Origin of the sequence: Streptomyces antioxidans (genome assembly GCF_000968685.2) — a bacterium.
Taxonomy (GTDB): Bacteria; Actinomycetota; Actinomycetes; order Streptomycetales; family Streptomycetaceae; genus Streptomyces; species Streptomyces antioxidans.
Genome location: NZ_LAKD02000047.1, coordinates 1 through 115,343, shown reverse-complemented (window position 1 = coordinate 115,343; position 115,343 = coordinate 1). Strand labels below are relative to the sequence as shown.

The following is a 115,343-nucleotide window of genomic DNA, read 5'->3' as shown; positions in this document are numbered from 1 at the left end:
AGTTAAGCATCCGTTACCATCTCTGGCGCTTCGCGCAGTTCTTGTGAACTCCCCGAGAACGGCCGTCACTTGGCATTGACACGACAGCGTCTACGCGCGTCATGCTAGGTCTATGACAATCCCCCCACGGATCGCCCGCATCGGTGCCCTCGGCGCCCTCGTCTCGACGCTGCTCATCGGCGGTACGGCCACCGCGGCCACCGCCGTCACCCCGGCGGTAGCGCAGACCGTTGCGTCGTCGCAGGTCATCGCCGCCGTTGGTGATATCTGCTACTCGGATCTGCCCTCCCAGGCCCATGACACCCTGGACCTGATCGAGAAGGGCGGCCCCTTTCCGTTCCCGCAGGACGGCACCGTCTTCCAGAACCGTGAAGGCGTCCTTCCGTCCCAGTCCTCCGGCTACTACCACGAGTACACCGTGATCACCCCGGGCTCCGACGACCGTGGCGCCCGGCGCATCGTCACCGGTCAGGAGACGGACGAGGACTACTACACCGCGGACCACTACGCCTCGTTCGACCTGGTGGACCACGGCTGCTGACGCGGCCCACCGAAGCCCGGTCCCGAAGACCGCCACCCCCCGCAACCGCGGCCGCTGCCCCCACCGGGGCGGCGGCCGTGGTGCTGTGCCCGGACCTCGCCCGCCCCAGTCCCCGCCCCGTTCCCGGCCGCGTCCACGGGAACCCCACGGGGGCCATCCTCGTTGCTTCCGGATACCGTCTCGGTAGCAGCGGACGTGCGGGGAGGCATGGTGACGAAGGGTCCGGAAGTGGTCACATGCGGGGAGGCCATGCTCCTCCTGCTCGCCGAGCCCGGGGTTCCGCTCGACCGGGCCCTGCACTTCCGCAGGTCGGTTGCGGGGGCCGAATCCAATGTGGCCGTGGGCCTCGCCCGGCTCGGGCACGGTGTGCGCTGGCTCGGCCGGGTCGGCGCCGACCCCGCGGGGGAGGCGGTGCTGCGCGAGCTCCGCGCCGACTGCGTGGACGTCGCCCACGCGATCGTGGACGACCACGCCCCCACCGGGCTGCTGATGCGGGACAGCCATGCGTACCGCGCCATCGATGTGCAGTACTACCGCATGGGCTCGGCCGCCTCCCGGCTGACGCCCGAGCAGATACGCCCCGAGGCCCTTGCAGGCACCCAACTGCTGCACCTCTCCGGGATCACCCCCATGCTCTCGCCGACCGCGGCCGCCGCGAGCCGCCGCCTGGTGGAGCTGGCCCGCGAGGCCGGGGCCAAGGTGTCCTTCGACCCGAACGTACGGCACAAGCTCGGCGGCGCGGCGCAGTGGGCCCAGACGGCGGGGCCGTTGCTGCGGGACGCCGACATCGTCCTCGCGGGCGAGGAGGAGTTGGAGCTGCTCACCGCCCAACCCGCCGACGAGGCCGCGCGGGAGCTGCTGCGCGGCGGGGCCGACGAGGTCGTGATCAAGCGCGCCGACCACGCCTCGACCGTCCTCACCGCGGACGGCGGCTGGGACCAGTCGCCCCACGCGGTGCCGGTCGTCGATCCGATCGGCGCCGGTGACGGCTTCGCGGCCGGCTATCTGTCGGCGCGGCTGCGCGGGCTGCGCGTGGACCAGGCGCTCGCCGAGGCGGCGTGCGTGGCCGCCCTGGTCGTCCAGGCCGCCACCGATACGGACGGGCTGCCCACCGCCGCCGCGCGGGACCGGGCGCTCGCGGAGTTCTCCAAGACCGGGGACGGGGCATACCGCTGAACCGACCGCGGCAGCCACGCCCGCCCGAAGAGCGCGGAGGCCGCGCACCCCACAACAGCACAGCGCAGCCAGAGCAGCACCGGTAAGACGGACAGCCCAGATACCGCTACACCAAGCGCAGCACAGCACCGCGTATCGTCCATCGCACACCGAAACCGCCGCATATCCCGGAGGCAATCCGGGGCGGCATCGCCAGCAGCACCTGGGAGAGGAAAGGCGGCGACCGCCGTGTACCGCTGGGAGATCACCCGGGCCGCGCTTGTGCAGCGCGTCCTCGCCATCGTCCGTAGCGACAGCTACGACCACGCCCACGCCACGGCGGACAATTTGCTCTCCGCCGGTATCACCAGCCTGGAGATCTCGCTGACCACGCCCTTCGCCCTGGAGGCGGTCACCACCCTGATCCGGGAGGTCGGCGATGACGCCGTGATCGGCGCGGGTACGGTGCTCGACGGCGCCTCGGCCCGGATGGCGGTGGACGCGGGCGCCCGCTTCCTCGTCTCGCCGAGCCTGGACCCGGAGGTCATCCGCACCGGCCACCGCTACGGCCTGCCGGTCTTCCCCGGCGTGGCCACGCCCACCGAGGCGGTGCACGCGATGGAGCTGGGCGCGGACGCCCTGAAGCTCTTCCCCGCCTCCGCCTACGGGCCCAGATGGGTCAGCGACGTACGGGCCGCGCTGCCCCAGGCCGCCGTGGTCCCGACCGGCGGCGTCACGCTGGCCGAGGCCCCGGAGTGGGTCGCGGCCGGGGCCGTCGCCTGCGGCATGGGCTCGGCACTGTCCGAGGGCGACCGGGACACCGTGGGCAAGCGCGCCGCCGAACTGCTGGCCCGCCTCGCGGATGTGGCGCCCCCGCTGGACCCGCCGCACGAGCCGTACTGACCCCGTCGGTAGGCGCCCCGCGCGGCGCCGGTGCGCGACGGTGCGGGTCGTACGGACCGCGCCCCGCGGTGGCCCCGCTGTGGCGCCGCGTTCGCCCAGCGCCCGTGCCCCCCGTATCCCATCCCGTGGCCGACCGCTTCCCGTGGGCCGGGACTTCTGCCACCCTGAGCGCGCTGTGATCACGCGGCTCGTAGCGGCCGCCCGCCCGCGCCCAGGAGGTGCCGTGAGACGTACCGTCACGCTGTCCGCCCTCGCCGCCGTGCTCGCCGCCACCGCCGCCGGTTCGGCGCTGGCCGTGGGCACGGGCTCGAAATCCACCGCACAGGAGCAGAAACGGGCACCTGCCGAGTCGGCGCGGGCGAACGCCGCCGAGCGCGCCCGGCAGCAGCGCGGCACCCTGCTGGACCGGGTGCCCGAGCGCGGGGTGCTTCGGGTGTGCACCACGGGCGACTACCGGCCCTTCAGCCACCGCGACCCCACGTCCGGCGCCTACACCGGCATCGACATCAAGATGGCCGGGGACCTCGCCAAGAGCCTGGACGCCAAACCGAAGTACGTGCCCACCACCTGGGCCGCCCTGGTGGACGACCTCGCCGCCGGACGCTGCGACGTGGGCATGGGCGGAGTGTCGGTGACCCTCGACCGCGCCCGTAAGGCGTCCTTCAGCGAGCCGTACCTCACCGACGGCAAGACGCCGATCGTGCGCTGCGAGGACAAGGACAAGTACCAGAAGCTGGCGGAGATCGACCGGCCGGGCGTACGCGTCGTGGTCAACCCCGGCGGCACCAATGAGCAGTTCGCCCGGACCCATATCAAACAGGCCACCCTCACCGTCCATCCGGACAACACCACGATCTTCGATGAGATCGTCGCGGGCCGCGCCGATGTGATGATGACGGACGCCAGCGAGACCCGCTACCAGTCCGCGATCCACCCGGAACTGTGCGCGGTGCACCCCGATGAGCCGTTCTCCTTCTCCGAGAAGGCGTACGTACTGCCGCGCGGCGACGCCCAGTTCAAGGAGTACGTCGACCAGTGGGTCCATCTGGCCACCCACGACGGTACGTACAAGAAGTACGAGGATGAGTGGATGAAGCGATGATGCCGCGGTGATGAAGCGATGATGCCGTGGTGACGCGGCGGCGGACGCGGGAGGGACAGAGCGGCTGAAAATCTGGGCATCGCCGTAGGACTCTCGCGTCCGTCGCCCTCAGGCCGGGCCCGGAGCGGGAAGATGGCACCATGAGTCCCGCCCAGCCCGCGCGCCGCCGCTCGGACGCCGTCGCCAACCGCGCCGCCCTCCTCGACGCGGCCGAGCGGGTCCTGTTGCGCGACGGGCCCGCCGTACCGCTGGACGTGGTGGCGCGCGAGGCCGGGGTCGGCATCGCCACGCTCTACCGGAACTTCGCCGACCGCGAGGAGCTGTACGCGGCCGTCGTCCACCGCTCCTACCAACTCGTGGCCGCACTCGCCCAGGAGGCCGAGGCCAGCGCGGCGCCGCCGCTGGACGCGCTGGCGGGATTCCTGCACGGGGTGCTCGCCGAACGGCACCACTTCGCCCTGCCGCTGCTGGGCGGCCCCGGCCCGCTGTCAGCGGACGGGGCCGACCCCCTCGGTGTGCGGATCTGCCGGTCGCTGGCCGCGGTCCTGAAGCGGGGTGTCGGTGACGGCTCGATCCGCCCCGACGCCACCGCCGCCGACCTCGTCGTCACCGGCGCGATGCTCGCCCACGCCCAACTCCCGCCCGACGCCTGGGGACGCGCCGCCCGCCGCATCGCCGCGCTCGTCCTGGACGGACTGCGCGCCCGCCCCGACACCGGCCCGCTGCCCGACGGGCTCACCGGGGCCGAACTGGACCGGGTGATGACCCGCGGCGCGGGGGAAGCGGCGGCCCATTAGCCTGGCCCATCAGCTCGGCCCCAATAGCCGGTCGAGCACAGCGGGATGCGCAATTGCGCGAATCCGGGCGCGGCCCTCGTGCGGGTGCTACACGCTGGCGGATGCCGGTTGTGACGCCCTGGACCGGTGACCGTTTCCTCGCCCCGGAGAGACGACATGAGCAGTCCCCTCAGCCACCCCCTCGTGCGGACCTTCCTGTCCTCGGTCGAGCGGCGGACCGCGGCGCTTCCCGCCGCGTGGCGGGAGGAGCTGCTTGAGGACCTGCGCGAGGAGATCGCGGCGGCGCTCGCGGACGACCTCGCGGAGGCGGATGACCTCGGCGAGGGTGCCGCCGGAGACGGTGATTCCACGATCGGAGATGAGCGGGTGCGGCAGGTGCTCGACTGGATCGGAACCCCTGAGGAGATCGCGGCGGACGCGCTGGCCGAGGAGTCCGGCAGCATCCCGCCCGAGCCGGAGGACCCCGGTGCCACCTGGGTGACGCTCGGCCTCGCCGTGCTGCCCGTACCGCTGTGCCTGGTCCCGGGCGTGGGCATACCCCTCGGGCTGGTCGCCGCCCTCGGCGCGCTCGTCCGGCTGTGGCGGTCCGCGCCATGGGCCCGGCGCGAGAAGCGGCAGGCCACGCTGTTCGTCCTGTCGCCCCTGGTGACGGTGCCGGTGCTGGCGGTGGCGCTCTCCGTGGCGTTCGACGGGATCAGCGCCCCCGCGTTCGTGGCCTCCCTGCTGATGGCGCTCACCCTGCCCGTGGCCGGCGCCATACGGCTGGCCCGGTCCGCGGCCCGGCTGCGTGAGCGGGCGGGCACATGACGGCGACGGGGCGGCCGTGGCGGTGAGCATCAGCGCTATCGGTTCCGACTGATCACCTGTGCGTAGTTTGTCCTGACAACAGAACTTCACGACTTCCCGTCATGTGCTCATCCGGATACCCTCAGCCCGTGGCTATGGAGGATGAAGACGCGTCGGGCGGGGCGGAGACGCTCCAGCTCAGCGTCGACCGCAGCAGTCCGGTCCCGCTGTACTTCCAGCTGTCCCAGCAGCTCGAGGCGGCGATCGAGCAGGGGCGGCTGGCGCCGGGGAGTCTGCTGGGCAATGAGATCGAGCTGGCCGGGCGGCTCGGGCTGTCCCGCCCCACCGTCCGGCAGGCCATCTCGTCGCTGGTCGACAAGGGGCTGCTGGTGCGCCGCCGGGGCGTGGGCACCCAGGTCGTGCACAGCCAGGTCAAGCGCCCGCTGGAGCTCAGCAGCCTCTACGACGACTTGGAGGCGGCCGGTCAGCGCCCCGCCACCCATGTGCTGGTGAACACCACCGAGCCCGCCACCGCCCAGGTCGCCGCCGCCCTCGGCGTCGCCGAGGGCGAAGAGGTGGTGCTGATCGAGCGGCTGCGGCTGGCCCACGGCGAGCCCATGGCCCATCTGCGCAACCACCTCCCGGTGGGCCTGCTCAAACTGGACAGCGCCGAGCTGGAGGACACCGGGCTCTACCGGCTGATGCGCTCGGCCGGGATCACCCTGCACAGCGCCCGCCAGGCGGTCGGCGCCCGCGCGGCCACCGCCGAGGAGGGGGAGCAGCTGGGTGAGCCGGAGGGCGCGCCGCTGCTGACCATGGAGCGCACGACCTTCGACGACACCGGCCGGGCCGTGGAGTTCGGCTCCCACACCTACCGGGCCTCGCGCTACGCCTTCGAGTTCCAGCTGCTCGTACGCCCCTGAGCGCTGCCTCCCGCCTTGCGCTCCCGCCTTGCGCCGCGCTCTTTGCCCTGGGCATGTCCCGCCAGGTGTCCCGCTTGTCCTTGACGTGTCCCGCGTCCCCGGCTACAAGTCCTCAAGCCGCGCGGGCGCCGGGCCTTCGCCCACCCCGGCAGCTCCGGCGATGACCGGTGACGGATACTTGGGCGGCGGCCGGGACCGATCATGCGGTGCCCGGCCGCGAAGGTGACAGCGGGACGAACGGACACTGAGAGGGGCGGGTCTTCGTGGTGACGGTGCGGAGAGGGGCGCGGGCGATGACCGCCGCCGTGCTCGCGGCGGTGCTGGGTACGGCGTTGGCGGGCTGCAGCGATACGGGCGGCAAGCGGGCCGAGGAGCGGGCCGCCCGGGAGGCGGCCGCCGGGGGACGGGCGGCGGTCAACACCCCGAAGTGGACCTTCGCGATGGTCACCCACTCCGGCGATGGCGACACGTTCTGGGACATCGTCCAGAGCGGCGCCAAGCAGGCCGCGGTCAAGGACAACATCAAGTTCCTCTACGCCCACAACGAGGAGGGCAAGGAGCAGGCCCAGCTGGTCCAGTCCTACATCGATCAGAAGGTCGACGGCGTGATCGTCACCCTCGCCAAGCCCGACGCCATGAAGTCCGTGGTGAAGAAGGCCCGCAAGGCCGGGATACCCGTGATCACCGTCAACTCCGGCGCCGAGGTGTCCAAGGCGTTCGGCGCGCTCACCCACATCGGCCAGGACGAGACCATCGCCGGCGAGGCCGTCGGTGACGAGCTCGGCAAGCGGGGCCAGAAGAAGGCGCTGTGCGTGATCCACGAGCAGGGCAACGTCGGCCTCGAGCAGCGCTGCGACGGCGCGGCCAAGACCTTCGACGGCAAGATGGAGAAGATCTACGTCGAGGGCACCAACATGCCCGATGTGCAGTCCTCCATCGAGGCCAAGCTCCAGTCCGACAAGGGCATCGACACCGTGGTCACCCTGGGCGCGCCCTTCGCGGACACCGCCGCCAAGGCCGCCGACCAGGCGGGCAGCAAGGCCGAGATCGACACCTTCGACCTCAACGCCAAGGTGGCCGCCTCGCTCCAGAGCGGCAAGCTGGGCTTCGCCGTGGACCAGCAGCCGTACCTCCAGGGCTATGAGGCCGTGGACCTGCTGTGGCTCAACCGCTACAACGCCGATGTGCTCGGCGGCGGCAAGCCGGTGCTCACCGGTCCGCAGATCATCACCAAGGACGACGCCGCCGAGCTCGCGTCGTACACGAAGCGGGGGACCCGATGAGCGCGGAGGCACCGCCCGCGGAAGAGACGCTGTCGTCCCCGCGGCCGGTGCGCGGCTCGCTGCCGCGCCGGCTGGTGGGCCGTCCGGAGCTGGGCGCGGTCGTCGGCGCCGTGGCCGTCTTCGTCTTCTTCTCGGTCGTCGCCGACGCCTTCCTCCAGTGGTCCAGCTTCAGCACCGTGCTGTACGCCTCCTCGACCATCGGGATCATGGCGGTGCCGGTGGCGCTGCTGATGATCGGCGGGGAGTTCGACCTGTCGACCGGGGTCCTGGTGACCAGCTCGGCGCTGATCTCCTCGATGTTCTCGTACCAGATGACGGCGAACGTATGGGTCGGAGCCGGGGTGTCCCTGCTGGCCACCCTCGCGATCGGGTTCTTCAACGGCTATCTGCTGGTCCGCACCAATCTGCCGAGCTTCATCATCACCCTCGGCACCTTCCTGATCCTCCAGGGCTGCAATCTCGGCTTCACCAAGCTGATCAGCGACACCGTCTCCACCAAGAGCATCTCCGACATGGAGGGCTTTCCCTCCGCCCATAAGGTCTTCGCCTCGCATCTGACCATCGGGGACGTCGAAGTGCAGATCACCGTCCTGTGGTGGTTCGCCCTGATCGCGCTCGCCACCTGGATCCTGCTGCGCACCCGCGCCGGGAACTGGATCTTCGCGGTGGGCGGCGCCAAGGAGGCGGCCCGAGCGGTCGGCGTGCCCGTGGAGCGCACCAAGATCGGCCTCTATCTGGGCGTCGCGCTGGCCGCCTGGATCTCCGGTCAGCATCTGCTGTTCAACTACGACGTGGTCCAGTCCGGCGAGGGCGTGGGCAATGAGCTGCTGTACATCATCGCGGCCGTCATCGGCGGCTGCCTGCTGACCGGCGGCTACGGTTCGGCGGTGGGCGCTGCCGTCGGCGCGTTCATCTTCGGCATGACCAACAAGGGCATCGTCTACGCGCAGTGGGGCGCGGACTGGTTCAAGTTCTTCCTCGGGGCGATGCTGCTGCTCGCCACGCTGCTCAACTGGTGGGTCCGCAAGCGGGCGGAGGAGAGCAAGTGAGCATCTCCAAGGTATCTCAGGCATCCACGGCATCTCCGGCGTCCCGGACGGCCCTGGTCGCGCTGAGCGACATCAGCAAGTACTACGGCAACGTCAAGGCCCTGGACGGCGTCTCCCTCGAGGTGCACGCCGGGGAGATCACCTGCGTCCTCGGGGACAACGGTGCGGGCAAGTCCACCCTCATCAAGATCGTCGCGGGGCTGCACCAGCACGACGGCGGCAGCCTCGCCATCGAGGGGGAGGAGACCCGGCTCGGCTCCCCGCGCGAGGCCCTTGACCGCGGGATCGCCACGGTCTACCAGGACCTCGCCGTGGTCCCGCTGATGCCGGTGTGGCGGAACTTCTTCCTGGGTTCGGAGATCCACAGGGGCCGCGGACCGCTCCGCCGCCTCGACGTGGAGGCGATGCGCACCACGACCCACCGCGAACTGCTGCGCATGGGCATCGATCTGCGCGATGTCGACCAGCCCGTCGGCACCCTCTCCGGCGGCCAGCGCCAGTGCGTGGCCATCGCCCGCGCCGTCCACTTCGGCGCCAAGGTGCTCATCCTGGACGAGCCCACGGCGGCGCTGGGCGTCAAGCAGTCCGGCGTCGTGCTCAAGTACGTCGCGGCCGCCCGGGACGCGGGCCTCGGCGTGGTCCTCATCACCCACAACCCCCACCACGCCTATCTGGTCGGCGACCGCTTCGTGCTGCTCAAGCGCGGCGCCATGGCGGGCAGCCACGCCAAGGACGAGATCGCCCTGGAGGAGCTGACCCGGCAGATGGCGGGCGGCAGCGAGCTGGAGCAGCTCAGCCATGAGCTGGCCCGCACCCCCGCCCCCGATCTGTCGGGAGGGGTCGCCAAGGGCTGAGGGTCGTCACGGGCTGAGGGTCGCCACGGCCGAGGGTCGTCACGGGCCGAGGAGAGGGGTGCCAAGGGCCGAGAGCGTTCGTCACGGCCGCGCGGCCGGGTCGTCGGCCGTGTTCCGGTCTTCCCGGGGGCCGCGCACCGTAGGCTCGCCATGCGCCATGAGGCGCGGGTGAGGCACAATCGCACGGCGGGCCCCACCCGCCACGACCGACGCATCCGAGGCCGCGCGGCCTCCCGAGACCCCCGCAGGGACGACGAACTCTTGCGAGCACGTACCCGCAGCGACCGCACCCCCCACACCGGCGAGGGGGCCGGCCGATGAGCATCTACCGCGAACGAGTGCACCGGGGCTCGGCCCGGGCCACCGTGCTGCGGACCGTCGGCACCCGTGAGCGCCGCTCGCACCTCAGCGCGCCCCGGGTGCCCACGGTCGGCATCGACATCGGCGGCACCAAGGTGATGGCCGGGGTGGTCGACGCCGACGGCAACATCCTCGAGAAGCTGCGCACCGAGACGCCGGACAAGTCCAAGAGCCCCAAGGTCGTCGAGGACACCATCACCGAGCTGGTGCTTGACCTCTCCGACCGGCACGATGTGCACGCCGTGGGCATCGGCGCCGCGGGCTGGGTGGACGCCGACCGCAACCGGGTGCTCTTCGCCCCGCACCTGTCCTGGCGCAATGAGCCGCTGCGCGACCGGCTCGCGGAAAGGCTCGTCGTACCGGTCCTGGTCGACAACGACGCCAACGCCGCCGCCTGGGCGGAGTGGCGGTTCGGCGCCGGGGCCGGCGAGGACCATCTCGTCATGATCACCCTCGGTACCGGGATCGGCGGCGCGATCCTGGAGGACGGCCAGGTCAAGCGCGGCAAGTACGGGGTCGCCGGGGAGTTCGGCCATATGCAGGTCGTCCCGGCCGGCCACCGCTGCCCGTGCGGCAACCGCGGCTGCTGGGAGCAGTACAGCTCGGGCAACGCCCTGGTCCGCGAGGCCCGTGAGCTGGCCGCCGCCGAATCGCCGGTGGCGTACGGGATCACCGACCGGGTCGGCGGCAACATCCAGGAGATCACCGGGCCGCTGATCACCGAGCTGGCCCGCCAGGGCGACGCCATGTGCGTCGAACTGCTCCAGGACATCGGCCAGTGGCTCGGCGTCGGCATCGCCAATCTCGCCGCCGCCCTCGACCCCTCCTGCTTCGTCATCGGCGGCGGCGTCAGCGCCGCCGACGACCTGCTGATCGGCCCCGCCCGGGACGCCTTCCGGCGCACCCTGACCGGCCGCGGCTACCGGCCGGAGGCGCGGATCGTCAAGGCGCAGCTGGGCCCCGAGGCCGGGATGGTCGGCGCCGCCGATCTCGCCCGGCTGGTCGCCCGCCGCTTCCGCCGCGCCAACCGCCGCCGGGTCGAGCGCTACGAGCGCGCCGGGTCCGCCTCCCCGCTGCGGCTGGCGCCGCGCGGCCAGGCAGGCCGCGGATGACCGCCGCCGAGCAGCGGCCCGGCGCCGCGGTGCCCCCGGCCGACGGTGCGCGCCCCGGCGGCCCCGCGTCCGGCGGCCCCACACCGGGCGGCGGCCGTCGGCCCCGACGCTGGGTCAAGGCCCTGGCGATCTTCCTGCTGATCGCGATCCCGGCGGGCTATCTGGTGATCTCCGCCATCCAGAGCCGCAACGGCGGTGAGGACAAGGCGGAGGCGGCGTCGGCCACGGGCCTCAGCGCGGGCTATCCGACCCGGGTGCAGCGGCGCATATACGACGTGCCGGTGCCGCTGTACTCCAAGAAGGTCGCGTTCTACGAGACCAACTCCTGGAAGGTCAGCTCGCTGTACGTGCAGTTCGTCACGTCCCGCCACGGGCTGGACTCCTTCCTGACCAAGCTCGGCACCCGCCGCTCCGCCCTGGACGAGGGCGAGGTGACCATCACCAAGGGACAGGCGAAGAAGGTCGGTTGGCAGGTCGGAGCGCCCGGTCACGACTGGGCCGGGATGATCATCAAACGACAAGATCCGCAACCCAAGCTGAGGATCACGGTCAAGTTCGATAACCCCGTGCACCCGAAGGTTTACGTGGTCTCCACGGTCACGCCGTAAGGCCTTCACGTCCTGGGTGCATCGCGCCCGAAAACCCCGCCACCCGTGTCGGATACCGTTTTCGGGTGAGCGAGACGAAGACACTTCAGTACCGGACCGACGGCCCCGAGGACGGGCCCCTGCTCGTCCTCGGACCGTCGCTGGGCACCACCTGGCACATGTGGGACCGCCAGATACCCGAGCTCTCCCGCCACTGGCGCGTCCTCCGCTTCGACCTCCCCGGCCACGGCGGCGCGCCCGCCCACCCGGCCCCCTCCGTGGCCGAGCTCGCCGACCGGCTGCTGGCCACCCTCGACCAGCTCGGCGTCGAGCGCTTCGGCTACGCGGGCTGCTCGATCGGCGGGGCCATCGGCGCCGAACTCGCGCTGCGACATCCCCAGAGAGTGGGCTCACTCGCCCTCGTCTCCGCCTCCCCGCGCTTCGGCACCGCCGACTCCTTCCGGCAGCGCGGCGTCGTGGTCCGCACCAACGGCCTCGACCCGATCGCCCGCGCCACCCCCGAGCGCTGGTTCACCCCCGGCTTCGCCGCCGCCCAGCCCGCCATCGTCGAGTGGGCCGTCCAGATGGTCCGCACCACCGACCCCGGCTGCTACATCGCCGCCTGCGAGGCACTTGCGGCCTTCGACGTCCGCGCCGAGCTCAGCCGGATCGGCGTCCCCACCCTCGTGGTGGCCGGTGCCGACGACCAGGTCACCCCGGCCGCCGACGCCCGCGTCCTGGTCGCCGGGATCGCCGACGCCCGGCTCGCGCTGGTCCCCGGCGCCTCCCACCTGGCCCCGGTCGAGCAGCCGATGGCCGTCACCGAGCTGCTGGTGCGCCACTTCTCCAGCTCCTGGCAGAGTGCCGATCACCCGACCGGGGTGACCGCGATCCCCGCGCCCCCGCCCAAGCCCGTGCTCTCGCCCGTGCCGCCGCCCGGCGGCGAGGTCGTCGGGCCCGACCACCATGCGCCCGAGCCGCTGCTTGACGCCCGCGCCGACGCGTACGACCAGGGCATCAAGGTGCGCCGCGAGGTGCTGGGCGACGCCCATGTGGACCGGGCGCAGTCCGTGGCCGACGAGTTCACCGGCGACTTCCAGGACTTCATCACCCGCTACGCCTGGGGCGAGGTGTGGACCCGGCCCGGAATCGACCGGCGGATCCGCAGCGTGGTCACCCTCACCGCCCTCGCCGCCCGCGGCCACCTCGACGAACTCGCCTTCCACACCCGGGCCGCGCTGCGCAACGGACTCACCCCCACCGAGATCAAGGAAGTGCTGCTGCACACCGGCGTCTACTGCGGGGTGCCGACGGCGAACTCCGCCTTCGCGGTGGCCCAGCGGATCATCCGCGAGGAGACGAGCCCCGAGGGGTAGTACGGCCATGGGGCCGCGGTAGCACAATGATCTCCATGAAGCTCACCAAGAAGGGCCATTCCTGCGTCCGGATCGAGAAGGACGGGCAGATGCTCGTCATCGACCCCGGAGCCTTCAGCGAAGCGGACGCCGCGGTCGGCGCGGACGCGATCCTGGTCACCCACGAGCACGTCGACCACTTCAACGAGGAGCGGCTGCGCACGGCGCTCGACGCCAGCCCCGCCGCCCAGATCTGGACGCTGCGCAGCGTCGCCCACCAGATCTCCTCGGCGTTCCCCGGGCGGGTGAACACCATCGGCGAGGGCGACTCCTTCACCGCGGCGGGATTCGACATCGAGGTCCACGGCCAGCTGCACGCCGTGATCCACCCCGATATCCCCCGGATCACCAATGTGGGATATCTGCTGGACGGCAAGCTCTTCCACCCCGGTGACGCCCTTACGGTGCCCGCCGGGCACCGGGTGGACACGCTGATGCTGCCGGTGCACGCCCCCTGGAACAAGTTCGCCGAGATCCTCGACTATGTCCGCGCGGTCGGCCCGCGCCGGGCCGTCGACATCCACGACGCCCTGCTGACCGACGTCGCGCACACGGTCTACGGGCGGATGCTCGGCCCCGAGGGCCCCGGCACCGAAGGCGCCGAACACCTGCGGCTGACCCCGGGCGAATCCCTCACCCTCTGAGGGCCGGGCCGGCTGTCAGAGCCGGGATGTAGGTTGTGCCCTATGCGCATCGCGACCTGGAACGTCAATTCGATCACCGCCCGGCTGCCCCGGCTGCTGGCCTGGCTGGAGAGCAGCGGCACGGACGTCCTGTGCGTCCAGGAGACCAAGTGCGCCGAGTCCGCCTTTCCGTACGAGCCGCTGCGCGAGCTCGGCTACGAGGCCGCGGTCAACGCCACCGGCCGGTGGAACGGAGTGGCGCTGCTCTCCAGGGCCGGGCTCGCGGACGTCACCGTGGGCCTGCCCGGCGGCCCGGACTACGACGGCGGCCAGGAGCCGCGGGCGATAGGCGCCACCTGCGGCCCGGTCCGCCTGTGGTCGGTCTATGTGCCCAACGGGCGGGAGATCGGCCACCCCCACTTCGACTACAAGCTGCGCTGGCTGGAGGCGCTGCGCACCGCCCTCGCCGGGGACGCGGCCGGTGAGCGCCCCTTCGCGGTCCTCGGCGACTTCAATGTGGCGCCGACCGACGAGGACGTCTGGGACCGCTCCGCCTTCGACGGGCTGACGCATGTGACGGACCTGGAGCGCGAGGCCCTGGCGGCGCTGCGCGAGTCGGGGCTCTCGGACGTGGTGCCCAGGCCGCTGAAGTACGACCGCCCCTTCACCTACTGGGACTACCGCGAGCTGGGCTTCCCCAAGAACCGCGGCATGCGCATCGACCTGGTCTACGGGAACGAGACGTTCGCCAAGGCGGTCGGCGACGCGTATGTGGACCGCGAGGAGCGCAAGGGCAAGGGCGCCTCCGACCACGCCCCGGTCGTCGTCGACCTGGAGGTGTGACCCCGCGGCGGTACGCCCTGACGAGGAGGGGAGCCCCTGGGGCTCGGGGGCTCCCCTCCTACCCGGCCAGCTTCCGCAGGTCGATCGACTCCGCCATCGCCCGCAACCCCGCGTCGCCCGGGTGCAGATGGTCCCCGCTGTCATAGGCGGGCAGGATCCGCGCCGGGTGCTCGGGGTCCCGCACCACCGCGTCGAAGTCCAGTACGGCGTCGAACGCCCCGCCGCTGTCCCGGATGAAGGCGTTGACGGCCGAGCGCCGCACCTCCGCGTCCGCCGTACACAGCGACTCGCCCTCGCACGGGGCGATGGTGGCTCCGACCACCCGCTGCCCGCGCTCCCGCAGCCGCGCCGCGACCGACCGCAGACCCGCGATCAGCTCCTCGGCCGAGCTGCCCCACCGCAGATCGTTGATGCCCTGGAAGATGACGACCGTACGGGCCCCGGTCTGGGCGAGCACATCCCGCTCCAGCCGGTGCTGGGTGCTGACCCCGCCGGTGTCCGTGGAGACGCCCTCGCCCGGATAGCGGTCGGCCACCACGCGGTTGGCGGAGATGCCCGCGTTGACCACCCCGTACGCCGGGACCTCGGACTGGGCGCGCAGCCGCCGCGCGAGCACATCGGGCCAGCGGCGGTTGGCGTCATCGGTGGACTTGGTGCCGTCGGTGATCGAGTCGCCGAGCGCCACCACCGAACCCGGCCCGCCCCGCACATCGACCCCGGTCAGGAACGGCCAGGTGGTGAGGGTGCCGGTGTACGACGCGCCGCCCGGCTCCGCGGTCCGGTCACCGCTGCCCGCCGCGCTCAGATACGACCGCTGGGTGGCCTGGCTGTGCACCGGCACCGCCGCGACCGTCCCCGGCAGATGGATGCTCACCAGCAGATTGGCGTCCGCCGGGACCGGGAGGTGCACCGGATCGCTGAACACCTGCGCGCCCGCCGGGACCGAGGTCCCCGGCCGCCCGCCGAACGTCAGCGGCACCGGTGACCCCTGCGCCGCCGCGCCGCTCGCCTGCAGCGCGACCGTCGCGTGCCCGATCTCCACCGGGGCCGCGGCGAAGGTGTTCTCCAGCCGGACCCTGGCCCCCGGTCCGCCCGCGCTGGTGTGCACCACCAGCCGCAGCGTCTGATCGCTCCACGGCCCCACCTCGGTGTACCCGGCGGTGTTCGCCGCCCAGCTGCCGGTCCAGCCGTACGCGGGCTGCCGCAGCGACGCGGCGAAGACATGGAGATCGGCCGCCGGGCCCGGGTCCCCCGGCAGGACCACCGACGCGACCTCGTGGCCGCGCTCCAGCGGCACCGTCACCGCGTACAGCCGGGCCGTCTCCTGCCGCTGCCCGGCGGCGGTGTTGAGATGGGGGAGGCCCACGGCCTTGGTGGCGGCGGGGCCCGCCCGCCAGTCCGGCGCGCTCAGCGTGTACGGATGGCTCGACCCGTCGCGGTAGCGGACCGTTCCGACGCCGGTCGTCCCGGCGCCGGGCCCGTTCGGCGAACTGCTCGCCACCAGGAAGGTCAGCGCCTCGCCGCGCCCGCGCAGCCGCACCGTCTGACCGTCGGCGATCACATTGTCCGGGCGTGCCCCCGCGCTCCTCGGCCAGGTCAGCCGCGCCGCGTCCAGGGCGATGGCGCGTCCCGGGGTCCAGCCGGCGGCCAGCAGATCCTGCACGGAGAGCGAGGCCCCCGCGCCGTCGAAGTCGGCGTCACCTGGCCGGGCGTCATCGCTGACCGCCCGGTTGTCGAAAAGCCGCTCCAAAGGGAGCGGCTTGTGGGTCGGCACGTCGGCCGGTGCGGCGGGGGAGGGCGCGATCAGTGCGAGGGTGACACCTCCCGCGACGACCCCGGCGGTTGCCCACGGTCTCCCGACGCGCATACGTGTCCCCTCTCGCAACCGACCAACTAACCGACCAACTAACCGACCGGCCGACCCGACAGGCGATTCGACAGGTGCCCGGAGAACGTATGGAGGCAGGTGGGTGTCGTCAAGACAAGCAGCGGGTCACAGCTCATACCGCGCGCCCTGTGGTGTGCCGGTGGCCTGGATGCCACGCTGAGCGGTATGAACATCTCCTTCTTGGACAACTGGCGCAAGCGGCGCGGTCCCGCCTCGGGCGCGGCCCTGACGGGTGCCCAGGAGGAGGATCCCCAGGGCGTCGCCCAACTGCTCTCCGAATGCGAACTCCTGCGCGCGCGGGCTTCCGACGCGGGCATCGGGCTCGATGACTCCACGGCCTCCCTGGAGGCACTGGACCAGATGGCGCCCCGCTGGCGCGACGACCCGGACGAGCTCCCCTGGCTCGGCAACGACGCCGGTCTGTACCTGGGCACGGTCATCGTCCGCACCGTCCCCGGGGCCGTCTGGCAGGTGTGGCCCAACGGCCGACCCGTCGTCAGGTTGGCCTCCGGCCGGGAGGTTGACGTCGTCGAGGCCGGTCAGCAATGGGCCGCCGATGGCGCGCCCGAACTCTGCCAGCGCTACGCGGAGGTCGCCGAGGCCTAGCCGCGTCCGACGACCCGCGACGCCCGCGGCGGCCTGCCCTCCCCAAAACTGGGTCTCCGCCCCAGCCCTCGCGCCGGGGCTGCGCCCGGACCTCGGACCAGGGTTGTGCCTCGGGCCTGGGACTAGGTCTGCGCCTAAGACCTCGGGCTGTGCCCCGGACTCCGGACTTGGGGCTGTGCCCCAGCCCCCGTGCCGGGGCTGCGCCCGAGACCCCGTCCCGGGGCTGTGCCCCAGAGCCCGGACTTGGGGCTGTGCCCCGGAGCCCCGGACTTGGGGCTGTGCCCCAGAGACGGACCAGAGGCTGTGCCCGGACCTCGGGGCTTCGCCCCAGATCCCGGATCGAGGCTTCGCCCCTGATCTTGTGCGGGGCCCGCCTCAGTCACCGTCCCAGGGCTCCGCCCGGAGCCCGGCACGGGCTTCGTTCCGAACCCCGTGCCGGGGTTCGTCCCAGAGCCTGGCCGGATGGTCCGGAGGTGGGTGGGCGTCCTTCCGCTGGGGCGGGTGTGTCGGTGGCCGAGCGCGATCAGCTCGGTGGTTCCGGGGTCCAGGGGCGGAGCCCCTGGTTTCGGGAAGGGGCGGGGAGGGGGAAGAGCCGCCAGACTCCGTAGGCCCTGTCGGGCGGTATCCGCCTGTGGGTGCGTGTCCGTGCCCAAAGCTCCGCTGTTGTCCGGATAGCTTGCGCTGATCGGGATCGGGACACAGCGGAAGGTGGGTGGGGCCGGGTATGGCCGTCGGTGAGCCGCTGATCGAGCTGCGCGACGTCAACAAGCACTTCGGCGCCCTGCACGTTCTGCGGGACATCGAGCTCACCGTCGGACGCGGTGAAGTGGTCGTGGTCATCGGCCCCTCCGGCGGCGGCAAGTCCACCCTGATCCGGACCATCAACCGGCTGGAGACCGTCCAGTCCGGCTCCATCGTCGTCGACGGCCGTCCGCTGCCCGAGGAGGGCAAGGAGCTGGCGCGGCTGCGGGCCGAGGTCGGCATGGTCTTCCAGTCGTTCAACCTCTTCGCCCACCGCACCGTGCTGGCCAATGTGATGCTCGGTCAGACCAAGGTCCGCCGCCGCGCCAAGCCGGACGCCGAGCGGCGCGCCCGGGAGCTGCTGGGCCGGGTCGGACTCGCCGACCAGGCCGGGAAGTACCCCGGCCAGCTCTCCGGCGGCCAGCAGCAGCGGGTGGCCATCGCCCGGGCGCTGGCGATGGACCCCCAAGTGATGCTCTTCGACGAGCCGACCTCCGCCCTCGACCCCGAGATGATCAACGAGGTGCTGGAGGTGATGCGCCAGCTCGCCCAGGACGGCATGACGATGGTCGTGGTCACCCATGAGATGGGCTTCGCCCGCTCCGCCGCGAACCGGGTGGTCTTCATGGCCGACGGCGCGATCGTCGAGGACCGTACGCCGGAGGAGTTCTTCCGCGCCCCCGAGAGCGAGCGCGCCCGGGACTTCCTGTCCAAGATCCTCAAGCACTGAGCCGGGTGATGACGGACATGAGGCGTCTGCGCCGCGCGACCGCCGCCCTCACCACGGCCCTGGTCCTGTTGCTCGTGCCCGGCTGCGGCAAGGAGGGCAGCCCGCCCGCCAAGGGCCCACGGGCCGGGAAGCTGCCCACCTACAAGGTGGACACCGAGTTCCGGCTGCCCGCCTCGCCCACCTGGCGCCGGGCCGAGCGCCGGGGCCATCTCACCGTCGGGGTCAAGGAGGACCAGCCCTATCTGGGCGAGCGGGACCCGGCCACCGGCCGCTACTCGGGCTTTGACATCGAGATCGCCCGCATGATGTCCGCCTCCCTCGGCTTCCCCCCGAGCACCATCCGCTACCAGACGATCGCCTCCGCCAACCGGGAGACCGCCCTCCAGAGCGGCCAGATCGACTACTACGTCGGCACCTACACCATCAATCCGATGCGCAAACGGCTGGTCGGCTTCGCCGGGCCGTACTTCATGGCCGGACAGTCGCTGCTGGTGCGCACCGACGAGGACGACATCCACGGCCCCGAAGACCTCGCGGGCAGGACCGTCTGCTCGGTGGCGGGCTCCACCCCGTTCCAGCACATCCAGGCCGACTACCCCAAGGCCCACGCGGTCGCGTACGACACCTACTCGGTGTGCGTGGACAACCTGCTCAGCTTCCAGGTGGACGCGGTGACCACCGACAACACCATCCTGCTCGGCTACGCGGCCAAGGCCCCGGACGAGCTGAAGGTGGTGGGCCGGCCCTTCTCCAAGGAGCCGTACGGCATCGGCGTGCCCAAGCGGGACAACGCGCTGCGCTTCGCGCTGGACGACGCGATCCTCTTCCACGAGCGCAACGGCGACTGGAAGAAGGCGTACGACGCGACCCTCGGCCTCTCGGGCGTGCCCGCCCCCAAACCGCCCCCCATCGACCGCTACCGCACCGGCTGAGGGCCACCCCATGGACGTGCTCACCCAGAACTTCTCGCTCTACGGCAAGGGCTTCCTCGGCACCGTGCAGCTGACCGTCTACGCCTCGCTGCTCGCCCTCGCGCTCGGTATCCTCATGGCCGCCTTCCGGGTGGCGCCGGTCGCCTCGCTGCGCGCGTTGGGCACCGGATGGGTGACGGTGCTCCGCAACACCCCGCTGACGCTGCTGTTCTTCGCGGTGATGCTGGGGCTGCCGCGGTTCGGTCTGGTGCTGCCGTTCACCGTCTTCGCGGTGATCGCGCTCGGCTGCTACACCTCGGCCTTCATCTGCGAGGCGGTGCGCTCGGGCATCAACACGGTGCCGGTGGGGCAGGGCGAGGCGGCCCGCAGCCTGGGCATGACGTTCGACCAGACGCTGAGCGCGGTGGTGCTGCCGCAGGCGTTCCGCACGGTCATCCCGCCCATCGGCTCGACCCTGATCGCGCTCGCCAAGAACTCGGCCATCGCCGGGTCGTTCAGCGTCACCGAACTGCTCGGCACCTACAAACCGCTCAATGAGCGGGGCTACAGCATCATCTGGTCATTCGTCTGGATCGCCGTCGGATACCTGGTCATCACCCTCGCCATCAGCGCGCTCTTCTCCCTGCTCGAGCGGCGCTGGGGAGTGCCGCGATGACCGCCCCCCCGACCACCAGCGCCCTCTACGACGTCCCCGGGCCGCACACCCGGCGGCGGCACCGGCTGTACGCGCTGGCCGGGACGGCCGTGCTGCTGATCCTGCTCGGCCTGATCGTCTATCTCCTCATCCACACCGGCCAGTTCGCCTCCCGCAAGTGGATGCCGTTCGAGTACAAGGGCATCCAGGAGCTGCTGCTGAACGGGCTCGCGGGCACCCTCAAGGCGTTCGGCCTGGCCGCGGTCCTCTCGCTCGCCCTCGGCGGGGTGCTCGCCGCCGGGCGGCTCTCCGAGCACCGCCCGCTGCGCTGGCTGGCCACGCTGGCGGTGGAGTTCTTCCGGGCGATGCCCGTACTGGTGATGATCTTCTTCGTCTTTGTGGCGCTGCGGTTCCAGCCGCTGCCCGCGCTGGTGACCGGGCTGACGCTGTACAACGGCTCGGTGCTGGCCGAGGTGTTCCGGGCCGGGGTGAACTCGGTGGACCGCGGCCAGCGCGAGGCGGCGTACTCGCTGGGCCTGCGGAAGACCCAGGTCATGATGTCCGTGCTGGTGCCTCAGGGGGTGCGGGCGATGCTTCCGGCCATCATCAGCCAGCTGGTGGTGGCCCTGAAGGACACCTCGCTCGGGTTTCTGATCACCTATGAGGAGTTCCTGCACGCCGGAAAGCTGATCGCGTCCAATCTCGACTACGACCTGCCGTTCATCCCGGTGGTCATGGTGATCTCACCGATCTACATCGGGATGTGCATGCTGCTGTCGTGGTTCGCCAACTGGGTGGCCAAGCGGGAGCGGCGCAGTGTGAAGACCCGCCAGGTCGAGGTGGCCGCGGCCGAACCGGCGGCCCCGATGCCGGGGGACACCCGCGGCTGAGCCCTGCCGCCCTCAGTCGCGGACCGGGATGGTGAGGTGGGACGGGTCGGCGTCCGGGGACGAGAAGGTGAGATGGGCGCCGCCGGGGTTGTGCTCGATGTAGAGCGGGTCGACGGTGTCCACGACCAGCGCCAGCCGGTGACCGGCCGGGACGTCATACGCGGTGGAGAACAGCTCCAGGTCCATGCCGAAGGGCGTGCCCGGGACGCGGTCGTGGAAGGTGAACGGGGCGTGGGTGATGAGCTTGCCGATGCCCAGCGGGCCCACGTCGTACAGATACGCCACCGCCGTACCGTCGGAGCGGTCGCCGGTCACGGTGGTGTGGAGCTTCACGGTGCCGCGGACGCGCTGCTCGCGCGCGGAGGCCGCGGTCTGCCAGACGGCCGCGTAGGACCGGGGCAGCAGCGGGATCGAGGCGAGCGGCGGGAGCTTCAGGAACTGGTCGAGCCCGCCGCCGAGCAGCACGGTTCCTCCGTTGGCCCCGGAGTCATGGTTGGCGGTGACCTTCTTGGTGGCGGCGAGTGGGACGCGGCGCTGTCCGGAGGGGACGGCCGACCAGCTGGGGTAGCCCTCGTAGCCGTCACCGTCCGCCGCCGTACGGGACGTCAGCTGCACCGGCGCCTGGCGGTCGATGCCGTTGCGCTCGCCCTTGAGATAGCGGTCGAGCCACTGCCGGGCGTGGTTCCAGGTGGTGTTGGGCAGTCCGAGCAGCCCGGTGAGCTCCGCGGTGGCGTGGTCGCCGGGCCGCAGCTCCAGCCGCTTGGGCCCGGTCAGCTTGTCGAAGAAGTCGGCGTAGCTGTTGGGCGGGAAGATCGAGTCGTTCCAGGAGTTGCCCAGCATGATGGCCGCGCCATGGGCGTTGATCCGGTCGAGGTAGGTGGCGGCGGAGCGCTTCTCGCCCCAGGCGATCAGGTCCTTCTCCTTGGCGAGGTCGGAGGAGAAGAAGTCATCGAGGATCCGCCGGAACTCCTCGCTGAGGCGGCCGGTCAGCGCTCCGGCCCCGGCGAGCAGCCCGGCGGCCTGGGAGTGCTGGGTGCGGCCGCTGTAGATCGAGCCGACCAGGTCCGTCCAGCCGCTCATGGCCACCACGGCCTTGATCCGCGGGTCGGCACCGGCCGCGATCAGGCTGATCCCGGCGCCGTAGGAGAGTCCGGCCATGCCGATGTGGTCGGGGTCGGCCGGGGCGTTGGCGAGCGCCCAGTCGATGGCCTTGGACGCGTCGGCGATATCGGGCGGCCCGGCCGTCTCGATCTTCCCGCCGGACTGCCAGAAGCCGCGGGTGTTGTAGGTGAGCACCACATAGCCGGTTTCGGCGAGCTTCTTGGCCTGGGCGAGATATTCGACCTGGGGCAGGGACCAGCTGGTGGGCAGGACGACGAGGGGGAGGCGGTGTGAGGGGGCGGCGTGCGAGGGGGCCACGACATTGGCGGCGAGGTTGACGCCGCCGTCGCCGGGGATGTCGACGAACCGGATGGAGACACCGGAGGGCGTGGCGGTGGAGGCGGTCGTGGCGGTGGCCGTGGCGGCCGGGGCCGGGGCCGCGGCGGCGGTGGAGGGGGCGAGCCCGAAGGCAGCACCGGTCATGACGGTGATGGAGAGGACGACGGCGGTCGTGGGGCGGAGGGCTTTTCGGGCAGGGGTCACGATGGCTCCTGGTGGGGGATGCCGTGGGGGCAGGGGAGCACCGGTGCTGGTGACCTGACGGTAACTCGGGCGTTTACCGGCGGTAATAGCGCGGTAAGTTACGCGTGGGTAACGATAAAGGGTCGAGATCGGCTGCCGGGGCCGGTCCGGCCCGGGGCGCTATCCGGGGGCCGGACCCACCAGGGTCCGGCCCCGCCCCCGCGGAGTCCCACTCGCCTCGCGACCGTTCAGCGTGGTCCGCGCCTGCGGCGGATCTTGATGCTCCGCAGGCCCGTCCCACCGACCCGCAGGCGTCCGCCCGGGACCCTGGAGCCGGGGCTCCGCCCCAGACCCCGGAGCCGGGGCGTCCGCCCGCCCTGAGGCGGGGCTCCGTCCCAGGCCCGGGGAATGGCGTATCCGTCCCGGCTCCCGAACCCGAGGCTCCGTTCCGGGCCCGAACAGGGGCCTCGTCCCAGCCCTTGGAACGGGGCGTCTGCCCCAGACCTCCAACCGGGGGCAGCCGCCGCAGGGCTCGGAGCTGGGCTTCGCCGCGGAGGCCGGGGCGGGGCCCCAGTTGTGGGAAGGGGCGGGGAGGGGGAAGCAACCCGCCGCAGGCCCCCGGATGGCTCGCGGGCCCCGGGGCACTACACCAATGCCACGGTCGCCGTCGGGGCGGCCGTCCCCCTGACCCTGGCGGCGCTGTGCCTGCTGGGCGGGGCGCGGTTCTTCGGCCGGGTCGGCCGCTGATTCGGCTGTCCTCGACCGCCTCAGTCGTCCTTCGCCGCCGTCTTCGCCGTGGCGCGAGGTCCGGCCGAGGCGGTCGCCGGCTTGGTCACATCCGCGACCACCTCGACCAGATCCGGGCCGTACGCCTGCGAGTTGACCACCTTCAGCAGCAGGCAGAAGGAGCCCTGCGCGCCGTACTTCCGGGCCAGCCGGGCGCGGTTGCGGACGAGGTGGCGGACGGCGGCGCGATGGGTGACCGGCCGCTGACCCGCGGCCAGGAAGACCGGGCGGCTGTCGTCGCCCACCGTAAGCCGGGCCAGCAGCACATGCTCGATGGCGCCCGGGTCCGGGCGGTAGTGGGTACCGCCGATGGTGAACATCCCCCGGTCCGTGCCGGAGTCGTCCCCCGGGTGCACGGTGACGCCCGGCAGCAGGTTGGAGATGTGGGCGGCGAGCCTGCGGTGCGCGGTCGGGTCGCCGACGCAGAACTCGGTGCGCGCGCCGAAGCCCTGCAGCCCCGTGTCATGCGGGGCCACTTCGGCGTGCGCCCCGCAGTTCTCCACGACCGACGCCAGCCCCAGCAGCGCCAGCGCGTCATGGCGGGGGATGCTCCAGTGGGCCGAGGTGCTGTCCCGGTGGGTGACCAGCACACACTCCGAACCGTCCGGCAGACCGAAGAAGCGCTGCTCGCGGGTGCGCTTGCGGCGCGCGAACGCGGAGTGCACGGCCCATCCGGCGGCCAGGCCCACGATCAGGGCTGCCGCGGAGGCGATCAGGTCCTGCAGGGTGTCTGTCATGGCCGCGCATCGTAGCCTCCGATCGGGTCAATGTTCGAGCGCCCAGCGGTCGCGAAGGTTGCCATCAGGCATGGGGGTACTCGGTCAGCGCGGGTGCGCCTCGCGGCGGTGGCCGGGGGAGGCCGGAGCGCCCCGGACATGAGTCGAGCCCGGGGAGGGGCCCTGGGCAGGGTCCCTGGAAAGAGCCCTGGAAAGGGGGTCCACCCCTGTTGGGGGCGCGTGGCTCGCGGGTAGGCTCCGGCCCCTGTCGTCTCGCTTGGAGGTCACGGATGGGGCACGCCGCACGACCAGCCGCATCGTCAACCAGATCCACCACCGCAGGACCCGGCGGAGCCGCCGGATCCATCGGGGCGGCCGTCCGGCGCCGGTTGCCCGCGCTCGCTGCCGCGGCCGGAATGGTCGCGGTACTCGGTGTCGTCCCGGCCGGTGCCGCCGGGCACGAGAGTGCCGACAGGGGCGCTCAGGCCGATCCAGCCGCTCAGGCCGATCCAGCCGCTCAGGCCGCTCCGGCCAAGACGCCCGTGGCCGTCGGCTACGGCGGCGCGGTCTCCAGCGTGGACCCCGACGCCTCGGCGGCCGGGATCGACGTCCTGCGGCACGGGGGCAACGCGGTGGACGCGGCGGTCGCGACCGCCGCCGCGCTCGGGGTCACCGAGCCGTACTCGGCGGGTGTCGGCGGCGGCGGATACCTCGTCTACTACGACGCCAAGCGGCACAAGGTCGCCACGCTCGACGGCCGCGAGACCGCGCCCCGCAGCGCGGACCAGAAGCTCTTCCTCGACAAGGACGGCAAGCCGCTGCCGTTCGACGACGCCGTCACCAGCGGGCTGAGCGTCGGCACCCCCGGCACCCCCGCCACCTGGAACGACGCCCTGAGGGACTGGGGCACCCGATCGCTGGGGCAGGTGCTGAGGCCCGCCGAGCGGCTGGCCCGCGACGGGTTCAAGGTCGACTCCACGTTCCGTCAGCAGACCGCCGACAACCAGGCCCGCTTCAAGGATTTCCCGGCCACCGCCAAGCTCTTCCTGCCCGGCGGCCAGCCCCCGGCGGTCGGCTCGACCTTCCGCAACCCCGACCTCGCCCGTACGTACGCGCTGCTGGCCAAGAAGGGCGTCGGCGCCATCTACCGGGGCGAGCTGGGCCGCGACATCGTCGACACCGTGCGCAAGCCGCCCGTAGACCCGAAGGCACAGCGCGTCGTGCGCGCGGGCGATCTGACCGCCGAGGACCTGCGCTCCTACGGAACGAAGCGGCAGGCCCCGACCCGGACCGGCTACCGCGGTCTGGACGTCTACGGCATGGCGCCCTCGTCCTCCGGTGGCACCAGCGTCGCCGAGGCGCTGAACATCCTGGAGAAGACCGACCTATCCAAGCTCAGCGACGTCGACTATCTGCACAGCTATATCGAGGCCAGCCGGATAGCCTTCGCCGACCGGGGCCGCTGGGTCGGTGACCCCGCCGCCGAGGACGTCCCCACCAAGGGGCTCACCTCGCAGCGGTTCGCCGACTCCCGGGCCTGCCTGATCAAGGACGACGCGGTGCTGAAGAGCCCCGTACCGCCCGGTGACCCGAACAACCCGTCCGGGCCGGGCTCCTGCGACACCCGGGGCCGCGCCGCCCCGACCACGTACGAGGGCGAGAACACCACGCATCTCACGGTCGCCGACAAGTGGGGCAACGTCGTGGCCTACACCCTCACCATCGAGCAGACCGGCGGCAGCGGGATCACCGTCCCCGGCCGCGGCTTCCTGCTCAACAACGAGCTGACCGACTTCTCCTTCGCGCCCGCCGACCCGGCCGTCCACGACCCGAACCTGCCGGGCCCGGGGAAGCGGCCGCGCTCGTCCATGTCGCCGACGATCGTGCTGGACGGCCACAAGCCGGTGCTGGCGCTGGGCTCCCCGGGCGGGGCGACCATCATCACCACCGTGCTGCAGACCCTGCTGAACCATCTGGACCGGGGCATGCCGCTGGTCGACGCGATCGCCGCGCCGCGCGCCAGCCAGCGCAACGCCGCCGAGACGGAGCTGGAACCGAAGCTGTGGAACGGTCCGGAGCGCGCCAAGCTCGAGGCGCTCGGCCACTCCTTCAAGCAGAACCCCGAGATCGGGGCGGCCACCGGGGTGCAGCGGCTGTCCGGCGGACGGTGGCTGGCGGCGGCCGAGACGGAGCGGCGGGGCGGCGGCTCGGCGCTGGTGGTGCACCCGAAGCGGTGACCGCTGACCGCTGACCGGTGACCGGCGACCGGCGACTAGGTACGGCGGGCTCCAGTTCCGGAGTCCGCCGTACTCTCCGTTCGCCGTGTGTGAGTCGTCCGTCAGCCGTCCGTCAGCTCAGCAGGCCGATGATCGCGTCCGTGGAGTCCGTCTCCCCGAGCCGGGGGAAGATCCTCTCGACGCTGTTGCGGTGCGCCTCGGCGTCCATGTCGGTCATGGCGTCGGTCGCGAGGGTCACGTGGTACCCGTGCGCGTACGCGCCACGGGCCGTGGACTCCACCCCGATGCTGGTGGCGATGCCACCGAGCACCACCTGGGTCACCCCGCGGCGGCGCAGCTGGAGGTCGAGGTCGGTGCCGTGGAAGGCGCCCCAGGTGTGCTTGGTGACCACGATGTCGCCGTCCTCGTGGCCGAGCTCCGGCGCGAGGTCGGCGAAGTCGGCCGGGAACCGCCCGCCGCCCCCGCCCCGCTGCGCCTCGGTGCGGCCCGGGGCCCCGGCCACCACCCTGACCAGGACGACCGGCAGTCCGCGCTGGCGGAAGGCGGCGGCCAGCCGGGCGCCGCGCTCGATGACCTCGGCGGTGGGGTGGACGGTGGGCAGTCCGGTGATGCCCTTCTGGAGGTCGACGAGGACCAGGGCGGTGTTCGGGTCGAGCGTGGTGGCGGGCACGGTGCCTCCTGGGTGGGTCTGCGGGACGTCCGCAGGACGTATGGGGGAACGGAAGGTGATGCGTCAGGTGGGGGTACGGGTACGGGTGTGGCCGCGGCCGCGCAGGGCCCGGTCGGTGGCGGTCAGCGCCAGCACCGCGAGGCTGAGCGCACCCGCCACCATGGCGATGCCGTGCAGCCCGGCGGCGGTCGCCCGCTGCCCGTAGAAGAGCCCGATCAGCCCGGCGGCGGTGATCGCGCCCAGGTACTGCGAGGTGCGCTGGAGCCCGGCCGCCGCGCCGACGCTGGCCGGCGGGGCCTGGGCGTAGACGGCGGCCTGGTTGCCGGTCGAGGACAGCCCCTGCGGCAACCCGAAGAGGACCGCGGCCAGCAGCAGCGCGACCAGCGGGGTGGACTCGTCGGCGAGCAGCAGCACCCCGCTCCCGGCGGCGAGCAGGACGGCCGCGAGGACGAGCGGTGCGTAGATGCCCTTCGTACGGGCGCCGAGCAGTGAGCACACGGCGGCGGCGCCCGACATGGGCAGCATGATCAGGCCCGCGCGGGAGGCGGAGTAGCCGTGCCCCTCCTCGAGCCACTGTGCGTATCCGTACATGACCATGTAGATGACCAGGTACGCCGTGCCGTGGCGGAGGTAGGTGAGGGCGAGGGAGCGATTGCGGCCGATCATCCGCAGATCGATGAAGGGGCGGGGGCGGCGCAGCTGCCACCAGGTCAGTACGGCGGCGAGCCCCAGGACGGCGGGCAGCAGCGGCCAGTTGGGCCGCGCCAGGTCCATCAGGAAGATCATGAGGGTGGTGAGGGCGGCCGTGAACAGCGCGATCCCGAGCGGATCGAATGCCGCGCCCGCCGTACGGTTCCCGGGGCCCGCCGCGGTGTCCTCCTCGCTCGTCATGCGGGTCCTGGGGAGCCAGAGCAGCGCGAGCGTGATGCCGATCAGGGCCAGCGGCACATTGACCGCGAAGATCGCCCGCCATCCGGCCGTCGCGGTGAGCACCCCGCCCAGCACGGGTCCGACCGCCGCGCTGCCGAGCGCGGCGAGCGAGAGCCTTCCGAGCACGGGACGCGGCGTCTCCCGTCCGACGGCGGAGGACTGGGCGCGCAGCAGCGCCATCGCCGCCGGGTACGCGGCGGACGTACCGACGCCGAGCAGCACCCGCGAGGCGATCAGCCAGCCGAACGCGGGCGCGAGGGCGCCCACCAGCCCCGCGGCGCACACCACGAGCAGCCCGGAGACGAAGACCCGGCGCGGGCCGAGCAGATCCGCGAGCCGTCCCAGCGCGGGCTGTGCCACGGCGCTGGCGAGGTAGAGGGAGGCCACCAGCCAGGCGGTCCGCGCGGCGCCGACCCCGAAGTCATGGCCGATCGCGACCAGGCCGGTGGCGATCATCGTGGAGTTGACGGGGTTGAGGACCGAACCGATGAGCAGCGGGGCCATCAGCCGGGAGCCGAAGGGGTCGGCGGGTGCGTGACTCCCGCCCGCCGTTCCGGCTTCCGCCCCGGCCGCCGATAGGGCGGGCCTTCCCGCCGTGTCGGTCATTCCTGGACCAGTCGCTTGAGGAGTTCGGTGGCCTCGGCGAGGGTGCGGCGCTCATCGGCGTCGAGGCGGGTCTCGATCGCGTCCAGCAGCCAGCTCTGCTTGGCCTGCCGTACGGAGGTGATCGCCTGCCGCCCCCGCTCGGTGCTCGAGAAGACGACCTGCCGTCCGTCGGTGGGGTGCGGGGTCCGCTCCACCAGCTCCTGCTCCTCCAGCGCCGCCAGGATCATGCGCATCGACTGCGGCCGGACCAGCTCGGCACGGGCCAGCGCGGCGGTGGTGGTCGGGCCTTCGTTGGAGAGCCGACTGAGCACGGCGCGCTGGGAGGGGGTGAGCGCCCCCTGCGAGGAGGCCGCCCGCATGCGGCGCATCAGCTGGGTGACGACGGTGGCGAGGTCGACGGCGAGATGCGCCGGATCATGCGGGGCCATGGCTGGAGCATAGGAAATCGACAGTCAAGCTTGCAAGTTTGCCTGTCGTGTGCGGAGCAGGAAAAGCGCCCGTAGCACGGCCGTAACCGGTCCCGTAACACGCAGGGTGTCGAATGCGTGGCCTCGGGGTGTGCATCGTTCATCGTCCGATGGGGGAGGGGTGGCCATGGCGAGCGGGCAACTCCCGGCCGAGGTCGAGGAGTTCGCGACGTATCTGCGGGCGCTGACGAGACGGCTGGACGCCGGGGCGGGCTGGTACGGCGTCTTCGCCCTGCGCGACCCGGACGGGCTGCGGGCCTGTCTCGACGGCCTCGAGGTGCCGCCGTGGGACCTCGTCCAGTCCCTGCTGCAGGACCTCTCCGCCCAGCACGGCCCCGGGGTCGCGCAGGAGGCGGCGTCCCGCGCGGCGACCCTCTACCGCGCCTCGGTCGCGTCCCATGACGCCGGGCCCGGCCGCCGCGAGGCCCTTCAGGACCGCCTGGACGGCATGCTCCGCGAGCGGCACAACGCCGTCCGCCGCGAAGCCGACCTCCAATCGGCCCTGACCACGGCCGAGGACCCGGCCGCCCGGCACCGCCTCGCCACGGAGCTGGCCTGGGCCCAGGACGATTACCAGCGCGCCACCGCCCGCACGGAAGAACTCCACGCCCGCCTAGCGGCGCAGACCGCGCCGCGGGGGCCCCTCGCGGGTGCGCCCGCGCCCACGAGGGAGGGAGGGCGTCCGCAGGGAGCGAGCCTCGCGGTGGCGTACGAAGCGGTGGCGCACGAGGAAGGGGCCGACGCCACCACAGCGATGGCCACCGCACCGGGCGGTGTGCCGCTCGGGCATGTCGTGGGTGATGGGGTGGCGGCAGGGTCTGGTGGTGTGCCGCTTGGGCATGTCGTGGGTGAGGAGGTGGACGCCGGGCCTGGCGGTGTGCCGCTTGGGTACGCCGCGCGTGACATGGCGGCCTCCGGCCACAGTGCCGCGCCGCTCGGGTACTCCGCGCGTGAGGGGGCATCGGCTGGGGCCGCCGCCTCCGCGCCGCTTGGGCATGGTGCGCCCACCGTGCCCGGTGCCGCGCCAGTTGGGCGCGCCGCGCGTGACCCGGCGGCCAGCGGACCCGACAGCGAACCAGTGGCGGCCGGGGGCGACCCGGCGGCCACCGGGCCCGGTGGTGAACCAGCGGTCGCTGGGGGCGACGGGCCCGGCCAGCTCTCGGGGGCGGCCCCCGGGGCCGGTACCGTCCAGCACGCTTCTGGCCGTGCGAGGCCCCGGCCGCGCGGGGCGCGGTTCGCGGGGGTGGACGAGGAGGCGGACGCGGCGCTCGGGGTGTCGAACGTGGAGGTTGCGGCGATGAGCCCGGCGGCGGGGTCCACGTCGCCGGACGCCCCGGCCGGAGACTCGGCGCCCGTTGCGGATGGACCCTTCGACGCCACCGCGCAGGGCTCGGAGCCGACGACGACCGCGCCCCCGGCCGTTCCCGCCCCCGCGAGGTCGCGGCCGCGCGGGGCGCGGTTCGCTGGGGTCGGGGATGACGGCGCCGGGGTGGCGCCGGAGGCGCCCCCGGCCGCGACTCCCTCGGCGGAGGGCGGAGCCGGGGGCCGTGCTACGCCGCGTGGGGCGCGGTTCGCCGGGGCGTATGAGGGCGGGGACGGCGGCAGGCGTCGTAAGCGGGACCGGGCGGTGGACGACGCGCGGCGGCTTGCCCGTGAGGCGGCCGAGCGCGCGGCGGCCCGGCGTGCCGCCCAGGAGGCGGTGGCGCGGCTGGGCGGGCTCCGGGCGGCGGGCCGCTCCGGCGAGGCCCATGTCGTGCTGTACGAGGCCGCCGTCTGGCCCGCCGCGAGGCTGCCGGTGCTCGCGGAGGAACTGGAGCGCGCCGGGCTCGGGCCCGATGTGTCCACGCTGCTGTGGGAGACGGCGTGTCTGCCGCCCGTACAACTCGCCGCCGCCGCCGAGGCGCTGGTCGCGGCGGACCGTGGGGCCGACGGCGAGGGGTTGTTACGGCAGAGCGTCTCGCGCCCCGCCCCCGAGGTGGCCCACATCGCGAAGGCGCTCCTCGACGCGGGTGCCCCGGACAGGGCCGCGTTCCTGCTGGAAGCGCTCGTACGGGCCCGTACGCCGGAGGACGCGGCGCGTGCGGCGGCCGAGGACCCCGCCACGCTGGTGCCCCTGCTGCTTGACGCGGCCGCCGAGGTCTCCTCCAGCGCCCACCACGATCTGGCCCATGCCCTTCGCATGGCGCGGCTGCCGGGCGTTCCCGGTCTCGCCTGACGCGGGGGCGGGGCAGGGGGCTGAGGCGGGGTTCGTGTTGGTCGGCTCGGTTGGGTGCGGGTTTCGTCTCGCGCCTTCGGCGCATGTGAGCAGCGGCGGCGGGGGTGGGGGCGCGGCGCCGCCGCCGGGCGCCGGGCCGGTGGGTGTGGCCGCCGGTGGCGGCTTCCCCGGCCGACGGCTGCGGCCGTGCCGGACAGCGGGCCCGCCGGGTACCCCTCTCGAAATCGCTTGATAAATTAGTTGCTTCAGGTCAAGCGTTTTTTCAAGGGGTACCCGGAGGGCTCGTCAGTCCGGCGTCGGCCTCGGCTCCCAGACGCAGATGCCGCCACGGGCGCTCGCACCCACCGGCCCGGCGCCCGGCGATGCGGCGCCGCGCCCCCACTCCGCTGCCCCGTTGCTCAACCGCGCCGCAGGCGCGAGACGAAACCCGCACCTAGATGAGCCGAGAAGCCGCCGATAAAACACGAAACGTGATCGTCTTCGTTGAGTAACGGCGGCGGTATTGCCAGAGTGGTCAGTGCGCTCTTACGTTCTTCACAGCCCCGATTCTACGTGCGTAGACAACAGGTTGAGGAGCTGATCATGGCCAACCTCGTACGTGCCGCCCTCGTCCAGGCCACCTGGACCGGCGATACCGAATCGATGATCGCGAAGCATGAGGAACACGCCCGGCAGGCGGCCGCTCAGGGCGCCAAGGTGATCGGCTTCCAGGAGGTGTTCAACGCGCCGTACTTCTGCCAGGTGCAGGAGGCGGAACACTACCGGTGGGCGGAGGCGGTGCCGGACGGGCCGACCGTACGGCGGATGCAGGAGCTGGCCCGGGAGACCGGGATGGTGATCGTCGTCCCCGTCTTCGAGCTCGAGCAGTCCGGCTTCTACTACAACACCGCCGCCGTGATCGACGCGGACGGCAGCTACCTCGGCAAGTACCGCAAGCACCACATCCCGCAGGTCAAGGGGTTCTGGGAGAAGTACTACTTCAAGCCGGGAAACCTGGGCTGGCCGGTGTTCGACACCGCCGTGGGCAAGGTCGGGGTGTACATCTGCTACGACCGCCACTTCCCCGAGGGCTGGCGCGAGCTGGGCCTGGCCGGGGCGCAGCTGGTCTACAACCCCTCGGCCACCTCCCGCGGTCTGTCGGCCTACCTCTGGCAGCTGGAGCAGCCCGCCGCGGCCGTCGCCAACGAGTACTTCATCGCCGCGATCAACCGCGTCGGCACCGAGGAGTACGGCGACAACGATTTCTACGGCACCAGCTACTTCGTCGATCCGCGCGGCCAGTTCGTCGGCGACGTGGCCAGTGACAAGAAGGAGGAGCTGATCGTCCGCGACCTCGACTTCGGCCTGATCGACGAGGTGCGCCAGCAGTGGGCGTTCTACCGCGACCGGCGGCCCGACGCCTACGAGGGGCTGGTGCAACCGTGAGCGGCGACCCCAGCGGCGGCCATAGCGGCCCCCAGGGCCAAAGCGGTGACCCCCGCGACGGCGGCCAAAGCGCCACCCCCCACGCCACCCTCCACGCCCGCCACCGGGCCGTACTCCCCGACTGGCTCGCCGTCTACTACCGGCGCCCCATCGAGATCACCCACGGCGAGGGACGCCATGTCTGGGACGCCGAGGGCAACCGCTACCTCGACTTCTTCGGCGGCATCCTCACCACGATGACCGCCCACGCCCTCCCCGAGGTCACCAAGGCGATCAGCGAGCAGGCCGGCCGGATCCTGCACACCTCCACGCTCTACCTCGACCGGCCCATGGTCGAACTGGCCGAGCGGGTCGCCGCGCTGTCCGGCATCCCGGACGCGCGGGTCTTCTTCACCACCTCCGGCACCGAGGCCAATGACACGGCCCTGCTGCTCGCCACCGCGTACCGCCGCTCCAACCAGGTCCTGGCGATGCGCAACAGCTACCACGGCCGCTCCTTCTCGGCCGTCGGCATCACCGGCAACCGCGGCTGGTCGCCCACCAGCATCTCCCCGCTGCAGACGCTGTACGTACACGGCGCGGTGCGCACCCGGGGCCCGTTCGCCGGGCTGTCCGACGGCGAGTTCATCACGGCGTGCGTGGCCGACCTCGAGGACGTACTCGGCCAGGCGCACGGCAATGTCGCGGCGCTGATCGCCGAGCCGATCCAGGGCGTCGGCGGCTTCACCTCCCCGCCCGACGGGCTGTTCGCGGCCTTCCGCGAGGTGCTTGACCGGCACGGCATCCTGTGGATCTCGGATGAGGTGCAGACCGGCTGGGGCCGCACCGGCGACCACTTCTGGGGCTGGCAGGCCCACGACGGCTCCGGGCCGCCCGACATCCTCACCTTCGCCAAGGGCATCGGCAACGGCATGTCGATCGGCGGGGTCGTCGCCTCCGCCCCGGTCATGAACTGTCTGGACGCCAACTCCATCTCCACCTTCGGCGGCAGCCCCGTCACCATGGCCGCCGGTCTGGCCAACCTCAACCACCTGGTCGAACACGATCTCCAGGGCAATGCCCGCCGGGTCGGCGGGCTGCTGATCGAGCGGCTGCGCGCCGCCTGCGCCGGTCTGGACGGGGTGCGCGAGGTCCGCGGCCGGGGGCTGATGATCGGCATCGAGCTGGTGGACCCGGGCACCGATGACCCATGGCACGAGGGCACGTCCGCCGTGCTGGAGGCGGCCCGCGAGGGCGGGCTGCTCATCGGCAAGAGCGGTGCGTACAACAGCAGCGTGCTGCGCATCGCCCCGCCGCTCAGCCTGACCGTCGCCGAGGCTGAGGAGGGCGCGGAAATCCTCGAAGCTGCCCTCAAGACCGCATTGGACACCACCCAGACCACCCGGTCCGGAAGGAGCGCGAGCTGATGTCCCGTACCGTGATCCGCGGCGGGCTGGTCGTCACCGCCGCCGAGGAGACCCCGGCCGATGTGTTGATCGAGGACGGCAAGGTCGCCGCCCTCGCCGCGCCCGGCAGCGAGTGGGCCCAGGGCTGGACCGCCGACCGCACGATCGACGCCACCGGCAAGTACGTCATCCCGGGCGGCGTCGACGGGCACACCCACATGGAGATGCCGTTCGGCGGCACCTTCGCCTCCGACACCTTCGAGACCGGCACCCGGGCGGCGGCCTGGGGCGGCACCACCACCATCGTGGACTTCGCCATCCAGTCGGTGGGCCACGCCCTGCGCGAGGGGCTGGACGCCTGGCACCTCAAGGCGCGCGGCAACTGCGCCATCGACTACGGCTTCCACATGATCCTCTCCGATGTGAACGAGAGCTCGCTCAAGGAGATGGACCTCCTGGTGGGGGAGGGCGTGAGCAGCTTCAAGCTGTTCATGGCCTATCCGGGGGTCTTCTACAGCGACGACGGGAAGATCCTTCGCGCCATGCAGCGCGCCGCCGACAACGGCGGGCTGATCATGATGCACGCCGAGAACGGCATCGCCATCGACGTCCTGGTGGAGCAGGCCCTGGCCGAGGGCAGGACCGACCCCCGCTACCACGGTGAGGTCCGTAAGGCGCTGCTGGAGTCGGAGGCGACCCATCGCGCCATTCAGCTCGCCCGGGTGGCCGGCGCCCCGCTGTATGTGGTCCACGTATCGGCCGAGGAGGCCGTCGGGGAGCTGATCCGCGCCCGTGACCTGGGGCTTCCGGTCTTCGGCGAGACCTGTCCGCAGTATCTGTTCCTGTCCACGGACAACCTCGCCGAACCGGACTTCGGCGGCGCCAAATACGTGTGCTCCACCCCGCTCCGGCCCGTCGAGCACCAGGCCGCGCTGTGGCGGGGGCTGCGGACCAATGACCTCCAGGTGGTCTCCACCGACCACTGCCCGTTCTGCTTCACCGGGCAGAAGGAGCTGGGCCGCGGCGACTTCTCCAAGATCCCCAACGGTATGCCGGGCGTGGAGCACCGGATGGACCTGCTCCACCAGGCCGTGGTGGACGGCCACATCTCCCGCCGCCGCTGGATCGAGATCGCCTGCGCCACCCCGGCCAGGATGTTCGGCCTCTATCCGCGCAAGGGCACCATCGCCCCCGGCGCCGACGCCGACATCGTCGTCTACGATCCGCTGGCCCGGCAGACCCTGTCCGCCGAGACCCACCACATGAACGTCGACTACTCGGCGTACGAGGGCAAGCAGATCACCGGGCAGGTGGAGACCGTGCTCTCGCGCGGTGTCCCCGTCATCAACCGGCGGGAGTACACCGGACGTGCCGGGCACGGCCAGTTCCTCACCCGCGACACCTGTCAGTACCTGAGCTGACCCAGGGAGCGAGCATGGACTTCGGACTCGTGCTGCAGACCGATCCACCCGCCTCGGCCGTCGTCGAGCTGATGCGCCGCGCCGAGCGCAATGGCTTCGGCTACGGCTGGACGTTCGACTCCGCCGTGCTGTGGCAGGAGCCGTTCGTCATCTACAGCCAGATCCTGGCCAGGACCGAGCGGCTGATCGTCGGCCCCATGGTCACCAATCCCGGCACCCGCACCTGGGAGGTGACCGCTTCCACCTTCGCCACCCTCAACGAGATGTACGGCAACCGCACCGTCTGCGGCATCGGCCGCGGCGACTCCGCGCTGCGGGTGGCGGGGCGCAGGCCCAACACCCTCGCCCGCCTCGAGGACGCCATCGGCGCCATCCGCGACCTGGCGGAGGGCCGGGAGGCCGTCGTGGACGGCAGCCCGCTGCGCATCCCCTGGATCGAGGACGGCAGGCTGCCGGTGTGGATGGCGGCGTACGGCCCCAAGGCGCTCGCGCTGGCCGGGCGGAAGGCCGACGGCTTCATCCTCCAGCTCGCCGACCCGTTCCTGACGGAGTGGATGGTCAAGGCGGTGCGCTCGGCCGCGGCCGAGGCGGGGCGCGACCCGGACGCGGTCACCATCTGCGTCGCCGCCCCCGCGTATGTCGGGGACGACCTGGACCACGCCCGTGAGCAGTGCCGCTGGTTCGGCGGCATGGTCGGCAACCACGTGGCCGACCTGGTCTCCCGCTACGGCGAGCACTCCGGCGCGGTGCCCGGGTCGCTGACCGCGTACATCAAGGAGCGGCAGGGATACGACTACGCCCACCACGGCCGGGCCGGGAATCCGGACACGGCCTTCGTGCCCGACGAGATCGTGGACCGGTTCTGTCTGCTCGGCCCGCCCGAGGCGCATATCGAGAAGCTGGAGCGGCTGCGCGAGCTGGGGGTCGATCAGTTCGCGGTCTATGCGATGCATGACGCGAAGGAGCGCACCCTCGACGCGTACGGCGAACACGTCATCCCCGCGCTCACCGACTGACCCGCTTCTCGGGCTGGCCGTCGAGCCACGCTGCCGGTCAGGGAGGGATGCGCGGCAGTCCCTCCCTTCACCTCGATGACACCTTCCCGCGGTCGCCGGGTCACCCGCTGTCGCGGAGACATGATTCGATGAACACATGATCGATGAATTTCTCGCCGGTGATCTCGGCGCGGTGGAGGAGGCGGTACGCGCGGCGGTCGCCGAGCAGGTCATGCCGCGCTTCCGGCAGCTCGCCGCCCATGAGATCGTCGAGAAGCAGGGCCCGCACGACCTGGTCACCACCGCCGACCGGCAGGCCGAGGAGCAGCTGACCGACGCCCTCGGCAAGCTGCTGCCCGGCTCCGTGGTGGTGGGCGAGGAGGCGGTGCACGCCGACCCGGCCGTGCTCACCGCCCTCGGCGGCGACGCGCCCGTCTGGATCGTCGACCCGGTCGACGGCACCCGGCAGTTCGTCCACGGCGACCCCGGCTTCGCCACGCTGGTCACCCTCGCCCACCGAGAAGAGCTCCTCGCGTCCTGGACCTACGCCCCGGTGCTCGGTCTGATGGCCACCGCCCGCCGAGGCGGGGGCGCACTGCTGAACGGCGAGCCGGTCCACAGTGGCTCCCCGGAGCCGGGCACCCCCCTCCACGTCGCCATCTCCCACTACGACTTCACCACCGACGCGGAGAAGCGCACCCTGTCGGGCCTGCGGGCGCCGGGGATCGAGGCGCGCCCCTGCGGCTCGGCCGGTCTGGAGTATCTGAACGTGGCCCGGGGGCAGCTCGACGGCGTCGCCTTCACCTGGGAGAACGCCTGGGACCACGCCGCCGGTCTGCTGCTGGTCGACGAGGCGGGCGGGGCACACAGCACGCTCGACGGCAAGCCGTTCCGCATCACCGGGGGCAACGCCCTTCCTTTCACGGCGGCCAGGGACGAGGCGGCCGTTCGGCATATCCTGGGCCTGCTGGCCGACGCCGGCTGACCGTTCCACCGATACCTCAAGGACGAGGGGGAGCCGACGTGCCGTCCATGCTCGACGCGGTCGTAGTGGGTGCCGGACCGAACGGGCTGACCGCGGCCGTCGAACTCGCCCGCCGCGGCTGCGCGGTGGAGGTCTTCGAGGCCGCGGACACCATCGGCGGGGGCTCACGCACCGAAGAGCTGACCCTCCCCAGCTTCCGGCACGATCCCTGCTCCGCCGTGCACCCCCTCGCCATCGGCTCCCCGGCCTTCGAGCGGATGCCGCTGGCCCGGTACGGCCTGGAATGGCTCCACCCCGAGCTGCCGCTGGCCCACCCCTTCCCGGACGGCACGGCCGCGGTGCTGGCCCGCTCGGTCGGCGAGACCGCCATGTCGCTCGGCCCCCGCGACGCCGGTACCTACCGACGGCTGCTGGCGCCCTACCTGGGCCGCTGGGCCACCCTCGCCCCCGATCTGCTGCGCGCCCACTGGGACGGGCTGCCCCGCGACCCGATCACCTGGGCCCGCTTCGGGCTGCACGCGCTCCAGCCGGTCTCCCTGCTCGCGGGCCCGCTGCGGTTCCGCGACGAGAAGGCGCGCGCCCTGTTCGCCGGGCTGGCCGGGCACGCCATCGCGCCCACCAGCGCACCGGCCACCGGCGGCCCCGCCCTGATGTTCGCCATCGCGGCCCATGAGGTCGGCTGGCCGATCCCGCGCGGCGGCTCCCAGTCGATCGTGGACGCGCTGGGGGCGTACCTGCGCGCACACGGCGGGGCGATCCACGTCTCCACCGAGGTCAAGCGGCTGGACGAGCTGCCGCCCGCCCGCGCCTACATCTTCGACACCTCGCCGCGGGCCCTGGCCCGTATCGCCGGACTCGGCAACGCCTACCGCCGCTACCGCTACGGGGCCAGCGCCTTCAAAATCGACTACGCGCTGTCCGGACCGGTGCCCTGGACCGCGCCCGACGCCCGCCGCGCGGGCACCGTCCACGTCGGCCCCACCTCCGGCGAGATCGGCGCGGCGCTGCGGGCCGCCGTCGACGGCCGCGACCCCTCCGTGCCGTTCCTGATCACCGCCCAGCCCAGCCTCCTCGACCCCTCCCGCGCCCCGGAGGGCAAGCACACCTTCTGGGCCTACGGCCATGTGCCCAGCGGCTGGAAGGGCGACGCCACGGAGGTGATCGAGCGTCAACTCGAGCGCTTCGCCCCGGGTTTCCGCGATCTGGTCCTGGCCCGCACGGTGGCCGGGCCACCCGAACTCGCCGCCCGCAACGCCAACTACATCGACGGCGACATCGCCTGCGGCGCCTTCGAGGGCCTTCAGGCCGTCATACGGCCCAAGCTCGCCCGCGTCCCGTACGCCACCGCCCACCCGGCGGTCTACCTCTGCTCCTCCGCCACCCCGCCGGGCCCCGGCGTCCACGGGATGTCGGGTCACCACGCGGCACGCGCGGTGTGGCGGAGGCTGCGGGCGCGGTAGGCGGGTTATCGCCGCAGCGCGGGCTGCCGCAGCCGCAGCGCAGCATGCCACCGCCCCAGGCGGGACGCCGCCTCAGTGCGGGATGGTGTCGATGACCTCGCGGGCGCCCTGCCGGAGCAGTGCCACCGCGACCGACGTTCCCAGGGTGGCCGGGTCCAGGGGGCCCGCCCACTCATGGGCGTCCAGGACCGTCTTGCCGTCGGGGCTGAAGACCCTGGCGCGCAGCGAGAGGCGGCCGTCACGCTCGGCCCTGGCGTAGCCCGCGATGGGGGAGTTGCAGTGGCCCTGGAGGACATGCAGCAGCATGCGCTCCGCGGTGATTTCCTTCCAGACGGCGGCGTCGCCGAGCCCGGCCACGGCCTCGATCGTCTCGGTGTCGTCCTCCCGGCACTGGAGCCCCAGCACCCCGGCCCCGATCGGCGGGCACATCGTGTCCACCGGCAGGATCTCGCTGATCCGGTCCGTACGGCCGATCCGCTCGAGCCCAGAGACGGCAAGCAGCAGCGCGTCACACTCGCCCGCGTCCAGCTTCTCCAGCCGCCGGTTGGCGTTGCCCCGCATCGGCACGCACTCCAACTGCGGGTGGCTGATGGCCAGTTGGGCCACGCGGCGGACCGAGGAGGTGCCGATCCGGGTCCCCGTGGGCATCTCGTCGAGGGTCAGCCCGCCGGGGTGGATCACGGCGTCGCGGATGTCGTCCCGCTTGAGGTACGCGGCGAAGACCGTGCCCGCGGGCAGCGGACGGTCGGCGGGCACGTCCTTGATGCAGTGCACCGCGAGATCCGCCTCACCCGCCAGCAGCGCGGCGTCCACCTCCTTGGTGAACGCCCCCTTCCCGCCCAGCTTCGACAGCTCGCCCATCCACCGGTCGCCGGAGGTGGTGACCGGCACGACCTCCGTACGGATGCCCGGCCGCAGCGCGGCCAGCTCGGTACGGACCCGCTCGACCTGGGCGAGGGCCATGGGGGAGGAACGGGAGACGATGCGGATCAAATCGGCGGACGACATGGCGTAGAGGATAGGCCCTCGCGGCGGGCGCTATGTCCCGGCCCCCGGGAACCCCTCCGCGACCAGGGCGGCGAGATCGAGGTAGGCGTCGAGGGTCCTGGAAGCGAGCAGCCGGAGGTCGATCTCGCCCCGGTACGCCAGGTGCTCGTCGTACGGCACCACGGCCACGCCGCGGCAGCGGTCCCGGAACCCCGCCGTAAGGCTCTCGTAATGATCGGTCCAGGGCACGTCGTGGGACATGTTGACCACGGTGATGGCGCCTCGCACCAGGTCCGGGTGCCCGTCCTCGGCCAGCCGGTCCAGGGCCTGGTGGGCGCTCCTCATGTGCTCCACCGAGGGAGTGGTGACGACGATCAACTGGTCGGCGAGATCGGGGATCCCCCGCATGGCGCGGTGGAGCCCGCTGGTGTCCGAGTCGCTGAGGACGAGCGGGTAGTGCCGCGCCAGCAGGGCCATCACGCGGCGGTACTCCATGTCGTCGATCGGGGCCGCACGGCCCACGAGACTCCTCGGGGTGGGGTCGCCGAGAAGGACCTCGAGCCCGGAGGGCAGCCACGAGGTGAAGCGCCGGATGGCGTCGGCGTCGTCGCCGGACAGATCGGCGCGGGCCAGGTCGGCGATGGTCCCCCCGGACCAGCCGTCGCCGACTCGGGGGCCGGGGGAGTCGGCGCCGACTCGGCGGGTGAGGGAGTCACCGCCGGGCATCGCGTCCACCGCGATCACCTTGTCCTGGCGCTCGCTCGCGAGGACCGCGCCCAGGGCGAGGGTCGTGGCGGTGCGCCTGGCGTTGTAGGGAAGGCTGATCACCGCGATGCGGTGGCAGGACGGCAGCGGCGTACGGATGAGGTCCAGCTTGCGCCGCCGCTGCTCCGCCCTGGCCGACCGCCCGCCGAGCCCCACGAGCGCGGCCAGGCGCGAGCGGGTGGAGCGCGGGGGCTGCGGCTGCTCGGGGGCGGTCGTGGGGGCGGGCCCGGCGTCCGGTGCCCCGTCCGCCGCTGGGGGCGGGGCCGAGGTCTCGACCTCGTACGGCGTATGGGCCAGGGTCAGCACGGGCGGCAGGCACTGGACGAGGACGTCCGCCACCCGGCCCGCCGACGGCCGTCCCTCCGGCCGCTCGTCCAGACAGGCCGAGATGGTCGAGATCAGCTGGGGATCCCGCCATACGGCGCCCGTCTGGGAGAGCTGAGCGGTCGGCTGTGCGTCGCTCAGGGCGCGGAGGATCTCGCCCAGGGCGTAGACGTTGTCCGCGGCGGTGGGGGTCCCACGGCGGGCGTCGATGCTCGCGTCGGTCCAGCGGATGAGCTTCACCGTACGGCCGACGACGAGCACGGTGTCCGCCGTAAGGGTCCCGAGACCCACGCCCTTGAGCGAGCACATGTTCACCGCCTCGGCGATGCGCAGCCCGATGGTGGCGGCGTGCACGGCGTCCAGCGGGGGTGAGCCGTCGGACCTCCGGCCCAGCAGCGCGGACAGGGGCGGGGCCGGTGAGCCGTCGGGCAGGTGGATGAACTCCTGCGTGATCCACGGGGGGTCGAGGGAGGAGGCGTCCGCGAAGAGCCGTGGCGCGTAGTGCCCGGACATCCGCCGCAGCGCCTCCGCCTCGGTGCGCAGCTCCCGCTTCGCCCCCTCGGCGGTGCGGATCACGACCTGCCCCCTGGGGTCGTGTGTCGCACGGGCCAGATAGACGCCGTACCCACGGCTGCCGCCGAGCCTGCGGTGGGCGCGGTACTGGCCGAACGACGGCAGGTCGCTCGCGGGTTCGGTGCGGGGAGCGCCGGCGGGGTCGGGGGGCGCCGACAGCGGCGGTGCCGTGGTCAGATCCGCACCGCACGCGTCGCAGAAGCGGTCGTGCGGGTCCAGCGGATTGCCGCACAGCGCGCAGGTGGTGGGCCGCTCGGACCGCGGGCGCCGGGGGTGGGCTTCCCGTGCCCCGGCGTCCGGCCGGAAGTCGGTGAGGAATGCGCAGACCTGCGCGGCGGTCGGGCGGCCCTGCCGCTCCAGGCACGCCCGCACCATGTCCCGGACCGGCCGCCACGCGTCACCGCTCCAGCGCGGCATGTCATGGGCGTCCCGGCCGTACGCGTACTGCTGTCCCCCGCCGCCGAGGCACAGCAGGATGACGCCCAGCCCACCCACGTTCTCCTCGGGAGTGGGCGGGCCGCTCCCGAGGGTCGTCGGGGACGGCACACCGTCGATGCGGGCCGAGGACCAGCCGGTCACGAAGACGTCCTCGCCGGCGATGTGCACGGTGTTGACGGTGAGGTCGCCGTGTGCCATCCCCTCGGCCGCGCACACCCGCACCGCGTCCGCGATCCGCCGGGCGATCGCGAGGGCGGTGTGCCCGTCCCACTGATCGGCGCGCTCGAAGAGGACGTCGTGCAGCCGGTGGCCGAGGAACACTTCTTCGGCCACCCAGGGAACGTCCTCGTCCAGCCCCTCGCGCAGCAGCCGGGGCGCATGGCGGCCGTCCATCCGGCGCAGCGCCTCCGCCTGCACCCCGAGCAGGGCCGCGGCCCGCGGCGTGGGAAGCTCGGGGGCGACGGTGACGACGGCCTCCTCGCCGTAGGCGTCCTGGCCCAGATAGGGCACGACGCGCGCGCCCCGCGGCCCGGCCCTCCGCAGCCGGTACGGGCCGAGCACCCGCGGATCGCGGGATGCCAGAGGGCGCCACTGCAACGTCGCCGTCGTCGCTTCCGCTGTCGGAGTTGGCGTCGTTGTTGGCGTTGGCGTTGGCGTTGGCGTCGCGAACGCCGACGGCCGGGGCGGCGCTCCCAGCCGGGCCGCCAGTCGCCGCTCCACCGTGCTGAAGGGCCGGGCGCCGGGCGGGAGCCGGTGGCTGCCGCCCGGGTCGGCCAGCCAGGCCGGGAAGTCGGGGGAGCGGCCCGCCAGTTGCTCGAGCCGACGGCCGATCAGCCGACTGGTCGCGACCAGCTCCGCCAACGGCACCGCGCCCAGCAGCGCCCGCTGGGCCGCGTCGGTGAAGGTGAAGGGGCGGTGTTCGGGCGGCAGCGGGTCAGCACCCGCCGAGGCGGGCGGCTCGACGGGGCGCATCACGCCGCCCAGGAACACCTCGGCCAGCCGTCCGGTGTCGGTCCTGCCGTCCACCGCCTTCTGCACCATCCGCATCACGGGCACCGGCAGCGGGGCCACGGCGGCGAGATGGGCCGCCAGCCGGTACGCCTCCGGGGAGGCCGCGTCCCGGAACCGCTGGACGCGGCCCAGCTCATCCGCTGGGGCGGGGGTGGCCGGGGCGGCGCGGGGGCTGTCGGCTGGGCGGTCATGCTGGCCGTCGCGTGGCGGGACCAGCAGCGGGAGCACCGTCGTACCGCTCGCGGAGGCGATCAGCCGGGCCCAGTCGGCCAGCGGCCCGGCGTCCGGCTCCAGCACCGGAACCGGCACCCCCGCGAAGCGGGCCAGGGCGGCGGGCAGCACCGGATCCGCGACCGTCCAGTCCGCGTTGGCCGAACCCGGTCTGCGGGTCCGCACCTGCCAGCGCCGGGTGCGGATCCCGGAGCCCTCCCACAGCCGGGGCGGCAGCGCGTGCACCACCGCCGTGGGGCCGAGCCCCGCCCAGCGCGCCAGCACCCGGCCCATCCGCCCGTTCCGCCACGCCGTGCCCACCCCGTCGCTCACCACGAGCACCAGCGTGTGTCCGGAGGGGTCCGAGAGCGCCGTCGTGGGCAGCAGGGGCGCCTCCGGGGCGTAGGGGCGGGCGCGCAGCGCGGGGGCGCCACCGCCGCGCGTGTGCAGGCCCAGCACCCGGACGACCCGGAAGGCGCCCGAGCGCTGCAGTACGGTGCGCAGCTCGACGGCGAGCCGCCGCCACAGCAGCATCGACATGCCGTCGTCGATGACGAGCGCGAGATCGAGCCAGCGCTCACGGGCGGGGCGGGTCACCACGTCCGGCAGCCCGGTCTCGGCGAGCGCGGTGGCGGTGGCGGCCTCGTCGAACTCCCGCTTGAGCGGGTTGGGGCGGTGCTGTTTGAGCGGGCGCAGGGCGCGGCCGATGGAGAGCTCTTGGTGCAGCGCCTTGTCCTCGGGCACGCGCAGCGGCAGCGCGCGCCGCGCGTCCGGAGCCGCGCCCTCCGGACGGCCCTCCACAGCGGGCGCCTGGCCGCCGCCGTACAGACCGCGCAGCCGCTGCCCGCCCCCGCGCGGGGTCCGGGCGGGTCCCTGCTCCGGCGGGCCGTCCGGCCGCCGCTCGCCGGGGTCGCCGCCATTGGCCTGCGCGGTGCGGTCGGGTGCGGTCGGCCGGTCGGTCCGCTGGCCGAGCGGGGTCGGCGAGTCCGGGACGGAGTCCGAGTCTGAGGCCGAGGTCACGGGACGGGGCACGGGCCCGGGGCGGGTGGCGGGCAGCGCCGTCCCGCCGCGCATCACCGCCCGGGCCAGGGGCGCCCGCTCCACGCCGTCCTCGGGCAGCCGCCCGGCCAGCCAGAGCGCGTCGAGCAGCTCCTCCTTGGACAGCTCAAGCCCGCTGGACGCGAGAACCCCAACCGCCTCATCAAGCCGCCCCAGCCGCCCGGCGCGCCCTTGCCCGGCGTCGCTACGCTCCGTGTCGCCGGGCCCCGTGTCGCCCCGGTCCATGGGTCACACCGCCCCGCCCAGGCGGTGCAGCACCGCTTCCAGCAGGCCGTCCGCCGTTACGTCCAGGCCGCCCGCCCGTAGGAATACGGCGTTCAGCAACTGGTCGGTCGCCAGTTCGCGGGCCGCCCGGCGGCGGAGGAAGGCGTCCAGCAGCTGGTCGACGTCCTCCAGCGCGTCGTCTCCCAGATGCGCGGTGACGATCGCCCGCAGCCGTGACTCGTCGGGGGTGGGCAGCTCCAGCCGGACACAGCGGCGCAGGAAGGCGGGCGGGAAGTCGCGCTCACCGTTGCTGGTGATCACCACGACCGGGAACTCCTCGCACACCAGCCGGCCCCGCCGCACCGTGGCCCGCTCGCCCGCCCGCTCGGTGAACACCTCCACCACCGGCTGCTCCTCCGGCAGCCTGGCCAGCTCGGGGATCTCGAACTCGCCCTCCTCGAAGACGGTCAGCAGATCGTTCGGCAGGTCGACATCGCCCTTGTCGAGCTCGTCCACGAGCAGCACCCGGGGGCGTGCGCCCGGCACCAGCGCGGTGCCCAGCGGCCCGAGCCGCACGAAGCTGCCGATGTCGGGTTCGGCCTCGCCCCGGTCACGCGTCAGGGCCGTCTCGCGCAGCCGCCCGATCGCGTCGTAGCGGTAGAGCGCGTCCTGCACGGTGGAACGGCTGTTGACCGGCCAGCGCAGCACCTCGCCCAGGTCCATCTCCTGCGCGATCGCCCGCGCGAGCGAGGACTTGCCGGTCCCGGGGCTGCCGGTGACGAGCAGCGGACGCCGCAGATGGAGGGCCGCGTTGACCACGTCCGCGTGTTCGGGCTCGATCAGATACGGCGCCGGGCGCGCCGGACCGGAGGCGGACGGGGCCCCCTCGGGGACCGCCCGTTCCCCGGCGCCGAAGCGGCGCCACGGCGGGGCGGGCGGCATCTCCACGTGCCGGGGCACGCCGTCCCCCCGGAACAGCCGCCAGCCGGGCTCTTCCCGCGGATGCGGATTCATCGGGGAACCTCCCTCTCGGCCCGCCTCAGCGGACATCGCGCGCCTCCTGCCGTCTCGTCACCATGTCTCGGCGCCCCGCCACCGCGGCGCACCGTCACTCCGTGGGGTCCACAAGGTCCAGCCGCGGCAGCGCCCGCCCGGCGTCGGCCCAGGCGAGCACCGGCCGCCCGGGGTAGTCACCGGGCCGCTGCAGGGTCTTCGTGCGGTAGGTCCGTACGGCCTCGGGCAGTTGACGGGTGCCCGCCCCCGCAGCGTGGCGCACCGCCGGGGACCCCTGCTCCCCGCTGCGGTCCCACAGCACCACCGGAACGCCAGCCGCCAGACACATCTGCACCACACCGGTGCGCCGGTGGGCCGCCACATCGACGGTGACCCGCGCGGTGAGCCGTTCCATGAGCAGACCGCACACCGCCTCCGGGTCCGGGGCCGTGGCGTCGTCGATGTGCACGGGCTCCTCGGCCTCCAGCCGGGCCCAGCGCTCCCGCCACTGGTCCAGCATCGTGCCGCCGTTCAGCTCCCGCAGCTCGGGGCAGTTGACGACCAGGGGATACGGGGTGCCGAGCCGGATGGGGAGCACCGCTCCCGGCCCGGCGGCCTTCCAGCGGTCCACGGGCACCTCCAGGGCGTCCCGGTCCACGATCAGTTCGATGACGGGCCGCGGCCCCGAGGGGTCGGGGCGGCGCAGCGCGCCCACGGCGGCGAAGATCTCCTGGGCCACCTCCTGCGCACCGCGCGGCCGTTCACTGTCGTCGGACACCTGGCGCAGCCCGTCCCCGTCGTCGCACCACAGCCGCAGCCGGTAGCGCTCCGGCTCCTCCTCCCGCGCCGCCACCGGTGTGCCGCCCGGTGAGGGTTCGCACCGGTCCAGCCTCGCCACCACGCGGGGCGCGGTGCCCCGTGAGGCGTTACGCGCCCACTGCTCGGCGTCGTGGCGGCGGTCCATCAGGGCGGCGTCATGGACGCCGAGACGGCGGGCGACCGCCGCGTTCCACCGCCGCAGCGCGGCGCGCTGCTCCGTCGGGCAGCAGCCCGCGGCCACGAACTCGACGGCCCGCAGCAGGCCTGGCACGGCGGGAGCGGCCCCGTCGTCGGCGGGCGAGCTGTCCCCGTGCAGCCCTTCCACATGGGCGATCAGCGCCTCGAACCGCCCGCCCCGGCCGTCGCCGCCGACGTCTCGTTCGGGGCTGTGGTGACCGCCACCAGGGCCGTCGTGACCGCCACCAGGGCCGTCGTGACCGTCACCAAGCCCGCCGTGGCCGTCGCCGCCGGTGAGCAGCGCCGCGGGCAGGGCCGCCAGCGGCAGCGCCGCCCGTACGGCCCCGGGGACACCGGCCGCGGCGGCCTCGGGCAGGGCGCGCAGCTGGGCCAGCAGCCGCTCGTGCTCACCCGGCGAGAGCAGCTTGGGCAGCCCGCAGCGGCGGCCGATGGCGAGGAGGTCGTCGGCCACCGGGCCCGCCGTACCGCGCACCGCCTCGACCAGCGCGGGCAGCGCGCGCCCCCGGGTGAGCAGCAGTTGGGCGAACTCCTCCGCTGAGGGCACCCCGTCCGCGCGATGGCCGAGGCCGCACTGCCGGGCGACCGTACGGCAGCAGCGGATCCAGCCCTCGGACAGCGGCAGCGGCCCGTCCAGCAGGGCGACGAGCTCCGCGTACGCGGGGTGGTCGCTCAGGTCCTCCGCGGGCTGCCGGGGCAGCAAGTGGCCCGCCCCGGCGTCGTCCAGCTCCCGCGTCACCCGCTGCCAGGGGATCCCCCAGGCGCGGCGCGGCGTCCCCTGGATGCGGAGCTTCGCCGTCACGAGCCCGACGACGGCGTCCTCGTCGTTGGACCACAACGGGCCGCCGCTGTAGGCGGGTTCGATGTCCAGGGCGCGCTCGGCCCCGTCGAAGTAGCCGAACCGCCCGTCGCACGCGCTCACTTCGGCGTCCGCGAAAACCCCCGGCTCACCGCTGCCGTGCCAGGCCCGTACCAGCTGTCGCTTGGCCATCGGGTGCCAGCTCGGCGGCTCGATCGCGGGCGGCAGGGCGCCGTTCAGCCGCAGGACGGCGAGGTCGCCGTTCCACTCGAAGGCGCCCAGGCCGCCGTCGTCGGTGCGGGGCGGTATCCAGACCGCCAGCTCGGCATGGGCCTCGACGGTGTGCTCCGGTCCGTGGAGCCGTACGGACACGGCGATCGGGCCCGGGTGGTCCGGGGCGAGCATGTCCTTCCCCAGCGCGCTGTTGACCACATGAGCGCATGTCAGCAGATGGCGGCGCGGGAGCAGGACGCCCGCGCCCGCCGGTCTTCCGTCGGCCTTGGCGAGAATGGACACCGCGGGCCGTGACGAGCCCCCGTGGGCGTGGAACCACCCCATGGGCTTCAGGCCGCGGGGCCGGGCCGGGACGGCGGCTCCGCCGATACGGTCGGCTCCGGCCGCGCCGGTACGGGCTGCTCGGGCCGCTCGGACGGCCTCCAGGTGGCCGAAATGGTCAGGTTGGCATTGCCGTTGGCGCCCACGATGCCGAGCTTGAGGTCCTGGCCGACCTGCACCCCGAACTGCACGGTGAACTCCTGCGGCGGATGCGGAGCCGAGCTGACGGCGTCGTGCACATCCTGGAGCACCGGCCCCAGCCCTTGCAGGATGACGCCCAGACCGGCGCTGGCCAGCGTGGCCGCGGCCTGAGCACCGCGGCCCACCGGGGTCACGCCGCCGACGCCGCCGTAGGCGTCATCGGGGGAGGCCTCCCCTACGGGGGCCAGTTCCAGCCGTACGGTCGTGCCGTCCGCCAGGGGTATCTCACGGTGTTCCGTCACATTCCTCATCATGCCGATCATCAGGCGTCCGGTCTGCCCCTTCGCACCAAACGCCGCCGGAACGACGGACGCCGCGCGCAACGACGGGGTGCGTGCCGCCCGTAAGGTCAATGCGCCACCCGTAAGGTCAATGTCGGATTCCCGCGAGCCTGCCCCCGCCCCGCTGGCCGATGCTGGACCCATGCACACCGACACCGACCGGTGCCTCCGCGCCGCACAGGCGAAGGACGCCCGCTTCGACGGGTGGTTCTTCGTCGCCGTCGTGACCACCGGGATCTACTGCAGGCCGAGCTGCCCGGTCGTCGGGCCCAAGCCCGGGAACATGCGGTTCTACCCCAGCGCCGCGGCCGCCCAGCAGGCCGGATTCCGGGCCTGCAAGCGGTGCCGCCCGGACGCCAGCCCCGGCTCGCCGCAGTGGAACGAGCGGGCGGATCTGGTGGCCCGTGCCATGCGGCTGATCGCCGACGGTGTGGTGGACCGGGACGGGGTGCCGGGCCTGGCGGCCCGGCTGGGATACAGCACCCGGCAGATCGAGCGGCAGCTGCTCGCCGAGCTCGGCGCGGGCCCGCTCGCGCTCGCCAGGGCGCAGCGGGCGCAGACCGCGCGGCTGCTGATCGAGACCAGCGCACTGCCGATGGCGGACATCGCCTTCGCGGCCGGGTTCGCCAGCGTCCGCGCGTTCAACGAGACCGTACGGGAGATCTTCGCGCTCTCCCCGACCGAGCTGCGGCAGCGGGCCGGTCGGGGGCCGCTGAGCAGCGTGCCGGGGGTGCTCACGCTACGGCTGCCGTTCCGGGCGCCGCTGTGCCCGGACAACCTCTTCGGGCACCTGGCCGCCACCGCCGTCCCCGGTGTCGAGGAGTGGCGCGACGGCGCGTACCGGCGCACGCTGCGGCTGCCGTACGGGCCCGGGGTGGTCACCCTGGGCCCCAGGCCGGACCACATCGCCTGCCAGCTCTCCCTCGCCGACCTGCGCGACCTGGCCGGGGCGATCAGCCGCTGCAGACGGCTGCTGGACCTCGACGCGGACCCGGCCGCCGTGGACGACCTGCTGCGTACGGACCCTCAGCTGGCCCCGCTGGTCGACAAGGCCCCGGGGCGGCGGGTGCCGCGCGCGGTGGACGCGGATGAGTTCGCGGTGCGCGCGGTGCTCGGGCAGCAGGTGTCCACGGCCGCCGCGCGCACCCACGCCGGGCGCCTGGTGGCGGCCCACGGCGAGCCCGTGGAGGACCCGGCGGGCGGCCTGACCCACCTCTTCCCTTCCGTCCAGGCCCTCGCCGGGCTGGACCCCGAGAAGCTGGCCATGCCCCGCACCCGCCGCGCCACCCTCACCGGGCTGATCGGCGCGCTCGCCGGGGGACGGGTCGCGCTCGGCGTCGGCAGCGACTGGGACGAGGCCCGCGCGAGCCTCGGCGCGCTGCCGGGGCTCGGCCCCTGGACCGTCGAGGTGATCGCGATGCGGGCCCTCGGCGACCCGGACGCCTTCCTCCCGACCGACCTCGGAGTGCGCCGTGCCGCCGCCGAACTGGGCCTGCCCGCGACGCCCGCCGCCCTCACCCGCCACTCAGCCCGCTGGCGCCCCTGGCGCGCGTACGCCACCCAGTACCTCTGGGCCACGGACGCCGCCCACACCATCAACCACCTACCCGCGGCGTCATGACCCCGGCCCGCACCCGGCAACGAAACGGCGCCCCGCACACCGCGAAGCCGCCCAACCCGCACCGCACCACACCGCACGCATCACCCAGGCCCCCACGAGGAACGCCATGAACCGCACCCACACCACCACCGACAGCCCCTACGGCCCCCTCACCCTCGTGGCCACCGGCACCGACCTATCCGGCCTCTACATGGTCCAGCAACGCCACCGCCCACCCGAGGAGACCTTCGGCGGCCCCGGCGACCCGGCCGACGCCCCCTTCGCCGACACCATCCGCCAGCTCACGGCCTACTTCGCGGGCGAGCTGACCGAGTTCGACCTGCCGCTGAGCCTGGACGGCACGCCCTTCCAGCGCCGCGTCTGGGCCGAGCTGCGGGCCATCCCGTACGGCGAGACCTGGTCGTACGGCCAACTGGCCGACCGCATCGGACAGCCGACCGCCTCCCGCGCCGTGGGCCTGGCCAACGGCAAGAACCCGGTCGGCATCATCGTCCCCTGCCACCGCGTCGTCGGCTCGACCGGCAGCCTCACCGGCTACGGCGGCGGCCTGGACCGCAAGCGCCGCCTGCTGGAGTTCGAGGCACGGCAAGGCCAGCAAGACCAGCAAGACCGGCAGCAGGAGCTACCCGGCCTCTTCTGACGCGGGACGGGGGCGATCAGCCCCCGTCACCCACGGCGATGCGGTCCAACAGGACGGGCAGCGCCACACCGATGGGCTCACGCACGACCTCATCCGCAAGCTCGTCGTACGGCGTCGGCTCCGCATTGACGATGACCAGCCGGGCGCCATGCTCAACGGCCAGCCCGGCGAGCGAGGCCGCGGGCTGAACCTGCAGGGTGGTGCCGACCGCGATGAAGATCTCGCACGCCTGCGCCACCGCGACCGCCTCCGTCAGTACCTCCGGATCGAGGCCCTCCCCGAACATCACCGTGGCCGCCTTAAGGATCCCGCCGCACTCCCGGCACGCCGGATCCGCCTCACCCGCCGCGACCCGCTCCAGCGCCTCGTCCATCCCGGACCGCACCTCGCAGTGGGTGCACCGTACGGCCCGCGCGGTGCCGTGCAGCTCCAGCACCTTGCGCCCGGGCATCCCGGCGATCTGGTGCAGCCCGTCCACGTTCTGGGTGATCACCCGCACCGGCACCCCCGAGCGCTCCAGCCGGGCGACGGCCTCGTGCGCCCCGTTGGGCCGGGCGCCCAGCGCCTCGCTGTCGCGCCGCAGCCGCCACGAGCGGCGCCGGATCTCGGGGTCGGTCATGTAGTACTCGTACGTCACAAGCTTCTCGGCCTCGGGATCGCGCCGCCACAGCCCCTGCGGACCGCGGTAGTCGGGGGTCTCCGGAGTCGGTGGAGATGCCCGCCCCGCTGAGGATCGCCACCATCGGCCGGTGCGTCGTCTCGCTGCTCATGCGGTGAGCGTACGCACGCCGCGCGGCCGACGGCGAGCACCGGTGCGGCAGCGGCCACAGCCCGCCGCGGCGGTGGGCGGGCGGGCTCCCAGCTGAGGTGGGTGTACCGGTGCGGCCCCGCCGGATAGGGTCACAGCGGCGCGACCACCTGTGCGAATGCGAGGGGTTACGAAGGTGACGGAGGCTTCGGAGGACTCGAAGACGGAATCCACGGCAGGGACCAGGACCGGGACCGGGAGCGAGACCGTGGCGGGGACCAGGACATGGGCGCAGGGGCAGGCGACACCCCCGAAGCGCGTGCTGATCGCCGCGGACAAGTTCAAGGGCTCGCTCACGGCGGTGGAGGTCGCCGAGCGCGTCACGGCGGGTCTGCGCCGCGGCGCGCCCCGCGGCGGCGAGGGCTTGCGGATCGCCGCGCTGCCCGTGGCCGACGGCGGGGACGGCACGGTGGACGCGGCGGTCGCGGCCGGGTTCGAACGGCGCGGGGCGAGGGTCACCGGGCCGCTGGGCGCGCCGGTGACGGCGTCGTACGCGCTGCGCGGGACCACGGCCGTGGTGGAGATGGCCGAGGCATCCGGGCTGCGCCATCTGCCGGACGGGGTCTTCGCGCCGCTCACCGCGACCACGTACGGCAGCGGGGAGCTGCTGCGCGCGGCGCTGGACGCGGGCGCCCGCACGATCGTGTTCGGCGTGGGCGGCAGCGCCACGACGGACGGGGGTGCGGGGATGCTCAGCGCGCTGGGTGCGCGTTTCCTGCGGGAGGACGGCACCCCTGTCGCACCGGGCGGGGGCCCGCTGTGCGACCTCGCCACGGCCGATCTGTCCGGCCTCGACCCGCGCCTCGCCGACACCGAGACGGTGCTGGCCAGCGATGTCGACAATCCGCTGACCGGGCCGAAGGGCGCGGCGGCGGTCTACGGCCCGCAGAAGGGCGCGGCCGAGGACGATGTGGCGGCCCTGGACGCCGCCCTCGCCCACTACGCGCGCGTCCTGGAACGCGCGGTCGGGGCGACGGCAGCCGAGTGTGCCCTCGCACCCGGCGCGGGCGCGGCGGGCGGCATCGGCTTCGGCGCCCTCGTCGGCCTGGGCGCGACCTTCCGCTCCGGTATCGAGGTGATGCTCGACGTCCTCGGCTTCCCGGCCGCGCTGGAGGGCACGGACCTGGTGATCACGGGGGAGGGCTCGCTGGACGAGCAGACCCTCCACGGCAAGGCCCCGGCAGGCGTCGCGGCGGCGGCCCGCGCCCGGGGCATCGAGGTGGTCGCGGTCTGCGGCCGCCTCGCGCTGGCCCCCGCGGCCCTGGGCAACGCGGGCATCCGCCGTGCCTACGCCCTCACCGACCTGGAACCGGACCCGACCCGCTGCATCGCCGAAGCGGGCCCCCTCCTCGAACGCACCGCCCACCGCCTGGCGGCGGACTTCCTCACCTGACACCGGCCCCACCGGGCGTTTCGTTCCCCATCCCGCCGGGCCACCCGGACACGCCAATGGGGTGGGCCCGAGCGCAACGCTCGGGCCCACCCCATCCGGCAGGTGCGGCTGACGGCCGCTACGGCAGCTGGGCTGCCCTTGCTTCGCGGCGGTTGTCGCGGAACGCGTTCACCCGGCGCGCCGTGGCGAAGAGGGGGATCACCGCGCCCATGACGACCTGGAGGGCGCAGGCCGACTGGAGGAGGAGCTCACCGCCGGGGGCCTCGAAGGCCCAGGCGGCCAGCAGCGCCATGCTGGTGACGATCCAGCCGAGCATGGCCACCGCGAGGCGGCCGCGCGGCTTGGGGTACTCCACCCGGCTCACCATCAGCCACGCGACGCCCACGATCGCCAGCAGGGTCGGCACGAACGGCAGGCCCAGCAGGACCACCGAGACGACCGTAAGGGCGCCGAATGGGCTCGGCATGCCCTGGAACACGCCGTCACGCAGCGTGACACAGGAGAATCGGGCAAGCCGCAGCACCACCGCCAGCAGCACCACGATCGCGCCCACCACCGACACCCGCTGATACGCGTCGTCGGACACCATCCCCCAGACGAGGACGAAGTACGCGGGGGCCAGCCCGAAGCTGATCAGGTCGGAGAGGTTGTCCAGCTCCGCACCCATCGCCGAGCTGCGCAGCTTCCGCGCGACAAGCCCGTCGAAGAGGTCGAAGACGGAGGCGAGCAGCATCAGCATCACCGCGGAGGCGGCGCTGTGCCGGGTCATCCCGCCGTCCTCGCTGCCCGTGAGGTGCGGGATCAGGACGCCGGTGGTGGTGAAGTAGACCGCCAGGAAGCCACATGTGGCGTTGCCCAGGGTCAGCGTGTCGGCTATCGACAGTCGCGTCGACAGCGGCATGTCGTCCGTCTCGTCGACGTCGGCCGCGTCCATCTCGGCCTCGGGGACCCAGGCGGCCTGCGTATCGGGATCAATCACGGTCAAGGCGAGTCACCCCCGCGGTGGTGGCCTGGCCGACCTCGACCGCGACATCGACGCCCTCGGGGAGGTAGACGTCGACGCGCGAGCCGAAGCGGATGAGACCGATCCGCTCACCCTGTTCGACCTTCGTGCCCTGCGGCACATACGGCACGATACGCCGGGCGACGGCACCGGCGATCTGGACCATCTCGATGTCGCCCAGCTCGGTGTCGAAGTGCCAGACGACCCGCTCGTTGTTCTCGCTCTCCTTGTTGAACGCGGGAACGAAGCCACCGGGGATGTGCTCCACGGAGGTCACCGTACCGGCCAGCGGAGCGCGGTTGACGTGGACGTTGAGCGGGCTCATGAAGATGGCGACGCGGGTGCGCCCGTCCTTCCACGGCATGATGCTCTGCACCACACCGTCGGCCGGGGAGATCACACGGCCCTGCGTGATCTCTCTCTCCGGGTCGCGGAAGAACCACAGCATGCCCGCCGCGAGCGCGGTGGCGGGCACGGCTACCGCCGTCCAGCGTCCGGAGCGGCGGGACCGAGCAAGGCTGACCGCCGCGGTGGCGACGGTCGGGAGGAGCCACGGCGACGCTCCGCGCGCGAGGCGTACACCGGCCAGGCTGTCGCGTTGTGCAGAGGATTGGCTGTGGGGCATGAATGACCTTCGTAGCGGAGGGTGCCGCGACGCAAGACTGGGGACGGCGGCTTTACGGGATGGTATCGGTTGCGAGCGGTAACTGGGCAAGCGCCAGGGCCCGTCGGTGGCTTGTCAGTGACCGAAGACCCTCGGTGCGGTGTGACCTTCTTCTCTCGGATACCACCCCAAAAGGGACGTTCAGTCTTGGGTTCGGTATTCCTCCAGAAGCCTCCGTCCAATAATCATCTTCTGAATCTCAGCGGTTCCTTCGCCGATGAGAAGCATCGGCGCCTCTCGGTAGAGCCGCTCGATCTCGTATTCCTTCGAGAAGCCGTACCCGCCGTGGATGCGGAAGGCGTCCTCCACGACCTCTTTGCAGTACTCGGACGCCAGGTACTTCGCCATTCCCGCCTCGAGGTCGTTGCGCGCGCCCGAATCCTTCTTCCGGGCCGCATTGACCATCATCGCATGCGCCGCCTCGACCCTTGTTCCCATTTCGGCCAGTTTGAACTGGATGGCCTGGTGCTGGGCGATCGGTTTGCCGAAGGTGTGCCGCTGCTGTGCGTATGCAACGCCCAGCTCGAAAGCGCGCCGTGCCACACCACAGCCGCGGGCGGCGACATTCACCCGGCCGACCTCGACTCCGTCCATCATTTGGTAAAAACCTCGGTTCGGCGCTCCGCCGAGCACCCGATCGGCCGGAATGCGCAGTCCGTCCATGATGAGCTCGGTGGTGTCGACACCCTTGTAGCCCATCTTCTCGATCTTGCCGGGGATGGTCAGACCGGGCCGGACCTCCCCGAAGCCGGGCTCCTTCTCGACCAGGAAGGTGGTCATCGACTTGTGCGGCGCGACCCCCTCCTGGCCGTCACCGGTCCGGCACAGAACCGCCACCAGGGTGGAGCTGCCGCCATTGGTCAGCCACATCTTCTGCCCGTTCAGGACGTACTCGTCGCCGTCCGGCACCGCCTTGCTGGTGATGGCCGACACATCCGACCCGAGGCCCGGCTCCGACATCGAGAAGGCGCCCCGGATCTCGCCCAGCGCCATCTTGGGGAGGAAATACTCCTTCTGCTCCTCGGTGCCGTGCTGCTTGAGCATGTACGCCACGATGAAGTGGGTGTTGATGATGCCCGAGACGCTCATCCAGCCGCGGGCGATCTCCTCCACGCACAGTGCGTAGGTGAGCAGTGACTCGCCGAGGCCGCCGTATTCCTCCGGGATCATCAGCCCGAAGACGCCGAGTTCCTTCAGCCCCTCGACGATCGCCGTCGGATATTCATCGCGATGTTCCAGTTCGGTCGCGACCGGCAGGATCTCCTTGTCGACAAAATCCCTGACCGTGGAGAGGATCTCCCGCTGGATGTCGGTCAGGCCCTCCGTCTGCGCGAGGCGGCTCATATCACTGCCCTCCCAGCTCCGGGCGGCCCGGCTGCTCGCCGCCCCGCTCCTTGATGTACGTGGCGGTCGGCACCATCACCTTGCGCCGGAAGACACAGACCAGGGTGCCGTCCTGCTTGTAGCCCTTGGTCTCCACGTGCACGATGCCCCGGTCGGTCTTGGACTTCGACGGCGTCTTGTCCAGGACCGTGGTCTCGCCGTAGATGGTGTCGCCGTGGAAGGTGGGCGCCACATGCCGCAGTGACTCGACCTCCAGATTGGCGATGGCCTTTCCGGAGACATCGGGGACGGACATGCCCAGCAGCAGTGAGTAGATGTAGTTACCCACCACCACGTTCTTGCCGAAATCGGTCGTCTTCTCGGCGTAGTTGCTGTCCATGTGCAGCGGGTGGTGGTTCATGGTGAGCAGACAGAAGAGGTGGTCGTCGTACTCGGTGACCGTCTTCCCCGGCCAGTGCCGGTAGACGTCGCCCACCGTGAACTCCTCGTAGGTACGGCCGAACTGCATGGCTCACGCCTCCGGGGGCTGGAAGGTGGACGTACGGCTCATCCCGGCGGCGCGGCCCTTGCCCGCGACGACCAGGGCCATCTTGCGGCTGGCCTCGTCGATCATCTCGTCCCCGAGCATCGCCGAGCCCTTCATGCCGCCCTCCGCCGAGGTGCAGTAGTCATAGGCGTCCAGGATCAGCTCGGCGTGGTCGTAGTCCTCCTGCGACGGCGAGAAGACCTCATTGGCCGCCTCCACCTGGCCGGGGTGGAGCACCCACTTGCCGTCGTAGCCGAGGGCGGCGGCGCGCCCGGCCACCTCGCGGAAGCCGTCCACGTTCCGGATCTGCAGATACGGGCCGTCGATCGCCTGGAGGTCATGCATGCGGGCGGCCATCAGGATCCGCATCAGGATGTAGTGATAGGCGTCCGCCGGATAGCCGGGCGGCTGCTCGCCCACGACCAGCGACTTCATATTGATGGACGCCATGAAGTCGGCCGGGCCGAAGACGATGGTCTCCAGGCGCGGCGAGGCACCGGCGATCCCGTCCACGTTGACCAGGCCCTTGGCGTTCTCGATCTGCGCCTCGATGCCGATCCGCCCGATCTCGAAGCCCATCGTCTTCTCGATCTGGGTGAGCAGCAGGTCCAGCGCGATGACCTGCTGGGCGTCCTGCACCTTGGGCAGCATGATGCAGTCCAGGTTGGGGCCCGCACCCTCGACCACCGTGATGACGTCCCGGTACGTCCAGTGGGTGGTCCAGTCGTTGACCCGCACCACCCGCGTCTTACCGGTCCAGTCGCCCTCGTTCAGCGCCTTGACGATGGTGTGCCGGGCGTCCTCCTTGGCCAGCGGGGCGCAGGCGTCCTCCAGGTCCAGGAAGACCTGGTCGGCCGGGAGCCCCTGGGCCTTCTCCAGGAAGCGCGGATTGGAGCCGGGAACGGCCAGGCACGAGCGGCGCGGACGCAGGCGGCTGGCCGCGTCGGCGAGGTCGGGGGCGGTCATACGAGAACCTCCAGAGGGGGAAGCGTGTTGGCGGCGCGGATCTCATCGACGATACGGCCGATGATCTCCGTGATACCGAAGTCCTTGGGGGTGAAAACGGCGGCGACACCCGCCGCGCGCAGGGCGGCCGCGTCCGCGGCGGGGATGATCCCGCCGACGATGACGGGGATGTCCTGGGCGCCCGCGGTGCGCAGCCGGTCCAGGATGTCCGGCACCAGCTCGGCGTGCGACCCGGACAGGATCGACAGCCCGACGCAGTGCACGTCCTCGGCCACGGCCGCGGAGACGATCTGCTCAGGGGTGAGCCTGATCCCCTGGTAGACCACCTCGAAACCGGCGTCCCTGGCCCGTACCGCGATCTGCTCGGCGCCGTTGCTGTGCCCGTCCAGACCCGGCTTGCCCACCAGCAGCCGCAGCCTGCCGCCGCCGAGCTCGGCCGCCGTCTTCTCGACCCTCTCGCGGACCGAGGCCAGCAGGGGGCCCGCCTCCGTGGCGACGGCCACGGGCGCGCCGCCGACCCCGGTGGGGGCGCGGTACTCGCCGAAGACATCGCGCAGCGCCCAGGCCCACTCCCCGGTGGTCACGCCAGCGCGGGCACAGCGCAGGGTGGCCTCCATCAGGTTGTCGGTCCCCACGGCGGCCTTACGGAGGGCACCGAGGGCGTCCTGGGCGGGTCCCTCGTCGCGCTGCTCGCGCCAGGTGTGCAGGGCCGAGACCACCCGGGCCTCGTTCTCCGGGTCCACCGTCATGATCGCGGTGTCGAGGTCCGCGGTGAGCGGATTGGGTTCGGTGGACTCGTAGCAGTTGACGCCGACGATCTTCTCCTCGCCCGCCTCGATCCGCGCCCGGCGCTCGGAGTGGGACGCCACCAGCCGCGCCTTGAGGTAGCCGGTCTCGACGGCTGCCATCGCCCCGCCCATCTCCTGGATCCGCTCGATCTCGGCCTCGGCCTCCTCCACCAGGGTGGCGACCTTGGACTCGATCACATGGGAGCCCTCGAAGACGTCGTCGTACTCCAGCAGATCGCTCTCATGGGCGAGGACCTGCTGGATGCGCAGCGACCACTGCTGGTCCCAGGGGCGGGGCAGGCCCAGCGCCTCGTTCCAGGCCGGGAGCTGGACGGCGCGGGCTCGGGCGTCCTTGGAGAGGGTGACGGCCAGCATCTCCAGGACGATGCGCTGGACGTTGTTCTCCGGCTGGGCCTCGGTCAGGCCGAGCGAGTTGACCTGGACGCCGTAGCGGAACCGGCGGTGCTTGGGGTTCTCGATGCCGTAGCGCTCCCGGGTGATCCGGTCCCAGATGCGGCCGAAGGCGCGCATCTTGCACATCTCCTCGATGAACCGGACGCCCGCGTTCACGAAGAAGGAGATCCGGGCCACCACGTCGCCCTTACGGTCCTCGGGAATCTGGCCGGAGGCGAACACCGCGTCCAGTACGGCGACCGCCGTGGACATCGCGAAGGCGATCTCCTGCACCGGAGTGGCCCCGGCCTCCTGCAGGTGGTAGCTGCAGATGTTGATCGGGTTCCACTTGGGGATGTGGTTGACCGTGTACGCGATCATGTCGGTGGTCAGCCGCAGGCTCGGGCCCGGCGGGAAGACATGCGTCCCCCGCGACAGGTACTCCTTGACGATGTCGTTCTGCGTCGTCCCCTGGAGTTCCGCGGTATCGGCGCCGTGCTCCTCCGCGACGACCTGGTACAGCGCCAGCAGCCACATCGCGGTCGCGTTGATCGTCATGGAGGTGTTCATCCGCTCCAGGGGGATCTCCTGGAACAGCCGCCGCATGTCGCCCAGGTGCGAGACCGGGACGCCGACCCGGCCCACCTCGCCGCGGGCGAGGATGTGGTCCGGGTCGTAGCCGGTCTGGGTGGGCAGGTCGAAGGCGACCGAGAGCCCGGTCTGGCCCTTGGCGAGGTTGCGCCGGTACAGCTCGTTGGACGCCTCGGCGGTGGAGTGCCCGGCGTAGGTGCGCATCAGCCAGGGGCGGTCCTTGGGGCGGGGTGCGCCACTCATCAGATGTCCCTGCTGTGCTTGTTGGTCCGCTCCGACAAGTCGTCACGGAACAGGTTGATGGCGTCGATGTGCCGCTCGCGCATCGCCTGGTCACGCACGCCCATGCCCTCCTCGGGGGCCAGGCACAGCACGCCGACCTTGCCCTGGTGGAGGTTGTGGTGGACGTCGTACGTGGCCTGGCCGGTCTCCTCCAGCCGGTACGTCTTGGACAGCGTCGGGTGGATCTTGCCCTTGGCGATCAGCCGGTTGGCCTCCCACGCCTCGCGGTAGTTGGCGAAGTGCGAGCCGATGATCCGCTTCAGCGACATCCACAGATAGCGGTTGTCGTACTCGTGGGTGTAGCCGGAGGTCGAGGCGCAGGTGACGATCGTGCCGCCCTTACGGGCCACGTAGACGGACGCGCCGAAGGTCTCCCGGCCGGGGTGCTCGAAGACGATGTCCACGTCCTCGCCGCCGGTCAGCTCGCGGATCTTCTTGCCGAACCGCTTCCACTCGCGCGGATCCTGGGTGCCGTCGTCCTTCCAGAACGCGTAGTCCTCGGCGGTGCGGTCGATGATCGCCTCGGCGCCCATCCGCCGGCAGATCTCGGCCTTGCGCGGCGAGGAGACCACACACACCGGGTTGGCCCCGCCGGCCAGCGCGAACTGGGTGGCGTACGAGCCGAGCCCGCCGCTCGCGCCCCAGATCAGGACGTTGTCGCCCTGCTTCATCCCGGCGCCGTTACGGGAGACCAGCTGCCGGTAGGCGGTGGAGTTGACCAGGCCAGGGGCCGCCGCCTCCTCCCAGCTCAGATGCTGTGGCTTGGGCATCAGCTGGTTGGACTTGACCAGCGCGATCTCGGCGAGCCCGCCGAAGTTGGTCTCGAAGCCCCAGATCCGCTGCTCGGGGTCGAGCATGGTGTCGTTGTGGCCGTCGGCGCTCTCCAGCTCGACCGAGAGGCAGTGCGCGACGACCTCGGCGCCCGGCTTCCAGGAGTTCACACCGGGGCCGGTGCGCAGCACGACGCCCGCGAGGTCGGAGCCGATGATGTGGTACGGCAGGTCGTGCCGCCTGGCCAGGGGGGAGAGCCTGCCGTAACGCTCCAGGAAGCCGAAGGTCGGCAGCGGCTCGAAGATCGAGGTCCACACGGAGTTGTAGTTGACCGAGCTGGCCATCACGGCGACGAGCGCCTCTCCGGGGCCCAGTTCGGGCACCGGCACCTCGTCCACGTGCAATGACTTGCGGGGGTCCTTCTCCCGGGTGGTGAGGCCCGCGAACATCTCGGCCTCGTCCTTGCGCACGGTCACCGCGCGGTACGACTCGGGGACGCGCAGTGCCGCGAATTCCTCGGGTGCTGTGTCCGACGCCAGGATCGCGTCAAGTATCTCGTTCATCGGTGCCTCCGGCGAAGCGTCCATAGGGGACGCCTGAGGGAACGCTGGGCTCGTGACGGGTGATGCTGCTGCGGTGCCGTCGGTTCGGCGGAGGTGGTGCTCGATGCGGCGCGGGTGGCGCCGGAAGCCTGGTGACGCAGGCGTCGTCCGGGCGCGCGATACGGCTTGCGGGGACAGCCGGCGCACGGAGGTTGGCAGCGCGCCGGCCGCCCGGACACCATTACCGTATGGCACGCTGTGCCACCTCGCAAGACACTGGGTGCCAACAATTTCCCTCAGTTGTCATCCCCAGTGCACATATGAGCAACAACGGCCGCCCTCGCATGAGGGCGGCCGTTGTGTTGTGCGTACGGGATCGTGTCGGCTTCCAGGCGACTGACCGCCGCCCGCGGGAGGGGCAGATCCGGCCCTCCATCCTGAGGGCACCCCAGGACCAGCGACCCGGGCGAACCCCAAGCGACAGTGCTACCGGCGCAGCGCTTCCTTGATGGTGCGCATGACCTCCGTCAGCGGCGCGTCCGTCCGCGCCACCATCACCACCACCTCGTCCTCCTCCGACGCCGAGACCGCCGCCGCGGGGCGCCCCACGGCCCCGGCCACGGCGGGGCGTCCCCCGATGCCGCTCCCGAACGTCTCGCGGACGATCGCGAAGGCATGGTCCAGCTGGGACTCCAGATCGCCCTGGCCGCCCGCCCGCAGCCAGCGCCGCAGCACATGGTTGTGGGCCGTGACCACGGCCGACGCGGCGACCTCGGCCAGCAGCGGATCGTCATCGCCGTCGTGGTGGGCACCCTCGTCGAAGTGGCCCAGCAGATAGCGGGTGAACAGCCGCTCGTAGCGGGCCACCGAGGCGATCTCCCGCTCCCGCAGCGCCGGTACCTCACGGGTCAGCCGGTAGCGCTCCACGGAGACGGCGGGCGAGGCCGCGTACATCCGCATGACCTCCTTGATCCCACGGCACACGGTGTCGAGGGGGTTCTCGTGCGGAGGCGCCGCGTCCAGCACCGCCGCCGCCCGCACCAGCGTGTCATCGTGGTCCGGGAAGATCGCCTCCTCCTTGGAGCGGAAGTGCCGGAAGAAGGTGCGCCGGGCCACCCCCGCCCTGGCCGCGATCTCGTCGACGGTCGTCCCCTCGTACCCCTTCGTCGCGAACAACTCCATCGCCGCGGCCGCGAGTTTGCGGCGCATCGACAGACGCTGGGCCGCGGCGCGGCGGCTTCCCGCGCTCTCGCCGCCACCGGATGAGGGGGTTCGCTTCGTACGCTCCGTACGCGTGGCCTTCACGGGCTGGGACATGTGGGGAACGTAACACGCTTGTGAGTGCCGGTGCGGGGGCAGACCGGTGGAAGGCTCCAGCAGCCCGCCCCACCGGGAGCCGGAGTCAGACGGTCCGCCCCACCCGGAGGCGTACTCAGGCTTGGGCATACTCGCGGAAGCCGCGCCCGGTCTTCCGCCCGAGGCACCCGGCGGCCACCAGATGCTCCAGCAGCGGCGCCGGTGCCAGGCCCGGCTCGCGGAACTCCCGGTGCAGCACCTGCTCGATGGCCAGCGACACATCGAGCCCCACGACGTCGAGCAGTTCGAAGGGGCCCATCGGATAGCCGCCGCCCAGCTTCATCGCGGCGTCGATGGCGTCCGGGGTGGCGTAGTGCTCCTGGACCATCTTCACCGCGTTGTTGAGGTACGGGAACAGCAGGGCGTTCACGATGAAGCCCGCCCGGTCGCCGCAGTCCACCGGGTGTTTGCGCACCGCCGCGCACACCGCGTGCGCGGTCGCGCGCACCTCGTCCGCGGTCAGCACGGTGTGCACCACCTCGACCAGCTTCATCGCGGGCGCCGGGTTGAAGAAGTGCAGGCCCACCACGTCCTGCGGGCGCGAGGTCGCCCGTGCGCAGGCGACGACCGGCAGCGAGGAGGTGGTCGTGGCCAGCACCGCGCCCGGTTTGCAGACCTTGTCCAGCACCCGGAACAGCTCCTGCTTGACCACCAGGTCCTCGGCCACCGCCTCCACGGCCAGATCCACCTCGGCGAACGCGTCGAGCGCGTCGGCCGGGGCGACCCGCGCCAGCGCCTGATCCCGCGCCTCCTCGGTCATCCGCCCCTTGGACACCGACCTCTGCAGGGACTTCGCTATCCGGGCCTTCGCCGCCGTGGCCTTCTCCAGGGTCCGCCCCGCCAGCACCACCTCGAGGCCCGCCTTGGCGAAGACCTCGGCGATCCCGGAGGCCATCGTGCCCGATCCGGCGACGCCGACGGCGCGCACGGGGCGCGCCCCCTCGGTGGAGTGCGCCCCCTCGGCCGTCGCGGCGTCCGGGACGATGGTGCCGCTGCCCGGCGCCTCGTAGGTGTAGAAGCCGCGGCCCGCCTTACGGCCGGTGAGCCCGGCCTGGGCGAGCTGCCCCAGGATGGGTGCGGGCGCGTGCAACCGGTCGCCGGAGGCGGCGTACATGGCCTCCAGGACGGTGCGGGCGGTGTCGACGCCGATCAGGTCGAGCAGGGCCAGCGGGCCCATCGGCAGCCCGCAGCCGAGCTTCATCGCGGCGTCGATGTCCTCCCGCGCCGCGTACTTGGCCTCGTACATCGCGGCGGCCTGGTTCAGATAGCCGAACAGCAGCCCGTCGGCCACGAACCCGGGCCGGTCGCCGAGTGCCACCGGCTCCTTGCCCAGGTCGCGGGCGAGCGCGGTGACCGCGTCGATGGCCGCGGGGGCGGTCAGCACGCTGGAGACGACCTCCACGAGCCTCATCGCGGGCGCCGGATTGAAGAAGTGGAGGCCCAAGACCCGCTCCGGATGGGCGGATTCGGCGGCCAGCCGGGTCACCGACAGCGCGTTGGTGCCGGTCGCGAGGATCGTCGAGGGGCTGACGACGGTGTCCAGCTCGGCGAAGACCTCGTGCTTGGTGTCGTAGTCCTCCGGCACCACCTCGATCACCAGTTCCGCGCCGGCGGCGGCGCGCAGATCAGTGGAGACGCGGAAGCGGCCGAGGATCCCGGCCCGCTCCGGCTCGCCGATCCGCTCGCGGTCCACGGCACGGGCGGTAGCGACCTCGAGCGCGGTGACGGCGCGGCGGCAGGCGCCTTCGTCGATGTCGATGCCGATCACCTCGCGGCCCGTCCGGGCCAGGATCTCGGCGATGCCGGTGCCCATCGTGCCGAGCCCGACGACGGCGACAGTAGTGAGCGGGGCCCGGGAGGGGGAGAGATCAGAGGGGGACGTAGTGCTGACGCCGGTGTGTGGGAGACGGTCCATCGCGGACTCCAGAGGGTGTTCCCCGGATGCGGGGATGAAGTGACGACTGAGGGGAGCTCGTGTCATGCCACTACTGCCGTTCACGCCACGCACGCGCGGGGGGCTGGTGCGGCTGACACGAATCCCCGGTGGAAGGGCTTGCACGCTCCCTTACGGACAGCGCCGCACGGAGGAAACTGCCCGTGGGAGACACGCGGCCGGCCCTGTCCCGGGGCCGTGCCTCAACTGCTGTTCTGGAACTGCCGAACCGACGTCACACAAGGCGGCTGCGTCACCAGGCCGCCGGAGCAGGGGTGCTACTCGTGTCGCCATATTAACTCGCGGGTAACCAAGATGCCAGAGCTCACAGTGAGGCCGTGCCGGAACACGGCCCACCGGGGAGGGGAGACCTCGTATGGACGATGAATTCCGGACGCTGACGGAGCGGGTACGGGCCTCGCTCTCAACCCCGCAGGAAACCGCGGCCCATGCCTCACTGCTCGCGCTCGTGCGCCAGGGCACCCCTGCCGCGCGCGAACAGCTCGCCCGCATCCTCGTCGCGCCGGAGCAGCCGCTGTGGGCCCGGGAGACGGCCGCCTTCGTGCTCGGCAGCGCCGGAGACCGCCGGGCCTTCGAAACCCTCGTCCTCCTGCTCAACTACCGCGAACCGGCCCGCTGTGCGACCGCCGCCCGGGTGCTGGCCCGCCTCAGCGATCCGCGCACCGCGCGGGCCGCCGCCGCCCTGGCCACGAACCCGCTGCGCACCGCGTACTCCCTGCACCCCATCCGGCTGCTGGTCGAGCTGCGGGCCCCGGAGTCCGTACCGGCCCTGGTGGCCGCCCTGGAACGGCAGTTGGCGGCGCGTGACCGGCACTGGGCGATCGCCCGCGCCTGTGTGGAGGGCCTGGGCGCGATCGGCGACGAGCGCGCCATCCCGGCCCTGACCGCCGCCGCCGAGCACCTGCGCCTCAGCGCCGCGGCGGCGGCCGCGCTGGCCCGGATCACCGGCGAGGGCGCCGTCACGGGCGGGGGCGCGCCGGAGCCGGCGGGCGAGGGCGGCGCGGCGGAGAAGGTGGGCGAGGGCGGCGCGGCGGAGAAGGTGGGTGAGGCGCGGGTGCCGTGAGGGGTGCGTGGGGCGGGCTTTCCAGAGCACCGGTGACACCTGGGCGGGCCGCGGTGACGCCGGACCGGGTTTTCAGAGCAGGGTCAGCTGGGCCGGTGGCGAGCCGGCCCCGGCGTCCGGCTCCTCCCCGGTCCCGGCGTCCGACTCCTCGGACACCTTGCGGTGGGCCCCCGACGCGTACGGGCCGATGCCGTACTCGGCGGCGAAGTCGTGCACCATCCCGGTGATCCGTCGCTGGTACCACTTCGGGGCGTAGGCCCCGCCCTCGTACAGCGCGTCGTACCGCCGCAGCAGCCGTGGGTGGTGGTGGGTGAGCCAGGCGGTGAACCACTCGCGGGCGCCCGGGCGCAGATGGAGCACCAGCGGGGTCACGGAGCTGGCACCGGCCTCCGCGATCGCCCTTACGGTGGCCCGCAGCTGCTCGGGGGAGTCGCTGAGGAAGGGGATCACCGGGGCCATCAGCACCCCGCACGGGATCCCGTGGGAGGACAGCGTCCGTACGGCGTCCAGCCGCCGCTCGGGCGAGGGCGTGCCCGGTTCGACGGTGCGCCACAGCTCGCCGTCGGTGAAGCCGACCGAGACCGAGACGCCGATGTCGGTGACGCGCGAGGCCCGCCGCAGCAGCTCCAGATCGCGCAGGATCAGGGTGCCCTTGGTGAGGATCGAGAAGGGGTTTGTGCGCTCGGTGAGCGCCGTAAGGATGCCGGGCATGAGCTGGTACCGGCCCTCGGCGCGCTGGTAGCAGTCCACATTGGTGCCCATGGCGATGTGCTCGCCGGTCCAGCGGCGGGAGGCCAGCTCGCGGCGGAGCAGCTCCGGCGCATTGGTCTTCACCACGATCTGGGAGTCGAAGCCGATCCCGGTGTCCAGGTCGAGATAGCTGTGGGTCTTGCGCGCGAAGCAGTACACGCAGGCGTGGCTGCAGCCGCGGTACGGGTTCACCGTCCACTCGAACGGCATCCGGGAGGCTCCGGGCACCCGGTTGATGATCGAGCGCGCCCGGATCTCGTGGAAGGTGATGCCGCGGAACTCCGGGGTGTCGAAGGTGCGGGTGGTCACCGCGTCCGCGGCGAAGAGGGCGGGGGTGGCCGCCGCGTCGTCTCGGGTCAGGTTGTCCCAGCGCATCGCAGCCACCTCCGGGTCTCGCTCGATACCACAATAGAACACATGTGTGATTGATTTTCGTCAACCCCGGATTTGGGCCGGTGCCGCTGAGGTGGTTGGCTTGCGCCTGTCAGGGCGCCATGGGCTGAAGGCGCCACGTCGAGGGCGGAAGGAAATGCGATGGGGCAGGTCGAGGCCACCACGGAGCGGATCGTCACGGGTAAGCCCGAGGATGTGTTCGACGCACTCGCCGACTACCGCGACACTCGCCCCCGGCTCCTCCCGCAGCAGTTCAGCGAGTACGAGGTGCGCGAGGGCGGCGACGGCGAGGGCACCGTCGTGCACTGGAAGCTCCAGGCCACCAGCAAGCGGGTGCGCGACTGCCTGCTGGAGGTCTCCGAGCCGTCCGACGGCCAGCTGATCGAGAAGGACCGCAACTCCTCGATGGTGACCACCTGGACCGTCACCCCGGCGGGTGAGGGTAAGTCGCGGGTCGTCGTCACCTCGACCTGGACCGGCGCGACCGGCATCGGCGGCTTCTTCGAGCGGACCTTCGCCCCCAAGGGGCTGGCCCGGATTTACGACGGACTGCTGGCCAAGCTCGCCGCCGAGACGGCCGAATAGCGCCTGTGGCGCGGTTCTTGGCGCCGTTCACAACCCAGTTCGCGACGCCCTTGCGGCGCCGTTCATGACGCCGCTCAGGGTGCCCGTGGCGCCCTGAGCCCTCCCCGGCTCCCTCTCCCGGACCGAATGTCGCACTCACCGGTTCGGGTGGTTTTCTCCGCGGTCCCGCATACCCCCGTACACACTCTCACCGGGGCGAATGCCGTCCGCGGCCCCTCGTTGGCGATTCGTCGCTGTTTGCCCCCCGTTGCGCGTGATGCGAGAAATGGGCGGCGCAGATGTGACGAGGGGAGAAGGACGTGGGCGGACCCACCGGGACCACCGGCGCCACCGTGCCGAAGCGGCGAGAGAGCCACGGGCACGGCGGGCACGAACCGGCGGGCCCTCCCGCCCACATCACCGACGACGCAACCGAAACCGGCGGCGCCGGGGCGGGGGCGGCGCCGCCCCCGGCGGACGGCGCCGGTCCGGCGCCCGCACCGCTCAGCCCGGCCCGGGTGCGGATGGTCTTCTTCGGGCTGATGCTCGCGCTGCTGCTCGCGGCGCTCGACCAGACCATCGTCGCCACCGCCCTCCCCGAGGTGGTCGGCGAACTCCACGGCCTGGGCAAGATGTCCTGGACCGTGACCTCCTACCTCCTCGCGGTCACCGTCGTGCTGCCGCTCTACGGCAAGCTGGGCGATCTCATCGGCCGTAAGAGCGTCTTCGTCTTCGCGATCGTCGTCTTCATCGCCGGATCCGCGCTCGCGGGCTGGTCACGCACGATGGAGGAACTGATCGCCTTCCGGGCGGTACAGGGCGTGGGCGCCGGCGGTCTGATGATCGGCGTCCAGGCGATCATGGCCGATATTGTGCCCCCGCGGGAACGTGGCCGCTATATGGGGATCATCGGCGCCGCGTTCGGTCTCGCCTCGGTGGCCGGGCCGCTGCTCGGCGGGTTCTTCACCGACCATGCCTCCTGGCGCTGGTGCTTCTACGTCAACGTCCCCTTCGGGCTGCTCACCCTCGCCGTCGTGGCTGCCGTCCTCAAGGTGCCCGAGCCGCCGCGGCGGGCCCGCTTCGACTATCTGGGCGCGCTGTTCCTGTCCCTGTTCTCCACCTGTGCGGTGCTGCTGACGAGTTGGGGCGGCACGGAGTACGCGTGGGGCTCCCGCGTCATCCTCGGGCTCGCCCTGGGGGCGGTGGGTTCGGCGGTCCTCTTCGTCGTCGCGGAGTGCGTCGTCCCCGAACCGATCATCCCCATGCGGCTGTTCCGTGATTCGGTCTTCTGCGTCAGCGGGCTGATCGGCGCCGTCATCGGCGTCGCGCTCTTCGGCGCCGCCAGCTATCTGCCGACCTTCCTCCAGATGGTCGACGGCGTCTCGGCCACCGAGTCGGGGCTGCTGATGGTGCCCATGATGGGCGGCATGGTGCTGGCCTCCATCCTCTCCGGCCAGCTCATCAGCACCACCGGCCGCTACAAGGTCTTCCCCGTCGTCGGCGGGCTGATCTCCATCGCCGGGATGTGGCTGCTCTCCCGGCTGGAGGAGGACACCCGCCGCCTGGACTACAGCCTGTGGATGGGCGTCCTCGGGCTCGGCATCGGGCTCGTCCTGCCGGTGCTCATCCTCGCGGTGCAGAACTCCGTGCCCGTGGCCGACCTCGGCTCGGCCACCAGCGCCAACAACTACTTCCGGCAGATCGGCGGCAGCGTCGGCGCGGCCGTCTTCGGCACGCTCTTCGCCAACCGGCTCACCGACCGCCTCCGGGTCGACCTGCCCTCCGGAGCGGCGTACGGGAGCGGTGGCGACGGAACCGGTCTGCCCGACCCCGACTCGGTCACCCCGCAGATGGTGCACGCCATGCCGGGCGCCCTGCGCGACGGCTACATCGCGGCGTACGCCCACGCCATGCCGCGGATCTTCCTCTATCTCGTGCCGGTGCTCGTCCTGGGCTTCCTGCTCGCCTTCCTCCTGAAGGAGAAACCTCTGGTGTCCCACACCGACTATGCCGTCCAGCAAGACCCGCAAGATCTGCACGACCCGGTGGTGCCCGCCGCGCGCACGGGCGCCGGGCCCCGGCACGCAGCGGCCGGTTCGCCGACCGCGCCGCCACCCACCGCGGGCGTCCCGGTCTGTGGCACGGTCCAGCACCACGACGGCACCTCGGTCCCACGGGCGGCCCTGACCCTCATCGACATCGGCGGACGCCAGATCGGGCGCGGTGCCACCGGGGAGGACGGGCGGTACGCGCTGAGCACACCGGGCGCCGGGTCGTACGTCCTGATCGCGGCGGCAGGTGGCCACCAGCCGCGGGCGGTCAGCGTCACCGTCGGGGACCGGCCGGTCGAGCTGGACGTGGTGCTCGGCGGCGCGGGGCGGCTCGCCGGTGCCGTCCTTACGGCTGACGGCACACCCGTAAGGGAGGCGACGGTCACCCTGACCGATGTCCGCGGCGAGGTCGTCGCGGCCACCCGCAGCGGGCGGGAAGGGGACTATGTGATGGACGAGTTGGTGGCGGGTGAGTACACCCTCGCCGCCAGCGCCCCCGCGTTCCGCCCCGCCGCACTCCCGATCACCGTCCAGGCCGCCCGGGAGACCAGGCAGGACGTTGAACTGGCCGGTGGCGCGGTCCTGCGCGGGGTCGTCCGGGCCACCGGCGGCCGGGTGGTGGAGGACGCCCGGGTCACGCTGCTGGACGCGGCGGGCAATGTGGTCGACACGGCGACGACGGGCGCCGACGGCGCGTTCCGCTTCATCGACCTGTCGGCGGGCGAGTACACGGTGATCGCCTCCGGCTATCCGCCGGTGGCGACGGTCCTCCAGGTCGCGGGCGGTGGCCGCACGGAGCGCGATCTCCAACTGGGCTACGAGGACTAGGGGGTGGTTGGACGGCGGCTCGTGCCGCCTGCGGCGGGCTGTCCCCTCCCCGCCCCTTCCCGTAACTGGGGCTCGGCCCCAGGCCCCGGGGGTGGTGGGTTGACCGGGGTGACGGTTGGGTCCTCGACCGTTGGGGTTTAGGGGTCGGGGTGGAGCCGGGTCTGTGTCCCGGGCCTCGGCCGAATGACTCGGTTGTGTGCGCCGTCCCTTCCCGTAACTGGGGCTCGGCCCCAGGCCCCGGGGGTGGTGGGTTGACCGGGGTGACGGTTGGGTCCTCGACCGTTGGGGTTTAGGGGTCGGGGTGGAGCCGGGTCTGTGTCCCGGGCCTCGGCCGAATGACTCGGTTGTGTGCGCCGCCCCTTCCCGTAACTGGGGCTCGGCCCCAGGCCCCGGCTGGGTGAGTTGAGCGTGGCGACGGTCGGCTCCCCGACCCTGGGGGCCAGGGGCGAAGCGGAACCGGGGCTTCGGCCCGGGCCTCGGTCGGACGGCTCGGCGGTGTGCGGGCGTCCGCCACGACGGTGTACCGGGGTGGGTTGTTCCCCTTCCCGCAGTGCCGATACGCGCCTCCGCCGCCCGGCGGGAGCCCCGCCCCAGACCCTGGGCCCTGGCTTCGCCTCCGCCCCTGGGCCCGGGCGGGCGCTTCGTCCCTTGCCACGGTGGCGATTTGCGGCTCCGCCGCGCGGTGGCGCTCCCCCCAACCCCCGGGCCAGGGGCTCCGCCTCAGGCCCTGGCCCGGTCCGGGGCTTCGCTCCTACCCGCGGCGGCGATTTGCGGCTCGGCCGCGCGGTGGCGCTCTGGCCCAGCCCCGATGCGGGGCTTTACCTCGGGCCCTGGACCCCGGTCCAAGGCTCCGGCCCAGACCCTGGCCCGGTCCGGGGTGTTGCCCACGGGCCATGCGCCAACCCGACCGTCACGCACGCCCTGGCCACCCCGGGCCGGGGCTTCGCCCTCTGCCGCCGTGGCGATGTGCGGCTTTGCCGCGCGGTGGTACTCCGCCCCGGGGCCCGGAGCCCGGGGTCCGGGGTCCGGGGTCCAGGGGCGGTGCCCCTGGTTGCGGGAAGGGGCGGGTAGGGGAAAGACCCGCCGGAAGGCGCACCTCGCGCGTCGTACCCGCACATGACACCTATTCGGGTATTGCCTCCCGCAGCCGCCCGCGACAGCCGTACCGTGGGTAGCGCTGTCGCAGATCTTGCGTGCGAAGGAGTCTTCCGCCTATGGAGTACGGCACGTCGCGCTGCGACGACGGCCAGGGCGAATCGCCCGTGGTGCCGGAGCAGCGCAGGGGTGTCCACGGGAGGATGCCGCTCGCGGTCGTCGTCATCGACGCCGAGGGGCGGGTCACGCACTGGAGTTCGGGGGCGCGCAGGCTCTTCGGACCCGCGCGCCAACAGGCCGTCGGCCGTCCCGCCGTCGACCTGATGCCGGTCTCGGGGGCGTTACGCGGCGCCGAGGTGCGCGACGACGCGACGGGCAGCCAGGAGCTCGACGACTCGCGGCTCGGCCCCGTGCACTACCCCACCGCGGGGCGGGCCCGCATGGCGGGGCCGAGCCCCGGCCAGGTGGACGTCCTGTGGTGGGCGTATCCGCTGCTGGGCCCGGGGCCGGAGCGGCTGCTGGTGCTGGCGGCGGACGCCAACGCGGTGGGCGGGGACGCGCTGGGGCGGGACGAGCGGATCGGGCCCGGCTTCGCGCTGCACACCGAGTTCCCCGGTGCCGAGCGGCTGGCGGACCGGCTGCCGGACATCCTGCCCAACATGGGCCCGGCCACCGCCGGGCGGATCGTGGCCCAGGTGCTGGAACTGGGCTATCCGGTCCTGGAGATCAGCCACCACGAGCGCGTTCCGGTGACGCCGGACTGGGGGATGCCCCGCTATCGCGAGCGCCTGGCGCGCCAGGAGACCGTACGGCGGCGCGCGCTCGCGGCGGACGGCGCACCGGATCCAGAGCACGCCCCCGAGCGTTCGCCGGACCCCGGCGAGGTGGACCTGGAGTACGCGGCGGTCCGTGAGCGGCTGGAGTTCCTCAACGAGGTCAGTGGCCGCATCGGCACCTCCCTGGACCTCGCCCGCACCATCCGCGAGGTGACCAGCGCCGCCGTCCCGCGCTTCGCGGACTTCGCGGGAACCCATCTGCGCGCCCAGGTCCTGGCGGGCGAGGGGTTCCCCGACGGCCCGCCCGACGTCACCACCGTCTGGCACCGGGTCTGGGTCGAGCACAACGACGAACCGGGCCGCTGGGACGACACCGTGCCGGTCGGGGAGAGCATCGCGTTCCCCGAACACACCCCGTTCTTCCAGTGCATGGTCACCGGCGAGCCGGTGCTGATCCCGCACATCAGCGACGAGGTGGGCGACCGTATCGCCGGGCAGTTCGAGAAGCGCGACCTCAGACCCCTGATCAACGGCCGGTCGATCCTGATCGTGCCGCTCAAGGCGCGCGATGTGGTGCTGGGCTTCATGGTGCTGCTGAGACGCCCGGGGCGGGAGCCGTTCGACGACATGGACCGTACGACCGGCGCCGAACTGGCCGCCCGCGCCGGGCTCGTCCTCGACAACGCCCGGATGTACACCTACCAGGAGAACGTCGCCGAGACGCTCCAGGACAGCATGCTGCCGCAGGTGACGCCGCGCATGGCGGGCTGCGACACCGCCACCCGCTATCTGCCAGGGACCCGGCTGGGCCGGGTCGGCGGAGACTGGTTCGACACCATCAAGCTGCCCGGGTCGCGCACCGCGCTGGTGGTCGGCGACGTCATGGGGCACGGGCTCACCTCCGCGGCGATGATGGGCCAGCTGCGCACCGCCGTGCAGACCATGGCCGCGCTCGACCTGCCGCCCGCCCAACTGCTCCGCAGTCTCGACGATCTGGCCCAGCGGCTCGGTGAGCACTATCTGGCCACCTGTCTGTACGCCGTCTACGACCCCGTCGGCTCCGAGCTGGTGCTCGCCAACGCGGGCCATATCCCGCCCGTACTGGTGCGGGCCCAGGACGGCCGCAGCGAGTTGCTGAACCTGCCCACCGGGGCGCCGATCGGCGTGGGCGGGGTGCCCTTCGAGACGGCGACGGTGCGGGTGGCGCCCGGCGACCGGCTGGTGCTGTGCACGGACGGCCTGGTCGAGGTGCGGGGCCAGGACATCGGCGCCGGGATCGCCGCGCTGTGCGAGTCCGCGGCACATCCGGCCGCGTCCATGGACGACGCCTGCGACACCATCATCCGGGCGCTGGCCACGGCCGCCCGCGACACGGACGGCCGTGGCGGCCGTAAGGACGACGTGGCGCTTCTGATGGCCCGGCTGAACGGCGTACCGGCCGAGGACGTCGCCCAGTGGCGGCTCGCGCTGGACCCCAGCGAGGTCGGGCGGGCCCGGCGGCTCGTCCGCGAGCGGCTGCTGGGGTGGGGGCTGCCGGAGTCGGTGGAGACCGCCGAGCTCCTGGTGAGCGAGGCGGTGACCAACGCGATACGGCACGCCCACACCCACCATGTGCGGCTGCGCCTGGTACGCACCGAAGCCCTGCTGTGCGAGGTCACCGACGATGACCACGAACTCCCGGCGCTGCTGAGCGCCGACCGCGAGGACGAGAGCGGGCGCGGGCTGCGGGTGATCAGCGAACTGGCGCGCGAGTGGGGGACGAGCCGCACGGGGCGCGGTAAAACGGTGTGGTTCGAGCAGGCGTTGGCACATCCGGCAGAGCAGGCGTCGGCATACCCAGGGGAGCGGCGATGAGCGTCTCGGAGCGCTACCGGCAGGCGTGGGAGAGCTATTGGCGGGAGACCTCGGACGCCCCGGGGGACGCCATCTGGGACGCGGACCCCTCACTGAGCGCCGCCCCGCATCTGGACCTGCTCACCCCGCACTCCGACACCTCGCTGCCGATCGTCGACCTGGGCTGTGGCAACGGCACCCAGACCCGCTATCTGGCCTCCCGCTTCGGGCGGGCGGTCGGCGTGGACCTGTCCCAGGCGGCGGTGGAGCACGCCCGGCGCGCCGATCCGGCGGGCGCGGCGGAGTACCGGCGGCTGAGCCTGACGGACGCGGCCGCCGTGGCGGACCTGGCCCGGCGGCTCGGCGACACGAACGTGTACATGCGGGCCGTCATCCACCAGAGCGACGCCGCCGACCGGCATCCGGTCGCTGGGGCGGTGGCCACGCTGCTGGGGCGGCGCGGGCGGGGGTTCGTGGTGGAGCTGACGGCCCGGTCCAAGGCCGTGCTGGGGGAGCTGGCGGCGAGCCCGGGCGGTCCGCCGCCGAAGCTGCGCCGGGTCTTCGACCACGGGCTGCGGCCCGCCGACGCGGCGGACAAGGAGATTCCGGAGGTGCTGGCGGACGCCGGGCTGGAGATCCTGGCCGACGGACCGACGGCGCTGGCCCAAACGGAGCAGTGGCCGGACGGCTCCCGGGTCGAGCTGCCGGCCCGCTGGTTCGTGGTCGCGCGGGCGTAGTCCGCCGTGCCGGGCACCCCCGCGCACCGCAGGCGGGAACAGTGGACTGGACCAGTTATCCACAGGGGTGGTTCGGGTCGGGCGCGGCGCGTAACGTGACGAGGCATGAAGATCCTCATCAGCGCCGACATGGAGGGCGCCACCGGCGTGACCTGGCCGGCTGATGTGCTGCCCGGCACCCCGCAGTGGGAGCGCTGCCGCCGTCTGTTCACCTCCGATGTAAGCGCCGCCGTCGCCGGCTTCCTCGACGGTGGTGCGGACGAGGTGCTCATCAACGAGGCGCATTGGAGCATGCGCAATCTGCTGCTGGAGGAGCTGGACGAGCGCGCGCAGATGCTCACCGGGCGGCACAAGTCCCTCAGCATGGTCGAGGGCGTGCAGCACGGAGATGTGGACGGGGTGGCGTTCGTCGGCTATCACACCGGCGCGGGCACCGAAGGCGTCCTCGCCCACACCTACCTGGCCAACTCCATCACCGGCGTGTGGGTGAACGGCGCGCGGGCGAGCGAAGGCCGGCTCAACGCACTGGTGGTCGCCGAGTACGGGGTGCCGGTGGTGCTGATCACCGGTGACGACAAGACCTGCGAGGACGCCGGGGACTATGTGCCCGACGCCCGGTGCGTCGCGGTCAAGGACTACGTCTCGCGCTATGCGGCGGTGTGCCGCACCCCCGCCCGCACGGCCGCGGACATCCGGGAGGCGGCGCGGGAGGCGGCCGGGCTGGCGGTGCGCCATGAGCCCGCCCGCGGCGGGCCGTTCACACTGGAGCTGGAATTCGACGCCGAGCATCTGGTGGGGGCGGCGAGCGTCGTGCCGGGCGTGGAGCGCAGCGGCGAGCGCCGCGTGGCGTACACCTCACCGACCATGTACGAGGGGATCCGCTGCTTCAAGGCCGTCACGACGGTCGTCTCGGCCGCGGTGGAGGAGCAATATGGCTGACGCGGACCGTCCCGAGGCGATCGACGCCCAGGCGCTGGAGGAGGTGGTGCGGTTCACCTCCGATCTGATCAGGATCGACACCACCAACCGAGGCGGAGGTGACTGCTCGGAGCGCCCGGCCGCCGAGTATGTGGCGGAGATGCTGGGCGATGTGGAGATCGAGCCCACCCTGCTGGAGCGCTCGCCGGGGCGCACCAATGTGGTCGCCAGGATCGAGGGCAGCGATCCTTCCGCACCCGCGCTGCTGGTCCACGGCCATCTGGACGTGGTGCCCGCCGAGCCCGCCGACTGGACCGTGCACCCCTTCTCCGGGGAGGTGCGCGACGGGGTCGTCTGGGGCCGGGGCGCCATCGACATGAAGGACATGGACGCGATGATGCTCGCGGTCGTCCGGGCCTGGGCGCGGACGGGCGTGCGGCCGCGCCGGGACATCGTGCTGGCCTTCACCGCCGATGAGGAGGACAGCGCCGCCTGGGGCGCCGGCTTCCTGGCGGACCGTCATGCCGGGCTCTTCGAGGGCTGCACCGAGGGCATCAGCGAGTCCGGCGCCTTCACCTTCCACGCCGGGTCGGGGGCGCGGATCTACCCCATCGCGGCGGGGGAGCGCGGCACGGCCTGGCTGAAGCTCACCGCACACGGCCGCGCCGGACACGGCTCCAAGGTCAACCGGGACAATGCGGTCAGCAGGCTGGCCGCCGCCGTCGCCCGCATCGGTGAGCACAGCTGGCCGGTCCGGCTGACCCCCACCGTGAAGTCCGCCCTCACCGAACTGGCCGCGCTCCAGGGCATCCCGGCCGACGTGGACGCCCCGGACTTCGACGTCGACGGCCTGCTGGCCAAGCTGGGCCCCGCCGCCGCCCTGATCGAGCCCACCGTGCGGAACAGCGCCAACCCCACGGTGCTCGAGGCCGGTTACAAGGTCAATGTGATCCCGGGCAGCGCGACCGCCTATGTGGACGGTCGGATGCTGCCCGGCGGCGAGGAGGAGTTCCACGACACCCTCGACCGGCTCACCGGACCGGATGTCGAGTGGGAGTTCCATCACCGGGAGCGCCCCCTGGAGGCGCCGATCGACACCCCCACGTACCGGGCGATGCGCGCCGCCGTCGAGCACTTCGACCCCGGCGCCCGCGCCGTGCCGTACTGCATGTCGGGTGGCACCGACGCCAAGCAGTTCTCCCGGCTCGGCATCGCCGGATACGGCTTCTCGCCGCTGCGCCTGCCCGAGGGCTTCGACTACCAGGCGCTCTACCACGCCGTGGACGAGCGGGTGCCGGTGGACGCCCTGCACTTCGGCGTCCGCGTGCTCGACCACTTTCTGCAGAGGGCGTGAGGAACACCGTGCAGCGACTGACGGCCGTCACGGCCCCCTACGGCGAGTGGCCATCCCCGGTCGACGCCGCGCTCGTCGCCTCCCACGACGGCCACCCGGAGTATGTGGGCACGGTCGGCGAGGAGGTGTGGTGGACCGCGCCGCGCCCCGGCGAGGGAGGCCGCCGCGCCCTGGTCCGGCGGCGTACCGACGGCACCGAGGTCCCGGTGCTGGCCCCGCCGTGGAACGCGCGCAGCAAGGTGATGGGGTACGGCGGAATGCCCTGGGCCGCGCTGGGCCGCGCGAGCGGCGGCCCGCTCGTGGTCTTCGTCCACTTCGCCGACCAGCGGTTGTACGTCCATGAGCCGGACGCCCCGGCCGGGGCCGCGCCGCGCCCGCTGACCCCGCTGTCGGCGGTCGGGGAGGGGCTGCGCTGGGCCGACCCGGTGCTCCGCCCGGACCGGGGCGAAGTGTGGTGTGTGCTGGAGGAGTTCACCGGCGAGGGGCCGACGGATGTGCGGCGGGTCATCGCCGCCGTACCGCTGGACGGCTCGGCCGCCGAGGACCGTGCGGCGGTGCGCGAGCTGACCGACGACCGCCATCGCTTCCTCACCGGGCCCCGGCTCTCGCCCGACGGCCGGCGGGCCGCCTGGATCGTCTGGGACCACCCCCGGATGCCCTGGGACGGCACGGAGGTGATGCTGGCCGATGTCGCGGAGGACGGTTCCTTCACCGGCGCCCGGGCGGTGCTGGGCGGGCCGGAGGAGTCGGTCGCCCAGATCGAGTGGGCCGAGGACGGCGCGCTGCTCGCGGCCACCGACCGCACCGGCTGGTGGAATCTGCACCGCCTCCAGCCGCCGGAGGAGACGGCCGGTTCGCACGGACCGGCCGCGCTCGGGCGGCCGGTGGAGCTGTGCCCGCGCCAGGAGGAGTTCGGCGGGCCGCTGTGGAAGCTGGGCCACCGCTGGTTCGCCCCGCTGACCGGCGGTCTGATCGCGGTGCTGCACGGCCGGGGCGCGGCGGCCCTCGGCATCCTCGATCCACGGACCGGCGAGCTGGCCGATGTGCCGGGCCCCTGGACCGAATGGGAGCCGACGCTGGCCGTCAACGGCACCCGCGTGGTCGGCGTCGCGGCGAGCCCGCACGGCGGCCATGAGGTCGTGGAGCTGGATGTGTGCACCGGGCGCTCCCGGGTCATCGGCAGCCCCCACAGCGACGCCGTGGACCCCGCGTACTACCCCCGGCCTGAGGCCCGCACCTTCACCGGCCCTGACGGCCGGGAGATCCACGCCCAGCTCTACCCACCGCACCATCCCGGCCACACCGCACCGGATGGTGAGCTTCCGCCGTATGTCATCTGGGCCCACGGCGGGCCCACCGGGCGTGCCCCGCTCGTGCTCGACCTGGGGATCGCCTATTTCACCTCGCGCGGCATCGGCGTCGCCGAGGTCAACTACGGGGGCTCCACGGGCTATGGCCGTGCCTACCGGGAGCGGCTGCGGGAGCAGTGGGGCGTGGTCGACGTCCAGGACTGCGCCGCCGTCGCCGGGGCGCTCGCCGACGAGGGCATCGCCGACCGCGCCCGGCTCGCGATCCGCGGCGGCAGCGCGGGCGGCTGGACGGCGGCGGCCTCCCTCACCGCCACCGACCTCTACGCCTGCGCCACCGTCAGCTATCCCATCCTCGACCTGGTCTCCTGGGCCACCGGCGGCACCCATGACTTCGAGTCGCGCTACACCGAATCGCTGGTCGGCCCGCTCGATGAGGTGGCCGACCGCTACCGCGAGCGCTCCCCGATGCACCGGGCCGACCGCGTCGGTTCGCCCTTCGTGCTGCTCCAGGGGCTGGACGACACCATCTGCCCGCCCGAGCAGTGCGAGCGCTTCCTGGAGGCGGTCTCCGGGCGCGGCGTTCCGCACGCGTATCTCACCTTCGAGGGCGAGGGCCACGGCTTCCGCCGCGCCGATACGATGATCCGCGCCCTGGAGGCCGAATTGTCGCTGTACATCCAGACCTTCGGGCTGATCAGATCCGATGTGCCCACCCTGGAGCTGCTGAAGTCAGCGGTTCCGCACTCCACTGGAGGAGCGAGTTGACACCCCCATCGCCCCCGCGCGTCGTCGGTCACGATCCGCTGCCCACCGCCGTCGCCGATGGCTGGCCGCAGGGCGGCGAGCCCGAGACCTGGCTGCTCAGCGTCGCGCGGTACACCGCGGCCATGGACGTGGGCGCGCCCGCCACGGTCCTGGACGCCGGGGAGCGGGAGCGGGCGTCGAAGTTCCTGCGGGCGGAGGACCGCGAGCGCTATACGGCGGCCCATCTGGGGCTGCGGGAGCTGCTGGGCGGCTATCTGGGCATGGCCCCGGCCGATGTGCCGTTCACCCGCGAGGCATGCCCCGGCTGCGGCGGGCCGCACGGCCGCCCCGCCGTGTCCGGCACCCCGCTGCACTTCAATATGTCGCACGCCGGTGATCTGGTGCTCTTCGCCTTCGCGGGCTCCCCGGTCGGCGTGGATGTGGAGAAGTTCCAGCCCGCCTCGGTGGTCGAGCAGGTGGCCGGGAGTCTGCACCCCAAGGAGCGCGCCGAGCTGGACGCGCTGGCGCCGGGCGACCGCACCGCCGCCTTCGCCCGCTGCTGGACCCGTAAGGAGGCGTATCTCAAGGGCCTGGGCACCGGCCTGTCCCGGGACCCGGCGGTCAACTATGTCGGCACCGGGCTCTCCGCCGTGCCGGTCGGCCCGTGGGCGATGACCGACATCCCCGTGGACGGGGTCGTAGCCGGCGGCTCCGGCTATGCGGCGGCCATGGCGCTGCTGACATCATTGCCGCATGCCTGACGTCCGGTATGTCGCCGAGGGAACCCGGGCCGCCATCCGCCGCACCCGCCGCGAGGACGCCGCGGAGTTCACCAGGCGCGCCCGGGAGAGCATGGCGTTCCACCGCCCCTGGCTCACCCTCCCGACCACCGAGCCGGCCTTTCAGCACTACATCGCCCAGTTGGAGAGGGAGGACCGTGAGGGGTTCCTGGTCCATGCCCGGGAGACCGGTGAGATGGCCGGGTTCATCAACATCAACAACATTGTGCGCGGCGCCTTCCAGTGCGGCTCGATCGGCTACGGCGCCTTTCCGCCCGCCGCCGGGCAGGGCTATATGTCCGAGGGGCTTGGGCTCGTACTGCGCCATGCCTTCGGGCCGCTGGGGCTGCACCGCGTCGAGGTCAACATCCAGCCGGGTAACAAGGCGTCGATCGGGCTGGTGAAGCGCCATGGCTTCCGGCTGGAGGGGTTCTCGCCCGACTTCCTCCACATCGAGGGCGCCTGGCGTGACCACGAGCGCTGGGCCATGACCAGCGACATGCTGGACCTGCGGACCGACTCCGAGTAACGGGCGCCGCGTGCCGGGCGGCACTGCCGGGTGCCGGACGGCGATGCCGCTGACGGGTCACCGTGATCGGTCCGAAGCGGCTCTGTTCAGCGGGCCCGTCGGCGTTGTTCCATGGTCACCGGACGGTCGCCGCACCGAGGTGACCCAAGGCAGTTGGAACGAGGCAGCCCGTGGCCACGAGCGTGCGACGTACCACCCTGACCCTTCCCACCGCCCCCGTGGGGCCCGACAACCCCCTGCCCGCGCTGCGCCCCCTCGACGAGGTGCACCGCGTGGACGACCGCACCCGGGCCACCCTCCCCGCCGACATGGCCCGTCAGGTCGCCTGCGCACCACTGCGGTCGGTGCTGCCGGTGCGGCTGCGCGACGGTTACGGCCGGGACCGCGCCCCCACCGCGCTCGACGCCATCGTCCTGGAGAACGAGCAACTGCGGGCCACCGTGCTGCCCGGGCTCGGCGGCCGGGTCCACTCACTGGTCCACAAGCCGACCGGCCGTGAGCTCCTGTACCGCAACCCGGTGTTCCAGCCCGCCGACTTCGCCCTCAACGGCGCCTGGTTCTCCGGCGGGATCGAGTGGAACATCGGCGCCACCGGCCACACCACCCTCTCCTGCTCGCCCCTGCACGCCGCCCGCGTCCCCGCGCCGGACGCCGCCGACGGGGGTGCGATGGTGCGGCTCTGGGAGTGGGAGCGGCTGCGCGATCTGCCCTTCCAGGTGGATCTGTGGCTGCCCGCCGACTCCGCGTTCCTCTACGTGGGCGTCAGGATCCGCAACCCCCACCACCTCCCCGCCCCCGTCTACTGGTGGTCCAACATCGCCGTTCCCGAGGACGAGCACACCCGCGTCCTCGCCCCCGCCGACGAGGCCTGGCACTTCGGATACGCCCGCACCCTCAGCAGGGTCCCGGTCCCGGAGTGGGACGGCGCCGACCGCACCTATCCGCTGCGCGGCGCCTATCCCGCCGACTACTTCTACGAGGTGCCCGACGGCGCCCGCCGCTGGATCGCCTCGCTCGACGCCGACGGCGGCGGCCTCGTCCAGACCTCGACCGATCTGCTGCGCGGCCGCAAGCTCTTCGTCTGGGGCGCGGGCCCCGGCGGACGGCGCTGGCAGCAGTGGCTGACCGAGCCCGGCACCGGCGGCTACGCCGAGATCCAGGCCGGACTCGCCCGCACCCAGCTGGAGCACATCCCGCTGGAGGCGGGGGAGGAGTTCGCCTGGCTGGAGGCGTACGGCCCGCTGACCGCCGACCCGGCGGCCGTCCACGGCGCGGACTGGGCGGTCGCCCGCCGCGAGACCGAGACCCGGCTGGAGGCGGCGCTGCCGCGCGCCGCCGTCGAAGCGGCCTACGCCACCTGGCGCCCGTACGCCGACGCGGAACCGGCGGAACGCCTCGCGACCGGCTCCGGCTGGGGCGCGCTGGAGATCGAGCGCGGCGGATTCCAGCTGCCCGGCACGCCGTTCGACCCGGACACGCTGGGGGAGGAGCAGGAGCCGTGGCGCCGGTTGCTGCGCACCGGCGCCCTGCCCGACTGGGAGCCTGGCCCCTCCCGGGCCGACCCCGGTGCCTCCGTGGTCGCGCCCGCCTGGCGCGACCTCCTCGAAGCGGCGCCCTCGACCGCCGCCGCCGAGTACCACCTGGGCGTCGCCCAGTGGCACGCGGGCGACCGGGCCCAGGCCGAGCGCAGCTGGGAGCGGTCGTTGCGGTGCGCGGAGACGCCCTGGACGCTGCGCTGTCTGGCCGTCGCCGACACCGCCTCCGGCCATCCGGCGCGCGCGGCGGAACGGCTGCTGCGCGCCGTACGGCTCCTCCTGGCCTCGGCCGCCGCCCCGGAGCCCGAGGCGTCCCCGGAGCCCGAGGCGTCCCCGGCGCTCGAAGCGGTGGGAACGGGGCAGGGCGTGGCACAGCGGGAGGCGGGGACGGTATCGGTCGCCACGCCGCCCGTCGCCACGGACCAGGTCGCCACCGACCCGGCCGCCCCGGAGAAGGCCGTCTCGGAAACAGCCGCCCTGGAGACGGCCGTCTCGGAAACAGCCGCCCCGGAGACGGCCGAGGCGGCGCTCGGCCGGGAGGCGATCCTCGCGCTGCTCGCGGCCGACCGCGCCGACGACGCACGAGCGGTCCTCGACGCCCTGCGCCCCGCCATCCGCGCACGCGGCCGCTTCCGGCTGCTGCGCGCCCAGATCCTGCTGGCCCAGGGCGACGCCCTGGCCGCCCGCGCCGTCTTCGACGAGGGCTTCGAGGTCTGCGATCTGCGCGAGGGCGACGAGGCGTTGAGCGACACCTGGTACGCGATCGTGGAACGCCTGGCGACCGGCGCCGAAGCCCCCCTCACCGAGGAAGCCCGCGCCCGGGCCCGCGCAGAGCACCCCCTCCCCGCCCGCTACGAATTCCGCATGCGCCCCGCCTAGCGGTCCTACGGCCCGCAGGGGAAAGGTGGCCTGGCCCGTACGGCGGCCTGACCGGCGTGTGCTCGCGTGGTGGGGCGTCGCGTCGCGGGGCCGGGTTCGCATGGTGGGGCCCGGGGTGGGCACCCGGGTGGGGATGTCGGCGTAGCACATGAGCCGGAAGGAGCCGCGTGCCGTGAGGACACCGCATGACCCCGGGGCGGATCCCGAGGACGAGGGGATTCCCGATCTGCAGGACGGGACGCCCGAGCAGCAGTGGGCCGGGGATCCGCAGCAGTTGCCCGTGGCCGGGGACGTGCCGACGGTCGCCGGGTACCGGGACACCACGAGCGCGGAGACGCGCGAACGGGAGTCGCTGGGCGAGCGGTTGGCCGATGAGGAGCCGGAGGCGGGCGAGCCGGTCGGCACCGTGGCGGAACCGGCGGGGCTGCTGTACGACGAGCCGGATCCCGACCTCCTGCGTGAGCAGGACGTCTACTCCCAGGAGGGCTCGACCAGCGGGCTGTCCGCCGAGGAGGAGGCGGTCCGGATCAGGAGCGATGAGCTCCGGGACGTGGATGATCTCTACGAGGAGGTCGCCGACGAGGAGTTCGGCGACGAGGAGGCCATCACGGATCCGGGACCGCCCTCCTGACGGGTCTGCCGGACGGTCTGTTCACGGGCGGGTCACGCCGGGTTCCGGTCGACGTACTCGAAGATCGCGCCGTCGGGGTGGCGGGCCACCAGCGTGCGGCCCACGGGAGCGGGCAGCGGACCGGCGACGATCTGCCCGCCGACCGCCGTGAGATCGGCGATCGCCTCGTCCACGTCCTGCACCGCGATCGTCGCCGTGATCTTGCGGAGAATCGAGATCTCCGACTCCGGTCCGCTCATCAGGAAGAAGCAGCCGACCGCCGCGACCGCGACGGGGCCGCGCTGGAAGCGCACCGCCTCGGCCCCCGTCAGCTTTTCGTAGACGGCGATCGCCGAGTCCAGGTCGTCGACGCACACGCGGAGTGAAGTCCCCAGAATATCCATGCGGGCGAGCCTAGTTGAACTGCTCAGACGCGGCAGAGGATCTCACCGTGCAGAACGGCGAACCAGCCGTCCGGGGCCTCGCCCCACGTCCGCCACGCCTCCGCGATCGACCCCAGCTCCTCCTCCGTGGCATGGCCGCCGTCCACCGCGAGCCGGGCGTAGGAGGAGGCGACCGTGCGGTCCGCCCACAGACCGCTCCACCACGCCCGCTCCTCCTCCGTCGCGTAGCACCACGCCGTGGCGGTCGAGGTGATGTCGGTGAAACCGGCCTCCAGGGCCCAGGAACGCAGCCTGCGACCGGCGTCCGGCTCCCCGCCGTTGGCCCGCGCGACCCGGCGGTAGAGGTCCAGCCAGCCGTCCAGCCCGGGTACGGACGGGTACCAGGTCATGGTGGCGTAGTCGGAGTCGCGCACCGCCACGAGGCCGCCCGGCGCGCACACCCGTCGCATCTCGCGCAGCGCCGCCACCGGATCGCCGACGTGCTGCAGCACCTGATGGGCGTGGACCACGCAGAAGGAGTCGTCGGGGTGGTCCAGCGCGTGGACGTCGGCGACCGCGAAGGAGACGTTGGCCAGCCCGCGCTCCTCGGCCACCGCGCGGGCCCGCTCGAGGACGGCGCCCTCCGCATCGACGCCCGTGACCTGCCCCTGGGGGACCAGCTCCGCCAGGTCCGCGGTGATGGTGCCGGGGCCGCAGCCGATGTCCAGGATCCGCATGTGGGGCCGCAGCTGGCCGGTGAGATACGCGGCGGAGTTGGCCGCCGTGCGCCAGGTGTGCGAGCGCAGCACCGACTCATGGTGGCCATGGGTGTAGACGGCGGTGTCCTTCGGCATGGCGGAACTCCCCTTCGGGACCGGTGAACGGGTGGCTCCACCGTAGAAGGCATCTCGTATCACGAGAAGAACCGTCTCAGTATTCGGGTTGCTGTCACGGCGACGCCGGAGGGGCGGTGGGGAAACGGACCCCACCGCCCCTCCGGCGGAATGGTTGATGCGGGAGTCGTGACGCGGGAATGGTGATGCGGAAGGTAGTGCGGAAATTGGGGCGGCTCGTCACATGGGCGGCTCCGCCACATCGCCCCGGCTGATCACGCCCAGCGCACGCCCCGCCTCGACCACCGGGAGCCGTCCGACCGCATGCCGCCGCATCAGCGCGGCCGCCTCGGCCACCTCCTCGTCGGGCCCGATCGTCACCGGGTCCGGGGTGCATACGGCGTTACAGGTGACGGCGAGGGGGTCGACGCCCTCGGCGACCGCGCGGAGGGTGATGTCGCGGTCGGTGAGCACGCCCAGCACCTCTCCGCCGCTGGCGACCAGCACATCGCCGATGTCCTGCGCGCGCATCAGCTGAGCGGCCTCCACCAGCGAGGCGTCCGGGCGCACCCAGATCGCGGGCCGGGTCATGACCTCGCGCACGGGGCGCGTCGGGTCGTGAGGTGGGCCATGGGGCATGTCTCGAGGTGGGTCATGGGGCATCTGTCCACCTCCCCCTTCGTGGGTGATGTGCTGCCCGCAGTACCCACGCGGGGCGGGAGGTATGCGCGACGGATGCGCGCGCACCGTCCGCGATCCCCCGCGTGAGGTGTCGGGCGCGGTCGGTCCCGGCTATGTGCTCGGGCGCAGCCCCAGCGCCGAGACCACCTCCTGCACCGTGTGGAACGTCCGGTCCGTGGGCAGTTCCTCGGCCAGCGCGATCAGCCCGTCCGGTGAGTGCCGGTCCTCCAGGACGCGCAGCAGCTCCGCACGGTCCGCCGGGAACGACGTACGTCCCAGCCGGCGGGCGAGCTCGAACCGCACCGCCTCGGCCTCTCCGGCCGTCCCCCGCGCCGGGACCGGCCCCCGGGCGACGTCCGGGTCGTCGTCGGCGGACGGCTCCGGGTCGTGCCACTCCTCGGCACGGGTCGGGTGCCCGGAGCGGATCAGCCCCTGGAGCTCGTGCTTCATCTCGTCGTCCTTGTGGACGCTCAGCCGGTCGCTGCCTCGCTGCATGTCGGTCCCCTTCCTCAGCGGGTCCGGGTGTCTCCCGGGTCGGTCGTCTCCCGGGAGGGGTCAATTGGCTCCGGGGCGGGCGGTCACATCCGCCCCGGGATGTTCACTCCGTGTCGCCCTCGTACGGCCAGCGCAGCAGTGCGCCGAGGCCGCCCACCGGAACGTCGTCGCCGTTCGGCTCGGCCCCGGCAGGTGCCACGGTCAGCGCTTCGGCGCCGGTGACCACGGCCGAGCGGATCAGCGCGTCGTCGGCGCGGGCCGGGGACGGCCGGGTGTCGCCCAGGTAATGGACGTCGGTACGGCGCAGGGCCAGCTGGTCGGGTTCGTGTCGAAGTAGACGCTGGCCCAGGGGCCCGGGCGGTCGTAAAGCGGTTGGAGATCTCCGAGTCGCATGTACTCCCTCCAGATTGCGCGTCCCCCACGCGTACCCATGACGACGGCATCGACACGAGTGCGGTACGAGGTCGTCAGGGCGACGGCGGCCGGGGTGCGAAACCGGCGTTTGGGGGCGCGGGGGAGGGGGACCCGGCCTGCGGCCGAGCGGCCCGCAGGGAGTGCGGAACGGCGCCGGACGCGGGACATCAGGGGCCGGGTCCGGCGCCGTGCCCTGCGGAAGCGCCCTGCGGAAGTGCCCGCCTACCCGTGGTCCGCCCTCGTCGGCGAGGACTGTTAACGGGGGTGCGGTACGGGTACCCGGCGGCGCATGACTGATAAATCGGACTATCCGAAGGCGGGCATGCCCTCGGCCGGGGACCTGGCGGAGCCGGTCGCACGGGCCGTCCGCGAAGAAGTCCGCCGGGAGCTGCGCGAGCAGTCGGGGCGGCGTGCGGTCCGCCTCTACGGGGGCGCGGCGGCGGTCGCGCTCTACGCGGGGGGTGCGCTCACGGCGTGCCTGGTGCTGCTGTTCGCACTGGCGCTTCCGGGATGGGCGGCGGCGCTGGTCGTTTTCGCGCTGTTGGTGGTGGCGGCGGGGTTGCTGAAGAACGCGGCGGGGCAGGGGGCGGGGCGACGCCCCGAAGCGCCTTCGGGGCGTCCGGGGCCCGCTGCCCCTCCCGGTTCCGGTCCCGCCGGTGGTCCGACGGGGCCCGCCGCGCCTCCGGCGCCCCCGGAAACGCCGACGCCTCCGACGCCTCCGGGAACACCTGGAACTCCAGGAACTCCAGGAACACCGGGGTCCGGAGCGCCCCCTCAGCCCCCTCGTCCTCCTCACCCGGGGTGATCGCCCATGGCGGAGAATCCGCTGCTGACCAGGCACCGCGAGGCGCTGGACCTCTTCACCGAACGGGTGCACGCGATCCGGCCCGATCAGTGGGACGACCCCACGCCCTGCACCGAGTGGACGGTGCGCAACCTGGTGAACCATCTCGCCGTCGAGCAGATGTGGGTGCCGCCGCTGGTCCGGGAAGGGGCGAGCGTCGGCGACCGGAGCGATGCGCTGGAAGGCGATCTGCTCGGTGACGACCCCGTCGCCACGTGGGACGTGGTGGCGAACGCGGCGCGGGACGCGTTCCGCGAGCCGGGTGCGCTCGACCGGACGGTCGGCCTCTCGTACGGGGAGAGCCCCGCGACGCATTACTGCGCGCAGATGACGGCTGACGCGGCGGTGCACGCGTGGGATCTGGCCCGGGCCATCGGGGCGGATGAGCGCATTCCCAAGCCGCTGGTGGACTTTTCGGTGCGGGAGGTCGCGCCGTACGTGGCGGATCTGGAGGAGAGCGGGTTGTTCGCGGCGCCGGTCGAACCCCCGGCGGGGGCTGACGCGCAGGCCCGGCTGCTGGCGCTGCTGGGCCGTGAGCCGTAGGCGCGTGCGGTGCCGCCGGACCCGCCGCGGCCGCGCGGGCCAGCGGTCAGGGGCGGCGTTCCGCGCGCTCGGGCCACGCGGCGACGCCACCGGTGACGCCGCCGCCGAGCAGCACGAGGCCGACCGTCCACGCGATCCAGTGATGCGACGCCAGATCGAGGACTCCCTGGTCCAGGGCACCGGCGGCCTGGGCCCGATACGGGTCGGCCCGGTCGTAGACGACGGTGGTCGGCACCCGGCCCGCGCCGTCCCGGTGGCCCTGCGGCACATAGAGCGAGCCGTCGATGGTCTTCTCCCGGGCGCTGACGGGCACACCGGACCGATCGGTGAAGTCCAGCCGCACCGAGGAGGTGGTGCAGTCGATCTCCTGCCGCGCCTCGGTGCAACTGGTGGTCAGGGTCGCCCGCGCCCGCACCCGCTGCCCGTGGTCCCGCAGTGCGCTCAACTCCCGCTCACCGCTGCTGAGTTCTGATATCTGTGCTGTCAGGACCAGGGCGCCGATCAGCGTCACCGCGGCTGCGGCCACCGTGGTCCGCCACCGGCGCAGCAGGCTCTCCATCGGATGTACTCCTCCGCCCGTCGCTCCGACCGGCACCGTAGCCGACGGCCGGACGGGGCCCGGGAGGGAATCGGCCCACGGCCGCGAACCGGTGTTCTAGTAGGCTCGCGGCGCTGAGTCGTCGTACGGGGGATTGACTTTTATGCACGCGCCACACCAAGGGGGCCGTCCGGGGCGTACCGGGCCCTACCGCGTGGTCACGGGTCTGGACGACGGTGCGTCCGGCATGCCCGTTCCGGAGGGCCGTTACATCGCCCGCAGCGCCGATGGCGGCCGTACGGTCCTCATCAGCGTTCCCACGGAGGGCGCCGACCCGCTGCGCTTCATGGCCGAGGCCGACTCCTCCCGGTATCTCCTCGGCCCGTGGTCGTCCCCGGCCACCGAACTCGCCGGGCCGGACGAGGCCCCGTGGCACGCGCGCCCCTATCTGCCCGCGCTCCCGCTGCCCACCGCTCTGCTGGTGCACGGCGGACCCCTCCCGGAGCGCACCGTACGGGCCATCGGCGCGGCCCTCGTGGAGACCCTCTCCATCGGGCACGGGCAGGGCCTGGCACACGCGGGGGTCTCACCCGCCGCGGTGCTGCTCGCGGCCGACGGCCCCCGCCTCGGCTGTTTCGGTGCGGTACGGGTCGCGGCCCCGGACGGAGTGCCCCGCTCGGGCCTGCCGGGACTCGAATCGGGCAGCCTGCCACCGGAGCAGGCGGCGGGCGGGAGACCGGACCCCATGGGCGACATCTATGCGCTCGGCGCGACCCTCGCCTATGCCGCGACCGGCCACACCGTCCCCGAAAGCCATCAATTCCCCGCCGCCCTGCGCGCCGTTCTGCGCCGCTGTGTCTCACGGGACCCCGCGGCCCGGCCGCGGCCGGCCGAACTGCTGGACGTGTTCAGCGCCGTGGGCGCGCCGGTGACCGGGCCCGCCTCCTCCCCTGCCCCCGCCCCCCACCCGGCGACCGAGGTGGACCAGCGGCCCGCGAGCCGCGCCGAGGCGGTGCTGGGCCCCGGCTGGCTGCCCGGCCGCGTGATCGCTGCCATCGCCCACCAGTCGGCCCGCGTCCTCGCCGCGGAGCCCTCAGCCCGCCAGCCCGTGACCACGCACCGCCAGGACTGACCCCATGCTGTTTCCCCTCACCCACGACGACCCGTACGAACTCGGCTCGTACCGGCTGACCGCCCGGCTGGGCAGCGGCGGCATGGGCACCGTGTATCTGGGCCGCTCTCCGGGCGGCCGCGGCATCGCCCTGAAGACGATGCACGCCCGCATCGCCGCGGACCCCCAACTCCGCAGCCGGTTCCGCCTGGAGACCGACGCGGCCCGGGTCATCGGCGGCCGGTACGGCGCGGAGGTCGTGGCGGCCGACCCCTTCGCCGAAACCCCGTGGCTGGCCACCGAGTATGTGCTCGGCCCGCCACTGGACGAGGCGGTCGACCGCTCCGGCCCACTGCCCGAGACCTCGGTGCGCGCGCTGGGCGCGGCCCTGTGCGGCGCGCTCGGCCAACTGCATCTCTCGGAAGTGGTGCACCGGGACCTCAAACCGTCCAACATCATCGTCACCGCGTACGGACCGAAGGTCATCGACTTCGGCATCGCCCGCGCCATCGGCGACGACCGCCTCACCCGCACGGGCGCCGCCGTCGGCACACCGGCGTTCATGTCGCCGGAGCAGGCGACGGACCAGGAACACACCCCGGCGGGAGACGTCTTCGCACTGGCGGCGGTCCTGGTGTTCGCCGCCACCGGCCGCGGCCCCTTCGGCGACGGCAGGCCCGCGGACCTGCTCTACCGGGTCCGCTTCACCGAGCCCGACCTCTCGGCCGTTCCGGCCGCCCTCGCCCCGGTGCTGGCCCACGCCCTGGCCAAGGACCCGTCGCAGCGGCCGACCACCGCGGCCCTGGGCGCCCAACTCCACGACGGCAGCGGTGAGTTCGCGGACCATCTGCCGGACCTGGTGCTGGATGAGATCGGCCGCCGGGCCACCGAGGTCTGGCAGTTCACACCCGCGAGGCTCCCGGCTCCGGCCCAGGAGCCGCCACCGCCTCCGGCGGCACCGCCGGAGCCGACCGGTCTGTCCCGCCGCCGTCTCCTGATCGTGGGGGGCGGCTCGGTGGCCGGCCTGGCCGCCGCCGGAGTGGGCTCCTGGGCCCTCAGCAAGGGGGACGACCCGGCGGCGCCCTTCAGGAAGCCGACCCCCGGTCCCAGCGTCAGACCGCTGCCGAAGAAGAAGCTCGACTCGCTGTGGCAGAAGCAGGTGGCCGGGCCGCCGGACGATCTCATCCCCGCGGCCCCGATCGCCGCCCGCGACCTGGCGATGCTGGTGGCGGGCACTGGTCTGGCGGCCTTCAACGCGACCAGCGGAGGGGTCGCGTGGGTGTCCGACAAGGGGGAACGCACCTGGCAGCTCGCCCCGGACGGCGACGAGCTCTATCAGCTCCTGGAGCCGAAAGGGGCCGAGGGACACAAGGGCGACCCCTGGCCCCTGCAGCTCGCGAGTGTCGACCTCACCAGCGGAAGAGCCCACAAGCCCCTGGCCGAGTTCTCCGATCTCAACGGTGTCATGTACGAGAACCAGCTGCTGTGCGTCAGCGACGGCGTTCTGTACGTGGTGGCGGGGAAGGGGGAGTACTCCATGGACGGCTTTCTCCCGAGCCAGTCCTGGTCCGTGTTCGCGATCGACGCCGACACGGGGAAGAGGCGGTGGTCCAAGCCGCTGCCGTCGCGTCCGGACGGCAGCGACCGGCTCCACTTCCTGTCCGCCACCGTCGTCGGCAACCGTCTGGTCGCCTTGCAGGAGACGAACGGGGGAAAGGTGCGGGTCATCGCGCGCGACACCCGTACCGGCGACGTGATCTGGGACAAGCCACTGGCCGTCGCCAAGCCGGACTCGGTGCGCCTACCGCTGACAGTGGACCGGGACCACGTCTATCTGGGCTGCGGGCAGCTCCGGGCGCTGAGGCTGAGCGACGGCGGACAGGCGTGGAGCTCCGGCTCGGCCCGCCCCGGGCGGACGTACGGGCCGCCGTCCGTCAAGGACGGCGTCCTGTACGCGGTGGAGAAGGGCACGGGCCTGGTCGCGGCGGACGCCCGCAGCGGCAAGCCGAAGTGGGTGGAGAGGGGCGGCAACGGGGTGGACGCGGCCGTCACCGACCGCCCGGTCGTCGGCAGCGACCATGTGTACCGCAAGGGCGCCGGGACCCTCGCGGCCATCGACCTCTCCAGCCGCACCCCCGCCCGGCTCTACAAGACCTCCGGGGACCGCTTCATCGCACAGGAGCGGAGCAATGTGGTCATCGCCCTGGGCGGCCACTTCTTCGCCGCGTTCCCCCTCCAGTGACCCCTGAAGAAAGCCGTCATCCATGAAGACCCTCGGCACCGGCGACCCGCTCCGCCTCGGGCCGTACCGCCTGATCGGTGTGCTCGGTGAAGGCGGCATGGGCAAGGTGTACGTCGGACAGGACAACACCGGTACGGTCTCCGCGGTCAAGGTGCTCCGTCCCGAGCTCGCACACGACACCCACCTCGCCCAGCGCTTCGTGCGCGAGGCACGGGCGGCACAGGCCGTCACGAGCGACGGGGTCGCGTCCGTCCTCGGTGCCCAGACCGAGGGCGGACGCCCCTGGATCGCCACCGAGTTCCTGGCCGGGCCCACCCTCGACCAGGCCGTCGACACCTACGGGCCGTTCGATGGACCGGCCGTGCGCGCCCTCGCCTCGTCGATCGCGCGCACCCTGGAGGACATCCACGCCGCCGGTCTCATCCACCGGGACCTCAAGCCGCCGAACATCGTCCTCACCTCGCGCGGGCCGCGCGTCATCGACTTCGGCATCGCCCGCCCCGAGCACGGCCTCACCCTCACCACCACGGGTCAGATCCCGGTCACCCCGGGGTACGGGGCCCCGGAGCAGGTGCTGGGCCGACGGGTCGCGCCGCCCGCCGACGTGTTCTCGCTCGGCGCGGTCCTGGTGTACGCGGCCACCGGCCGGCCCGCGTACGAAGGCACCCATGTGGCCGCCGTGCAGTACAAGGTCGTGCACGAGGAGCCCTCCCTGGACGGCCTGTCGGACGAACTGCGCTCGCTCATCGGCCCCTGCCTGGCCAAGGACCCCGCGGGACGGCCCACTCCGGCCCAGATCGTCGCGGCCTTCGGGACGCCACGGGGCTCCGAGCGGATCTGGCGGCGCGGCCGGGTGGCCGAGGAGATCAAGGAGCGCGAGACCAGCGTTGACCGCCTGACCACGCTGACCGCGGGCGGCGCACCGCGCCCCGTGGCCCGCCGCCGCGTGCTCACCGGCATCGCGGCGGGCGGCGGCGTGGCGCTCGCCACGGGCGGTGGCGCGGTCGCCTGGTGGCTGCGCTCGCGCGATGACGGGGGCGAGGGGTCGGCGAAGAGCAACCTCTTCACCTTCCCCGCCGCGGTCAAGACCCCCTCGGCGCACGTGCTCTCCGCCGACGACGGCGATTACCTCTCCGGCAAGCCGCCCAAGGCGCTGTGGGGGCCGATCGACGTGCTCGCCGACGACTCCCCGGCGATGCTGCCGGTGCGGGACGTCATCGTCTTCGGCCACAAGGACGGCGGCATCGCGGCGTACAACGTCGTGGATGGCAAGCGCCGTTGGAGGTCGCCCCGGGTCCGCGCGGCCGGCCGCTATCTCTCGCTCTCGGACCGCCTGATCGCGGCCGTCGACGCCGGAGGAACGCTGCGTACCTTCGTGGCGTCCACCGGAGAGGCCAAGTGGACCGCCGACGCCGACGCCGCTTCGCTGCTGGCCTCGGACGACGAGGCGGTGTACCTCGTGACCAAGGACGGCCGGCTGCGCGGCGTCGGCCGCTCCGACGCGAGGATCCGCTGGACGGCACGGGTCCCCGCGGACCTCCGCGGCAAGATCCGGCCGCCCGGCGTCACCGGCCGGGACCGGCTGGTCCTGGCCACGTCCGGCGGCGACGTACTCGTGGTGGACACGGCCAACGGCCGCCGGGTGTGGGACCTGCCGGGGCAGTCAGAGGACCAGATCCGGCCGGCCGTGCACGGCGGGACGGTGTACCTCAACGGAAAGTCACTGACGGCCCGCCGGATCTCCGACGGGAAGGAACTGTGGACCAAGGAGGAGAAGGACGCCTGGCACCACCCCGAGACCTGGGGCCCGCCGACGGCCTACCCGGACGCCGTCTACGCCACCCACGGGACGACGCCCAGGCGGCTGAACCCCGATGACGGCGGCGAGGTCTGGGACGGGCACGCGGAGGGCGACAATCACGCCCCGGTGCTCGTACAGGGCACCGGGGTGTGGTCGATCGACGGCACCGGCTTCAGCGAGGTGAATACGGTGGACGTGTCCGACGGCAGGGTCGGCTGGTCCTACGAGATCCCCGACTCGGAGCGCCGCTGGATCGTGGCGGACGGCAACCGGGTGTTCATCATGAACGACTCCTCGCTGTACGCGCTGCCGGTGTTCTCCGACCGCTGACCGTGACCGGCGGCCCCGGCTCAGCAGCGGGCCCGGGGCCGGTTCCAGTGGCGGTGGGTGGCTATGGCTTCGCTGAAGGCCCGGGTGAACTCCTCGCTGGCCGTGCCCGTCGTGGTGTCCGTGACGACGCCGCGGTCGGTGCACACGTGGCCGTGGCCGGAGGCGATGTGGAGGCCTTCGGGGTCCAGGGTGGAGAGGATGCCGACACCGGAGCCCAGGGCGCCGATGGGCTTGCCGTGGCGGTAGGCGTCGCGGACGAAGCGCATCGCCTCGTCGTCCGAGGCCAGACCGGGGGTGCCGGTGGGGCCGCCGGGGAGGAGGACGGCGTCGTAGAGGACGGAGGCGACCGTGGGGAGGGCGCGGTCCACCGCGTAGCCGTTGCCGTCGGCGCCGAGCACCTTGCCGTCGTGCGGGGCGAGGGCCTCGACGACGGCGCCCTGGGCGGTCAGCGCCTCCTGGGCCTGGGCGAGCTGGCCGGTGTCCACGCCGTCCATGACCAGGACCGCGATCTGGCGGGTGCGGATCGAGCCGTCGCCCTGGAGGTTCTCCAGGCTCAGGGCGGGCGAGGCCTGGGGTTTGTGGTTGTTGGCGCCGGGCTCGGGCAGTGCGACGCCGATGCCCTGGGCCACCTGCGTGGCCAGGTCGTAGTCGACCTGGGCCAGTTGCTCGACCGTGCGCTCCCGTACGTGCACCGCCTCGACCTTGCCCAGCTCGAAGCGGAAGGCGTCCACGATATGGCGCCTCTCCCAGTCGCTCATGCTGTTCCAGAACAGCGCGGCCTGGCTGTAGAAGTCCTTGAAGGACTCGCTCCGCTTGCGGATCTTATGGCCCTCGACCCGCTCCGCGTAGTGGGAGAAGGCATAGCCGTCCGCCCCCGCCAGGGCCGGGCAGCCGCCGCCGAGTGAGTTGGGGGAGTAGTTCGTCCCCGTGTGGAGCGTGCTCTGGTGGTAGCCGTCCCGCTGGTTGGTGCGGGCCGGGGCGACCGGCTGGTTGACCGGGAGCTGCGCGAAGTTGGGCCCGCCCAGCCGGATCAGCTGGGTGTCCAGGTAGGAGAAGTTCCGGGCCTGGAGCAGCGGGTCGTTGGTGAAGTCGATCCCGGGGACCACATTGGCGGTGTGGAAGGCCACCTGCTCGGTCTCCGCGAAGAAGTTGTCCGGGTTGCGGTCCAGGACCATATGGCCGATCGGCCGCACCGGCACCTGCTCCTCCGGAATGATCTTCGTGGCGTCGAGCAGATCGACATCGAAGTTGAACTCGTCCTCCTCCGGGATCAGCTGCACCCCCAGCTCGTACTCGGGGTACTGACCCGCCTCGATCGCCTCCCACAGATCGCGCCGGTTGAAGTCCGGGTCGCGGCCGGCGCACTCCTGCGCCTCGTCCCACACCAGTGAGTGGACGCCCAGCTTCGGCTTCCAGTGGAACTTCACAAAGGTGCCGCGGCCCTGGGCGTCCACGAAGCGGAACGTGTGCACCCCGAAGCCCTGCATCATCCGGTAGCTGCGCGGAATCGCCCGGTCCGACATCAGCCACATCATCATGTGCATGGTCTCGGGCTGGAGCGAGACGAAGTCCCACAGGGTGTCATGGGCGGAGGCGCCGGTCGGGATCTCGTTCTGCGGCTCCGGCTTGAGCGCGTGCACGAAGTCGGGGAACTTGATTCCGTCCTGGATGAAGAAGACCGGCATGTTGTTGCCGACCAGGTCGTAGTTGCCCTCCGAGGTGTAGAACTTCGTCGCGAAGCCCCGCACGTCCCGCACCGTGTCCGCCGAGCCCCGGGGGCCCTGCACGGTGGAGAACCGCACGAAGACCGGGGTGCGCACGGACGGATCCTGGAGGAAGGCGGCGCGGGTGAACTCCGCGCAGGACTCGTACGGCTCGAAATAGCCGTACGCGCCCGCGCCCCGCGCGTGCACCACCCGCTCCGGGATGCGCTCGTGGTCGAAGTGGGTGATCTTCTCGCGGAAGTGGAAGTCCTCCATCAGGGTCGGGCCGCGCTCACCCACGGTGAGGGAGTCATCGGTGTGGTCCACGGCCACGCCCTGGTCGGTGGTCAGCGGCCCTTCGGCGGGGTCGGGCGCGCGGTACATCTCGCGCTGCCGCTCCTTGCGGTCCTCCGTCATCGTGCCGATCCCTTCGTCGTCTTCGCGAACTCCTCCAGGAACGCCTCGCGGAACGCCTTGAGATCATCCGGCCTGCGGCTGGTGATCAGGGCGTTGGGGCCGTCGGTGCAGACCTTGACCTGCTCGTCCACCCATGTCCCGCCGGCGTTGGTGATGTCGGTGTGCAGACTCGGCCAGGAGGTCAGGGTGCGGCCGCGTACGACGTCGGCCTCCACCAGCGTCCAGGGGGCGTGGCAGATCGCGGCCACCGGCTTGCCCGCGTCGAAGAAGCCCCGGGCGAAGGCGACGGCCGCCTTGTCCAGGCGCAGGAAGTCGGGGTTGGCCACCCCGCCGGGCAGCACCAGGGCGTCGTACTCCTCGACCGTGGCGTCCTTCACGACCTGGTCGACCTCGAAGGTGTCCGCCTTGTCGAGGTGGTCGAACGCCTGGATGCGGCCGGGCTTGGTGGACACCAGACGGGGGGTGCCGCCGGCGTCCCGGACCGCCTGCCAGGGGTCGGTCAGCTCGACCTGCTCCACGCCTTCCGGGGCGACGAGAAAGGCGACCTTCATTGCTGCTCACGTCCTTCCGGTCTCTTCAGGTCCGGGAATCGCGCTCGTCCGGTGCGGCGGGTAGCCAGCGCGGACGGGATCAAAACGGGAACACCGGATGCATCAGTCGTCGTCCGATGTCTTCTTCCGGTGCGGCAGGAACTCCTGCACCTTCGCCTTCAGGCCCTGGCGGACCATGCCCGCCCGGTCCGGGTCGCCCTTGATGATCGACTCGGCCGTGGCCTCCATCTGCTCCCGGGTGGCGTGCGGCGGGATCGGGGGGACGTCCGGATCGGTGAGGAACTCCACGACCGCCGGGCCGTCCGCGCCCAGCGCCTCCCGCCACGCCCGCTCGACCTGCTCGGGCTTCTCCACCCGGATGCCGGTCATGCCGAGCGATTCGGCGAACCGCGCGTAGGAGACATCGGGGATCGCCTGCGAGGGCACGAACTGCGGCGCCCCGCCCATCGCCCGCATCTCCCAGGTGACCTGGTTGAGGTCCTGGTTGTTCCAGATGGCGATCACCAGCCGGGGGTCCTCCCACAACTGGCGGTACTTGGCCACGGTGATCAGCTCGGCCAGGCCGTTCATCTGCATCGCACCGTCCCCGACCAGCGCCACCGCGGGCCGGTCCGGACGGGCGAACTTGGCGCCGATCGCGTACGGCACCCCGCAGCCCATCGTGGCCAGCGTGCCCGACAGCGAGCCGCGCATCTCGCCGCGCATCCGCAGATGGCGGGCGTACCAGTTGGCGACGGAGCCGGAGTCGCAGGTGACGATGGTGTCGGAGGGCAGCAGCGGGTCCAGGCAGTGGGCCACGTACTCGGGGTTGACCGGGTCGGCGGACACCTCGGCCCGGGAGTCCATCACCTCGCGCCAGCGCCGTACACCCTCGATGATCTCCTCCTGCCAGTCGCGCGCCTCCTTGCGCTCCAGCAGCGGCAGCAGCCGCAGCAGGGTCTCGCGCGCGTCGCCGACCAGGTTGACCTCGTACGGATAGCGCATCCCGATCATGTGCGGATCGAGATCGATCTGGACCCCGCGCGCCTTGCCGAACTCCGGCAGGAACTGGCTGTACGGAAAGCTGGAGCCGATGGTCAGCAGGGTGTCGCAGTCCCGCATCAGCTCATACGAGGGCCGGGTCCCCAGCAGCCCGGTGGACCCGGTGACATAGGGCAGTTCATCGCTGAGCACATCCAGGCCGAGCAGCGCCTTGGCCACCCCGGCGCCGAGGGTTTCGGCGGCCCGCTGCACCTCCTTGCGCGCACCGGCCGCGCCCTGGCCGACCAGGACCGCCACCCGCTCGCCCGCGTTCAGCACCTCCGCGGCCCGCTCCACCGCGCTCTTGGAGGGCACCGCGGACCAGCCGCTGCGGTCCAGGCTGGACGGCACCATCTTGAACTCGTGGGTGGGCGCGGAGTAGTCGAGGTCCTGCACGTCCGCCGGGATGATCACGGCGGTGGGGGCGCGGCGGGCGTAGGCCGTGCGGATGGCCCGGTCCAGGACGTTGGGCAGCTGCTCGGGGACGGTGACCGTCTCCAGGAAGTCGGAGGCCACGTCCTTGAAGAGGCTGTGCAGATCCACCTCCTGCTGGTACGAGCCGCCCATCGCGCTGCGGTGGGTCTGGCCGACCAGCGCCACCACCGGGACGTGGTCCATCTTGGCGTCGTACAGCCCGTTCAGCAGGTGGATCGCGCCCGGTCCCGAGGTGGCCGCGCAGACGCCGAGGCGTCCGCTGAACTTGGCGTAGCCCACGGCCTGGAACGCGGCCATCTCCTCGTGCCGGGCCTGGATGAACCGGGGCTCGTTGTCGGCCCGCCCCCATGCGGCGAGCAGACCGTTGATCCCGTCTCCCGGGTAGCCGAACACATGCTCGACACCCCACTCCGAGAGTCGGGCGAGGATGTAGTCGGCCACTTTCATGGTCATGGTGGGTCATCGCTCCTCTCGGCGGTCGCCCTTCCCGGCGATCGCTGTCAACCGGCCACCTGCGGCAGCACCTTGGTGCGGTAGAAGTCGAAGAAGCCGCGCTGGTCGGGGCCGATCTGATTGACGTAGACGGTGTCGAATCCGGCCTCCGCGTACGCGTTCAGCGCCGCCACATGCGCCTCCGCGTCATCCCCGCAGAGCACTTCCCCGGCGATGCGCTCGGCGGTGACGAGCTGGGCGGCCTGCTCGAACTGGCCCGGGGTGGTCAGCGTCGACAGCACCTCACCGGGCAGCCCCTCGGTCGGCCACAGCCGGTGGGCGGTGCGCAGCGCCTCGTCGGGGTCCGGGCCGTACGCCACCTTCAGCCCGCCGCTGGCCGTCTTGCTGTTGCCCCCGGCGCCGCTGCCCCGCCGGAACCGCGCCACCAGCTCCGCGTCCGGGGTCATCGTGATGAAGCCGTCGCCGACCCGTCCGGCCAGCGCGGCGGCGGCCGATCCGAAGGCCGCGATATCGATGGGCACCGGCTCCTGGGGCAGTGTGTACAGCCGGGCGTTCTCCACCGTGTAGTGCTTGCCGTGATGGGTGACCCGGCGCCCCTCGAAGAGCTGGCGCATCACCATCACGGCCTCCTCCAGCATCTCCAGCCGGATCGGCGCGGGCGGCCAGCGGTCGCCCAGCACATGTTCGTTCAGCGCCTCGCCGCTGCCCACGCCCAGCCGGAAGCGGCCATCGAGCAGCACCGCGCTGGTCGCGGCGGCCTGGGCCACGATGGCCGGGTGGACGCGGATGATGGGGCAGGTCACCGCGGTCTGCACGGGCAGGCTGGTGGCCTGCGCGAGGGCGCCGATCACCGACCAGACGAACGAGCTCTGGCCCTGGGCGTCATTCCACGGGTGGTAGTGGTCCGAGATCCACAGATGGCTGAAACCGGCCTGCTCCGCCATCCGCGCCTGCTCGACGAGGTCCGCGGGCCCGTGCTCTTCCGCGGCCAGGAAGTAGCCGTAGTCGGTCATGGGGCCCTCCTCGAGCGCGGATTGCGGCAGATGCGACGGGTAACCGGGGCCCGGGGAAGGAAACCTCGTTTGACCGGGCCGGGGAGGGGCAGGCGAACTCTGTGCTTCGGCCCGGAGGCACGCCACGGGAGCGGCCCGGCCGCCACAGGTGTGACCACCGGATCGCCCTCTTCGTTCGATTTTGCCCCCGTGGTGAGACCGACGACAGCTCAAGGGAGGTACGGCATATGACGTCCGTACGAGCACATCCCCGAGCCCACCTCAGCCATCCGCGGAGCCACACCCGCGCCCGGCCGGGCGGACAGGCGGGCGCGGGTGTCGCCTGACCGCGGGCCCGGGCTGACTCACGCCCCGGGGGCCGGGGCGCGCTCGGCCGGGTGCGCCATGGCCAGGGCGATATGGCGGGAGATCCGGTCCGCCACCCCCGCCTCCGCCATCTCGAAGGCCCCGCGCCCGCCCGTACGGAAGAGTGTGAGCGCCCCCAGGACCGGGCCCGCACCGGCGCGCAGGGGCAGACACAGCAGCGAGGTGACCTCCTCCCGCACCAGCACCGGAGCGCCCGTCGCGTCCCGCCCGAAGGCGTCGGCGTCGATCGGGCCCACCCGCAGCGCGGAGGCCCCGTCGTACAGCGCGTCCACCACCAGGGGGCAGTCGGCCGGGTCCTGCTCGGCCACCGATGCCGTACGGTCGCCCGCCGCGTCCCGCGGGCCGAGGGCCAACGCCCGGCGCGGGTTGCCGGGGCCGTCCTCCGGGGCCAGGTCGGCGATCACCCAGTCCGCGAACCGGCCGTGCAGCACCTCCGCCGCCGCCGCGAGCACCGCCTCCGGACCGCCCCCGGCCGGGCCCGCCTCCAGCAGCGCCGCCGCCATGTCGTCCACCAGGTCAAGCAGCTCGGCATGGCGGGACACCTCGCCCAGATCCGGCCGCGACTCCTGGGCCCACGCCCCTGCCGTCCCCTCGCCCCCCGACGGCTCGGCCACCCCGGGCTGGAACGCCGCAAGCACCGCCGGGTGCGGCTCGCCCGGCGGGCGCAGCGCGGCCAGGGTGACCCGCACCTCGCCGTGGACGGGCGGCTGCGACAGCCACACCGTCAGACTGCGGTCGCCCTCACCGCGCGCCACCGCGGCGACCTGCGACCGCAGCGCCGCCTGCCCGTCGCGCCGGAGCGCGGCGGTGAGCGGGCGCCCGGTGGCGTATCCGGCCCGGGTGCGGAACAGCTGGGTGGCGGTGAAGTTCATCCGCCGCACCACGGCATTCCGGTCCAGCAGCACCGTGGCGATCGGCAGCCGCTGGAACAGCGCCCGCAGCAGCTGCTGCTCCTGCGGGTCGCCCCGGCCGCCGCCGGGGGTCCGGGACGAGGCGGCCGTCAGCTCCTCGTACCGTGGCCACAGCACATCCACCACATGCTGGAGTTCGAAGAGAGCGGCGTCCAGCAGGGACGACCGCTCCTGCGAGGGCAGCGCCCGCGCGGTCCGCAATTCGTCAACGCGTCTGCGGAAGTCTGTGAACTCCGCACCAAACCCCTGTGCGTCTGGCATGGGCACACCGTAGCCTGCCCGCGTGCGCGGGGTCGCACGGGTGGTGTTTTCCCCTCAAGGACGTGGACACCCGCAAAAATCGCGGCCCCGGAAGGACGGGGCCGGACAGCACATCGACCGGAGCGAAAGGAGTGGACCCGGTGGCGCCCGACCGTATGCCCATCCGCGCGGCGTTCCAGACCGACGCACCCTCCCTCGGACGCGGTCTGGCCGAACTGGCCGAGCAGGCCGCCGCGGGCACGCCCGAGAGCTGCGGGGCCACGGCCACCGCCGTACTCGCCGAGGAGCCCCCCGGCTCCGTGGACGCCGACCGGACCACGGCGGCCACCCACCCCGATCTCTCCGCGCTGGTGTCGGTCCAGCTCAGGGCGGGGGAGGGCCCGATCCTCGCGGCACTGGACACCGGCCGCCCGGCGGGCGCCGACGATCTGCTCCACGACGACCGCTGGCCGCGCTACCGGGCCCGGGCGCTGGACGCGGGCGTGCGGTCCTCCGCCGCCCTGCCGTTCGCCTGCGACGGGCTCACCGTGGCCGTCTCGGTCTACGGGCTGCGCCCGGGGCCGCTGCGGAGGGCCGCCCAGGGCGCCACCGGGCTGCTCGGCGACCTGGCCATCGAGAGCCTGGCCCGGGACCGGCTCTACCGCGCCGCCCTGGTCCAGGTCGACCAGCTGGACACGGCGCTGCGCCGCCGTCCGGTGGTGGACCAGGCTTGCGGAATCGTCATGTACGTCCTGGGTTGCGACCCGGACCAGGCGTTCGACCTGCTGCGCCAGCTCTCCCAGCGGACCAACCGCAAGCTGGCGGAGCTCGCCGAGACGGTGGTGCGCACCCGCGGCCGGGGCCTGGAGAAGAACCTCATCGAGTTCGGCCGGTCAGCTGCTCCCGGACCCGATCGGCCAGCGTCCGGCCCGGACCGGGACCCTCCGGGCTGACCGGGGGCACGCCCTGCGCCGCGGCCGCCGCCTCGCCGACCCGCAGGCCGAGCGCCATCCGCTCCTCGGGGGTGAGCCGCTCCCGCAGCTCGGGGAAGACCAGGTCCTCCTCGCCGCGGATATGCATGGACACCACCTCCATCAGCTCCCGGACCAGCGGGTCGAACCGCCGGTCCCGGGGGTCCACGGCGTCCAGGTCGGACAGGATCCGCTCGGCCTCGGTCAGCTCCTCGATCTCCTCGTCGGCGATCCGGTCGCCGTTCGGCAGCGCCTTGCGGACCGTGGGATAGAGATGGACCTCCTCGGCCACCGAGTGCCGCACCACCTCCACCGTCATCCGGTCGACCAGCTGCCGCCGCTGTTCGGGGTCGGTGGTGGCGCGGTACCCCTCGAAGAGGTCGCGCACCGTGCGGTGGTCCGCGGTGAGCAGGTCCACCACATCGGGTGGCTCCGGCATCGATGTCATGGCGCCCGGGTGCCCCGGGTCCCTTACGCGAAACGGCGCCGGAGATCTGCGAAGGTGGACATACGTGGGCGGTGACGCGCCGGACACGGGCGGAGGTGTGGACGGAATGCAGCGGCAGTGGACCGCCCCGGCACCGGCGGACCGGGAGGACGGCGGACTGCCGGTCGTCCCGGAGCTGCTCGCCAGCTTCGCCGCGGCGGCCGGACACACCGCGCCGGAGCCGGTCGGCGGCTCGGCCGGGCTGCGCTCGGCGGCCTGCGGCTACTGGTCGCGGCGCGGGCTGTGGACCGACCCCGAGCACGTCGTGGTCGCGCCGGGCGCCGAACCGCTGCTGCTGGCGCTGCTCGCCTCGGCCCCCGGCGGTGATGTGCTGCTGCCCCGCCCCTGCGCCGCCTGGTACGAGCCGCTGGTGCGGCTGGTGAACCGGCGTGCCCACCACGCGCCGGTCCCGGCCGAATGCGGTGGGCTGCCCGATCCGTTCGCGCTGCTGGAGATCGTCCGCAGGATCCGCGCCGAGGGCGGGGCGCCCCGGGTACTGCTGCTGTCGGCGGCCGACGATCCCACCGGCACCGTGGCCCCGCCCGAGCTGCTGCACGAGGTGTGCGAGGCGGCCGTGGCCGAGGGGCTGCTGATCGTCAGCGATGAGACCTGGCGGGACACCGTCCACCATCCGCAGGGCACGGTGCTGCTCAGCCCCGCCGAGATGTCCCCCGAGAACACGATCGTGCTCTGCGACCTGGCGGGCGCCTTCACCCCGGCGGGCTGGCCCGCCGCGATCGCCCGGTTCCCCGCGACCGAGCGCGGTGCGGAGCTGCGCGGCCGGGTGCTGTCGCTGCTCACCGCCGTACGCTCCGTGCTGCCCGGACCCATCGCGGCGGCCACCGCGTACGCCCTTGAGGAACCCGAGCCGGTCAGGGACCGGATGGCCGCCGCCGCCCGGGCGCACGGGGCCGTGGCCGCGGCCGCCTATCGCGCGCTGACCGCCGCGGGGGCGCTGGCCCGCCCGCCCCAGGCCGGTCGCCACCTGTACGCGGACCTGGACGAGCTGCGCGGGGTGCTCGCCGCCCGTGGCGTCACCGACTCGGTGGAGCTCGAGCGTGAGCTGGTGCGGCGGCTCGGCCCGAGCGTGGCCGGGGGCCACCGCTTCGGCGACCCCCCGCACACCCTGCGGATCCGGGTGGCGACCCTGCCGCTGCTCGGCCCGGCGGAGGAGTCGCGGCTACGGGCGCTCCAGACGCCGGATCCGCTGCGACTGCCCCATGTGGCCACGGCGTTGGACGCCTTCGAGGCGGCCTTCCGCGACCTGATCGAAGGCGGTCCGGTGACCTGAGCCGCCCCGGACCCAGCCACGGACCCCATGACGCGCCGGCACCGAAGGTCCGGCCCGGACACGGCTCAGATACGGAAGGGAGCCAGGCCATGACCGACCACGCCGACCACGCCGAGCAGGCGGAACCGGTGGAACCGGCCGGGCGCCGCCGAACCCGCCCCGGCGCCGCCGCCCGGCCCCGGCTGGCCCCGGCCACCACCCCTGAGCCGGGAGCCCCCGCCCCGGACGGCACGGGCCCGGACGGCGCCCAGCCGGGCGCTCCCGGACCGGACGGCGCCGGACCAGCCGGTACCGGGCCGGGTGGCACCGCGCCGACCGCTCCCGAACCCACCGCTCCCGAACCCACCGTCCCCGGGCCGGGGACCCCGCGTCCGCCCGGTGAGATCCGCAGCTGGCCGCCGTCGTTCGCCGACCGGCTCACCTCCCCGCTGCCGGGGGTGCGGGCGCTGGCCCGGCTGGCCCGGGAGGGACGGCTCAGACCGCCCGTGGAGACGCTCCGCGAGATCCCCGAGCTGCCCTTCGAACCGGGGCCGCTACCGCTCATCGGCCCCGGCCGGACGGCGCTCACCTGGGCCGGGCACGCCAGTTGGGTGGTGCGGACCGGCGGGCTCACCGTGCTCACCGACCCGGTCTGGTCCCGCAAGATCCTCGGCACCCCGGCCCGGGTCACTCCGGTGGGGGTGCGCTGGGAGGACCTGCCGCCCGTGGACGCGGTCGTCATCAGCCACAACCACTACGACCATCTGGACGCGCCCACGGTCAAGCGGCTGCCGAAGGCCACGCCCGTCTTCGTGCCCGCCGGGGTCGCCCGCTGGTTCCGGGCGCGCGGATTCACCCGGGTGACCGAGCTGGACTGGTGGGAGGCGGCCGAACTGCCCGGCGAGGACGGCCCGGTCCGCTTCGACTTCGTCCCGGCCCACCACTGGAGCAAGCGCACCCTCACCGACACCTGCCGCTCGCTGTGGGGCGGATGGGTCATCACCGCGCCCGGCGGACGGCGGGTGTACTTCGCCGGGGACACCGGCTACGGCCACTGGTTCCAGCAGATCGGCCGCCGCTACCCGGGCATCGACATCGCGCTGCTGCCCATCGGCGCGTACGAGCCGCGCTGGATGCTGAGCGGGGTGCACACCGATCCGGAGGAGGCCGTACGGGCACATCTGGACCTGGGGGCGCGGGTGCTGGCGCCCATGCACTGGTCCACCTTCCTGCTCGCGGCCGAGCCGCCCCTGGAGCCGCTGCACCGGATCCGCGCGGCCTGGGAGGCCACCGGGCGTCCGCGCGAGGAGCTGTGGGACCTGCCGGTCGGGGCGTCCCGGGTGCTCGAATAGGCGGGCCTCCGGCCGGTCCACCAGACCGCCAAGTGGGGTAACGCGGAGCATAAGTGACGAGTGGAACATAAGTGGCGAGTGGTGCGGAGCGCACCTAGCTTCCTTTTCATGCGCACACCTAGACTTCGCCACCTAGCGGGCCTGACGGCCGTACTCATCATCGAACTCGCCCAGCTCCCCGCGGCCCACGCCGCCCCGGTCGACCAGGCCGCGACCCGCCACGTGGTCAAGCCCGGCCAGTCCATCCAGGCCGCCGTGGACGCCGCCGAGCCGGGCGACACCATCGAGATCCGGCCCGGCACCTACCGGGAGAACATCCAGATCACCACCGACCGGCTGACCCTGACCGGTGCGGGCGAGTCCACCGTGCTCTCCCCGGCCGCGAAGCCGTCGGCCAACGCCTGCGGCAAGGCCGGGCACGGCATCTGCGTCACCGGGACGGCCGAAGACCCCGTCTCGGATGTCCGGATCGGCTCACTGAAGGTCACCGGCTTCCCCAAGAACGGCATCTGGGGCTACGGCACCGACCGGATGACCGTACGGAACACCACCGCCGAGGACAACGGCCAGCAGGGCATGGGCCAGGAGGTGTCCACCCGCGGCACCTTCGTCGACAACGTCTCGCGGAGCAACAAGCAGTCCGGCGTCTTCCTCGCCAACACCATGGACGCCGAGGGCGGCGCCACCGACGCCCTGGGCACCCTGGTGGCCGGAAACCAGCTCAGCGGCAACCGCACCGGTGTGGTGGTCCGCCGGCTGCGCGACCTCTCGGTCGAGGGGAACAGCATCACCGCCAACTGCGCCGGGGTGTTCATCGTCGGCGACGAGTCGACCCCGCGCGCCGGGGACCTGAACGTCCGCCACAACTCCGTCTACGAGAACAACGCCTACTGCGAGGCCACCGACCGGCTCCCCTTCATCCAGGGCGCCGGCATCGTGCTCACCGGCACCGAGGGCACCCGGGTGACGGGCAACCAGGTGAACGGCAACGCGGGCACCTCGCCCATGTCCGGCGGGATCGTGCTCTACACCAGCGCCGTCGGCGCCCCCAACGCCAAGAACGCCATCAGCCGGAACGTGCTGAGCGGCAACAAGCCCGCCGACCTCGCCGACCGGGACAAGGGCCCCGACAACACCTTCACCGACAACGTGTGTGAGCTGTCCGCGCCCACGGGCCGGTGCTGAGAGGCGGCGAGATGACCACTGTGGACACCGACAGAGCCGCCGCGGCGCAGCCCCCACCGGCCGCGCTCCCGCCGCCCATGCAACTGCGCGAGATCGTCTTCGGTGCCGCACGGGCCGCCTCGGTGCGCGCCGCGGTCCGGCTGCGGATCGCCGACGCGCTGGGCGACCAGCCCGCCTCCATCGGAGAGCTGGCCGCCGCCGTGGACGTCGAGCCCGATCCGCTGCGTCGGCTGCTGCGCTCCCTGGCCTGCTGTCAGATCTTCGCCGAGACCGAGGACGGCCGCTTCCGGCACACCGAGATGTCCCGGCTGCTGCGCGAGGACACCCCGGGCAGCCTGCGGAACATCGCCCTGTGGTGTACCGAACCGTGGACCTGGGAGGCGTGGCCGCTGCTTGACCGGGCGGTGCGCACCGGCGGCTGTGTCGTCAACGAGATCTACGGCAAGGACTTCTTCGCCTACCTCCATGAGGACGCGCCCGAGTCGGCCCGGGTGTTCGACGCCGCGATGACCACCTCCAGCCGTCAGTCCGCCACCGATGTCGCCGCCTTCCTCGACCTCGACGGGGTCAAGGAGGTGGTGGACATCGGCGGCGGCCAGGGGCATGTGCTGGCCAGCCTGCTGGAGAAGCACCCGGCGCTGCACGGCGCGCTGCTGGACCTGCCGCAGGTGGTGGCGCACGCCGATCCGCGGCTGCGGGACGGCGGGGCGCTGGCCCCGCGGGCGACGCTGGTGCCCGGTGACTGCCGGGTCGAGGTGCCCGTCGAGGCCGACCTCTACATCATCAAGAACATCCTCGAATGGAACGACGAGAGCACCCGCCGGACCCTCGCCAATGTGGTCGCGGCGGCGCGGCCCGGCGCCAGGGTGGTCGTCATCGAGAACCTCGTCGACAACAGCCCGTCCTCCTTCACCACGGCGATGGACCTGTTCCTGCTGCTCAATGTGGGCGGCCGGAAGCACACCGAGGAGAGCATGGTGGCGCGGATGACCCAGGCCGGTCTGAACGTGACCGACATCCGTCCCGTCAACGGCGCCCTGCACGCCTTCGACTCCACGGTGGGGGCGCCCGGCGGCCCGTGACGGCTGCGGCGCGCTGTATCCCCTCCCCGCCCCTTCCCGATACCAGGGGCTCCGCCCCAGTTGAGGGACGGGGCGGGGAGGGGAAAAAACGCCACCACGGACGCCACCACGGTGCCCGCGTCGTCCGTCCTCGACGACGCGGGCACCGTGGTGCGTGCGGGGCTTCGGCGTCTGTGGTGCGTGCGGGGCTTCGGTGTCTGTCGGTGCGTCAGCTGTACCGGTACGACGTGAGGTGCGCGAACACCACCACATTGGCCGTGTAGTCCTTGGCCGTGCGGTCATAGACGCCGCCACAAGTGATCAGCCGCAGCTGGGCGTTGGGGGTGTCACCGTAGACCTGCTTGTCCGGGAAGGCCTTCTTCTTGAACGTCTTGATCTTGTCGACCACGAAGGTCGCGACGATCCCGTCCTCGCGGGTGATGGCCACCTTGCCCTTCAGCTTGAGCTGGCTGAGGTTGGCGAACACCGCCGGGCCGACCTTGGTGTCCACGTGCCCGGCCACGATGGCGTTGCCGCGCTCGCCGGGCGAGGGGCCGCCCTGGTACCAGCCCACCAGGTTCTGGTCGGTGTCCGGGGGCGGGACCAGCACGCCCGCGGTGTCCAGCGACAGCGGAGTGAAGGGTGCGCTCACCCCGATCGAGGGGATGTCCAGGTGGGAGGCGGGGGAGCGCGGCAGCGCGGGTCCCGGACGGGACTGGGGGGCGGTCGTCGACTCCGGGGAATCCGCGTACGCGTCCTCGTTGGAGGTGTCGCTCTCCGGTTCCGAGACGGACGCCGGGGCGCTGGCCGTGGACCGGGCCTCCGGGGTGTTCTGAGAGACGGCGTCGACGGAGTTGTAGATGAGGAATACGCCGATGAGGGCCGACGCGGCGGCCCAGCGGAGAATGCGGGTGTTGCCATCGGCAGCGCCCTGCTTGGCCGGCTTTCCCATGGGGGTGTCCGCCTTTCTTACAGCGCCTTTTCGCGCGGCGCCTCAGCTCAAGGCGCCCTTCTCACGGCCGCTTTTCTCATAGCGCTCGTGGAACTGCCGTGGCACCACCGCTCGGCGGAGGTGCCACGGCAGCACGGAATACGAGGAGTCAGGCTCAGATCGCGGTGCCGGTCGGCTTGCGGCGACGCAGGGCGTAGGCTCCGGCGCCGAGGCCACCGAGGAGCAGGACCGAGCCGGCGGCCATGCCACTGCCCGTGGAGGCCATGCCGCCGCCACCGGTGTGGACGCCACCGCGGGGCTTGTCGCCCTTCTCGTGGCCCTTCCAGTCACCGCCGGACCAGTCGTGGTCCTTCTTGCCGGACCAGCCGTGCTCGCCCTCGTCCTTGCCGTGGGACCAGCCGCCCTCGTCCTTGCCGCGACCGGACCAGCCACCCTCGTCCTTGCCCGGGTCCTCCTTGCCGTGCTCTTCCTTGCTCGGGTCTTCCTTGTCCTTGTCCTTGTCCTTCCAGCCGCTCTGGCCGTAGCCGTCCTCGGAGGACTCCTGGCTGCTCGAGTACCCACCGTGACCGCCCGGGTCCGAGACGTCGGCGGCGAACGCGGCGGCGGGGGCGCCCAGGGTCAGGGTGGCGGCAATCGCCGCCCCGGTGAAGAGTGCGCGAGTAGATCGCATGAGCCATTCCTTCCGGCGCCGTCGCGATACTGACTATTTGCCAGATAAAGGGATCGCAGCGGCGTCTTATCCACCGTCAGCGAAGAGGGCTCCCCCTGCCACTCGGCGCGACGTGCGATCTGCTCGGTTGTAAGCCCTCTGGGTGGAGATAAGCGCAATGATCACTCATTTGCCGCGCGAATGGCCTGATGCCCTTTCACCTTTTCGGCAGACATCATTCCGATGAGCCCAGTAGTGTGAAGTTTCCGCGCCCGGTGCATAACCGGCTCCCGGTGCCATACGAAAAGGCCATACGAAAAGGCCATACGAAAAGGGCCGCCGGGAGGCGAACTCCGTCGGCGGCCCCGTGCGGCGCGACGCGCATGCGCTAGCCCCGGTCGCGTTCCCAGCGGTAGAACTCGCGGGCCATGGCGTCCTTGGGCTCGCGCCAGGTCTCCGGGTCGTACGCCCGCATATACGGCTGGAGGCGGGCGCTGACGTCGCGGAACTCCGGGTGCTTGGCGTACTTGGTGACCTCCGAGTCCGGCGGCCGCTCCGCCTCGATCAGATGCAGATACACCTCGCCGAACTGGAAGAGGCTGCGGCCGGTGACGCCGATCAGCCCGGGTAGTTCACCGCGGTCGGAGTCCGCGAATATCTTGGCGACTTGCGGGGCCGCGTCCCGCTGCATCTTGGCGACGATCATGGTCCGGTATATGCTCATGCCCCCACCGTCTCCCGAGCCCGCTGCTCGATCTTGTCCCGGATCAGATCCATCTGGATACGGGAGTTGCGGTTGATGTGCTCCGTCATCGTGGGGTCGTCCACCGGTGCGTCGGGCCGCATCTCGAAGTCCTGGGTCCAGCGCATGCGGGTGCCCTCGGGCTCCTCCTCGTACTCCCAGTGGATGTTCATGTAGGCGAAGGGGCCGGGCTCCACGCGGCGCGCCCAGACCGTGCGCACATCGCGGGCCGTCTCCCGCTCGGAGACCCAGGACCAGACCTTGCCGTCCCCGTCGGGGTGCATGGTCAGGCGGAAGGTGGTGGTGTCCCCGGCCCGCTGGAGCACTTCGACCGAGGCGTACTCGCTGAACAGCTGCGGCCAGTTCTCGAGGTCGTTGGTCATGTCCCAGACGAGGTCGAGGGGTGCCTTGATCATGACCTCGTTGTCGGTGTGGCCTGCCATCTTCATGCTCCTGTGAGTGAGGTGTTGATGACGTCGAGGAAGTCGCCGGGGGTCTTGCAGCTCTCGGCCCCCGGTTCGATCGGGGTGCCGTACCGGTTCTCCAGCTCGCCGACGATGGCGAGCAGACCGAGCGAGTCCAGGCCGTACTCCTCGAAGGTGGAGTCCGGCCGGGTCCGCATCATGTCCGGGTCGACGGTGAGCCCGGCGCACCGCTTCATCAGCGTGGCCAGTTCCCCGTAGGACAGTTGACTGGACATCAGTAATCTCCTTCCGGTCCGCGGAGCACGAGCGCCGCGTTGCAACCCATGAGTCCTCGGCTGAGCACCAGCGCCGTCCGCGGCTCGGCGGGGCGGGAGCTGCGGGTGACGAGGTCGAGGTCATGGCAGACCTCGGTGACGTACGGGGTGGGGGGCACCACCCGGTGCTCCATGGAGAGCAGCGCGGCCGCCACGTCCAGCGTGGGAGCCGCGCAGTGCACCCGGCCGAAACCGGTCTTCGGCGCGGTCACCGGGACCCGGGTGCCGCGCGGCCCGAGGGCGTCGGCGATCGCCAGTGCCTCCGCGCGGTCCGCCTCGGGCACCCCGAGCGCGTCGGCGAAGACCACGTCGATCTCCTCCGGTGCGCACTCCGCGTCCTCCAGGGCCACCCGGATGGCCTGGGCGAGCCCGTCCCGGGACCGCTCCCACCGGGACGGCCCGGTGAAGGTCGAGCCGTAGCCCGCGATGAAGCCGCGGATCCGCACCCCGCGGCGCCGGGCGGCTCCCTCCTCCTCCACGACCAGCATCGCGCCGCCCTCCCCGGGCGCGAATCCGCAGGCGTCCTCGGTGAACGGCAGATAGGCCCGGCCCGCGTCGCGGGCCCGGCTCAGCTCGTCCCAGCCGAGCATGCAGACGATGGAGTACGGCGCCAGCGAGGCCTCGGAGGCGCCCGCCACCATCGCGTCCGCTCCCCGCCTGATGGACCGGCGGGCGTGCGCGAGCGCGTCCAGACCGCCGGTCTCGTCGTTCGCCACCACCCCGCACGGGCCCTTGAACCCGCCGCGGATGGAGACCTGGCCGGTGCTGGCCGCGTAGAACCACGCGATGGACTGGTACGGGCCCACATAGCGCGGCCCCTTGCCGTACAGCTGCTGCAGCTCGCGCTGGCCGAACTCACCGCCCCCGGAGCCCGCGGCGGTCACCACGCCCACCGCGAACGGCGACATGTCGTCCACCGGCAGCTTGGCGTCGTCCAGCGCGAGATCGGCCGAGGCCATCGCGAAGTGGGTGAAGCGGTCGGTCTGGACGAGGAACCGCTCCTCGATCACCGAGCCCGGATCGAAGCCGCGGACCTGGCCGCCGATCCGGACCGGGAAGTGCTCACTGCCCTCGCGGGAGATCCGGTCCAGGAAGGTGATCCCCTCCCGGGTGGCCTTCCAGAAGGCGTCGGTGCCCACGCCGTTGGGGGCGATCACACCGAGGCCCGTGACGGCCGCGCCCCGGTTCCGGGTGCTCTTCGCGGATGTCATGCCGCACTCCCGTCCGCCCGGCTCAGCACCACCGCGGACTGGAAGCCGCCGAATCCGCTGCCGACCGACAGCACATTGCGCAGCGGGAGGGCGCGGGCGGTGCGCGGGACGTAGTCGAGGTCGCATTCGGGGTCGGGGGTCTCGTAGTTGGCCGTCGGCGGCACCACGCCACGGGCGAGGGCCATGGCGCAGGCGACCACCTCGATGGCGCCGATCGCCCCGAGGGAATGGCCCACCATGGACTTGATCGAGCTCATGGGGGTCTTGTAGGCGTGCTCGCCCAGGGACCGCTTCACGGCCGCCGTCTCATGCCGGTCGTTCTGCTTGGTGCCCGAGCCGTGTGCGTTGACGTAGTCCACCTCGGAGCTGTTGACGCGGGCGTGGCCGAGCGCGTGGTCGATCGCCTCGGACATCTCAAGACCCTCACGGGTCAGACCGGTCATGTGGTACGCGTTGCCGTACGTGGCGAATCCCCGGAACTCGCAGTAGACCCGGGCCCCCCGGGCCCGGGCGTGCTCCAGCTCCTCCAGCACCAGCACGGCGGCGCCCTCGCCGAGGACGAAGCCGTCCCGGTGGGCGTCGAACGGCCGGGACGCGGTGGCCGCGTTGTCGTTGTTCGCCGAAGTGGCCTTGATCGAGTCGAAGCAGGCCACGGTCAGCGCGGTGATCGGCGAGTCCGCGGCCCCGGCGACGCACACATCGGCCCGCCGCTCCTCGATCGCCTGGAACGCGTAGCCGATCGCGTCCAGACCGGAGGTGCAGCCGGTGGAGACGGACTGCACGGGGCCCTGTGCCCCGGTCAGCTCCGCCACCCCGGAGGCCAGCGCGCTCGGTGAGAACGCGTGCTGCAGATGCGGCCCCGCCTTGCGGTGGTCCACGTCCCAGTGCTCACCGGCGTTGCTGACCTTGACGTAATCCCGCTCCAGCCGGGTGGACGCGGCGACTGCGCTGCCCAGTGAGACCCCTATCCGCCAGGGGTTGAGCGCCTGGAGGTCGAGACCGGAGTCCCGTACCGCCTCCTGGGCCGCCACCAGCGCGAACTGCACATAGCGGTCGGAGCGTTCGATCTGCTCGAAGCTCAGACCGCTGGCCAGCGGGTCGAAGTCGCATTCGGCGGCGATCCGGGAGCGGAACCGCTCCGCGTCGAAGAGCGTGATGTTGCGGGTGGCCGTACGGCCCGCGGTGAGCATGTCCCAGAACGCCGGGACCCCCATACCCCCGGGGGCGACGACACCGAGCCCGGTGACCACCACCCGTCGGGTCACGACGTCGCCTCGGCGGGTTCGGCGGTCTCGGTGTCCACGTGACCGAGCTCGGGGCGCGGCGCCAGGGGCCCGAGGTGGAAGACCATCCGGGCCTCGGTGCTCCCCACATTGCGGAACCGGTGCCGCATGTTGATGGGGATCAGGAGCGCCTGGTCGGGGTGGAGCGGATGCGCCTCGCCGTCCAGGTCCACCTCCATGTCGCCGCTGACGACGTACACGAACTCCTCGGAGTACGGGTGGTAGTGCTCGGCGACCCGTTCACCGGGCCCCACGACGGCCATCCCCATGAAGCCGCTCGTGGCGCCCACCAGAGGCGGAGTGAGCATGGCGCGCACATCGCCGCCGCGACGGCGGTTGGGGGCGACCGCGGCGAGGTCGACGACGAGGGGGGACTGCGTGGTCATGAGTTCCTCCAGAGAGCGTTGCGCGGTCCGGGCCACGGGGGTGAAGGGGTGCGAAGGGGAGAGACGCCGTCAGTGGTCCGCCGATGTGCGGTCGGTGATCGGGGTCATGTCGCAGTCGGCCAGGAAGCGGCGCTGCCCGTTCTCCATGGACAGGTCGATCACCGCCCCGTCCGCCCCGAGGTCCAGCAGCCGGCCCAGTACGGCGGCGGCCCTCCGGCCGCTCACACCGGCCGCCATGGCGGGGTTCCGGTCCAGCGGTACGGCCAGGTCCACCAGCCGCACCACGATGTCGTCACGCTGGAAGATGGTGCTGCTCAGCAGGGTCTTGGTGGTCTGGTCCGCGGTCATCTCCCGGTTCACCGCCAGCTCGTCCTGCCGAGCCAGCAGACTGGCCAGCGCCGGGCCGCAGCCGGTCTTGACCGGGTAGAGCAGGGCGTGCCGGTGGACCCCCTGGGCGGGGCGCTGCCCGCCGGCCGTCATGTGGTGGACCACCGGAAGGGAGGCGCGGGCGAAGAACTCCCGTGCCGAGCTGGGGTCGTCGAGGTTGCGGTCCTCCTCCAGATACGGATTCAGGGCCTCCTCGGCGGCCCTGATCTCCGGCTGCCGGGCCACGAAGCGCAGCGCCGCGGTCAGATCGCCCTTGACCTCCACGGCCCGCACCACCCGGTTGCCGCTCATGAATACCGAGGTGCGGGAGAGCCGGGTGGTCTCGTCGACCCGGGCCTCGGGGGAGGCGTAATCGGCCAGGATCTTGGCCACGGCGTCCTCGCTGCCCGGCTTCACGGTGAAGGTGAGCGCCTGCCGGACCAGCCCGTCGCCGACCCGCAGCGCCGCGTCGACGCCCCGGGTGGTGACATCGACCGGCGCCGATCCGGCGGTCAGGGTCTCCCGCAGAATGCTGAACCGCAGTGAGCGGGTGTCCTCCACACAGCCGTGGAAGGGCTTGACCATCTCCCGGTGCGCGGGGGAGTCCACCCAGGCGAGGAACGGAGGGGCGCTTTCCCATTCGCTGGTGATCAGCCACTGCGAGGGATTCTCGATCGACTGGCAGAGCTGGTCGCTGATGTGCCCGGGCACCGCGGCCACCTGCTGGGACAACTGATCGTAGGCACGCAGAAAACGCTGCTCGGCACCACTGTTGACCTGCACCAGCAGCACGACGCGCAATCTGGTGTCGGTGAGAGCGGATTCCACGGTCGTGGGTGACTGGTCCACCGTGGTCTCCGGAACGTCGGACAGGGTGCTCATCTTCCACTCCTTATTTCGCGGACGCGTCCTTCCGGGCATCGAGGACACCCGCCCGTTAGACGATCGTGGGGTGCTCCCACCAATGGCGCGAGATATGTGAGCCATCCGAGCGAACGCCTGGTCAGCGTCCCGGAGCGGCCCGGAGACACCGGGCATAGCAGCACAATGAACCGTCTTGCCGACAATGCTGAGCGTGTGCCCGTCCTCATCGCGGGCGGCTCCCTGGTGGGCCTGTCCGCCTCACTGTTCCTGGGCCGACTGGGGATCGGTCATCTGCTGGTCGAGAAGCACCCGCGCACCTCGCACCACCCACGCGGACGGGGGAACAACATCCGGACGATGGAACTGTTCCGCACCGCGGGGGTGGAGTCCGCGATCCGTGAGGCCGCGTCCGTACTGGCCGACAACCACGGGATCCTGCAGACTCCGTCCCTCACCGGCACCGAGGGCAACTGGCTCTTCCGGGAGATGGACCCGGGTGGCACGGCCGCCCGGATCAGCCCCGCCGGATGGTGCCTGTGCAGCCAGAACGACCTGGAGCCGGTGCTGCTTGGCGCGGCTCAGGAGCACGGTGGCGAGCTGCGGTTCTCCACCGAGTTGAGCTCCTTCGAGCAGGACCCGGACGGGGTCACCGCCACCCTCCTGGACCGCAGGTCCGAGCGGCGCTCCACGGTCCGCGCCGACTACCTCATCGCCGCCGACGGCCCCCGCAGTCCGGTGCGCGAGGCCCTTGGCATCGGGCAGAGCGGCCGCGGTGAGCTGTTCCACAACGTGTCCATCACCTTCCGCGCCAAGCGGCTCGCGGACGCGGTCGGGGACCGCCACTTCATCGCCTGCTACCTCACCAACCCCGAGGCCGACGGGGCGCTGCTGCCCGTGGACAACCAGGAGAGCTGGGTCTTCCACGCCCCCTGGCACCCCGAACGCGGCGAACCGCTGGAGGCGTTCACCGACGAGCGCTGCGCCCAGCACATCCGCGCCGCCGTCGGCATGCCCGACCTGGAGGTCGAGGTCACCGGAAAGGCGCCCTGGCACGCGGCCGAGCGGGTGGCGGACCGCTACTCCGACGGCCGGGTCTTCCTCGCCGGGGACTCCGCCCACGAGATGTCCCCCACCGGCGCCTTCGGCTCCAACACCGGTATTCAGGACGCCCACAACCTGGCGTGGAAGCTCGCCGCCGTGCTGGGCGGCTGGGCGGGCCCCGCGCTGCTGGAGACCTACGGCACGGAGCGGCGCCCGGTCGCCCAGGCCACCAGCGCCCGCGCCGCCGCCCGTTCGGCCGAGCACAGCCACCCCGGCTACTCGGCACCGGCCACCGAGGACCGGGCCCCGCAGTCCAATGTCATGGCCGTCGCCATGGGCTACCGCTACGTACGGGGCGCGGTCGCGGGCGCCGACCCCTCCGCCCCCCCGGTCCCCGACCACTTCACGGTCTCCGCCGAGCCCGGCAGCCGCGCCCCCCATATGTGGGTGCACCGCTGCGGGGTGCGGCTGTCCACCCTCGATCTGTACGAGCGCACCTGCGTACTGCTCACCGGCCCGGGCGGCGCCGCCTGGCACGAGGCGGGCCGCCGCGCGGCCGATGCCCTCGGCGTCCCCCTGGACTGCTACCGGGTGGGCGAGGGCCCGGACCACGAACTCGCCCCCGAACCGGGCACGGACTGGGCCGAACTCCACGGCACCGCCCCCGACGGCGCGGTCCTGGTCCGCCCCGACGGCTTCGTCGCCTGGCGCACGGAGCGCTCGGTACCCGACCCCGAGGCCGCGCTGACCCGAGCCCTGCGAGAGGTCCTGCGACTGGACGGCTGAGCCCGTCCTCCTGGGCGCCCCGCCCATGGCCGCGGCACGCCGCACCGGGTGCCGTGCCGACGCCGCGAGGCGCCTGCGGCGGGCTGTCCCCTCCCCGCCCTTCCCCGAAACTGGAGCTCCGCCCCAGCCCCCACCCCGGGGCTCCGCCCCGGCCCCCACTCCTCAAACGCCGGAGAGGCTGGATGCTGGGTTTCC

General features: G+C 72.5%; 96 protein-coding genes and 1 pseudogene. 54 read left to right on the top strand and 43 right to left on the bottom strand.

The annotated features are described in order from the left end of the window. The first annotated feature begins 112 nt into the window (after positions 1–112). The 15 genes from VT50_RS19275 to VT50_RS19205 all read left to right on the top strand — a co-directional run bounded on the left by VT50_RS19275 (position 113) and on the right by VT50_RS19205 (position 14,333). Positions 113–541 carry a ribonuclease gene (locus VT50_RS19275; protein WP_046089340.1) on the top strand — a complete coding sequence of 143 codons (429 nt, stop codon included), beginning with the start codon at positions 113–115 and terminating at the stop codon, positions 539–541. 207 nt (positions 542–748) lie between these two features. Next, a complete protein-coding gene (locus tag VT50_RS19270) occupies positions 749–1,717 on the top strand; it encodes a sugar kinase (RefSeq protein WP_046089341.1) in 969 nt (322 codons plus the stop codon). A 228-nt stretch (positions 1,718–1,945) separates the two neighbouring features. Further along, complete coding sequence (locus VT50_RS19265) at positions 1,946–2,599, top strand: bifunctional 4-hydroxy-2-oxoglutarate aldolase/2-dehydro-3-deoxy-phosphogluconate aldolase (RefSeq protein ID WP_046089342.1); 654 nt, start codon at positions 1,946–1,948, stop codon at positions 2,597–2,599. A 223-nt stretch (positions 2,600–2,822) separates the two neighbouring features. Beyond that, positions 2,823–3,701, top strand: a complete 879-nt coding sequence (locus VT50_RS19260) for a transporter substrate-binding domain-containing protein (RefSeq protein ID WP_046089343.1) — start codon at positions 2,823–2,825, stop codon at positions 3,699–3,701. Between the two features lie 140 nt (positions 3,702–3,841). After that, complete coding sequence (locus tag VT50_RS39995; RefSeq protein ID WP_053048764.1) at positions 3,842–4,498, top strand: TetR/AcrR family transcriptional regulator; 657 nt, start codon at positions 3,842–3,844, stop codon at positions 4,496–4,498. Positions 4,499–4,654: 156 nt separating this feature from the next. Beyond that, a complete protein-coding gene (locus tag VT50_RS19250; RefSeq protein ID WP_046089344.1) occupies positions 4,655–5,305 on the top strand; it encodes a DUF1700 domain-containing protein in 651 nt (216 codons plus the stop codon). Positions 5,306–5,439: 134 nt separating this feature from the next. Continuing rightward, entirely contained in the window at positions 5,440–6,207 is a 768-nt protein-coding gene (locus VT50_RS19245) for a GntR family transcriptional regulator (RefSeq protein WP_046089345.1), read from the top strand. A gap of 293 nt (positions 6,208–6,500) precedes the next feature. Beyond that, positions 6,501–7,490, top strand: a complete 990-nt coding sequence (locus VT50_RS19240; RefSeq protein ID WP_046089346.1) for a sugar ABC transporter substrate-binding protein — start codon at positions 6,501–6,503, stop codon at positions 7,488–7,490. Continuing rightward, on the top strand, positions 7,487–8,539 hold the full coding sequence (locus VT50_RS19235; protein WP_046089347.1) for an ABC transporter permease: 1,053 nt from the start codon (positions 7,487–7,489) through the stop codon (positions 8,537–8,539). The genes VT50_RS19240 and VT50_RS19235 overlap by 4 nt, the downstream gene beginning before the upstream one ends. A 2-nt stretch (positions 8,540–8,541) precedes the next feature. Beyond that, on the top strand, positions 8,542–9,393 hold the full coding sequence (locus tag VT50_RS19230; RefSeq protein ID WP_046089361.1) for an ATP-binding cassette domain-containing protein: 852 nt from the start codon (positions 8,542–8,544) through the stop codon (positions 9,391–9,393). A 317-nt stretch (positions 9,394–9,710) separates the two neighbouring features. After that, positions 9,711–10,865: an ROK family glucokinase gene (locus VT50_RS19225; RefSeq protein WP_046089348.1), complete on the top strand. Its 1,155-nt coding sequence runs from the start codon at positions 9,711–9,713 to the stop codon at positions 10,863–10,865. After that, positions 10,862–11,473: a hypothetical protein gene (locus VT50_RS19220; protein WP_075200505.1), complete on the top strand. Its 612-nt coding sequence runs from the start codon at positions 10,862–10,864 to the stop codon at positions 11,471–11,473. The genes VT50_RS19225 and VT50_RS19220 overlap by 4 nt, the downstream gene beginning before the upstream one ends. Before the next feature lie 65 nt (positions 11,474–11,538). Then, the gene (gene pcaDC, locus VT50_RS19215) at positions 11,539–12,828 is read left to right on the top strand and encodes a bifunctional 3-oxoadipate enol-lactonase/4-carboxymuconolactone decarboxylase PcaDC (protein ID WP_046089349.1); all 1,290 of its coding nucleotides are present in this window, start codon (positions 11,539–11,541) and stop codon (positions 12,826–12,828) included. Positions 12,829–12,863: 35 nt separating this feature from the next. Then, positions 12,864–13,511 carry an MBL fold metallo-hydrolase gene (locus VT50_RS19210; RefSeq protein ID WP_046089363.1) on the top strand — a complete coding sequence of 216 codons (648 nt, stop codon included), beginning with the start codon at positions 12,864–12,866 and terminating at the stop codon, positions 13,509–13,511. Positions 13,512–13,553: 42 nt separating this feature from the next. Further along, positions 13,554–14,333, top strand: a complete 780-nt coding sequence (locus tag VT50_RS19205) for an exodeoxyribonuclease III (protein WP_046089350.1) — start codon at positions 13,554–13,556, stop codon at positions 14,331–14,333. Positions 14,334–14,391: 58 nt separating this feature from the next. Here the strand turns inward: VT50_RS19205 and VT50_RS19200 are convergent, their stop codons facing one another. Beyond that, the gene (locus VT50_RS19200) at positions 14,392–16,200 is read right to left on the bottom strand and encodes an SGNH/GDSL hydrolase family protein (protein WP_046089351.1); all 1,809 of its coding nucleotides are present in this window, start codon (positions 16,198–16,200) and stop codon (positions 14,392–14,394) included. Between the two features lie 186 nt (positions 16,201–16,386). On the opposite strand from VT50_RS19200, the gene VT50_RS19195 reads away from it, so the two are divergent. From VT50_RS19195 to VT50_RS19175, 5 genes are all read left to right on the top strand, one after another. Further along, entirely contained in the window at positions 16,387–16,827 is a 441-nt protein-coding gene (locus VT50_RS19195; RefSeq protein WP_046089352.1) for a DUF6278 family protein, read from the top strand. 724 nt (positions 16,828–17,551) lie between these two features. After that, positions 17,552–18,298 (top strand): amino acid ABC transporter ATP-binding protein, encoded by a 747-nt coding sequence (locus VT50_RS19190; RefSeq protein ID WP_046089353.1) that lies wholly within the window; start codon positions 17,552–17,554, stop codon positions 18,296–18,298. 17 nt (positions 18,299–18,315) lie between these two features. Then, entirely contained in the window at positions 18,316–19,230 is a 915-nt protein-coding gene (locus VT50_RS19185) for a glutamate ABC transporter substrate-binding protein (RefSeq protein WP_046089364.1), read from the top strand. A 10-nt stretch (positions 19,231–19,240) separates the two neighbouring features. Further along, positions 19,241–19,885 carry an amino acid ABC transporter permease gene (locus VT50_RS19180; RefSeq protein ID WP_046089354.1) on the top strand — a complete coding sequence of 215 codons (645 nt, stop codon included), beginning with the start codon at positions 19,241–19,243 and terminating at the stop codon, positions 19,883–19,885. Further along, a complete protein-coding gene (locus VT50_RS19175) occupies positions 19,882–20,754 on the top strand; it encodes an amino acid ABC transporter permease (protein ID WP_046089355.1) in 873 nt (290 codons plus the stop codon). The genes VT50_RS19180 and VT50_RS19175 overlap by 4 nt, the downstream gene beginning before the upstream one ends. A 12-nt stretch (positions 20,755–20,766) precedes the next feature. Here VT50_RS19175 and VT50_RS19170 read toward each other — a convergent pair whose 3' ends face one another. Together VT50_RS19170 and VT50_RS19165 are read right to left on the bottom strand one after the other, a co-directional pair. Continuing rightward, a complete protein-coding gene (locus VT50_RS19170) occupies positions 20,767–22,398 on the bottom strand; it encodes an alpha/beta fold hydrolase (protein ID WP_206269433.1) in 1,632 nt (543 codons plus the stop codon). A 746-nt stretch (positions 22,399–23,144) separates the two neighbouring features. Next, positions 23,145–23,900, bottom strand: a complete 756-nt coding sequence (locus VT50_RS19165; RefSeq protein WP_079343858.1) for a hypothetical protein — start codon at positions 23,898–23,900, stop codon at positions 23,145–23,147. Positions 23,901–24,295: 395 nt separating this feature from the next. On the opposite strand from VT50_RS19165, the gene ggt reads away from it, so the two are divergent. Further along, positions 24,296–26,116 carry a gamma-glutamyltransferase gene (ggt, locus tag VT50_RS19160; protein WP_046090994.1) on the top strand — a complete coding sequence of 607 codons (1,821 nt, stop codon included), beginning with the start codon at positions 24,296–24,298 and terminating at the stop codon, positions 26,114–26,116. Between the two features lie 112 nt (positions 26,117–26,228). Here the strand turns inward: ggt and VT50_RS19155 are convergent, their stop codons facing one another. From VT50_RS19155 to VT50_RS19145, 3 genes are all read right to left on the bottom strand, one after another. Next, on the bottom strand, positions 26,229–26,786 hold the full coding sequence (locus VT50_RS19155; RefSeq protein WP_046090993.1) for an isochorismatase family protein: 558 nt from the start codon (positions 26,784–26,786) through the stop codon (positions 26,229–26,231). Between the two features lie 63 nt (positions 26,787–26,849). Beyond that, positions 26,850–28,322, bottom strand: coding sequence for an MFS transporter (locus tag VT50_RS19150; protein WP_046090992.1), 1,473 nt, complete (start codon positions 28,320–28,322; stop codon positions 26,850–26,852). Then, the gene (locus VT50_RS19145) at positions 28,319–28,750 is read right to left on the bottom strand and encodes a MarR family winged helix-turn-helix transcriptional regulator (RefSeq protein ID WP_046090991.1); all 432 of its coding nucleotides are present in this window, start codon (positions 28,748–28,750) and stop codon (positions 28,319–28,321) included. The genes VT50_RS19150 and VT50_RS19145 overlap by 4 nt, the downstream gene beginning before the upstream one ends. A gap of 166 nt (positions 28,751–28,916) precedes the next feature. Here VT50_RS19145 and VT50_RS19140 point away from each other — a divergent pair, with 166 nt between their 5' ends. The 7 genes from VT50_RS19140 (at position 28,917) to VT50_RS19110 (ending at position 38,675) form a co-directional block, all read left to right on the top strand. Then, the gene (locus VT50_RS19140; protein WP_079343857.1) at positions 28,917–31,004 is read left to right on the top strand and encodes a hypothetical protein; all 2,088 of its coding nucleotides are present in this window, start codon (positions 28,917–28,919) and stop codon (positions 31,002–31,004) included. A gap of 582 nt (positions 31,005–31,586) precedes the next feature. Further along, positions 31,587–32,429 (top strand): nitrilase-related carbon-nitrogen hydrolase, encoded by an 843-nt coding sequence (locus VT50_RS19135; protein WP_046089181.1) that lies wholly within the window; start codon positions 31,587–31,589, stop codon positions 32,427–32,429. After that, complete coding sequence (locus VT50_RS19130; protein WP_338058332.1) at positions 32,426–33,835, top strand: aspartate aminotransferase family protein; 1,410 nt, start codon at positions 32,426–32,428, stop codon at positions 33,833–33,835. Before VT50_RS19135 ends, VT50_RS19130 begins: the two co-directional genes overlap by 4 nt. Continuing rightward, positions 33,832–35,235 carry a dihydropyrimidinase gene (hydA, locus tag VT50_RS19125; RefSeq protein ID WP_046089182.1) on the top strand — a complete coding sequence of 468 codons (1,404 nt, stop codon included), beginning with the start codon at positions 33,832–33,834 and terminating at the stop codon, positions 35,233–35,235. The genes VT50_RS19130 and hydA overlap by 4 nt, the downstream gene beginning before the upstream one ends. Positions 35,236–35,249: 14 nt before the next feature. Further along, a complete protein-coding gene (locus VT50_RS19120) occupies positions 35,250–36,251 on the top strand; it encodes a TIGR03842 family LLM class F420-dependent oxidoreductase (protein WP_046089183.1) in 1,002 nt (333 codons plus the stop codon). A gap of 136 nt (positions 36,252–36,387) precedes the next feature. Then, positions 36,388–37,215 (top strand): inositol monophosphatase family protein, encoded by an 828-nt coding sequence (locus tag VT50_RS19115; protein WP_046089184.1) that lies wholly within the window; start codon positions 36,388–36,390, stop codon positions 37,213–37,215. 47 nt (positions 37,216–37,262) lie between these two features. After that, entirely contained in the window at positions 37,263–38,675 is a 1,413-nt protein-coding gene (locus VT50_RS19110; protein ID WP_206269436.1) for a phytoene desaturase family protein, read from the top strand. A 72-nt stretch (positions 38,676–38,747) separates the two neighbouring features. On the opposite strand, the gene hemC is transcribed toward VT50_RS19110, so the two are convergent. The 5 genes from hemC to VT50_RS19085 all read right to left on the bottom strand — a co-directional run bounded on the left by hemC (position 38,748) and on the right by VT50_RS19085 (position 48,059). Then, the gene (hemC, locus tag VT50_RS19105; protein ID WP_046089186.1) at positions 38,748–39,683 is read right to left on the bottom strand and encodes a hydroxymethylbilane synthase; all 936 of its coding nucleotides are present in this window, start codon (positions 39,681–39,683) and stop codon (positions 38,748–38,750) included. 30 nt (positions 39,684–39,713) lie between these two features. Next, on the bottom strand, positions 39,714–44,267 hold the full coding sequence (locus tag VT50_RS19100) for an SAV_2336 N-terminal domain-related protein (protein ID WP_240529217.1): 4,554 nt from the start codon (positions 44,265–44,267) through the stop codon (positions 39,714–39,716). 3 nt (positions 44,268–44,270) lie between these two features. After that, entirely contained in the window at positions 44,271–45,260 is a 990-nt protein-coding gene (locus VT50_RS19095; protein ID WP_046089187.1) for an AAA family ATPase, read from the bottom strand. 94 nt (positions 45,261–45,354) lie between these two features. Beyond that, positions 45,355–47,568 carry a VMAP-C domain-containing protein gene (locus tag VT50_RS19090; protein ID WP_240529216.1) on the bottom strand — a complete coding sequence of 738 codons (2,214 nt, stop codon included), beginning with the start codon at positions 47,566–47,568 and terminating at the stop codon, positions 45,355–45,357. A gap of 47 nt (positions 47,569–47,615) precedes the next feature. Then, entirely contained in the window at positions 47,616–48,059 is a 444-nt protein-coding gene (locus VT50_RS19085) for a CU044_2847 family protein (RefSeq protein ID WP_240529215.1), read from the bottom strand. Between the two features lie 172 nt (positions 48,060–48,231). On the opposite strand from VT50_RS19085, the gene VT50_RS19080 reads away from it, so the two are divergent. After that, entirely contained in the window at positions 48,232–49,710 is a 1,479-nt protein-coding gene (locus VT50_RS19080; RefSeq protein WP_046089190.1) for a DNA-3-methyladenine glycosylase 2 family protein, read from the top strand. 106 nt (positions 49,711–49,816) lie between these two features. Continuing rightward, positions 49,817–50,350, top strand: coding sequence for a methylated-DNA--[protein]-cysteine S-methyltransferase (locus VT50_RS19075; protein WP_046089191.1), 534 nt, complete (start codon positions 49,817–49,819; stop codon positions 50,348–50,350). A gap of 16 nt (positions 50,351–50,366) precedes the next feature. Here VT50_RS19075 and VT50_RS19070 read toward each other — a convergent pair. Next, positions 50,367–51,120 (bottom strand): annotated as a pseudogene (locus VT50_RS19070) (SIR2 family NAD-dependent protein deacylase). Between the two features lie 297 nt (positions 51,121–51,417). Here VT50_RS19070 and VT50_RS19065 point away from each other — a divergent pair. Continuing rightward, on the top strand, positions 51,418–52,551 hold the full coding sequence (locus VT50_RS19065; RefSeq protein ID WP_046089192.1) for a glycerate kinase family protein: 1,134 nt from the start codon (positions 51,418–51,420) through the stop codon (positions 52,549–52,551). A gap of 118 nt (positions 52,552–52,669) precedes the next feature. Here VT50_RS19065 and pssA read toward each other — a convergent pair whose 3' ends face one another. The 9 genes from pssA to VT50_RS19020 form a co-directional block, all read right to left on the bottom strand. Beyond that, positions 52,670–53,536: a CDP-diacylglycerol--serine O-phosphatidyltransferase gene (gene pssA, locus VT50_RS19060; protein ID WP_206269432.1), complete on the bottom strand. Its 867-nt coding sequence runs from the start codon at positions 53,534–53,536 to the stop codon at positions 52,670–52,672. After that, positions 53,523–54,179: a phosphatidylserine decarboxylase gene (locus VT50_RS19055; RefSeq protein WP_046089193.1), complete on the bottom strand. Its 657-nt coding sequence runs from the start codon at positions 54,177–54,179 to the stop codon at positions 53,523–53,525. Before VT50_RS19055 ends, pssA begins: the two co-directional genes overlap by 14 nt. Positions 54,180–54,359: 180 nt before the next feature. Continuing rightward, the gene (locus VT50_RS19050) at positions 54,360–55,562 is read right to left on the bottom strand and encodes an acyl-CoA dehydrogenase family protein (protein ID WP_046089194.1); all 1,203 of its coding nucleotides are present in this window, start codon (positions 55,560–55,562) and stop codon (positions 54,360–54,362) included. A gap of 1 nt (position 55,563) precedes the next feature. Then, positions 55,564–56,070 carry a MaoC family dehydratase gene (locus VT50_RS19045; RefSeq protein WP_046089195.1) on the bottom strand — a complete coding sequence of 169 codons (507 nt, stop codon included), beginning with the start codon at positions 56,068–56,070 and terminating at the stop codon, positions 55,564–55,566. 3 nt (positions 56,071–56,073) lie between these two features. Beyond that, a complete protein-coding gene (locus VT50_RS19040) occupies positions 56,074–57,054 on the bottom strand; it encodes an HpcH/HpaI aldolase/citrate lyase family protein (RefSeq protein ID WP_046089196.1) in 981 nt (326 codons plus the stop codon). Next, positions 57,051–59,069, bottom strand: a complete 2,019-nt coding sequence (locus VT50_RS19035) for a protein meaA (RefSeq protein ID WP_075200493.1) — start codon at positions 59,067–59,069, stop codon at positions 57,051–57,053. The genes VT50_RS19040 and VT50_RS19035 overlap by 4 nt, the downstream gene beginning before the upstream one ends. Further along, the gene (gene ccrA, locus VT50_RS19030; protein WP_046089197.1) at positions 59,069–60,442 is read right to left on the bottom strand and encodes a crotonyl-CoA carboxylase/reductase; all 1,374 of its coding nucleotides are present in this window, start codon (positions 60,440–60,442) and stop codon (positions 59,069–59,071) included. The genes VT50_RS19035 and ccrA overlap by 1 nt, the downstream gene beginning before the upstream one ends. 465 nt (positions 60,443–60,907) lie before the next feature. Beyond that, positions 60,908–61,738, bottom strand: a complete 831-nt coding sequence (locus VT50_RS19025) for a TetR family transcriptional regulator (RefSeq protein WP_046089198.1) — start codon at positions 61,736–61,738, stop codon at positions 60,908–60,910. A 115-nt stretch (positions 61,739–61,853) separates the two neighbouring features. After that, positions 61,854–63,692: a 3-hydroxyacyl-CoA dehydrogenase family protein gene (locus tag VT50_RS19020; protein WP_075200494.1), complete on the bottom strand. Its 1,839-nt coding sequence runs from the start codon at positions 63,690–63,692 to the stop codon at positions 61,854–61,856. Between the two features lie 394 nt (positions 63,693–64,086). On the opposite strand from VT50_RS19020, the gene VT50_RS19015 reads away from it, so the two are divergent. Next, a complete protein-coding gene (locus VT50_RS19015; RefSeq protein ID WP_046089200.1) occupies positions 64,087–64,794 on the top strand; it encodes a HEAT repeat domain-containing protein in 708 nt (235 codons plus the stop codon). Positions 64,795–64,866: 72 nt separating this feature from the next. On the opposite strand, the gene VT50_RS19010 is transcribed toward VT50_RS19015, so the two are convergent. Continuing rightward, positions 64,867–65,919, bottom strand: a complete 1,053-nt coding sequence (locus tag VT50_RS19010; protein WP_046089201.1) for an Rv2578c family radical SAM protein — start codon at positions 65,917–65,919, stop codon at positions 64,867–64,869. A 159-nt stretch (positions 65,920–66,078) separates the two neighbouring features. Here VT50_RS19010 and VT50_RS19005 point away from each other — a divergent pair, with 159 nt between their 5' ends. From VT50_RS19005 to VT50_RS18955, 11 genes are all read left to right on the top strand, one after another. Continuing rightward, positions 66,079–66,522: an SRPBCC family protein gene (locus VT50_RS19005; protein WP_046089202.1), complete on the top strand. Its 444-nt coding sequence runs from the start codon at positions 66,079–66,081 to the stop codon at positions 66,520–66,522. Positions 66,523–67,025: 503 nt separating this feature from the next. Next, the gene (locus tag VT50_RS19000) at positions 67,026–69,380 is read left to right on the top strand and encodes an MFS transporter (RefSeq protein ID WP_420822205.1); all 2,355 of its coding nucleotides are present in this window, start codon (positions 67,026–67,028) and stop codon (positions 69,378–69,380) included. A 1,214-nt stretch (positions 69,381–70,594) separates the two neighbouring features. After that, positions 70,595–73,105: an ATP-binding SpoIIE family protein phosphatase gene (locus tag VT50_RS18995; RefSeq protein ID WP_078840917.1), complete on the top strand. Its 2,511-nt coding sequence runs from the start codon at positions 70,595–70,597 to the stop codon at positions 73,103–73,105. Next, a complete protein-coding gene (locus VT50_RS18990) occupies positions 73,102–73,821 on the top strand; it encodes a class I SAM-dependent methyltransferase (RefSeq protein WP_046089203.1) in 720 nt (239 codons plus the stop codon). Before VT50_RS18995 ends, VT50_RS18990 begins: the two co-directional genes overlap by 4 nt. Positions 73,822–73,926: 105 nt before the next feature. After that, complete coding sequence (locus tag VT50_RS18985) at positions 73,927–74,760, top strand: M55 family metallopeptidase (protein WP_046089204.1); 834 nt, start codon at positions 73,927–73,929, stop codon at positions 74,758–74,760. After that, positions 74,753–76,093 (top strand): M20/M25/M40 family metallo-hydrolase, encoded by a 1,341-nt coding sequence (locus VT50_RS18980; RefSeq protein ID WP_046089205.1) that lies wholly within the window; start codon positions 74,753–74,755, stop codon positions 76,091–76,093. Before VT50_RS18985 ends, VT50_RS18980 begins: the two co-directional genes overlap by 8 nt. Before the next feature lie 8 nt (positions 76,094–76,101). After that, a complete protein-coding gene (locus VT50_RS18975) occupies positions 76,102–78,168 on the top strand; it encodes a S9 family peptidase (protein WP_240529214.1) in 2,067 nt (688 codons plus the stop codon). Further along, complete coding sequence (locus VT50_RS18970) at positions 78,165–78,908, top strand: 4'-phosphopantetheinyl transferase family protein (RefSeq protein ID WP_046089206.1); 744 nt, start codon at positions 78,165–78,167, stop codon at positions 78,906–78,908. Before VT50_RS18975 ends, VT50_RS18970 begins: the two co-directional genes overlap by 4 nt. Continuing rightward, the gene (locus VT50_RS18965; RefSeq protein WP_046089207.1) at positions 78,901–79,455 is read left to right on the top strand and encodes a GNAT family N-acetyltransferase; all 555 of its coding nucleotides are present in this window, start codon (positions 78,901–78,903) and stop codon (positions 79,453–79,455) included. Before VT50_RS18970 ends, VT50_RS18965 begins: the two co-directional genes overlap by 8 nt. A gap of 170 nt (positions 79,456–79,625) precedes the next feature. Next, positions 79,626–81,869: a DUF5107 domain-containing protein gene (locus VT50_RS18960; protein ID WP_046089208.1), complete on the top strand. Its 2,244-nt coding sequence runs from the start codon at positions 79,626–79,628 to the stop codon at positions 81,867–81,869. A gap of 172 nt (positions 81,870–82,041) precedes the next feature. Further along, positions 82,042–82,500, top strand: coding sequence for a hypothetical protein (locus tag VT50_RS18955; RefSeq protein ID WP_046089209.1), 459 nt, complete (start codon positions 82,042–82,044; stop codon positions 82,498–82,500). A 32-nt stretch (positions 82,501–82,532) separates the two neighbouring features. On the opposite strand, the gene VT50_RS18950 is transcribed toward VT50_RS18955, so the two are convergent. The 5 genes from VT50_RS18950 to VT50_RS41410 form a co-directional block, all read right to left on the bottom strand. Further along, positions 82,533–82,883, bottom strand: coding sequence for a VOC family protein (locus VT50_RS18950; protein ID WP_046089210.1), 351 nt, complete (start codon positions 82,881–82,883; stop codon positions 82,533–82,535). 23 nt (positions 82,884–82,906) lie between these two features. After that, positions 82,907–83,716: a class I SAM-dependent methyltransferase gene (locus VT50_RS18945; protein WP_046089211.1), complete on the bottom strand. Its 810-nt coding sequence runs from the start codon at positions 83,714–83,716 to the stop codon at positions 82,907–82,909. Between the two features lie 219 nt (positions 83,717–83,935). Beyond that, entirely contained in the window at positions 83,936–84,334 is a 399-nt protein-coding gene (locus VT50_RS18940; protein WP_046089212.1) for a CBS domain-containing protein, read from the bottom strand. A 153-nt stretch (positions 84,335–84,487) separates the two neighbouring features. Beyond that, on the bottom strand, positions 84,488–84,871 hold the full coding sequence (locus VT50_RS18935; RefSeq protein WP_046089213.1) for a DUF2795 domain-containing protein: 384 nt from the start codon (positions 84,869–84,871) through the stop codon (positions 84,488–84,490). A 103-nt stretch (positions 84,872–84,974) separates the two neighbouring features. Then, positions 84,975–85,097, bottom strand: a complete 123-nt coding sequence (locus VT50_RS41410; protein ID WP_420822204.1) for a hypothetical protein — start codon at positions 85,095–85,097, stop codon at positions 84,975–84,977. A 477-nt stretch (positions 85,098–85,574) separates the two neighbouring features. Between VT50_RS41410 and VT50_RS18925 the strand changes: the two genes are divergently transcribed. Together VT50_RS18925 and VT50_RS18920 are read left to right on the top strand one after the other, a co-directional pair. Further along, entirely contained in the window at positions 85,575–86,090 is a 516-nt protein-coding gene (locus tag VT50_RS18925) for a phage holin family protein (protein WP_206269431.1), read from the top strand. Between the two features lie 6 nt (positions 86,091–86,096). Next, positions 86,097–86,672, top strand: a complete 576-nt coding sequence (locus VT50_RS18920; RefSeq protein ID WP_046089214.1) for a TIGR03086 family metal-binding protein — start codon at positions 86,097–86,099, stop codon at positions 86,670–86,672. 46 nt (positions 86,673–86,718) lie between these two features. Here the strand turns inward: VT50_RS18920 and VT50_RS18915 are convergent, their stop codons facing one another. Then, positions 86,719–87,231: a DUF3592 domain-containing protein gene (locus VT50_RS18915; RefSeq protein ID WP_046089215.1), complete on the bottom strand. Its 513-nt coding sequence runs from the start codon at positions 87,229–87,231 to the stop codon at positions 86,719–86,721. A gap of 142 nt (positions 87,232–87,373) precedes the next feature. On the opposite strand from VT50_RS18915, the gene VT50_RS18910 reads away from it, so the two are divergent. From VT50_RS18910 to VT50_RS18900, 3 genes are read left to right on the top strand one after another with little or no spacing between them, the layout of a single operon-like run. Next, positions 87,374–88,342: a serine/threonine protein kinase gene (locus tag VT50_RS18910; protein WP_046089216.1), complete on the top strand. Its 969-nt coding sequence runs from the start codon at positions 87,374–87,376 to the stop codon at positions 88,340–88,342. A 4-nt stretch (positions 88,343–88,346) separates the two neighbouring features. After that, positions 88,347–90,563 (top strand): serine/threonine-protein kinase, encoded by a 2,217-nt coding sequence (locus tag VT50_RS18905; RefSeq protein ID WP_075200496.1) that lies wholly within the window; start codon positions 88,347–88,349, stop codon positions 90,561–90,563. A gap of 22 nt (positions 90,564–90,585) precedes the next feature. Next, positions 90,586–92,694: a protein kinase domain-containing protein gene (locus tag VT50_RS18900; RefSeq protein WP_046089217.1), complete on the top strand. Its 2,109-nt coding sequence runs from the start codon at positions 90,586–90,588 to the stop codon at positions 92,692–92,694. A 20-nt stretch (positions 92,695–92,714) separates the two neighbouring features. Here the strand turns inward: VT50_RS18900 and VT50_RS18895 are convergent, their stop codons facing one another. The 5 genes from VT50_RS18895 to VT50_RS18875 all read right to left on the bottom strand — a co-directional run bounded on the left by VT50_RS18895 (position 92,715) and on the right by VT50_RS18875 (position 99,824). After that, complete coding sequence (locus VT50_RS18895; protein WP_046089218.1) at positions 92,715–94,814, bottom strand: catalase; 2,100 nt, start codon at positions 94,812–94,814, stop codon at positions 92,715–92,717. Beyond that, the gene (locus VT50_RS18890; RefSeq protein ID WP_046089219.1) at positions 94,811–95,365 is read right to left on the bottom strand and encodes a type 1 glutamine amidotransferase domain-containing protein; all 555 of its coding nucleotides are present in this window, start codon (positions 95,363–95,365) and stop codon (positions 94,811–94,813) included. Before VT50_RS18890 ends, VT50_RS18895 begins: the two co-directional genes overlap by 4 nt. A gap of 102 nt (positions 95,366–95,467) precedes the next feature. Beyond that, complete coding sequence (locus VT50_RS18885) at positions 95,468–97,273, bottom strand: thiamine pyrophosphate-requiring protein (protein WP_046089220.1); 1,806 nt, start codon at positions 97,271–97,273, stop codon at positions 95,468–95,470. A 47-nt stretch (positions 97,274–97,320) separates the two neighbouring features. Beyond that, complete coding sequence (locus VT50_RS18880) at positions 97,321–98,286, bottom strand: TIGR03557 family F420-dependent LLM class oxidoreductase (protein ID WP_046089221.1); 966 nt, start codon at positions 98,284–98,286, stop codon at positions 97,321–97,323. 344 nt (positions 98,287–98,630) lie between these two features. Then, on the bottom strand, positions 98,631–99,824 hold the full coding sequence (locus tag VT50_RS18875) for a PAS domain-containing protein (RefSeq protein ID WP_046089222.1): 1,194 nt from the start codon (positions 99,822–99,824) through the stop codon (positions 98,631–98,633). 140 nt (positions 99,825–99,964) lie between these two features. Here VT50_RS18875 and VT50_RS18870 point away from each other — a divergent pair, with 140 nt between their 5' ends. Beyond that, positions 99,965–100,756, top strand: coding sequence for an ANTAR domain-containing response regulator (locus tag VT50_RS18870; protein ID WP_338058330.1), 792 nt, complete (start codon positions 99,965–99,967; stop codon positions 100,754–100,756). Here the strand turns inward: VT50_RS18870 and VT50_RS18865 are convergent. Then, positions 100,680–101,222 carry a hemerythrin domain-containing protein gene (locus tag VT50_RS18865; RefSeq protein ID WP_053048757.1) on the bottom strand — a complete coding sequence of 181 codons (543 nt, stop codon included), beginning with the start codon at positions 101,220–101,222 and terminating at the stop codon, positions 100,680–100,682. The genes VT50_RS18870 and VT50_RS18865 overlap by 77 nt on opposite strands. A 106-nt stretch (positions 101,223–101,328) precedes the next feature. Between VT50_RS18865 and VT50_RS18860 the strand changes: the two genes are divergently transcribed. From VT50_RS18860 to VT50_RS18845, 4 genes are all read left to right on the top strand, one after another. Further along, on the top strand, positions 101,329–102,552 hold the full coding sequence (locus tag VT50_RS18860) for a pyridoxal phosphate-dependent aminotransferase (RefSeq protein ID WP_046089235.1): 1,224 nt from the start codon (positions 101,329–101,331) through the stop codon (positions 102,550–102,552). An 89-nt stretch (positions 102,553–102,641) separates the two neighbouring features. Beyond that, a complete protein-coding gene (locus tag VT50_RS18855; protein ID WP_240529213.1) occupies positions 102,642–103,883 on the top strand; it encodes an MBL fold metallo-hydrolase in 1,242 nt (413 codons plus the stop codon). Between the two features lie 108 nt (positions 103,884–103,991). After that, positions 103,992–105,068, top strand: coding sequence for a right-handed parallel beta-helix repeat-containing protein (locus VT50_RS18850; RefSeq protein ID WP_046089224.1), 1,077 nt, complete (start codon positions 103,992–103,994; stop codon positions 105,066–105,068). A gap of 11 nt (positions 105,069–105,079) precedes the next feature. Beyond that, a complete protein-coding gene (locus VT50_RS18845) occupies positions 105,080–106,150 on the top strand; it encodes a methyltransferase (RefSeq protein WP_046089225.1) in 1,071 nt (356 codons plus the stop codon). Between the two features lie 208 nt (positions 106,151–106,358). Here VT50_RS18845 and VT50_RS18840 read toward each other — a convergent pair whose 3' ends face one another. The 9 genes from VT50_RS18840 to VT50_RS18800 all read right to left on the bottom strand — a co-directional run bounded on the left by VT50_RS18840 (position 106,359) and on the right by VT50_RS18800 (position 113,339). Continuing rightward, positions 106,359–107,081 carry a class F sortase gene (locus VT50_RS18840; RefSeq protein ID WP_046090777.1) on the bottom strand — a complete coding sequence of 241 codons (723 nt, stop codon included), beginning with the start codon at positions 107,079–107,081 and terminating at the stop codon, positions 106,359–106,361. A 154-nt stretch (positions 107,082–107,235) separates the two neighbouring features. Beyond that, on the bottom strand, positions 107,236–107,751 hold the full coding sequence (locus tag VT50_RS18835) for a hypothetical protein (RefSeq protein ID WP_046090776.1): 516 nt from the start codon (positions 107,749–107,751) through the stop codon (positions 107,236–107,238). Positions 107,752–108,118: 367 nt separating this feature from the next. Further along, complete coding sequence (locus tag VT50_RS18830; protein ID WP_046090778.1) at positions 108,119–108,448, bottom strand: TcmI family type II polyketide cyclase; 330 nt, start codon at positions 108,446–108,448, stop codon at positions 108,119–108,121. 2 nt (positions 108,449–108,450) lie between these two features. After that, positions 108,451–108,915, bottom strand: a complete 465-nt coding sequence (locus VT50_RS18825; RefSeq protein WP_046090775.1) for an SRPBCC family protein — start codon at positions 108,913–108,915, stop codon at positions 108,451–108,453. A gap of 2 nt (positions 108,916–108,917) precedes the next feature. Continuing rightward, the gene (locus VT50_RS18820) at positions 108,918–109,172 is read right to left on the bottom strand and encodes an acyl carrier protein (protein ID WP_046090774.1); all 255 of its coding nucleotides are present in this window, start codon (positions 109,170–109,172) and stop codon (positions 108,918–108,920) included. Continuing rightward, a complete protein-coding gene (locus tag VT50_RS18815; protein ID WP_079343856.1) occupies positions 109,172–110,422 on the bottom strand; it encodes a ketosynthase chain-length factor in 1,251 nt (416 codons plus the stop codon). The genes VT50_RS18820 and VT50_RS18815 overlap by 1 nt, the downstream gene beginning before the upstream one ends. Then, positions 110,419–111,687 carry a beta-ketoacyl-[acyl-carrier-protein] synthase family protein gene (locus VT50_RS18810; RefSeq protein WP_046088218.1) on the bottom strand — a complete coding sequence of 423 codons (1,269 nt, stop codon included), beginning with the start codon at positions 111,685–111,687 and terminating at the stop codon, positions 110,419–110,421. Before VT50_RS18810 ends, VT50_RS18815 begins: the two co-directional genes overlap by 4 nt. Beyond that, complete coding sequence (locus tag VT50_RS18805) at positions 111,684–112,091, bottom strand: cupin domain-containing protein (RefSeq protein ID WP_046088217.1); 408 nt, start codon at positions 112,089–112,091, stop codon at positions 111,684–111,686. Before VT50_RS18805 ends, VT50_RS18810 begins: the two co-directional genes overlap by 4 nt. A 69-nt stretch (positions 112,092–112,160) precedes the next feature. Next, positions 112,161–113,339 carry a SchA/CurD-like domain-containing protein gene (locus tag VT50_RS18800; protein WP_046088216.1) on the bottom strand — a complete coding sequence of 393 codons (1,179 nt, stop codon included), beginning with the start codon at positions 113,337–113,339 and terminating at the stop codon, positions 112,161–112,163. A 165-nt stretch (positions 113,340–113,504) separates the two neighbouring features. Between VT50_RS18800 and VT50_RS18795 the strand changes: the two genes are divergently transcribed. Then, positions 113,505–115,148, top strand: a complete 1,644-nt coding sequence (locus VT50_RS18795; protein ID WP_046088215.1) for an FAD-dependent oxidoreductase — start codon at positions 113,505–113,507, stop codon at positions 115,146–115,148. The last annotated feature ends 195 nt before the right edge of the window (positions 115,149–115,343 follow it).

Bases quoted from the DNA above. Each gene is read 5' to 3' on its own strand.
- VT50_RS19140 (WP_079343857.1), top strand. From the start codon at position 28,917: ATGGCGAGCGGGCAACTCCCGGCCGAGGTCGAGGAGTTCGCGACGTAT.
- VT50_RS19165 (WP_079343858.1), bottom strand. From the start codon at position 23,900: ATGACAGACACCCTGCAGGACCTGATCGCCTCCGCGGCAGCCCTGATC.
- VT50_RS18905 (WP_075200496.1), top strand. From the start codon at position 88,347: ATGCTGTTTCCCCTCACCCACGACGACCCGTACGAACTCGGCTCGTAC.
- VT50_RS19035 (WP_075200493.1), bottom strand. From the start codon at position 59,069: ATGAGTGGCGCACCCCGCCCCAAGGACCGCCCCTGGCTGATGCGCACC.
- hemC (WP_046089186.1), bottom strand. From the start codon at position 39,683: ATGTCGTCCGCCGATTTGATCCGCATCGTCTCCCGTTCCTCCCCCATG.
- VT50_RS19275 (WP_046089340.1), top strand. From the start codon at position 113: ATGACAATCCCCCCACGGATCGCCCGCATCGGTGCCCTCGGCGCCCTC.
- VT50_RS18935 (WP_046089213.1), bottom strand. From the start codon at position 84,871: ATGCAGCGAGGCAGCGACCGGCTGAGCGTCCACAAGGACGACGAGATG.
- VT50_RS19045 (WP_046089195.1), bottom strand. From the start codon at position 56,070: ATGCAGTTCGGCCGTACCTACGAGGAGTTCACGGTGGGCGACGTCTAC.
- ggt (WP_046090994.1), top strand. From the start codon at position 24,296: ATGGTCGCGGTACTCGGTGTCGTCCCGGCCGGTGCCGCCGGGCACGAG.
- VT50_RS18940 (WP_046089212.1), bottom strand. From the start codon at position 84,334: ATGCCCCATGGCCCACCTCACGACCCGACGCGCCCCGTGCGCGAGGTC.
- VT50_RS18875 (WP_046089222.1), bottom strand. From the start codon at position 99,824: ATGCCAGACGCACAGGGGTTTGGTGCGGAGTTCACAGACTTCCGCAGA.
- VT50_RS18820 (WP_046090774.1), bottom strand. From the start codon at position 109,172: ATGTCCAGTCAACTGTCCTACGGGGAACTGGCCACGCTGATGAAGCGG.
- VT50_RS19055 (WP_046089193.1), bottom strand. From the start codon at position 54,179: ATGCCCCACAGCCAATCCTCTGCACAACGCGACAGCCTGGCCGGTGTA.
- VT50_RS18795 (WP_046088215.1), top strand. From the start codon at position 113,505: ATGAACCGTCTTGCCGACAATGCTGAGCGTGTGCCCGTCCTCATCGCG.
- VT50_RS19110 (WP_206269436.1), top strand. From the start codon at position 37,263: ATGCTCGACGCGGTCGTAGTGGGTGCCGGACCGAACGGGCTGACCGCG.
- VT50_RS18865 (WP_053048757.1), bottom strand. From the start codon at position 101,222: ATGACATCGATGCCGGAGCCACCCGATGTGGTGGACCTGCTCACCGCG.
- VT50_RS18965 (WP_046089207.1), top strand. From the start codon at position 78,901: ATGCCTGACGTCCGGTATGTCGCCGAGGGAACCCGGGCCGCCATCCGC.
- VT50_RS18995 (WP_078840917.1), top strand. From the start codon at position 70,595: ATGGAGTACGGCACGTCGCGCTGCGACGACGGCCAGGGCGAATCGCCC.
- VT50_RS18800 (WP_046088216.1), bottom strand. From the start codon at position 113,339: ATGAGCACCCTGTCCGACGTTCCGGAGACCACGGTGGACCAGTCACCC.
- VT50_RS39995 (WP_053048764.1), top strand. From the start codon at position 3,842: ATGAGTCCCGCCCAGCCCGCGCGCCGCCGCTCGGACGCCGTCGCCAAC.
- VT50_RS19180 (WP_046089354.1), top strand. From the start codon at position 19,241: ATGGACGTGCTCACCCAGAACTTCTCGCTCTACGGCAAGGGCTTCCTC.
- VT50_RS18815 (WP_079343856.1), bottom strand. From the start codon at position 110,422: ATGACATCCGCGAAGAGCACCCGGAACCGGGGCGCGGCCGTCACGGGC.
- VT50_RS19205 (WP_046089350.1), top strand. From the start codon at position 13,554: ATGCGCATCGCGACCTGGAACGTCAATTCGATCACCGCCCGGCTGCCC.
- VT50_RS19020 (WP_075200494.1), bottom strand. From the start codon at position 63,692: ATGGACCGTCTCCCACACACCGGCGTCAGCACTACGTCCCCCTCTGAT.
- VT50_RS19150 (WP_046090992.1), bottom strand. From the start codon at position 28,322: ATGACCGACACGGCGGGAAGGCCCGCCCTATCGGCGGCCGGGGCGGAA.
- VT50_RS19195 (WP_046089352.1), top strand. From the start codon at position 16,387: ATGAACATCTCCTTCTTGGACAACTGGCGCAAGCGGCGCGGTCCCGCC.
- VT50_RS19135 (WP_046089181.1), top strand. From the start codon at position 31,587: ATGGCCAACCTCGTACGTGCCGCCCTCGTCCAGGCCACCTGGACCGGC.
- VT50_RS19025 (WP_046089198.1), bottom strand. From the start codon at position 61,738: ATGTCCCAGCCCGTGAAGGCCACGCGTACGGAGCGTACGAAGCGAACC.
- VT50_RS19175 (WP_046089355.1), top strand. From the start codon at position 19,882: ATGACCGCCCCCCCGACCACCAGCGCCCTCTACGACGTCCCCGGGCCG.
- VT50_RS18860 (WP_046089235.1), top strand. From the start codon at position 101,329: ATGCAGCGGCAGTGGACCGCCCCGGCACCGGCGGACCGGGAGGACGGC.
- VT50_RS18845 (WP_046089225.1), top strand. From the start codon at position 105,080: ATGACCACTGTGGACACCGACAGAGCCGCCGCGGCGCAGCCCCCACCG.
- VT50_RS18855 (WP_240529213.1), top strand. From the start codon at position 102,642: ATGACCGACCACGCCGACCACGCCGAGCAGGCGGAACCGGTGGAACCG.
- VT50_RS19145 (WP_046090991.1), bottom strand. From the start codon at position 28,750: ATGGCCCCGCATGATCCGGCGCATCTCGCCGTCGACCTCGCCACCGTC.
- VT50_RS18945 (WP_046089211.1), bottom strand. From the start codon at position 83,716: ATGCCGAAGGACACCGCCGTCTACACCCATGGCCACCATGAGTCGGTG.
- VT50_RS19225 (WP_046089348.1), top strand. From the start codon at position 9,711: ATGAGCATCTACCGCGAACGAGTGCACCGGGGCTCGGCCCGGGCCACC.
- VT50_RS18950 (WP_046089210.1), bottom strand. From the start codon at position 82,883: ATGGATATTCTGGGGACTTCACTCCGCGTGTGCGTCGACGACCTGGAC.
- VT50_RS19185 (WP_046089364.1), top strand. From the start codon at position 18,316: ATGAGGCGTCTGCGCCGCGCGACCGCCGCCCTCACCACGGCCCTGGTC.
- VT50_RS19100 (WP_240529217.1), bottom strand. From the start codon at position 44,267: ATGGACCGGGGCGACACGGGGCCCGGCGACACGGAGCGTAGCGACGCC.
- VT50_RS19015 (WP_046089200.1), top strand. From the start codon at position 64,087: ATGGACGATGAATTCCGGACGCTGACGGAGCGGGTACGGGCCTCGCTC.
- VT50_RS19095 (WP_046089187.1), bottom strand. From the start codon at position 45,260: ATGAATCCGCATCCGCGGGAAGAGCCCGGCTGGCGGCTGTTCCGGGGG.
- VT50_RS19210 (WP_046089363.1), top strand. From the start codon at position 12,864: ATGAAGCTCACCAAGAAGGGCCATTCCTGCGTCCGGATCGAGAAGGAC.
- VT50_RS19080 (WP_046089190.1), top strand. From the start codon at position 48,232: ATGCACACCGACACCGACCGGTGCCTCCGCGCCGCACAGGCGAAGGAC.
- VT50_RS18835 (WP_046090776.1), bottom strand. From the start codon at position 107,751: ATGCGATCTACTCGCGCACTCTTCACCGGGGCGGCGATTGCCGCCACC.
- VT50_RS19120 (WP_046089183.1), top strand. From the start codon at position 35,250: ATGGACTTCGGACTCGTGCTGCAGACCGATCCACCCGCCTCGGCCGTC.
- VT50_RS18910 (WP_046089216.1), top strand. From the start codon at position 87,374: ATGCACGCGCCACACCAAGGGGGCCGTCCGGGGCGTACCGGGCCCTAC.
- VT50_RS19115 (WP_046089184.1), top strand. From the start codon at position 36,388: ATGATCGATGAATTTCTCGCCGGTGATCTCGGCGCGGTGGAGGAGGCG.
- VT50_RS18840 (WP_046090777.1), bottom strand. From the start codon at position 107,081: ATGGGAAAGCCGGCCAAGCAGGGCGCTGCCGATGGCAACACCCGCATT.
- VT50_RS18985 (WP_046089204.1), top strand. From the start codon at position 73,927: ATGAAGATCCTCATCAGCGCCGACATGGAGGGCGCCACCGGCGTGACC.
- VT50_RS19220 (WP_075200505.1), top strand. From the start codon at position 10,862: ATGACCGCCGCCGAGCAGCGGCCCGGCGCCGCGGTGCCCCCGGCCGAC.
- VT50_RS18805 (WP_046088217.1), bottom strand. From the start codon at position 112,091: ATGACCACGCAGTCCCCCCTCGTCGTCGACCTCGCCGCGGTCGCCCCC.
- VT50_RS19190 (WP_046089353.1), top strand. From the start codon at position 17,552: ATGGCCGTCGGTGAGCCGCTGATCGAGCTGCGCGACGTCAACAAGCAC.
- VT50_RS18915 (WP_046089215.1), bottom strand. From the start codon at position 87,231: ATGGAGAGCCTGCTGCGCCGGTGGCGGACCACGGTGGCCGCAGCCGCG.
- VT50_RS19270 (WP_046089341.1), top strand. From the start codon at position 749: ATGGTGACGAAGGGTCCGGAAGTGGTCACATGCGGGGAGGCCATGCTC.
- VT50_RS19250 (WP_046089344.1), top strand. From the start codon at position 4,655: ATGAGCAGTCCCCTCAGCCACCCCCTCGTGCGGACCTTCCTGTCCTCG.
- VT50_RS18825 (WP_046090775.1), bottom strand. From the start codon at position 108,915: ATGGCAGGCCACACCGACAACGAGGTCATGATCAAGGCACCCCTCGAC.
- VT50_RS18900 (WP_046089217.1), top strand. From the start codon at position 90,586: ATGAAGACCCTCGGCACCGGCGACCCGCTCCGCCTCGGGCCGTACCGC.
- VT50_RS18980 (WP_046089205.1), top strand. From the start codon at position 74,753: ATGGCTGACGCGGACCGTCCCGAGGCGATCGACGCCCAGGCGCTGGAG.
- ccrA (WP_046089197.1), bottom strand. From the start codon at position 60,442: ATGAACGAGATACTTGACGCGATCCTGGCGTCGGACACAGCACCCGAG.
- VT50_RS19010 (WP_046089201.1), bottom strand. From the start codon at position 65,919: ATGCGCTGGGACAACCTGACCCGAGACGACGCGGCGGCCACCCCCGCC.
- VT50_RS19000 (WP_420822205.1), top strand. From the start codon at position 67,026: ATGGTCTTCTTCGGGCTGATGCTCGCGCTGCTGCTCGCGGCGCTCGAC.
- VT50_RS19245 (WP_046089345.1), top strand. From the start codon at position 5,440: ATGGAGGATGAAGACGCGTCGGGCGGGGCGGAGACGCTCCAGCTCAGC.
- VT50_RS18895 (WP_046089218.1), bottom strand. From the start codon at position 94,814: ATGACGGAGGACCGCAAGGAGCGGCAGCGCGAGATGTACCGCGCGCCC.
- VT50_RS19050 (WP_046089194.1), bottom strand. From the start codon at position 55,562: ATGAGCCGCCTCGCGCAGACGGAGGGCCTGACCGACATCCAGCGGGAG.
- VT50_RS19200 (WP_046089351.1), bottom strand. From the start codon at position 16,200: ATGCGCGTCGGGAGACCGTGGGCAACCGCCGGGGTCGTCGCGGGAGGT.
- VT50_RS19040 (WP_046089196.1), bottom strand. From the start codon at position 57,054: ATGACCGCCCCCGACCTCGCCGACGCGGCCAGCCGCCTGCGTCCGCGC.
- VT50_RS19240 (WP_046089346.1), top strand. From the start codon at position 6,501: ATGACCGCCGCCGTGCTCGCGGCGGTGCTGGGTACGGCGTTGGCGGGC.
- VT50_RS18850 (WP_046089224.1), top strand. From the start codon at position 103,992: ATGCGCACACCTAGACTTCGCCACCTAGCGGGCCTGACGGCCGTACTC.
- VT50_RS18890 (WP_046089219.1), bottom strand. From the start codon at position 95,365: ATGAAGGTCGCCTTTCTCGTCGCCCCGGAAGGCGTGGAGCAGGTCGAG.
- VT50_RS18990 (WP_046089203.1), top strand. From the start codon at position 73,102: ATGAGCGTCTCGGAGCGCTACCGGCAGGCGTGGGAGAGCTATTGGCGG.
- VT50_RS19235 (WP_046089347.1), top strand. From the start codon at position 7,487: ATGAGCGCGGAGGCACCGCCCGCGGAAGAGACGCTGTCGTCCCCGCGG.
- VT50_RS19075 (WP_046089191.1), top strand. From the start codon at position 49,817: ATGAACCGCACCCACACCACCACCGACAGCCCCTACGGCCCCCTCACC.
- VT50_RS18885 (WP_046089220.1), bottom strand. From the start codon at position 97,273: ATGACCATGAAAGTGGCCGACTACATCCTCGCCCGACTCTCGGAGTGG.
- VT50_RS18880 (WP_046089221.1), bottom strand. From the start codon at position 98,286: ATGACCGACTACGGCTACTTCCTGGCCGCGGAAGAGCACGGGCCCGCG.
- VT50_RS19085 (WP_240529215.1), bottom strand. From the start codon at position 48,059: ATGAGGAATGTGACGGAACACCGTGAGATACCCCTGGCGGACGGCACG.
- VT50_RS18920 (WP_046089214.1), top strand. From the start codon at position 86,097: ATGGCGGAGAATCCGCTGCTGACCAGGCACCGCGAGGCGCTGGACCTC.
- VT50_RS18925 (WP_206269431.1), top strand. From the start codon at position 85,575: ATGACTGATAAATCGGACTATCCGAAGGCGGGCATGCCCTCGGCCGGG.
- VT50_RS19005 (WP_046089202.1), top strand. From the start codon at position 66,079: ATGGGGCAGGTCGAGGCCACCACGGAGCGGATCGTCACGGGTAAGCCC.